This window comes from Tumebacillus amylolyticus (assembly GCF_016722965.1).
Classification (GTDB): domain Bacteria; phylum Bacillota; class Bacilli; order Tumebacillales; family Tumebacillaceae; genus Tumebacillus; species Tumebacillus amylolyticus.
In genome coordinates, this window is the sequence record NZ_JAEQNB010000001.1 from 1,300,087 (window position 1) to 1,414,843 (window position 114,757).

117 protein-coding genes and 8 tRNA genes (2 of these 125 running past the window's edge) are annotated in these 114,757 nt (G+C 54.8%); 91 read left to right on the forward strand and 34 right to left on the reverse strand.

Translation table 11 applies throughout. From position 1 onward, the window contains the following. Positions 1–772, forward strand: partial view of a DUF92 domain-containing protein gene (locus JJB07_RS06055; RefSeq protein ID WP_201632215.1) — the 3' portion only. It extends 41 nt beyond the left edge of the window; only the last 772 of its 813 coding nucleotides appear in the window; its start codon lies beyond the left edge, outside the window; its stop codon occupies positions 770–772. A gap of 44 nt (positions 773–816) precedes the next feature. Here the strand turns inward: JJB07_RS06055 and JJB07_RS06060 are convergent, their stop codons facing one another. The 10 genes from JJB07_RS06060 to JJB07_RS06100 all read right to left on the reverse strand — a co-directional run bounded on the left by JJB07_RS06060 (position 817) and on the right by JJB07_RS06100 (position 11,756). Next, entirely contained in the window at positions 817–2,787 is a 1,971-nt protein-coding gene (locus tag JJB07_RS06060) for a DUF4910 domain-containing protein (protein WP_201632218.1), read from the reverse strand. Between the two features lie 124 nt (positions 2,788–2,911). Further along, positions 2,912–4,018, reverse strand: a complete 1,107-nt coding sequence (locus JJB07_RS06065; protein ID WP_236587817.1) for a Ger(x)C family spore germination protein — start codon at positions 4,016–4,018, stop codon at positions 2,912–2,914. After that, on the reverse strand, positions 3,991–5,067 hold the full coding sequence (locus tag JJB07_RS23940; protein WP_236587619.1) for a hypothetical protein: 1,077 nt from the start codon (positions 5,065–5,067) through the stop codon (positions 3,991–3,993). The genes JJB07_RS06065 and JJB07_RS23940 overlap by 28 nt, the downstream gene beginning before the upstream one ends. A gap of 27 nt (positions 5,068–5,094) precedes the next feature. After that, positions 5,095–6,375 carry a spore germination protein gene (locus JJB07_RS06070; protein ID WP_201632223.1) on the reverse strand — a complete coding sequence of 427 codons (1,281 nt, stop codon included), beginning with the start codon at positions 6,373–6,375 and terminating at the stop codon, positions 5,095–5,097. A gap of 68 nt (positions 6,376–6,443) precedes the next feature. After that, positions 6,444–6,644 (reverse strand): CLC_0170 family protein, encoded by a 201-nt coding sequence (locus JJB07_RS06075; protein WP_201632226.1) that lies wholly within the window; start codon positions 6,642–6,644, stop codon positions 6,444–6,446. Between the two features lie 35 nt (positions 6,645–6,679). Further along, positions 6,680–7,921, reverse strand: a complete 1,242-nt coding sequence (locus tag JJB07_RS06080) for a Ger(x)C family spore germination protein (RefSeq protein ID WP_201632228.1) — start codon at positions 7,919–7,921, stop codon at positions 6,680–6,682. Next, complete coding sequence (locus JJB07_RS06085) at positions 7,890–9,020, reverse strand: GerAB/ArcD/ProY family transporter (RefSeq protein ID WP_201632230.1); 1,131 nt, start codon at positions 9,018–9,020, stop codon at positions 7,890–7,892. The genes JJB07_RS06080 and JJB07_RS06085 overlap by 32 nt, the downstream gene beginning before the upstream one ends. Next, a complete protein-coding gene (locus JJB07_RS06090; RefSeq protein WP_201632233.1) occupies positions 8,968–10,674 on the reverse strand; it encodes a spore germination protein in 1,707 nt (568 codons plus the stop codon). The genes JJB07_RS06085 and JJB07_RS06090 overlap by 53 nt, the downstream gene beginning before the upstream one ends. A 106-nt stretch (positions 10,675–10,780) precedes the next feature. Further along, positions 10,781–11,332: an ImmA/IrrE family metallo-endopeptidase gene (locus JJB07_RS06095; protein WP_201632236.1), complete on the reverse strand. Its 552-nt coding sequence runs from the start codon at positions 11,330–11,332 to the stop codon at positions 10,781–10,783. Between the two features lies 1 nt (position 11,333). Next, entirely contained in the window at positions 11,334–11,756 is a 423-nt protein-coding gene (locus JJB07_RS06100; RefSeq protein ID WP_201632238.1) for a helix-turn-helix domain-containing protein, read from the reverse strand. Between the two features lie 135 nt (positions 11,757–11,891). Between JJB07_RS06100 and JJB07_RS06105 the strand changes: the two genes are divergently transcribed. From JJB07_RS06105 to JJB07_RS06220, 24 genes are all read left to right on the forward strand, one after another. After that, a complete protein-coding gene (locus JJB07_RS06105) occupies positions 11,892–12,335 on the forward strand; it encodes an ArpU family phage packaging/lysis transcriptional regulator (RefSeq protein WP_201632241.1) in 444 nt (147 codons plus the stop codon). 305 nt (positions 12,336–12,640) lie between these two features. After that, complete coding sequence (locus tag JJB07_RS06110; RefSeq protein WP_201632244.1) at positions 12,641–13,177, forward strand: hypothetical protein; 537 nt, start codon at positions 12,641–12,643, stop codon at positions 13,175–13,177. A 15-nt stretch (positions 13,178–13,192) separates the two neighbouring features. Continuing rightward, entirely contained in the window at positions 13,193–14,698 is a 1,506-nt protein-coding gene (locus tag JJB07_RS06115) for a phage tail sheath protein (protein WP_201632247.1), read from the forward strand. Between the two features lie 31 nt (positions 14,699–14,729). Further along, positions 14,730–15,161, forward strand: coding sequence for a hypothetical protein (locus JJB07_RS06120; protein ID WP_201632249.1), 432 nt, complete (start codon positions 14,730–14,732; stop codon positions 15,159–15,161). 19 nt (positions 15,162–15,180) lie between these two features. Then, positions 15,181–15,534, forward strand: a complete 354-nt coding sequence (locus JJB07_RS06125; RefSeq protein WP_201632251.1) for a hypothetical protein — start codon at positions 15,181–15,183, stop codon at positions 15,532–15,534. A 203-nt stretch (positions 15,535–15,737) separates the two neighbouring features. Continuing rightward, positions 15,738–18,383, forward strand: a complete 2,646-nt coding sequence (locus JJB07_RS06130; RefSeq protein WP_201632253.1) for a phage tail tape measure protein — start codon at positions 15,738–15,740, stop codon at positions 18,381–18,383. A 20-nt stretch (positions 18,384–18,403) separates the two neighbouring features. After that, complete coding sequence (locus JJB07_RS06135; protein WP_201632255.1) at positions 18,404–18,973, forward strand: LysM peptidoglycan-binding domain-containing protein; 570 nt, start codon at positions 18,404–18,406, stop codon at positions 18,971–18,973. Beyond that, the gene (locus tag JJB07_RS06140; protein WP_201632257.1) at positions 18,970–20,094 is read left to right on the forward strand and encodes a phage late control D family protein; all 1,125 of its coding nucleotides are present in this window, start codon (positions 18,970–18,972) and stop codon (positions 20,092–20,094) included. The genes JJB07_RS06135 and JJB07_RS06140 overlap by 4 nt, the downstream gene beginning before the upstream one ends. A gap of 11 nt (positions 20,095–20,105) precedes the next feature. Next, positions 20,106–20,534 (forward strand): phage baseplate assembly protein V, encoded by a 429-nt coding sequence (locus JJB07_RS06145; RefSeq protein ID WP_201632260.1) that lies wholly within the window; start codon positions 20,106–20,108, stop codon positions 20,532–20,534. Positions 20,535–20,538: 4 nt separating this feature from the next. Then, the gene (locus JJB07_RS06150) at positions 20,539–20,940 is read left to right on the forward strand and encodes a contractile injection system sheath initiator (RefSeq protein WP_201632263.1); all 402 of its coding nucleotides are present in this window, start codon (positions 20,539–20,541) and stop codon (positions 20,938–20,940) included. A 6-nt stretch (positions 20,941–20,946) separates the two neighbouring features. Continuing rightward, positions 20,947–22,047, forward strand: a complete 1,101-nt coding sequence (locus tag JJB07_RS06155) for a baseplate J/gp47 family protein (RefSeq protein WP_201632265.1) — start codon at positions 20,947–20,949, stop codon at positions 22,045–22,047. A gap of 11 nt (positions 22,048–22,058) precedes the next feature. Next, the gene (locus JJB07_RS06160) at positions 22,059–22,598 is read left to right on the forward strand and encodes a hypothetical protein (protein ID WP_201632266.1); all 540 of its coding nucleotides are present in this window, start codon (positions 22,059–22,061) and stop codon (positions 22,596–22,598) included. Then, positions 22,599–23,465 (forward strand): hypothetical protein, encoded by an 867-nt coding sequence (locus JJB07_RS06165; RefSeq protein ID WP_201632267.1) that lies wholly within the window; start codon positions 22,599–22,601, stop codon positions 23,463–23,465. Positions 23,466–23,478: 13 nt separating this feature from the next. Beyond that, positions 23,479–24,228: a hypothetical protein gene (locus tag JJB07_RS06170; protein ID WP_201632268.1), complete on the forward strand. Its 750-nt coding sequence runs from the start codon at positions 23,479–23,481 to the stop codon at positions 24,226–24,228. Beyond that, a complete protein-coding gene (locus tag JJB07_RS06175; RefSeq protein ID WP_201632269.1) occupies positions 24,229–25,347 on the forward strand; it encodes a Kelch repeat-containing protein in 1,119 nt (372 codons plus the stop codon). Between the two features lie 14 nt (positions 25,348–25,361). After that, entirely contained in the window at positions 25,362–25,766 is a 405-nt protein-coding gene (locus JJB07_RS06180) for a hypothetical protein (protein ID WP_201632270.1), read from the forward strand. Positions 25,767–25,814: 48 nt separating this feature from the next. Beyond that, complete coding sequence (locus JJB07_RS06185) at positions 25,815–26,015, forward strand: BhlA/UviB family holin-like peptide (protein WP_201632272.1); 201 nt, start codon at positions 25,815–25,817, stop codon at positions 26,013–26,015. A gap of 12 nt (positions 26,016–26,027) precedes the next feature. After that, a complete protein-coding gene (locus JJB07_RS06190) occupies positions 26,028–26,528 on the forward strand; it encodes an NUDIX hydrolase (protein ID WP_201632275.1) in 501 nt (166 codons plus the stop codon). Positions 26,529–26,622: 94 nt separating this feature from the next. Continuing rightward, positions 26,623–27,738 carry a YheC/YheD family endospore coat-associated protein gene (locus JJB07_RS06195; protein WP_201632277.1) on the forward strand — a complete coding sequence of 372 codons (1,116 nt, stop codon included), beginning with the start codon at positions 26,623–26,625 and terminating at the stop codon, positions 27,736–27,738. Between the two features lie 98 nt (positions 27,739–27,836). After that, positions 27,837–28,199 (forward strand): Mpo1-like protein, encoded by a 363-nt coding sequence (locus tag JJB07_RS06200; protein ID WP_201632278.1) that lies wholly within the window; start codon positions 27,837–27,839, stop codon positions 28,197–28,199. Between the two features lie 15 nt (positions 28,200–28,214). After that, the gene (locus JJB07_RS06205) at positions 28,215–29,288 is read left to right on the forward strand and encodes a UbiA family prenyltransferase (RefSeq protein WP_201632280.1); all 1,074 of its coding nucleotides are present in this window, start codon (positions 28,215–28,217) and stop codon (positions 29,286–29,288) included. A 99-nt stretch (positions 29,289–29,387) separates the two neighbouring features. Next, on the forward strand, positions 29,388–30,740 hold the full coding sequence (locus JJB07_RS06210; RefSeq protein WP_201632282.1) for a DUF445 family protein: 1,353 nt from the start codon (positions 29,388–29,390) through the stop codon (positions 30,738–30,740). A 92-nt stretch (positions 30,741–30,832) separates the two neighbouring features. Continuing rightward, on the forward strand, positions 30,833–31,183 hold the full coding sequence (locus JJB07_RS06215; RefSeq protein ID WP_201632284.1) for a YlbF/YmcA family competence regulator: 351 nt from the start codon (positions 30,833–30,835) through the stop codon (positions 31,181–31,183). A 38-nt stretch (positions 31,184–31,221) separates the two neighbouring features. Continuing rightward, positions 31,222–31,908, forward strand: a complete 687-nt coding sequence (locus JJB07_RS06220) for a metal-dependent hydrolase (protein ID WP_201632285.1) — start codon at positions 31,222–31,224, stop codon at positions 31,906–31,908. A gap of 42 nt (positions 31,909–31,950) precedes the next feature. Here JJB07_RS06220 and JJB07_RS06225 read toward each other — a convergent pair whose 3' ends face one another. Continuing rightward, entirely contained in the window at positions 31,951–32,199 is a 249-nt protein-coding gene (locus JJB07_RS06225) for a DUF3243 domain-containing protein (protein WP_201632287.1), read from the reverse strand. A gap of 269 nt (positions 32,200–32,468) precedes the next feature. Here JJB07_RS06225 and JJB07_RS06230 point away from each other — a divergent pair, with 269 nt between their 5' ends. The 27 genes from JJB07_RS06230 (at position 32,469) to JJB07_RS06360 (ending at position 61,592) form a co-directional block, all read left to right on the forward strand. Beyond that, entirely contained in the window at positions 32,469–32,750 is a 282-nt protein-coding gene (locus JJB07_RS06230) for a hypothetical protein (protein WP_201632290.1), read from the forward strand. Positions 32,751–32,856: 106 nt separating this feature from the next. After that, entirely contained in the window at positions 32,857–34,164 is a 1,308-nt protein-coding gene (locus JJB07_RS06235; RefSeq protein ID WP_201632293.1) for a DRTGG domain-containing protein, read from the forward strand. A gap of 70 nt (positions 34,165–34,234) precedes the next feature. After that, positions 34,235–35,908, forward strand: coding sequence for an ABC1 kinase family protein (locus JJB07_RS06240; protein WP_201632296.1), 1,674 nt, complete (start codon positions 34,235–34,237; stop codon positions 35,906–35,908). A gap of 21 nt (positions 35,909–35,929) precedes the next feature. After that, positions 35,930–36,184, forward strand: coding sequence for a hypothetical protein (locus JJB07_RS06245; RefSeq protein ID WP_201632298.1), 255 nt, complete (start codon positions 35,930–35,932; stop codon positions 36,182–36,184). A 100-nt stretch (positions 36,185–36,284) separates the two neighbouring features. Beyond that, on the forward strand, positions 36,285–39,752 hold the full coding sequence (locus tag JJB07_RS06250) for a DNA polymerase III subunit alpha (protein ID WP_201632301.1): 3,468 nt from the start codon (positions 36,285–36,287) through the stop codon (positions 39,750–39,752). A 69-nt stretch (positions 39,753–39,821) separates the two neighbouring features. Continuing rightward, positions 39,822–40,313 (forward strand): phosphatidylglycerophosphatase A family protein, encoded by a 492-nt coding sequence (locus tag JJB07_RS06255; RefSeq protein ID WP_201632304.1) that lies wholly within the window; start codon positions 39,822–39,824, stop codon positions 40,311–40,313. Between the two features lie 121 nt (positions 40,314–40,434). Further along, complete coding sequence (gene ystJ / locus JJB07_RS06260) at positions 40,435–41,676, forward strand: NADP-dependent malic enzyme (RefSeq protein ID WP_201632306.1); 1,242 nt, start codon at positions 40,435–40,437, stop codon at positions 41,674–41,676. Between the two features lie 139 nt (positions 41,677–41,815). Then, positions 41,816–42,022: a glutamate decarboxylase gene (locus JJB07_RS06265; RefSeq protein ID WP_038091351.1), complete on the forward strand. Its 207-nt coding sequence runs from the start codon at positions 41,816–41,818 to the stop codon at positions 42,020–42,022. A 12-nt stretch (positions 42,023–42,034) separates the two neighbouring features. Continuing rightward, complete coding sequence (gene accD / locus JJB07_RS06270) at positions 42,035–42,934, forward strand: acetyl-CoA carboxylase, carboxyltransferase subunit beta (protein ID WP_201632309.1); 900 nt, start codon at positions 42,035–42,037, stop codon at positions 42,932–42,934. Then, positions 42,924–43,880, forward strand: coding sequence for an acetyl-CoA carboxylase carboxyltransferase subunit alpha (locus JJB07_RS06275; RefSeq protein ID WP_201632312.1), 957 nt, complete (start codon positions 42,924–42,926; stop codon positions 43,878–43,880). The genes accD and JJB07_RS06275 overlap by 11 nt, the downstream gene beginning before the upstream one ends. Positions 43,881–44,046: 166 nt before the next feature. Further along, positions 44,047–45,006: a 6-phosphofructokinase gene (pfkA, locus tag JJB07_RS06280; RefSeq protein ID WP_201632315.1), complete on the forward strand. Its 960-nt coding sequence runs from the start codon at positions 44,047–44,049 to the stop codon at positions 45,004–45,006. A 69-nt stretch (positions 45,007–45,075) separates the two neighbouring features. Beyond that, positions 45,076–46,833, forward strand: coding sequence for a pyruvate kinase (pyk, locus tag JJB07_RS06285; RefSeq protein WP_201632318.1), 1,758 nt, complete (start codon positions 45,076–45,078; stop codon positions 46,831–46,833). Positions 46,834–46,919: 86 nt separating this feature from the next. Then, on the forward strand, positions 46,920–47,357 hold the full coding sequence (locus tag JJB07_RS06290) for an acyl-CoA thioesterase (protein ID WP_236587622.1): 438 nt from the start codon (positions 46,920–46,922) through the stop codon (positions 47,355–47,357). Next, the gene (locus JJB07_RS06295) at positions 47,354–47,743 is read left to right on the forward strand and encodes an FxsA family protein (protein ID WP_201632321.1); all 390 of its coding nucleotides are present in this window, start codon (positions 47,354–47,356) and stop codon (positions 47,741–47,743) included. Before JJB07_RS06290 ends, JJB07_RS06295 begins: the two co-directional genes overlap by 4 nt. 26 nt (positions 47,744–47,769) lie before the next feature. After that, on the forward strand, positions 47,770–48,696 hold the full coding sequence (locus JJB07_RS06300) for a DMT family transporter (RefSeq protein WP_201632323.1): 927 nt from the start codon (positions 47,770–47,772) through the stop codon (positions 48,694–48,696). 182 nt (positions 48,697–48,878) lie between these two features. Further along, positions 48,879–50,168 carry an NADP-dependent isocitrate dehydrogenase gene (gene icd, locus JJB07_RS06305; protein ID WP_201632326.1) on the forward strand — a complete coding sequence of 430 codons (1,290 nt, stop codon included), beginning with the start codon at positions 48,879–48,881 and terminating at the stop codon, positions 50,166–50,168. Between the two features lie 44 nt (positions 50,169–50,212). Next, complete coding sequence (mdh, locus tag JJB07_RS06310; protein WP_201632329.1) at positions 50,213–51,151, forward strand: malate dehydrogenase; 939 nt, start codon at positions 50,213–50,215, stop codon at positions 51,149–51,151. A gap of 613 nt (positions 51,152–51,764) precedes the next feature. Beyond that, positions 51,765–52,694 carry an ABC transporter permease subunit gene (locus tag JJB07_RS06315; RefSeq protein ID WP_201632332.1) on the forward strand — a complete coding sequence of 310 codons (930 nt, stop codon included), beginning with the start codon at positions 51,765–51,767 and terminating at the stop codon, positions 52,692–52,694. A gap of 2 nt (positions 52,695–52,696) precedes the next feature. Then, positions 52,697–53,611 (forward strand): ABC transporter permease, encoded by a 915-nt coding sequence (locus tag JJB07_RS06320; protein WP_201632335.1) that lies wholly within the window; start codon positions 52,697–52,699, stop codon positions 53,609–53,611. A 15-nt stretch (positions 53,612–53,626) separates the two neighbouring features. Next, a complete protein-coding gene (locus JJB07_RS06325) occupies positions 53,627–54,658 on the forward strand; it encodes an ABC transporter ATP-binding protein (protein ID WP_201632338.1) in 1,032 nt (343 codons plus the stop codon). Then, positions 54,651–55,622, forward strand: a complete 972-nt coding sequence (locus tag JJB07_RS06330) for an ABC transporter ATP-binding protein (protein WP_201632341.1) — start codon at positions 54,651–54,653, stop codon at positions 55,620–55,622. Before JJB07_RS06325 ends, JJB07_RS06330 begins: the two co-directional genes overlap by 8 nt. Before the next feature lie 82 nt (positions 55,623–55,704). Further along, complete coding sequence (gene polA, locus JJB07_RS06335; RefSeq protein ID WP_201632344.1) at positions 55,705–58,377, forward strand: DNA polymerase I; 2,673 nt, start codon at positions 55,705–55,707, stop codon at positions 58,375–58,377. 21 nt (positions 58,378–58,398) lie between these two features. Further along, positions 58,399–59,235, forward strand: a complete 837-nt coding sequence (gene mutM / locus JJB07_RS06340) for a DNA-formamidopyrimidine glycosylase (RefSeq protein ID WP_201632347.1) — start codon at positions 58,399–58,401, stop codon at positions 59,233–59,235. A 91-nt stretch (positions 59,236–59,326) separates the two neighbouring features. Continuing rightward, a complete protein-coding gene (gene ytaF, locus JJB07_RS06345) occupies positions 59,327–60,010 on the forward strand; it encodes a sporulation membrane protein YtaF (protein WP_201632350.1) in 684 nt (227 codons plus the stop codon). Between the two features lie 29 nt (positions 60,011–60,039). Beyond that, the gene (gene coaE / locus JJB07_RS06350) at positions 60,040–60,633 is read left to right on the forward strand and encodes a dephospho-CoA kinase (protein WP_201632353.1); all 594 of its coding nucleotides are present in this window, start codon (positions 60,040–60,042) and stop codon (positions 60,631–60,633) included. Continuing rightward, entirely contained in the window at positions 60,630–61,217 is a 588-nt protein-coding gene (locus JJB07_RS06355) for a lytic transglycosylase domain-containing protein (RefSeq protein WP_347338319.1), read from the forward strand. The genes coaE and JJB07_RS06355 overlap by 4 nt, the downstream gene beginning before the upstream one ends. 57 nt (positions 61,218–61,274) lie before the next feature. Beyond that, positions 61,275–61,592 (forward strand): hypothetical protein, encoded by a 318-nt coding sequence (locus JJB07_RS06360; RefSeq protein ID WP_201632356.1) that lies wholly within the window; start codon positions 61,275–61,277, stop codon positions 61,590–61,592. A gap of 104 nt (positions 61,593–61,696) precedes the next feature. Here JJB07_RS06360 and hpt read toward each other — a convergent pair whose 3' ends face one another. Together hpt and JJB07_RS06370 are read right to left on the reverse strand one after the other, a co-directional pair. Continuing rightward, positions 61,697–62,230 carry a hypoxanthine phosphoribosyltransferase gene (gene hpt / locus JJB07_RS06365; RefSeq protein ID WP_201632358.1) on the reverse strand — a complete coding sequence of 178 codons (534 nt, stop codon included), beginning with the start codon at positions 62,228–62,230 and terminating at the stop codon, positions 61,697–61,699. Between the two features lie 101 nt (positions 62,231–62,331). After that, positions 62,332–63,036, reverse strand: a complete 705-nt coding sequence (locus JJB07_RS06370; RefSeq protein ID WP_201632361.1) for an ADP-heptose synthase — start codon at positions 63,034–63,036, stop codon at positions 62,332–62,334. A gap of 109 nt (positions 63,037–63,145) precedes the next feature. On the opposite strand from JJB07_RS06370, the gene JJB07_RS06375 reads away from it, so the two are divergent. Beyond that, positions 63,146–64,171 carry a 23S rRNA (cytidine(2498)-2'-O)-methyltransferase RlmM gene (locus tag JJB07_RS06375; RefSeq protein WP_201632364.1) on the forward strand — a complete coding sequence of 342 codons (1,026 nt, stop codon included), beginning with the start codon at positions 63,146–63,148 and terminating at the stop codon, positions 64,169–64,171. Between the two features lie 82 nt (positions 64,172–64,253). Here the strand turns inward: JJB07_RS06375 and sda are convergent, their stop codons facing one another. Continuing rightward, a complete protein-coding gene (gene sda / locus JJB07_RS24195) occupies positions 64,254–64,394 on the reverse strand; it encodes a sporulation histidine kinase inhibitor Sda (RefSeq protein ID WP_201632366.1) in 141 nt (46 codons plus the stop codon). A gap of 509 nt (positions 64,395–64,903) precedes the next feature. On the opposite strand from sda, the gene JJB07_RS06385 reads away from it, so the two are divergent. Beyond that, on the forward strand, positions 64,904–66,061 hold the full coding sequence (locus JJB07_RS06385; RefSeq protein WP_236587626.1) for a citrate/2-methylcitrate synthase: 1,158 nt from the start codon (positions 64,904–64,906) through the stop codon (positions 66,059–66,061). A gap of 50 nt (positions 66,062–66,111) precedes the next feature. On the opposite strand, the gene JJB07_RS06390 is transcribed toward JJB07_RS06385, so the two are convergent. After that, positions 66,112–66,372 carry a hypothetical protein gene (locus JJB07_RS06390; RefSeq protein ID WP_201632369.1) on the reverse strand — a complete coding sequence of 87 codons (261 nt, stop codon included), beginning with the start codon at positions 66,370–66,372 and terminating at the stop codon, positions 66,112–66,114. 102 nt (positions 66,373–66,474) lie between these two features. Here JJB07_RS06390 and JJB07_RS06395 point away from each other — a divergent pair, with 102 nt between their 5' ends. The 3 genes from JJB07_RS06395 (at position 66,475) to JJB07_RS06405 (ending at position 68,423) form a co-directional block, all read left to right on the forward strand. After that, the gene (locus JJB07_RS06395) at positions 66,475–67,119 is read left to right on the forward strand and encodes a CBS domain-containing protein (RefSeq protein WP_201632371.1); all 645 of its coding nucleotides are present in this window, start codon (positions 66,475–66,477) and stop codon (positions 67,117–67,119) included. Positions 67,120–67,236: 117 nt separating this feature from the next. Next, entirely contained in the window at positions 67,237–68,070 is an 834-nt protein-coding gene (locus tag JJB07_RS06400; RefSeq protein WP_201632373.1) for an N-acetylmuramoyl-L-alanine amidase, read from the forward strand. Beyond that, a complete protein-coding gene (locus tag JJB07_RS06405) occupies positions 68,067–68,423 on the forward strand; it encodes a phage holin, LLH family (RefSeq protein WP_201632375.1) in 357 nt (118 codons plus the stop codon). The genes JJB07_RS06400 and JJB07_RS06405 overlap by 4 nt, the downstream gene beginning before the upstream one ends. A gap of 17 nt (positions 68,424–68,440) precedes the next feature. Here JJB07_RS06405 and JJB07_RS06410 read toward each other — a convergent pair whose 3' ends face one another. From JJB07_RS06410 to JJB07_RS06420, 3 genes are all read right to left on the reverse strand, one after another. After that, a complete protein-coding gene (locus JJB07_RS06410; protein WP_201632376.1) occupies positions 68,441–68,941 on the reverse strand; it encodes a VanZ family protein in 501 nt (166 codons plus the stop codon). Positions 68,942–69,029: 88 nt separating this feature from the next. Next, positions 69,030–69,464: a CBS domain-containing protein gene (locus tag JJB07_RS06415; RefSeq protein WP_201632378.1), complete on the reverse strand. Its 435-nt coding sequence runs from the start codon at positions 69,462–69,464 to the stop codon at positions 69,030–69,032. 91 nt (positions 69,465–69,555) lie between these two features. Beyond that, entirely contained in the window at positions 69,556–69,900 is a 345-nt protein-coding gene (locus JJB07_RS06420; RefSeq protein WP_201632380.1) for a DUF4383 domain-containing protein, read from the reverse strand. Positions 69,901–70,040: 140 nt separating this feature from the next. Here JJB07_RS06420 and JJB07_RS06425 point away from each other — a divergent pair, with 140 nt between their 5' ends. Both JJB07_RS06425 and JJB07_RS06430 read left to right on the forward strand, forming a co-directional pair. Then, positions 70,041–70,478, forward strand: coding sequence for a hypothetical protein (locus JJB07_RS06425; RefSeq protein ID WP_201632382.1), 438 nt, complete (start codon positions 70,041–70,043; stop codon positions 70,476–70,478). Beyond that, positions 70,475–72,883: a sugar phosphate nucleotidyltransferase gene (locus tag JJB07_RS06430; protein WP_201632384.1), complete on the forward strand. Its 2,409-nt coding sequence runs from the start codon at positions 70,475–70,477 to the stop codon at positions 72,881–72,883. The genes JJB07_RS06425 and JJB07_RS06430 overlap by 4 nt, the downstream gene beginning before the upstream one ends. A gap of 40 nt (positions 72,884–72,923) precedes the next feature. Here JJB07_RS06430 and JJB07_RS06435 read toward each other — a convergent pair whose 3' ends face one another. The 3 genes from JJB07_RS06435 to JJB07_RS06445 form a co-directional block, all read right to left on the reverse strand. Next, positions 72,924–75,140: an S-layer homology domain-containing protein gene (locus JJB07_RS06435; protein WP_201632388.1), complete on the reverse strand. Its 2,217-nt coding sequence runs from the start codon at positions 75,138–75,140 to the stop codon at positions 72,924–72,926. 114 nt (positions 75,141–75,254) lie between these two features. After that, the gene (locus JJB07_RS06440; protein WP_201632392.1) at positions 75,255–76,541 is read right to left on the reverse strand and encodes a helix-turn-helix domain-containing protein; all 1,287 of its coding nucleotides are present in this window, start codon (positions 76,539–76,541) and stop codon (positions 75,255–75,257) included. A 216-nt stretch (positions 76,542–76,757) separates the two neighbouring features. After that, positions 76,758–78,107 (reverse strand): PIG-L family deacetylase, encoded by a 1,350-nt coding sequence (locus tag JJB07_RS06445; RefSeq protein WP_201632395.1) that lies wholly within the window; start codon positions 78,105–78,107, stop codon positions 76,758–76,760. A 133-nt stretch (positions 78,108–78,240) separates the two neighbouring features. Here JJB07_RS06445 and JJB07_RS06450 point away from each other — a divergent pair, with 133 nt between their 5' ends. Next, a complete protein-coding gene (locus tag JJB07_RS06450) occupies positions 78,241–78,561 on the forward strand; it encodes a DUF3905 domain-containing protein (protein ID WP_201632398.1) in 321 nt (106 codons plus the stop codon). A gap of 52 nt (positions 78,562–78,613) precedes the next feature. On the opposite strand, the gene JJB07_RS06455 is transcribed toward JJB07_RS06450, so the two are convergent. Beyond that, the gene (locus tag JJB07_RS06455) at positions 78,614–79,651 is read right to left on the reverse strand and encodes a M23 family metallopeptidase (RefSeq protein WP_201632401.1); all 1,038 of its coding nucleotides are present in this window, start codon (positions 79,649–79,651) and stop codon (positions 78,614–78,616) included. A 268-nt stretch (positions 79,652–79,919) separates the two neighbouring features. Between JJB07_RS06455 and JJB07_RS06460 the strand changes: the two genes are divergently transcribed. From JJB07_RS06460 to JJB07_RS06490, 7 genes are all read left to right on the forward strand, one after another. Further along, on the forward strand, positions 79,920–80,543 hold the full coding sequence (locus JJB07_RS06460; RefSeq protein ID WP_201632403.1) for a DUF47 domain-containing protein: 624 nt from the start codon (positions 79,920–79,922) through the stop codon (positions 80,541–80,543). Then, positions 80,536–81,537, forward strand: coding sequence for an inorganic phosphate transporter (locus tag JJB07_RS06465; protein ID WP_236587627.1), 1,002 nt, complete (start codon positions 80,536–80,538; stop codon positions 81,535–81,537). Before JJB07_RS06460 ends, JJB07_RS06465 begins: the two co-directional genes overlap by 8 nt. A 134-nt stretch (positions 81,538–81,671) precedes the next feature. Continuing rightward, complete coding sequence (locus JJB07_RS06470; protein ID WP_201632406.1) at positions 81,672–82,631, forward strand: FliH/SctL family protein; 960 nt, start codon at positions 81,672–81,674, stop codon at positions 82,629–82,631. Between the two features lie 142 nt (positions 82,632–82,773). Further along, positions 82,774–83,562, forward strand: coding sequence for a DUF169 domain-containing protein (locus tag JJB07_RS06475; protein ID WP_201632409.1), 789 nt, complete (start codon positions 82,774–82,776; stop codon positions 83,560–83,562). 6 nt (positions 83,563–83,568) lie between these two features. Further along, a complete protein-coding gene (locus JJB07_RS06480; RefSeq protein ID WP_201632412.1) occupies positions 83,569–83,886 on the forward strand; it encodes a hypothetical protein in 318 nt (105 codons plus the stop codon). A gap of 13 nt (positions 83,887–83,899) precedes the next feature. Next, a complete protein-coding gene (locus tag JJB07_RS06485; RefSeq protein WP_201632415.1) occupies positions 83,900–84,172 on the forward strand; it encodes a DUF2621 family protein in 273 nt (90 codons plus the stop codon). A gap of 110 nt (positions 84,173–84,282) precedes the next feature. Next, positions 84,283–84,558 (forward strand): DUF2621 family protein, encoded by a 276-nt coding sequence (locus JJB07_RS06490; RefSeq protein WP_201632418.1) that lies wholly within the window; start codon positions 84,283–84,285, stop codon positions 84,556–84,558. A gap of 48 nt (positions 84,559–84,606) precedes the next feature. Here the strand turns inward: JJB07_RS06490 and JJB07_RS06495 are convergent, their stop codons facing one another. Continuing rightward, the gene (locus JJB07_RS06495) at positions 84,607–85,233 is read right to left on the reverse strand and encodes a hypothetical protein (RefSeq protein ID WP_201632421.1); all 627 of its coding nucleotides are present in this window, start codon (positions 85,231–85,233) and stop codon (positions 84,607–84,609) included. Positions 85,234–85,340: 107 nt separating this feature from the next. Between JJB07_RS06495 and JJB07_RS06500 the strand changes: the two genes are divergently transcribed. The 3 genes from JJB07_RS06500 (at position 85,341) to JJB07_RS06510 (ending at position 87,496) form a co-directional block, all read left to right on the forward strand. Further along, entirely contained in the window at positions 85,341–85,811 is a 471-nt protein-coding gene (locus JJB07_RS06500) for a hypothetical protein (RefSeq protein ID WP_201632424.1), read from the forward strand. After that, complete coding sequence (locus tag JJB07_RS06505; RefSeq protein WP_201632427.1) at positions 85,808–86,317, forward strand: hypothetical protein; 510 nt, start codon at positions 85,808–85,810, stop codon at positions 86,315–86,317. Before JJB07_RS06500 ends, JJB07_RS06505 begins: the two co-directional genes overlap by 4 nt. Positions 86,318–86,500: 183 nt before the next feature. After that, positions 86,501–87,496: a hypothetical protein gene (locus tag JJB07_RS06510; protein ID WP_201632430.1), complete on the forward strand. Its 996-nt coding sequence runs from the start codon at positions 86,501–86,503 to the stop codon at positions 87,494–87,496. Between the two features lie 56 nt (positions 87,497–87,552). Here the strand turns inward: JJB07_RS06510 and JJB07_RS06515 are convergent, their stop codons facing one another. The 7 genes from JJB07_RS06515 to JJB07_RS06545 all read right to left on the reverse strand — a co-directional run bounded on the left by JJB07_RS06515 (position 87,553) and on the right by JJB07_RS06545 (position 95,016). Beyond that, positions 87,553–88,398, reverse strand: a complete 846-nt coding sequence (locus JJB07_RS06515) for a zinc metalloprotease HtpX (RefSeq protein WP_201632433.1) — start codon at positions 88,396–88,398, stop codon at positions 87,553–87,555. A gap of 89 nt (positions 88,399–88,487) precedes the next feature. Next, entirely contained in the window at positions 88,488–89,651 is a 1,164-nt protein-coding gene (locus JJB07_RS06520; protein WP_201632436.1) for a Ger(x)C family spore germination protein, read from the reverse strand. Positions 89,652–89,678: 27 nt separating this feature from the next. Beyond that, positions 89,679–90,794 (reverse strand): GerAB/ArcD/ProY family transporter, encoded by a 1,116-nt coding sequence (locus JJB07_RS06525; protein WP_201632439.1) that lies wholly within the window; start codon positions 90,792–90,794, stop codon positions 89,679–89,681. A gap of 19 nt (positions 90,795–90,813) precedes the next feature. Continuing rightward, complete coding sequence (locus JJB07_RS06530) at positions 90,814–91,047, reverse strand: hypothetical protein (RefSeq protein WP_201632442.1); 234 nt, start codon at positions 91,045–91,047, stop codon at positions 90,814–90,816. 18 nt (positions 91,048–91,065) lie between these two features. Further along, entirely contained in the window at positions 91,066–92,232 is a 1,167-nt protein-coding gene (locus tag JJB07_RS06535; RefSeq protein WP_201632445.1) for a Ger(x)C family spore germination protein, read from the reverse strand. Continuing rightward, positions 92,225–93,337, reverse strand: coding sequence for a GerAB/ArcD/ProY family transporter (locus JJB07_RS06540; RefSeq protein ID WP_283809080.1), 1,113 nt, complete (start codon positions 93,335–93,337; stop codon positions 92,225–92,227). Before JJB07_RS06540 ends, JJB07_RS06535 begins: the two co-directional genes overlap by 8 nt. A gap of 11 nt (positions 93,338–93,348) precedes the next feature. Continuing rightward, positions 93,349–95,016, reverse strand: a complete 1,668-nt coding sequence (locus JJB07_RS06545) for a spore germination protein (RefSeq protein WP_236587630.1) — start codon at positions 95,014–95,016, stop codon at positions 93,349–93,351. Positions 95,017–95,190: 174 nt separating this feature from the next. Here JJB07_RS06545 and JJB07_RS06550 point away from each other — a divergent pair, with 174 nt between their 5' ends. Together JJB07_RS06550 and JJB07_RS06555 are read left to right on the forward strand one after the other, a co-directional pair. Next, complete coding sequence (locus JJB07_RS06550) at positions 95,191–96,387, forward strand: iron-containing alcohol dehydrogenase (protein ID WP_201632451.1); 1,197 nt, start codon at positions 95,191–95,193, stop codon at positions 96,385–96,387. A 77-nt stretch (positions 96,388–96,464) separates the two neighbouring features. Next, a complete protein-coding gene (locus tag JJB07_RS06555; protein WP_201632454.1) occupies positions 96,465–96,755 on the forward strand; it encodes an Mpo1-like protein in 291 nt (96 codons plus the stop codon). 53 nt (positions 96,756–96,808) lie between these two features. On the opposite strand, the gene JJB07_RS06560 is transcribed toward JJB07_RS06555, so the two are convergent. Then, complete coding sequence (locus JJB07_RS06560) at positions 96,809–98,032, reverse strand: alanyl-tRNA editing protein (protein ID WP_201632457.1); 1,224 nt, start codon at positions 98,030–98,032, stop codon at positions 96,809–96,811. 26 nt (positions 98,033–98,058) lie between these two features. After that, the gene (locus JJB07_RS06565) at positions 98,059–99,243 is read right to left on the reverse strand and encodes an aminotransferase class I/II-fold pyridoxal phosphate-dependent enzyme (protein ID WP_201632460.1); all 1,185 of its coding nucleotides are present in this window, start codon (positions 99,241–99,243) and stop codon (positions 98,059–98,061) included. A 134-nt stretch (positions 99,244–99,377) separates the two neighbouring features. Here JJB07_RS06565 and JJB07_RS06570 point away from each other — a divergent pair, with 134 nt between their 5' ends. Genes JJB07_RS06570 through JJB07_RS06580 form a run of 3 tightly spaced genes read left to right on the forward strand, consistent with a single transcriptional unit; the run spans position 99,378 to position 103,083 of the window. Next, on the forward strand, positions 99,378–100,154 hold the full coding sequence (locus JJB07_RS06570; RefSeq protein ID WP_201632463.1) for an enoyl-CoA hydratase/isomerase family protein: 777 nt from the start codon (positions 99,378–99,380) through the stop codon (positions 100,152–100,154). 4 nt (positions 100,155–100,158) lie between these two features. Next, complete coding sequence (locus JJB07_RS06575) at positions 100,159–101,217, forward strand: DNA double-strand break repair nuclease NurA (RefSeq protein ID WP_201632466.1); 1,059 nt, start codon at positions 100,159–100,161, stop codon at positions 101,215–101,217. A gap of 3 nt (positions 101,218–101,220) precedes the next feature. Next, complete coding sequence (locus tag JJB07_RS06580) at positions 101,221–103,083, forward strand: ATP-binding protein (RefSeq protein WP_201632468.1); 1,863 nt, start codon at positions 101,221–101,223, stop codon at positions 103,081–103,083. Positions 103,084–105,102: 2,019 nt separating this feature from the next. Here JJB07_RS06580 and JJB07_RS06585 read toward each other — a convergent pair. Further along, a complete protein-coding gene (locus tag JJB07_RS06585; protein WP_201632471.1) occupies positions 105,103–105,594 on the reverse strand; it encodes a hypothetical protein in 492 nt (163 codons plus the stop codon). 167 nt (positions 105,595–105,761) lie between these two features. On the opposite strand from JJB07_RS06585, the gene JJB07_RS06590 reads away from it, so the two are divergent. Both JJB07_RS06590 and JJB07_RS06595 read left to right on the forward strand, forming a co-directional pair. Then, the gene (locus tag JJB07_RS06590; protein ID WP_201632474.1) at positions 105,762–107,501 is read left to right on the forward strand and encodes a lipase/acyltransferase domain-containing protein; all 1,740 of its coding nucleotides are present in this window, start codon (positions 105,762–105,764) and stop codon (positions 107,499–107,501) included. Positions 107,502–107,572: 71 nt separating this feature from the next. Continuing rightward, complete coding sequence (locus JJB07_RS06595) at positions 107,573–108,364, forward strand: TIGR00266 family protein (protein ID WP_201632477.1); 792 nt, start codon at positions 107,573–107,575, stop codon at positions 108,362–108,364. Positions 108,365–108,420: 56 nt separating this feature from the next. Here the strand turns inward: JJB07_RS06595 and JJB07_RS06600 are convergent, their stop codons facing one another. After that, a complete protein-coding gene (locus JJB07_RS06600; protein ID WP_201632480.1) occupies positions 108,421–108,876 on the reverse strand; it encodes a PaaI family thioesterase in 456 nt (151 codons plus the stop codon). 147 nt (positions 108,877–109,023) lie between these two features. On the opposite strand from JJB07_RS06600, the gene JJB07_RS06605 reads away from it, so the two are divergent. From JJB07_RS06605 to JJB07_RS06670, 14 genes are all read left to right on the forward strand, one after another. Further along, positions 109,024–110,013, forward strand: a complete 990-nt coding sequence (locus JJB07_RS06605) for a metallophosphoesterase family protein (RefSeq protein ID WP_201632484.1) — start codon at positions 109,024–109,026, stop codon at positions 110,011–110,013. Then, positions 110,010–111,614, forward strand: a complete 1,605-nt coding sequence (locus JJB07_RS06610) for an AAA family ATPase (RefSeq protein ID WP_201632487.1) — start codon at positions 110,010–110,012, stop codon at positions 111,612–111,614. The genes JJB07_RS06605 and JJB07_RS06610 overlap by 4 nt, the downstream gene beginning before the upstream one ends. Continuing rightward, on the forward strand, positions 111,611–111,862 hold the full coding sequence (locus JJB07_RS06615) for a hypothetical protein (RefSeq protein ID WP_201632489.1): 252 nt from the start codon (positions 111,611–111,613) through the stop codon (positions 111,860–111,862). Before JJB07_RS06610 ends, JJB07_RS06615 begins: the two co-directional genes overlap by 4 nt. Further along, complete coding sequence (locus tag JJB07_RS06620) at positions 111,841–112,530, forward strand: OLD family protein (protein WP_201632492.1); 690 nt, start codon at positions 111,841–111,843, stop codon at positions 112,528–112,530. The genes JJB07_RS06615 and JJB07_RS06620 overlap by 22 nt, the downstream gene beginning before the upstream one ends. Before the next feature lie 29 nt (positions 112,531–112,559). Beyond that, positions 112,560–112,964, forward strand: coding sequence for an adenosylmethionine decarboxylase (gene speD, locus JJB07_RS06625; protein WP_347338320.1), 405 nt, complete (start codon positions 112,560–112,562; stop codon positions 112,962–112,964). A 126-nt stretch (positions 112,965–113,090) separates the two neighbouring features. Continuing rightward, positions 113,091–113,165 (forward strand) — tRNA-Ala (locus JJB07_RS06630). A 37-nt stretch (positions 113,166–113,202) separates the two neighbouring features. Then, positions 113,203–113,279: transfer RNA gene (locus tag JJB07_RS06635), tRNA-Asp, on the forward strand. Between the two features lie 8 nt (positions 113,280–113,287). Then, a tRNA-Phe gene (locus tag JJB07_RS06640) sits at positions 113,288–113,363 on the forward strand. Between the two features lie 29 nt (positions 113,364–113,392). Then, positions 113,393–113,467: transfer RNA gene (locus JJB07_RS06645), tRNA-Gly, on the forward strand. Positions 113,468–113,472: 5 nt separating this feature from the next. Beyond that, positions 113,473–113,546: transfer RNA gene (locus tag JJB07_RS06650), tRNA-Cys, on the forward strand. 8 nt (positions 113,547–113,554) lie between these two features. Then, positions 113,555–113,630: transfer RNA gene (locus tag JJB07_RS06655), tRNA-Val, on the forward strand. An 8-nt stretch (positions 113,631–113,638) separates the two neighbouring features. Continuing rightward, a tRNA-Cys gene (locus JJB07_RS06660) sits at positions 113,639–113,712 on the forward strand. Positions 113,713–113,721: 9 nt separating this feature from the next. Next, positions 113,722–113,797, forward strand: a tRNA-Val gene (locus JJB07_RS06665). Between the two features lie 160 nt (positions 113,798–113,957). After that, positions 113,958–114,757: the 5' portion of a carboxypeptidase-like regulatory domain-containing protein gene (locus tag JJB07_RS06670; RefSeq protein ID WP_201632497.1), read on the forward strand. 586 nt of this gene lie beyond the right edge of the window; the window shows 800 of its 1,386 coding nt (coding positions 1–800); its start codon is at positions 113,958–113,960; the stop codon falls past the right edge of the window.

Here is a 114,757-nt window from a genome sequence, read left to right on the forward strand (position 1 = left end):
CGTGATCGCCGGGTTGGCGTATTGGAAACGATCGCTGTCGGCCAGCGGATTTGCAGCTGCGGTGATCGTGGGGACGGTTCTGTATGCATGTGGAAGTCTCGCGTGGTTCGGGACGTTGATCGCGTTCTTTCTCTCCTCTTCGGTGCTCTCGAAATTCAAGCAACGAGCAAAGTCGGGTGTGGAAGCGACTTATGAAAAAAGCGGCCGCCGCGATGCCGGCCAAGTGTTTGCGAACGGCGGAATTGCGGTGATTCTCTGCCTGCTGAACGTCCTGTTCCCGCACTTCCTCTGGTGGGCGGCGTTCGTCGGCGTGCTGGCGACGGTCAACGCCGATACGTGGGCGACCGAAATCGGCGGTCTCAGCCAAACCGAACCCCGCTCGATTCTCACCTTGAAAAAAGTCCCGACCGGCACGTCCGGCGGGATCTCGCTCTTGGGAACGCTGGCGACGATGGCGGGCGGGCTGTTCATCGGGCTGTGCGCGTGGTTGCTTTCGTTGAGTTCGTCGAGCGCGAACTTGCACGCCACGCTTGGCTGGTTTCTCCTCACCGGCCTGATCGCCGGAACAATCGGGTCGCTGGTCGATTCGATGATCGGAGCCAAGTGGCAATGGATGCAACGCTGCGTCGTCTGCGGCAAGGACGTCGAAGCCCACACCCATTGCTCCACGAAAACCTCCTACCTGCGCGGTGAGAAGTGGATGAACAACGATGCCGTCAATCTGATCGCGTCGCTTGCCGGCGCGATTGTCGCCGTATTTGCCGGTGTATAAAAAGAAGCCAACCATCACGCAGGGCGTGGGGGTTGGCTTTTTTTCTACGGCGTGACTTCTTCGATCAGTTGAAGCCGTAGCAACAGGCGGATGTAGGCGAGGGAGAACGGGAGGTCTGCCTTGTCGGTTTCGAGTTCGGTGTGGCGGATGATCTCCGCCAGCGTGCGGGTGCCGTCCATGTAGTATTGAAGGAACACACTCGTGTCGTGCGTGGACTCTCGCACGACTTTTTCCCATGCCTCGCGTTCCTCTAGGGTCAGATGGCGGAGGAAGCCGTTGAGGTCGAGGGGGCCGATGCCACGGCGGCGGAACGTTTTTTGCAAGAGGGGGTCGGCGGTTTCGGTCGTTGTGGCGGCGACTTCGGCGAGTGTTTGGGAGAGGCCCTGTGCGACAGATTCCAGTTCGGCGTGGAAGTGTTCGTACACGCTTTCGACGAAGGCGGTTTTTTTCGCGAGGTCTGTCTGCCAGAGGGCGACCTCCTCTGCGGGTACCAGTCGTTGCAGGGACTGGAGGTCGGCGATCTTGCAGTCTCGCAGCCAAGAGAGGCGTTCCAGCGCGAGACCTGCCTCGATGACCCCTTCGCGGACACTGCGGACTTGCAATTCGAGTTCTTGGGAAACTTGCGCCGCCATGCGGGAGGCGAGCGAGAGCAGGTCTTGAAGCTGTGCATTTGCCACCCAATACAAGTACGTCGCCGCCGTCGATGCAACTCGACCCATCATCTGCGGGCTGAGGTTGTCAACTGTATCAAACGACGTATGGTAAAACTTATCCGGCCACGTGATCATCATCGGGCAGGGAATCCCGACGGTCGGGTCTGCGAGAATGTAATGGTCGCTTCCCGGCGAGAACGGCGTCAACAGATGGTTGGTCAGCGAGTAGCCATACGTTCGGTTGAAGTCCCGACAGTCCTCCGCCGCCAACTCCCAGATGCCGTGCGCAAGTTCCGCCGTGTAGGAGGGCAGAGAGCGCGAGGACTTCACGACGGTCAGCGGACCGCCGCTTTTGGCGGGGTCAGCTCCGACCATGTCGAGGTTCAGCGCTGCCACGGTCTTCGCCAGTCGCTCCCGACGGTGGTTGATATGAGCATGAGTCCCTGTAAACTCCGGCATCAGCAAAAAGCGAATTCCTCGCTGGGGCTTCGCAATTCGTCCCTCTGCAAGCAAACGTTGCAGCGTGCGGGCCGTTTCCAATAACACACTCGGGCCGGACGCGTTGTCATTGCCGCCCGGTTTGGGATGGCAGAGGTGCGAGATCAGCAGAACTTCTTCGTCCGTGCTGCCCGGGATGAACGCTTCGACATTCTCGATTTCGCCTTCGACCAGTTCGGCCTCGACCCGTGCGTGGACGGTGACGGGGCCTTTTTTGCAAAGGGCTCGCAGTTCGTCGCCGACGCGCGGGGAAACGGCGAAACCAAACGAGGTTACACGTTCGTCGTACCACCAGAACGACGTGTACTGCACAGCGTCCACCAAGTCTTCGCGGGTGCGCAGAGGCGGGAAACTCGTCATGTTGTCGGTCACGATGCCCACGGCCCCGAATTTCTCAACCGCCAGTTCGTGGATGCGCATCTGGGAACCGCGAGCGAGGACGATTTTGCCCCGCACATCGAGGCCCTCATATCCCGACTCCTCCGTTGCGTTCTCCACCAACACGAGCTCAGTGGTGACGCCCTCCGGCGGGGTCGAGGTGCTGCGTTGGATGATCGAGAGTTCCATTTCGGTATAGCGGGCGAGGCGTTTGGAATGGGGTCCGAGGAGTTGCAGTTCGCCCTCCTTGCAGCGCCATTCCCGGAACGAGCGGGAGTTGCCGAAGTAGACGTCGGGTGTGGCTTGGTAGGTGACGATCTCAGCGTCCAGCCCGTACTCAAGCAGGCGATCCACACAATAGCGGGCCGCTTCTCGATAGCCAGGCGACGCTTGGATGCGATGGTGGTTGGACAGCACGCGTGCGTGGTTCAGGGCCGCAACGCCCGAGGCTTCCGCTTGGAACGGAGCCAGCCATTTTTTCAGCATGTCGGAATTCCCCTTTCGTCTCTCTACAATCTATAGTTTGAATATAGGGGAGATTGCGAAAAAAAGCACGAAAGAAACTCCGGAAAACGAAAAACGGGAGAATCGATTGAATTCTCCCGCACGCTTAGTTTTCATTGAGTTTGTAGTTCGCGAGGACCTGAAATTTTAGATGAGGATAGACAGTGGACCAAGTTTGGAGATCTTGCGTGTGATTCAGATGTCTCGATCGATAGCGGAGGCCGAAGCCGAGAGGGTCAACGCTTTTGTTTCTCATTTTGATGAGGAGTCGGCTCACTTTTTTTTGAAATTGATCTTCCGCTTGTTTCTCCAAAGCGTGTTTCATTTCTTCTGTTACGACTCCCGACTCATCCAGTCGTTCGACCAAAGCTCCCTGCATCTTGATCGTCAGGATGGCCGTCGTGAATGCGTTCCCCTCGACCAGTTGATACGTTGTATTTCCTTTTTCAGTCGAGACGGAGTAGGTGCTGTTCTTGGCCTTCAGTGTAAACGTATCATTGCGGATGCCGGTTGTGAGGAGCTTGAGAAGTTTCGATTCTTCGGGCGTGAGTTCCTCTTGCCATCGTTTCTTATCAAACAACGAGATTTTGTTGATTTGCAGAACCCCCTGTTGAAGTTCCAAGACGGGCAAGGTCAGGTCGAGTCCGGGGGTGTTGATTCTTCTGAACGCGTCATAGAGAGGTACCGCGTACACAAAGGGGGATTGGGTACAGCTTCGTTCAAACGTGTAGAACAAATAACTGCCGGCGACCGCCTCTTCCTTCGGTTTGAATTTCAGCATCTCATACGCGTTTGGCTTTCCGACTCCCAGATAGGCGATTTTCTGGATATCGGGTCGTCTCATAAAATAATCAACGGCAAGAGGGATTTCCTGTTTCGCGACCCCCTCCCCAAACAACAGTGCTTTGACATACCCAAAATCAAGCTTCTTGTCGCTCATGGACCTCAGATGGTCGAGTCCTTCTGAAATGGAATTGCAGTTCACCTTCAGCAGCGTGAAATTACTGTCGATCGTTTTGGGATCACCTTTGGCAAGGGATATTTTGAGGATCAAACTGTACTTTTTACCGGTCACTTCCGATTGATCAAGTCCGATGGAGGTCACAAAGGCGCGCCTGTCAATATCTTCGAAGGCACATCCGGAGAGCGGAAGCAGCAGGAAGAGGACAAGGGCGCAGGCTACCCTTACTCTGCTTTTCGACGAGCGCACCATACGAGGACGCCCATCATGGCGAATTCGAACGGAAGCTTGATGTTTAGAAACCAACGGAAGGAGTTTCGAATCGCCGTTTCGTCCAAAAACACCCAAAACAAAACGGAACCAAAAAAAAATGCGGAGATCGAGATCCATTTTTGTTTTCCTCCGTTCATCAGGTTCGCCAAGGTAAGGAATTTGAGTGAGGAATGCCAGCAGACGATCACAAACATCAGGGAAACACCGATTTGCATCATGAGAAAGACAACGAGAAACCGTTCAATGAAGAAATACGTGAGTTTCATGCTGTACGTGGTGGTAAACCACACATCGCCGTCATGCCCGATTCCTGCCAGCCCCAGATACCCGACCGGGATCAAATAATACGCCAACAAGAGAAGGAGGCCCGTCGCAACGACGAAAACATGCCGTTTCTTCGGGTTGCTTTGTACGAGATGTTCGTGAAAAACGAATCGAGTCGTATATCCATTGAATAAAAAAGTTCCGGCCGCGATCATTTGATAGCTCGGCCAGTTGCGGATGTACGAAGCGGCTTCCAGGATAAAATCAAATCGGATGTCCGGGTCGAAGGCGAAGATCAGGAACACGATGACGCTAAACGGGATTTGAAACAACACGACAATCTCGACCATGAACAAAATGCTCTTCGAATCAAGGAGCGATGAAAACACCACCAACACAAGGAAAACGCCAAAGAGGAGCCCTGTTGAAAGATCAGGGGAGATAAACTTGTGTGCGATCTGTGCAAATGAAACGAGAAAGATCAGGCCGACCCAGTAGGAGAGCAGGAGATTGCAGAGGAACAGGGCTTTTTGCAAGCTTTTGGAACAGGCACCGGTCATGATCTGGGCGATCGTTGCTCCGGGAAACCGATTCATTCGACTTTCAAAGACGATCACCATCACACTCGTTATCAGCAACGCAACGAGAAGGCTGGGCAGACTGCTTGAATATCGCTCTGAATAGATCAGTTTCGGGGTAAACTCGATGATGCAGACGATGAAATTCAGATACATGAGAAAGTAGTAGTACCGACTGCTCAGCATACGCATCACCTGCTTTTCCTTTTTCTGTTAGAGAAGCTTCATGTAAGGTTTGCCCAAACTCCTCAGAGAGCAAAGATAGGCAAGGAGCGCCAGCAGACCCACCACGACTCCGATCGTTCCCAGAAAACTGGCCAGTAGAATTAAAGGGTATCGGATGATTCGGATCGCCTGATGCATCGCATTGACGGGGACCACGAAGTTGGAAATCGCCACGACAGAAATGACGATGATCATGACGTTTGCCACCAGACCGGCTTCCGTGGCAGCCTGTCCCAAAATGAGGCCGCCGACCGTTGTGGCTGTGGGGGAGATCGTTTTGGGGAGGCGAATGCTCGCTTCAATCAAAAATTCGGTCAAAATCAACATGAACATGATCTCGATGTACGAGGGAAACGGAACGGTCATCCGGCTGCCCGCAACGAGAAGTGCAAATTGAACTTTCAAAACATCGGGAGAGTACGAAATGATGGAAATGTACAAGGCCGGGAGGATCAGTGTGATCAAGAGCGCAACGTAACGCAGGGTTAGCAGGAACTTACCGATGATTGGCATTTGGACGGTGTCATCCATCGACTTGAAAAAATCAAAAAACGTGACCGGCCCGATTAACCCCCAAGACGAACCCTCCAGCAGGATGACAATTTTACCTTCAGCCAAATTTTTGACGACACGGTCAGGGCGCTCTGTCGTCAAAAAAAGTGGGAAGAGGTTGAATTTGTTATGAATCAGGTTTTTCTGCAGTTGTCCGGCTGATTGTAAGATCGTCATTTGGAGTTGTGAAAGTTTTTCCTTTAACGTGGCAAGGGTGGTTGTCTCAGCAAGAGTTTCGTCAAACAGCACGATCAATTTGATGTTGGAATCGTTGCCTACAAAGTGACTTTCTACAAGCAATGTTTTACGTTTGTATCGGTTTCGAATCAAATTAAGAGAGGTTTCGATGTTTTCGCTGAGGCCGTCTTTCGGACCTTGCAAAATGTTTTCATCCGTCGATACGTCGACGGAGCGAGACATAAAGTTTCTCATGGAGACGGAAATCATTTGCTCATGGATCGAGATGATGACGTGACCGTCCAGCATTTTTTCGATCGCTTCGGCTTCGCTCGACCGCACCGACCAGTTTGGGAACGATTTCAGATACGTTTCATAGTCGGCGGCCGATTCGGTTCTGTAGAAGGTCGAGATCAGTTTCTTGAAGATATCCGCCTCGTTGCAGACGGACGCGAAGTAGTACAGGCAAATGGTAAACTTGTTTTTTTCGAACTCACGTGTCAGGAAATCTTCATTTTTTTGCAAGCTTTCAAAACGCACGGAGCCATCACCTCTTTAGGATCAAGAAGCGGGAGAGCCCCCCGCTTCTTTTTTCGTACCATCCTTTACTACATGATATTCTGCATCATCCAATTCCCGACATAGGCGGCGACACCGAGCACGATGTTGGTCCATCCGAAGAAGCGGGAGAGCTTTTCCTCTTTGGTTTGCTGCTTCTGGTTGTACTTTTTGGAGTCGATCACCAAAGTCAGGACCCCGCAGATTTCGAACAGCAGCACTAAGTAATTGAGGTAACTGAGTTGCGTCATGGGGAGCGAACCCTTTCTTCACGAGGTATGGGCGCTTAGCGGGCGGTCATCCCGACACGGCGAATTTTGGACGAGACGGTCACGTCAACGGGGATGTCCTTGTACATGCGGCACCATTTCTCTTGGGTTTGGATGTTTTCATCCCAGTACTTCGACTCTTTCCCCCGCACTTGCTCACCGAATCCAAAAATGTCCGCTTCGTCCTCTTGCGTTTGTTTGATCAGGGAGACGATCGCCTTTTTGGCTCCCTGAGAGGCGGACTCTTCGATTTTTTGCAGGATTTCGGAGTTGTCCACTTGGAGGTTCGAGCTCGATTTCTCGTCCAGCCCGGCTTCGTAGTAGACGTTTACGGTCACATGAGGGCGTCCGTTTTGCAAGTCGACTTTGATCTTCGACTTGCGGTGTTCGGCGCGAACCATGACCGATTCGTTCGACCCCGGCACGGGCACGCTCGCCATGTAACCGCCGGGGTTTAAGCCTTGCACTGCCATGAAGAAGCCGATTTCCAACGGTTTGGCGATCCCGACCATTCTGAATCCTTTAAAGTACGCCATGCCTGCGATCTGGATGTTGTTTTTTTCCTTGATCGTGATGTACGGGAGGTACGGTTGCTGGCCGAGGGTGGACGTCGCGCTCCAGAAGATCCCGAGAAAATCGTTCGGAAATTTGCCGAGTGCCACCGCATGATCCAAGGTCGCCATGAGATAGAGGGCGGGCACCCGTTCCAACTCCGGCGAGATCTGCATCGTGTCGGCAGCTCTGCCTTTGGAGACGAACATCCAAGCGGCACGCCGCACTTCCGGATTGCGGCGCAGGTATTCGTTGACGTTGTCAACGCCTTGGCGCGCGTACTCTTCGGAGAGGATGATCACCCGCAGATGGCTTAGGAACACGCGGTCTGCCAGTTGTTGTTGGAGATTCATCATCGCATCGTCTAACGTGTGTCCGACAACGGAGACGACCCAGACCGGTTTTTGATCTCCGCTGCCTCCTCCCCCGGTTGCTCCACCGCCAGGCCCCAAGGGAATGCGCCCCGGGACGGCAATCTGTGCGGTGATGCGCACCATTTTGTTGGTGGGGGTTGGGAAGCGGCCTTTGAGATGCGAGATTTCGCCCTCTTCGTGCTCCGCTTGTTTCCCCTCCACATCGATGGAAATCCCCAACACGTTCGCACGTTCTTCGATCTCAAGTCGATCCCAACAACCGCTGAAAAAAGGGACGAGGAGCAGGAGGATCAGCAATTTTTTACCCTGTCTGCTCCAGAGGCTGCTCTTCATGTTGCTGATCCCCCCTTTTTTTCCGGATCATCGCCACCAAGAACAAGAGCAGGGGATAGACGATGGTCAGCACCAACCCGCATTGCCCGACGATTTTGATGATGGCGTACATCTGAAGGACATTCTGGGGTAACATCGCCATCATAAACACAAACGGCAAGGTGAAAAACGAAAACATCTTGTGATCCCGCAAGCGAAACAACTCGCTGGCTGAATGAATCATGAGGGTGTAACTGGAGAACAGCGTGGTGAAGACCGCGATGACCCACACGATCAGAAACGGCGCATCCAACCGTTCAAGGATGTTCGCAGGCAGGGAGGTCGTGCGCGCCAATTCAAGCGTCGGCCACAGCAGGAGCTTGATCTCTTGGGCGCCGAAGACGGAGACGGTCGCCGTGACGATCAACAGGTAAATTCCTCCCGAAATCAACATCCCCCAGAAGCTGGCTTTCATGGCTCGCTCCGGTCGACGCATCGCGGGGATGACGAGCGTGTAGATGAAAAATCCTTGGAAAAGCGCCGCAATCGTGAAGACACCGGACGTCATGGTGTGCAGAACCGGCTTGTTTCCCAACAGCGGCAACAAGTTGATGACATTGGAATTTTTCATCGACAGGCCGACGATCACCAACGCCGGCGCCACCAAGACCGGCAGATAGAAGTGATGGATGTAGGTAAACGTCGTGATGTCATGGCGCGAGTTCACCGCCGCCAAGATCAGCATGACGACAACCGTCACTTCAAGCGGTGTGCGACGCAAAACGGAAGACACGACGACTTCACCAAACTCTCGGGCGGCAAGCGATGTCAAGATCGCAAAAAAAAGGATGATCGCAAGACTTCCCAAGGCTGCGATCCATTTTCCTAAAATGTCTTCGCTGTAGCGGACGATCGATTTGTTGGGAAAGCGCATCCCGAGTTTTGTGATCAGCCACAGTCCGAAGGAGGCAAGCCCAATGCCGAGCAACGTGATCAACGGAGCACCCGTATTGGCGGCGTCCACGGCGAAGCGAGGCAAGGGCAAAAGCCCGACTCCGATGATGGAGCTAATCAGAATCGCCGCTGCTTGGATTGCTGTTATCTGACGAGGATACTCCATCTGGTTCCTTCCACCTCTGGTTTCCGACTTTAAGCGGGTCAAGCGTGTTGTGATTCGCTTTTTTGAGTTGTTGGATGGTTTTTTCCCCTAAACGGTTGGAGTTTGGGGTGTGCAATTGCGTGGGTCGTTTTTTCATCCACCAAAGCGGAGCGCGAATCAACGAGTCTTTCATCCCTTGGAAGTTGCCGGGGACGACGGGAGAGATGTACGGCACGCCAAACGAACGCAGGGAAAGCATGTGGTTGATGATGACGATGAGACCGATCATGACGCCGTAGAGACCGAAAACTCCGGAGCAGATGATCAGCGGAAAACGCAACATACGCAACGCAATCGCCGCGTTGTAAGCAGGCGTGGCAAACGAGCCGATGGTGGTCAACGCCACGACGACGACGGTGATGGGACTGACGAAACCGGCGGCGACGGCCGCTTCCCCGATGACGAGCACGCCGACGATCGACAGCGCACCGCCGACTTGTTGCGGCATTCGAAGCGTGGCTTCGCGCAACACTTCCATTGAAATCTCCATAATCAAGACCTCGATGACGGCCGGAAACGGTACTCCCGCACGTCCCCCCGCGACGGCGACGGCGAATTTGGTCGGGATCAACTCCGGGTTGAACGAGATCGTCGAGACGTACAGCGAGGGAAAGATCAGTGAGAAAACCAAAGCGACCAAGCGGGCGAACCGCACCATACTGCCCATGATAAACCGCTCGGAGTAGTCCTCCATCGATTGATAAAACTGGGTGAACACCGAAGGCAAGATCAACGCAAACGGCGATCCGTCCAAGAGGATGATCACACGGCCTTCCAGCAGGTTGGCGACCGCTTTGTCGGGACGTTCCGTGTTCTGAACTTGCGGAAACGGGGAGAGGTGGTTGTCTTCAATAAGCTGCTCTAGGTAGCCGGTGTCGAGCACCCCGTCGATGTCGATCGATTCCAGTCGGGAGCGGACTTCGGTGACGAGGTCCGGGTTGACGATGCCCTCCAAGTAGCAGATCGCCACTTTTGATTTGGTGATGCGTCCGATGTTCATCATCTTGATTCGCAAATCGGAGGTCGGCAGTCGGTAGCGCAGCAGAGAGAGGTTGCTCATCAACGCTTCAATAAACCCCTCCCGAGGCCCGCGTACGACCTGTTCGGTTGGCGGTTGCTCGACGGCTCGTTTTTCGACAGATCGTGAACCGATCAGAAACGCTTCCACCCACCCGTCGGCGATCACGACCACTTCCCCGCGCAAAATTCCATCGACCAAGGCGGCCACGTTGCTTTCCAAGCGCGATTCGACTTGGTAGAGAATGTCGTTTTGCAAGAGTTGTTGGAGGTCGGTGGGGGAGGTTTTGACTTCCTTTCCGTGAGCGGGAATTTGCATCAGAGGCTTGAGAATTTCGGTGTTGAGCGTGGTCTTGTTGGTCAAGCTGTCAAAAAAAAGCAACGCCGCCGGATGCTGCCCGAAGATTTGGAAACGGCGAAGAGTGAAATCATCGTTGTCGCCCAGCACGCTTTGGATGAAGGCGATGGTGTCGTCCATTTTCTGCGTGACCTGTTTATCTGAGTGCTGCTCCAAGATTTGATCGGGAACTTGGGAGGTTGATGGTTTTTGTTTTTGCTTCTGTTTTTGTTTGGTTTTTGTCCGTAGCCAAAACGCCATGAGGACACCTCCTGTATCCATCCTTACCTCTAGCCTCCCAAGAGTCCCAACAATTTACTCAACCCTTGCACATAAAAAAGCACGCGAAGGCGCTCGCGTGCTTGGTTTATTCCAGCCATTGGACGTACCCGAATCGCCCCTTGGCGCGGGCGATGGCATCGACCCGGTCGGGGAAGAGCAGAGACAGGCGGTAGTACACGAACTCCTCCGAGACGAGAAACTCATCGGCGAGCGTGGAGACGTCCACCGCTTGGTCGTAGGAGAGCATGACATCCTGCATCATTTTGAGCGGCATGTAGAGGAACGTCGAGAAGTCCTTCGCTTGTCGCTCCTGCTTGGCATGCAGATGCTTGGTCGTCTCCGTCTGGGAGATCGTGTGCAAGTAGAGGTGGGCGAACTCCTCGCCGCACAGTTCTTTGAAGTGGAGGTAGTCCACGCCTTTTTGAATATAGATGAAGCCTTTGCGAAAGCCCGTGCAGACGGAGAACGTCAGGTCGGGCTCGGTGGAGGCACGGACTTTGATCTTGAAATAGTCGCAGATTTCTTGGATGTCGATCTGATCCGGATAGCGGAAGTCAAAGCGTGTGAGAAGTTGGTTGGCGCGGTCTTCCATCATCGAAGGGACGTGACCGCCGGGGATGAGTTCTGCGAATTTCACGTTATTGATCCGGCTCCTCGTCTTTGTCGTTTTCAATGTCTTCCTTGATAATGTCCCACATGCGAATTAACTTGCGCAGCTTGTCCTCCGGCGCGAGGGATAAGTCATGGAAAAAAGCTTGAAACCCTTGATGTTTGCGCATCTCTTGCAGAATCGCCATCTCCTCGGGGGCGAGGTTGACGACGTGTGTGCCTTCATCAGAGGGAATCGTCGGGAGGGAACGCTCTCCTCCGAGCAGCAAATAGTCGGCCGGCACGGCAAATACTTGCGCAAGGTTGGCGATGTCATCGGTGTCGGGCGTCGAGTACTCCCGCTCCCAATTGGAGACGACTTGCGGGGAAACATGGCTTTTGTAGGCCAGATCTTTTTGCGTCCAGCCTTTCTGCTTGCGCAGTTCGCGGATGCGTTTGGCGATCGTGGTCATTGGAGAACCTCCTTTGCTCTCTCCTAGTATATTACATCTTGACACTAACGGGAAGCGTTATTATGATGTGTATAACAAACACTAACGAGTTTCGTTACAACGGAAGCCCGTGAGGAAGTAGGAGAGTGGACGAGCATGACCAGAAACCTGACTGAACAAAACATCGAGACGAAAAAGACCCGCGCCCGCGTAGAGGGGATGCTTGAATCTTGCAGATTGTACATGCAGATCGGCTACCATCCGGGCCAAGAAGCCCGCACGACCGCTCGCTACAGCCTCACGCCTTCCTCTGTAACGAACGCGTTTCACTCCAGCACGGAAAGCATCGCCCAGAAAAACGTCGACGAAGAACGCCGCCGCCGCGCCTTGGTCGAAAGCGTCTGGGCCGCGGTGGAGATGCTCAACGAGATGGAGCAACAGATTGTGAAGATGCGCTACTTGGAGGACGACGACGCACTCGACTACATCGTCTGGGGCGAGTTGAACCTCAGCGAGCGCAAGTACTACCGAGTCAAGGCACGGGCGTTTCTGAAGCTCGCGTTGGCGATGGGAGTCGCGGTGTACAAGGAAGCTATTTAATAGAAGGAAGTGAAACCGCCGGGGAGGGAACGGCGGTTTTTTTCTGCCCGAAAACAGGGTGGCAGACAACTGGCAGAGAATTGACAGTAACGGGGCAGGTTAGTTTCCTTAGACCGTGATACTATGATATTAGGCCAAATGAGGCACAGCAACACACCGCGAAAACCCCACACCACTACAGCAAGACACCAAAAAGCCGCCAGGGCACATCGAACTGGCGGCTTTGTTATGGAAAGGAGGTGGGGACGATGTAGTCCCCATATGTCCCGCACACATTCATCCCGCGTGGTTAGGAGAGAGTTTCGATGAGCATCCAAACGGACCCCATGGTGTCTATCACGGACGCTTTGCGCAAAATCGTGTCTCCGATGGGAGTTCGAAACGTGCTGACCGGCTGGCCTGATCCAACTTACACCTCTGTCGAAAGCAACCAACCGGTGCTCTATGTGACGCTGGTCACAGAGCGCGGGCACTGGGCCGCTTCGGCTGAGACGGTACATGCTACCGTGCCCAACCCGGACGGTGTAACGGCCACGGTCTACCGTGAGAAAATGCGCAAAGTGTATCAGTTGCGGTTATCCCTGTTCACCGCAACGGCTGACGAATTGAAGACGCTCGGCTGGCAGATTGAGGAGTTTTTGATCGCCAACCCGCGCTTGGTTCTCGGCAATTCAGATGTGGAAACGGCCATGTTCCGTTCCCAATGGCAATCGGAGTCCCCCACAGACCCGGCAGTCAACCAGCGGGACATGATGTTTGAAGTGACCGCCAGAGTACTGGATGTGTCCACCGCGTATCTGTTGAAAAATCTGTCGCTCCAAAGCGACCCATCCACCCTATAAGGAGAGTTGACGACTATGCAATTTGTGAACAACCTCAACAACCTGATCCTCGATGATCAGTACTTCCTGAACGTCCCGGTAGAGGACGGCTCTACGGCGACTGCTACCGGTAACATCGGTCTTGTCGGAACGTTCTCCCGCGGTCCGCTGAACACACCGATGCTCGTGACTTCCTATCAAGATCTGGTGAAAAAGTTTGGCGATGTTGAATCGAACTTGACCGGCGCCGTTGCGGCTCGCGGTATTTTCCAGCAAGGCAACGCCAACGTATACGTCGTGCGAATCGCTGCCGCATCTCTCACGGACGGTGCTGCAACTCTCACGATCAAAGATGATCAAGGTGCATCGATCCTCAAATTGGATGCCAAAACGCCTGGTACTTGGGGCGATGACATTCTGGTCACTGTAGCTCCCGGCACGAAAACCGGCACGTACAAGCTGTTCGTACAAGTCGGGACTGAATCGGAACTGTGGGACAACCTCCTGTTGGAAGAGCCGACCGTTCCGGTGGCGGGCGGTTTGCTCATCGAATCTGTACTCGGTGAAGAGGGTCGCTCTTCGTTGATCAAGGCTGAGGTTTTGGCTGCCACTACGGGCAAGTTGGTAAATGGAACGTTTGCTCTGAGCCAAGGCGATAACGGGGCTGTCGCAGTAGCTTCCGATTACATCGGCACCAACACCAACGGCAAGAAAACCGGTCTCCAAGCACTCGACAATTCGCCGATCAATCTCGTGATCTGCGCAGAACAGGGTGATGAAGCGGTCAACGAGGCACTGATTGAGAATGCGGAATCGATCACCGCAAACGGGGGTCTGCCGCGAATGGCGCTCCTCACCTTCCCGCGCGGGACCACCGTTTCCATGCTGCAGACGCTCACCCAGAATCTCGATTCTGACCGTGCGATCTCGACCTATCCGTGGGTGAATATCGCAGAGGTGGACGGCTCGACCCGCGTCGTTTCCCCGCTTGGTTATGTGGCAGGTGTTCTTGCCCAACTCCAACCGCATTTGAGCATGGGGAACAAATCGATCTCCGGTATCCTCGGCGCTGACCCGGAACTGATCCTCGGCCCGGCTGAACTGACGCAGTTGGTACAATCTCGAGTCAATCCGGTTGGCGTGCAAACTCCGTCCGGTCAACTGGGCATCCGCAGTTCCTTGACTCTCTCCCAGGATCAAGGCAACCAGCAAATCTACGTTCGCCGCATGCAAGATTACATCAACCAACTGGTAAGCTCGGTCGGCGGTCTGTTCGTCGATCAACCGATCACCGACGATCTGATGCGCCAAGTCTATCACAGCGTAGATAACGCTTTGCGCCCGCTGAAATCTCCGATTAACCCGGCAGAACAGATGATTGTGGACTACAAAGTCGTTTGCGATGCTTCCAACAACCCGGCACAAAGCATCGCGCAGAACCGACTGATCTGCGACTATGCGGTCAAACTGCTCAACGTCAACCGCTTCATGATCTTCCGTACCCAAATCGGGTCCGGCGTCGTTGTCACCAAACAAAACTAGTCTCAAAATTCACTGAAGGAGTGACTTATCCATGTCCAAAGACCGTATCTTAGGCTCTGCTGCCCGTATCGAACTGATCCCCGGCAATGGGAAAGCCGTTATGACCATTGAAGTGGACGGCTTCACCAAAACCCAAAAGCATGAAATCAAATCTCGCAACCCGCTCGGCTATGTCGGTGAGCACCATCAAGTCGTCTACAAAGGCTGGGAGCTCGATTTCAAACTCGGCAAGGTAGACACCCAAGTTTCCGAGTTTTTCAAAACCCTCGACGATGCACTGCTGAGCGGCACGTCTGTACCGCGAGTTACCGTCATCGAAACCATCAAGCATTTTGACGGTTCGAACGAAGTCTGGGTCTACCCGGAAACCGTTCTGCACAGCTACAAGTCGGACGCAGCCAACGCAGCTGACGAGATCAAGGAAGAATTCAAAGGCGCCTGCAACCGTCGAGTTCGCGGCTAATTGAGGAGGAACAACACCCATGCACGAGACCATGACCCAATCCGTAGAACAACCGGCAGCACAAGAGCTGGCGTTTAACCAAGTCCGTCTGAGCGACGGCCGCATCGTAGACATGCGTGAGATGCTGGGCAGTGACGAGATGATCGTCGCCGGCCAGTTGGGCGACGTGTTCGAAGCGAACGGCTCCGGCGCGATCATTTTCCAAAACTGCCTAATCGTCCGCACGATCAGCAAGATTGACGGTGTGGATGTGCCGCGTCTTCGCAACTACGAGCAAGTACGTGACTTCCTGTCCAATTTTAAAGCGAAGGATTACACCCGCATCAAACGCCTCTTCGAAACCCTGAACGGCGACCAAGAGGGAAACGACTAAGATCGCAGATCAATGCGTTGAAGCAATCCCCGGCATTCATCCAATGTCTGGCACTTGCCCAGCGTAATGTTTCGATCGAAGAGTCCAAAAACTGGCCGGCCTACATGAGGATCGCCGCTTTGGAATTATTCGAAGAAGCAGAACAAGAAAACCGCCCACGCTAAGGGCGGTTTTTCTTTTATCAAGAAGAAAGGAGGTATCATATGGGGTTTCAAGATTGGTTCGAGAAGGTTAGTTTGAAAGACTTCGATTCGAGTGTACTGGAAGTCGATAGCAAGATCAAAAAGTTGACCAAAAGCTTTGAGTACCTTGGATTGTCCAAAGTAGAAGTCGACGGATTGAACGATGCCATGAAGGAGATTTCCAGAAACGATGCGTTCTCTGAACTTCAGCAAAAACTGATCGCAGTTGGCAAAGGCAATCAGTTAAATGGTCTCCAAGAAGCGATGGACCGATTGGAAGCCCGAAATTCATCGATCAAAAAAATCACCGATTCCTTCAGCGAATTGCGTGCCAACATCTCTGAGGGATTCGGCTTAAAAGCAGCTTTTGAAGGATTGGACCAGTTGGAAGCGGCCACCAGTCAGTTGACGACTTTGAAAACCATCCAACTCACCACGGGTTCAAGTGAGGCCGGGATGGGATATCTTGGATACGCGGCGAATCAACAGGACAACAAAAAAGACGCGATCAAGATGGAGTCCCTGATGGTGAAACAGGGCATGACGGATGCGCAAGCGGCTGATTTTCTCCCGGCTCTCAGCCAATTTGCCTCCGTTCAAGAATTTGCCAACGGCACCAACAGTGTTGCCGCTGCGCAAAGTGCTCTCGAGATGGCGTCCATGTTTAAGAAAACGGACTCGGCCCAACAGATGAGCGATTTCCTGAACGATTACAACAAAGCGTTGATGCTGCAGTCGGGCGATCCGAGCAAGTTTAATGACATGCTGAAATCGATCAAATCCAGTTCCCAAGGGATGGGTGTAACGGACCGTGATGCGATGTACATGGCGACGCTTTCCAGCCAAATGGGAATGACAGGTGACAAATCCGGTGAAAAACTCGCCGACATGATGGTCACGGCCCTTCCGAAAGTCAAGGAGCAAGTAACCGACAAGTCCAGCGAAGCGAACAAGACGTTGGCAAGTTTGGGCATGATCGATGACAGAGGCTACTCCAAGTTCTTTGACGGTGACGGCAAGGACGGCACAGGAGACGATTTGCAAGGGTTCATGAAAACGTTGTACGACAAAACGAAAAACATGGACCAGGATACCCGGGTGAAAACCTACACGGCAGTATTCGGCAAAGATGGCGGCAACATGGCCCAACTGTTGGCGAGCGACCAAGGGATGCGTCAACAAGAGGTCTTGGCCAAGAGATTTGATTCCATGCCGGATTACAAAGCAATGGAAAAAGAGTATAACGATTCTCCACAAGGCCAAGTCAAAAAACTCAAGGACAACGTAGAAACCCTCAAAACGGACGGTCTGATTGCTCTTGCCAAGGCCTTCAATCCCTTGTTGGAAGGGGTAAACAAATTCCTTGAATGGGTGCGCAAAATGACGGACGAACACCCTAGTATCGTGAAGGGTGTGGCTGCGATTATCGCGACCACGATGGCAATCTCCGGCGCTGTGCTCGTCTTCGGAAAACTGGCTTCCAGCTTGCTTGCCATTAAGGACTTGGGCGGAGGGGCTGTCGGTGCAATCAAGAACAGACCCGGACGTCGACGAAGAGGTGGGGGCGAGCCCCCGGAGACCGGTGGAAATAACCCGACCGACGATACGTCTCAACCCAGACAGCAACGAGAATCTTTGCTGCAAAAATTTAAAAACCGTAGAAACCGGAACCGTAACGATTCTCCAGAAGGGCATGAAGATCATCAGGACCAGCCCGGAGGCAACAGGAGGAGACGAGGTGGTCGTGGCCGTGGCGGCGGTCTCGTCGGCAATTTGCTCAGTGGTGCTGTCGGCGGAGTCGTTGGCGCAGGCCTTACGGGAGGCATCGACCTCGGTCAAATCAAACAGATGGCGATGCATTTCGATGTCGTCCGCCACGCGGCTACGTTGATGGGCACATCGTTTGGAGGTACGTTCCAGAAACTTTCCCAAGGCCTAAAATCCATGAACGTTCCGTTCAAGCTGTTTGAGGGCTTCCTCGGGAACCTTGGGAAGAGCACGACGTTGTGGGCTGTCAAAATGGCAGCTGCTTGGTTGATCGGTCTCGGGCCGATCGGTTTGATCATCGCCGGGGTCATTGCCGTTGTCGGAGCCCTCTGGGTGGCGTGGCAGAACAATTTTGGCAACATTCGTGAAGTGGCGACTTCGATCGGCAAGTGGATCACAGAGCACTTCGAAGGTGTCGTCAACTGGTTCAGAGGCTTGCCGGATCGGATGATGCAAATCGGCTCCGACATTGTACACGGTTTATGGAGCGGGATCCAGAAGCTCGGAGATTGGTTGATGCAAAAGGCGGTCGATTTCGTCGACATGACGATTCCGGGCCCGATCCGCAAGTTTTTGGGGATCGCATCTCCATCTCGCCTCATGAAAGAGCACGGTCGATTCGTCGTCGAAGGGCTCGCGCTGGGGATGACCGACAACGCCAAAATGGTACACGACGCCAGCAAGCACATGGCGTCGAAGGTTACAGGACCCGGTCGTGAAGCACTGGCTGCCAACTTGCCGTCCGCACAAGGCGGTGGAGGTGACATCCATGTCCACGTCCATCCGCATCCACATCAAAAATCGGAGGAGATCGCGGACCAAGTGATGCGCAAACTGGGGGCTTCCTCGCGAGGCCAGATGCTCAATACCGGTTTGCGTGTGAACATCTCCGCTATGTAAGGAGGAAGGAGGAAGTCACTTTGCAATACGAAACGTTGCAACTGGGACATGTCCTGTTTGACTTGGAATCCCGACCCGATGAAATTCCGCTGGGCGGAGAGCAAATGCTCTCCGTTCTTCAATTTCCGGGCGGTTTCAAGGAAGTTCAATTGCTTGGCGCCCAAGAGCGCTCGATCACCTGGTCGGGCGTTTTTTCGTACGAAAAAGCATGGGACAACGTGCAAGCGCTCGATCAGATGTGCCGCCAAGGCGACGTTCAAGAATTGTGGATCGACAACTTGATTTACCGCAGGGCCATCGTCAAAAAGTTTCAGTGGTCGTACCGCACCAAACACGAAATCCCGTATGAAATTGAGCTTGAACTGGTGGCAAACTTCCAATCGATTCTGTACAGCGATCCTTTGTCCATGAAGGATGCTCTGCCTTGGAAGGACATGAAAATCTACACCGCCGTCGACGGTGATTCGGTTTGGAAACTGGCGTTGCGCTTTTATGGAGATGGCGGGTTGTACCGGAAGATCGCCAATGCGAACAACTTGGACAATCCGGATCAGCTCAAGCCGGGGACGAAGTTGGTGATCCCAAGATGATCCACGTGCAAGACCACGGCAACCGCCGTACGTTTTCCGTCCCTCGCTCCCTCGTGCGCATCAACGGACAAACCGTGTGGTGCAACTCTTGGATGGTGAACCTCAACGCCGTCAATCAAGCGGATGATTTCAACTTGGAGTTGCCTTTTCAAGTCGTGGAATCGCTGCATTCGGACTCATCCTACCTGCTGAACTCGATTGAAACACCGTCCGAATTGCTGGTGCAAGGGACGCTTTTGGTTGAAATCTTCGTAGGCTTCCAGCACGATCCAAAACCATATGTGGAACCGTCAGACCTGACGCGGATCATGTACGGACTTGTAGATTCAATCGAAGTGAAATTCTCGTCCAGCGGTGAGGCAGTCAGTTTGAGCGGTCGGAACATGGTCGCTGTATTTCTCGACAACAAAATCAACGAGAAATTCCCGAACCTCACCTCATCGCAAATTGCGGAAATGCTGGCTGAGAAGCACGGACTCAAGCCTCGCGTGGCGCAGACGTACACAACCGTCGGCACGTACGCCAATGACGAGTCCGCCGAGATGAGCAATGACAGCCAAGCGGAATGGGACCTGCTGACTTCGTTGGCAGAGCAAGAGGGTTTTATCGTCTGTGTTCTTGACGACTTCCTCTATTTCGGACCCTTGGAGAATTTGCTGCACGACCAGTTGGCTCAAGACCCTATGGCGTATACCTGGGGACAAAATGTGCTCGAACTTTCCATCACCCGCAACCCGCACGCAGCGAAGAACCTGACCATCGACGTGCATTCGTACAACGCGAGTCAATCCCAACATGTAAGCGCCAGTGCCAAACGTGACTTTCCGGGTGCAGACAGCACGTATCAGGAGCGGCACTTCCTCGCAGGTCTTACGCAAGAGCAGGCTCAACAGCGAGCCCAAGCCTTGGTGGATCAGTTGGCCGAGATGGAGTTAGTGGGCAGCGTAACCGTCACCGGAGATACGCAGTTGAGAGTCGGGACCCGGATTGCGTTGTATGGCGTCGGGCAAGTCTTGTCCGATTTTTACTACATTCGCAAAGCTTCCCACACATTCAGCCAGACAGAAGGTTATCGGACCAATCTCAGCATCTCCACCCGATTGCTTGGCGGGGATAGTTAGGAGGAGAGTTCATGTACAGTCCGACGATGAACTGGGTGGAGCAGATCAAATGGATCGTCCGCGAGATGATGAACGCGAAATCTTTCGTTTTGGAAGGTATCGTTACGTCGGTTGATCCGACTCCGCCCTGCAAAGTAAAAGTGATGCTCGAACCCTACTCGATTGAAACCGGCTGGTTGCGTGTTTCCACACCTTATGGGGGAAATGGGTTCGGGTTGGTGCTTCCACCGCCGGAGCAGGGAGTACCTGTCAAAGTGATTTTTGACATGGGGGACATTCAACACGGAACCGTCATCGGAGCTGTTTTTTCCGAAGCGATGTCGGTGCCGGACGCACCGTTTGGCAGTGTGGGGTTTGTACACAAATCCGGCAGTTCCATTCTGATTGCACCGGACGGCACGGTGACGATCCAAGGTAAAAATTCTACTCAAAGTTGGTGATCACATGGCAGATTCCATGCCCGTTTTTGACCCGCTTGGCACCGATTTGCGACTGGATGAATCGGGCGATCTCGTCTCGACCATCAGCGGTTCCCTCGACCTCGTCAGCGTCGAGGACAACGTGAACCAAGCGATGCGCGTCCGTTTGCAGACTGTGCCATCCACATACCTGTGGGGAACCGATGTCGGAACCTCTTTGGCGAGATATGTAGACGAGCCGGTTACGGATCTTGTGAAGAGGGAAATTCAAAGTCTTGCAGCCGAACAAGTCAGTCGCGACTCCCGCATTCTGGGTGTCCAAGAGGTTTCGGTCGACGAAGTGGCGGCGAACTTCTTGCATGTGACCGTTCGCGCGTCGGTTGCGGGGCTAGGCGCAGTCCAACTACCAGTTCGCATAGGGAGGTAAGACGAGATGGCCACATTTCGCCAAAGTCTTGCTTCCATGATCTCCTACCTGCAGGAGAAGGGAAGCAAGTTGACCGATTTTTCACCGACGTCGGTGGTGTATCAGATCTTGGCAACCGTCGCTTCGGTGACCGACCAGATTCAGTACTCAATCGACAAAGCACAGAACCAAGCCTACATCTCTACGGCGACCGGAAGCGGTCTCGACGCCAAAGGACAAGACCTCGGCGTTCCCCGTAAACAGCCGACGCAAGCGGTGTGGGTGTTTACGTTTTCGAAAAAACAAGCTCCTACGCAAGACATCGTGATTCCCAAAGGCACTGTGGTCACCACTTTGCCGCAACCGGGACTGGCACCGATTACCTTCACGGTCGATGAAACGACTTTTTTGCCAATCGGTACGTTGAACGTCACCGTGAGAGCGACTTGTCGAACAGCGGGCAGCATTGGCAACATCGCGGTGAATACGCCGTTGCTGATCGGTTCTGCGACCCCCGGCATCGACAGCGTGCAACTTCTCTCCACAGATCAAGGGACGCTTGGATTTGACATCGAAGAGGACGACGAATATCGGAAGCGTCTCTTGCTGGCCTTGGCCAGCAAAGCGCAGGGGACCAAGACTTGGTATGAACAGAGCGCGTTGACCGTGGAAGGCGTCCAATTGGCAACCGTAGTTCCGTTTGAACGAGGACCCGGTACAGTGGACATCTACATCGTGGGCGATGACAATACGATGCCATCGCAGGAATTAATCAATGAAGTACAAGCGGTCATCGATGTGGGCCGCATCATCACCGATGATGCAAAAGTTATGCCGCCGACGCCTCGATACATCGACCTCTCTTGCAAAGTCCAGATCGACGAGGGTTATGCGCAAGACGCGACGCTTGAACGCGTGAAGCTCTCCGTGAAAAACTATGTCGCACAACTCGGGATCGGCGGAGGTTCTACTCACACGCTGTATCTCTCGCAAGTGATCCGGACCGTTCTGTCTGTGGAGGGTGTCCAAAACGTCTGGGATGTCGCTTCTGGTGACGGCGGAGATATTTTGTTCACGTCCAAACAATTGCCGCTTGTCCGCAACTTGGACATCACGCCGTATCCATAGGAGGTGTGCAGATGAAACAGCAGCAGAACTTGCTTCAGCGCCTCTCCAACGTATTCTCCAAGGATGAGAACAGCTTGCTGGGGCAACTGTTCGGTGCCATTGGTTCGAAGCTTGACGAACTTGATCCAGCGCAGACGCAGTTGCAACGACAATTCGCGATGTTTACGGCGAACGGAGAGGCTTTGGATCGCCACGGTCAAGATTGGGGTGTGTACCGCCGAGATTTGGAGGCTGATGAAGATTATCGCCGACGCATTCAGGCGGTGCTCCCGATCTACACCAACGGTCCGACCGTGCAAGCGATCTCCGACATCGTACGCAATTTCACAGGAGCTGCACCTGTAATTCTCGAGTTTGGGCCGTACAGCTTCACGATGGGAGTCACGCCGATGGGCGATTTCATGTTCAACGATCGTTCTCCCTTCGAGTTCGAAGTGCAAGTGCAGAACCCCGAAGGCGTGACCTATAAAAAAAATGACCTGGAAATGGCGGTCCAACAGGCCAAACCGGCCCGTGCGACCGTTACATTCGTTCACCAAGGAGGGATCTAAGTGACGCTCTCAATCTCGTTTTACAACAACGTGAAGTACACCAAGGATGACTTCATGAACCGCGACCGGGACTTTTTCGGCAACGGCGTTGTTACGCTGACCGACTTCCCGCTCACGCTCGGTCCGACGCCGTTGACCCTCACGATTGGGGGTGGTGTCGCATGGGTAGACGGCTACCGAATCGCCAACGACGACTTGCTGCCCGTCCCGTTGATGATCGACAAAGGCGATGCCCAAAAACGTATCGACATCATCCAACTCGGCCATGACGACGTGAACTCCCGCGCTGTGATGACAGTAAAAAAAGGCGTGCCCGCCGACACGCCGATCGAACCGGGGGCTGACCCCGGCTATCTGAAATTGTTTGCGATCTCCGTGGATGCCAACGTGACTTCGCTGTCTTCTGACAAAGTAACGGACCGTCGGAATTTGGTTCCGCTGAAAGTGTCGGGTACGCAGATTTCCTTCACCGGTGCCGTTTCGACCACGCAGCTCGGACAAGCCAACGGTGTTGCCACACTGGGGGCAGACGGGAAAGTCCCGTCGCTTCAACTGCCGACCTTGGTGGCGATGGGGGCACTTAGCGCAGGAACCGGTAATGGGTCGGTACGAATCGACCCGGCTTATGAATTGAGTTCTGACACGCGAACCACGACGGTCACCTATGGCATAAACGGACTGGTTTCTACGGTGAAAGAGACAGACCCGACCAACAGCAACGCAACGATTGCCACGAATTCGATCACGTATGGGACGAACGGCCAGATCTCGAAAATTACGACCACGGCGGGAGGTCATACGGCCACGCTGACCGTGAACTACGGAACGAACGGGTTGGTTTCCAACTTGACCCAAACCTATCTCTAAGGAGTGATCAAACATGTCTGAAAAAGCAACCGTCGTCGTCGGCGGCAACATCGTCCCGCTGGGTTCTGACTATGCGGGAACACCAACGTACCGACCGACGAAAGTGGACGCCAATGGTTTACAACGGGTAGGAATTGATGCTGACACCGTCGGGCTTGCCAAGGAAGGGACTCCCATCACTGGTGTCACAATGCCGACTGGCGGGTCGGGTATCCAGGGCTGGACCTCTGGACTGTACAATTTATTCTCATCGGGCACGGCAACTGTGAGGTTTGCGACCGCTCAACAGGTTAGCATCGGGAATGTGTCCACAACGAGTTCAGGATCGCTCATCGATGCTTTTTCTCCGACCATCGCATTGCAAAGTCAGTCTTTCGGGTACGGCTACGATCCGACTGCAGCAAAATGGCAAAGGCTGACGGTTGATTCCAGTAAAAACCTCAATGTAACCAATGCGTCAGGTCCACGAGCTATCACGCAAACTCCGAGCGTGGGACGTGTTACAATCGCAGCCGGAGCAACTGCAGTCGCATTACGAGTAGGTGCTTCTGACCTCGCAAGTCGCAAACAATTTGCCATTCGAAACATTTCCGCGCCAGGCGGTGCCATCTTGTACATCGGGGGGGCGAATGTGACCGATGCCGCTGGATGGCCCATTTACCCCGGAGAGTCGTACGTAGTAGAACAAAACCCTGCTAACACGGTAACGATCTATGGATACTCATCTGGGGCATGTGTAGTAGCCGTCATGGAGGTGGCGTAAATGATGCAGTTTACGAATGGCCAACAGCAACGTATCGCATACGATTCGTACATTCAACTCCAAACTAATGGACGTCCTACAACGTTCCCATACTCGGCCTACAATGTTCAACTTGGAATTGTAAATAATGTCCTCTATGTGAGTGGGGGAAACACCGGAAACGCATCAACAGTCTCTATGCACTATGGCCTTGATCTTGCGACAAACATGTGGACATCTAAAGCGACAATACCGATTTCCGTATTCTCTGGGGCGACTTGTACTTTTAACAACAAAATCTACGTGTTTGGTGGTTGTAATTATGGAGCGAATGCTGGCAATACGCAGATTTATGACCCAGTAACAAATACTTGGTCATCTGGTGCCAACATGTCAATTTCACGGTTCGGTGCATGGGCACAAGTAATAAATGGTTTGATTTATGTTTTGGGTGGCATTGTAAACTATAGTTCGCCTTCCTATGTTAACGTTCTCGAATGCTACGATCCAGTTTTGAATACTTGGAGTACCAAAGCTACGCCGCCTACGATGACTTATGGTTGGAAAACAGCATGGGTCTATCAAAACAAATTGTACGCAGTTACAAATGGAGTCTTGAGTGTGTACGATCCTGCTACGAATGCATGGTCAACAAGATCATCGGGTTTAGGAGGACCTTGGGCATTCATGTTAGATGATGTGGTTTATTTGTTTGGAGAAACCTCTATAAGCAATGGAGCCGTAAGTTTCTATTATCCGGATTTGGATACAACCGCTCCACCAAAAAACTTCACTGCAAGAAACAATTACAAAACTACGCGTTACAACCAAGCGGTAACGATGATCCAAAACCCACTAAATCCGAATGAGATTTTTTCACTCGGCGGATGTACGAACGGCAATAGCCCAACAAACGCTTTGGATATCTTCATTAGAAAAGTCCTCTATGATCAAATTAATGATTCGGCGGTTTGTTTACGTGTTCGTTCGGATTCGAACCCGATTACTGTGAGGAATGTCGATGGCAGACCATCAATCGATATTGGCCCTGGACAACAAGACGGGCCGTTTACAAAGCCAAAAGTATATGTTGAGAACTGGGCATCGAGCAATATTCAAATTAGTGTATCAACTAATTAAAGGGGGGTTTTTCAATGATTTTGCAATCGCAAGCAGTTCAAACAATGTCTAACAAAGGTCTTACCCAAACGCAGGACGTCGTGCAATCTGCGTTGGAAAATATTGATCAACAAGCAAACTTCAACATCCAAAGGGCCCGCAGACACGTTTTGATCTGGGACAAACAATCATCTATAAACGGTCTTGATCCGAAATTTATCATGGACCGTTATCAGATTTCGCCGGATACAAATACGTATCTATTATATCTGGATGATACTCTCCAAGTATTTCAACCGTACAACCCGAATCAACCTGGCAATATCCCGATGAGTAGTGAAGAAGCAATGCAGTTTGCAAACCAAGTAGCTGACAACATGGCTTGGGAAGACGCAGACCAAATGACATTGGATGAACTATTCCAAGTGCTTTCGAAGTAAAGGCAACCTCCGTCATGTATCAAAATTAGAGAGAAAGGAGGGGAGCGGGTGGAGCAAGGAATCCTCTCATTCTTCCAAACGCAAGGACCGTGGGCGCTGCTTTTTGTGCTGCTGTTCCTCTGGGTCCTCCGCGAAAACCAACAGCGCGAAGCCCGACTGATCGACGTCATCGACCGCCTCAGCGACAAGTATGACGAAATCACCGACGACCTCCGCGAGATCAAAGAGGAACTGCGCGTGGCGAGGTAGAAACACTACCTCATGAAACCACAAACCATCCTCTACCAAAACTCCCGCTTCGAAGTCCACGGCAAGGACGGAGACGGGCTGTACCTGCACGAATACCGATACGAGTACGTCACCGTCATCGCCGTCCACAACGGACACCTCGTCGTCGTCCGCCAATACCGCGCGCCTGTCGATCGCGAAACATTCGAACTTCCCGGCGGACGAACCGAAGGGGAGGAGACGCTCGAAGCAGCCGCACGGCGAGAGCTCCGCGAGGAAACCGGCCTGATCGCCGGCACCTTGCATGCCTTGGGCGTCGTCGACAGCCATGCGTGCATGCTCAACCGCCAAGTTCACTTTTTCTTCACCTCCGACATCCTGTCGTCCGAAAGCCAAGACCTTGACGACGACGAAGACATCGACGTCCTCACCGTCCCGATCGAGCAAGTCTTCGAGCACATCCGACGCCGGGAGTGGATCGACACCGAACTCCACTCGGGCCTGCTCCTCGCCAAGCTCCACGGGTACCTGTAACCCATCTTTTGTAAAAAAGCCCCTTGTCCCGCTCCGGGAGCAAGGGGCCTTTTTGCTTCTGTCCACATATGGTGTAGAAAAGGAGGGATGCGCGATGAACTTGACCCAACCCCCGATCCTCGGCGTCCTGACCACGACCGTTCCGTCTCAAGACCAAGCGCGCAGCCGCCTGACTTCCTTTTCACCGAAGGCGATCTGGCACCACTTCGCCCGCGCCGCTCATGAACGGGGACTTTCGCTCTGCCTGTTCCGACCGGAGGACATCTCGCCCCGAAAGCAGACGGTGCTCGGGTATTTCAATCACGACGGCGAAAATTGGACACGAATGACTGGCCGACTTCCGGACATCGTATACGACAACGTCTACGTCCATCTCGCCAACCGACCGGCGGTGCGCCGAGCTCGGCGTTTTTTCCTCAAACAGGGCAAACCGTTGTTCAACCCGCGTTTGGGCAACAAAATTCAATTGGCCGACTGGCTCCACCAATACCCGAATCTCTGGAAACACCACCCCGAGACGCAAAACCTGACCCATGAAGAGCAAGTCTTCTCGCTGCTCGATTCTGTCGACACCCTCTACCTCAAACCGATCAACGGCAGCGCCGGGCAGGGCATCCTCGAAATCTCCGAGACGTCCCAAGGCCGATACGCCGTGCGAGCTGCCAAGTTCAGCAACACCAAAAAGCCTCTCGATGTGGAGCTGACCCGCGACGAAGTGCAAACCCTCGTCCGCCGACAGATCAAACTCCACAAGTTCATCTTGCAACAGGGCATCCCGCTTCTCCACATCGACGGTGGCAAAATCGACCTCCGCACGCATTTGCAACGAAATCTCCACGGCGAATGGGAGCAAGTCGCCCTGATCGTCAAACGGGGTCAACCCTACTCCATCGTCTCCAACTACCACGCCGGCGGGTCGAAGCACGACTGGGCGTGGCTCCAAGACTGGGCACGGCAACAGAAAGTCAAGTTGCCGGATCGAGAGGAAGTAGAAGACCTCTCCAAGCGCATCGCCCGTGCCTACGCCGACAAAGCGCCGCATCTCGCCTCCATCGGGCTTGACCTCGGCATCGACCACTCCGGCAATCTCTGGCTCCTCGATGTCAACGCCCGCCCCGGTCGAAACATCCTCGACAACGAGCAAAAAAAACGCTGTTTCGAACTCCACGCCGAGTTCGCCGCGTTTCTCCTGCAAGAAAAGTCCCGCTGATCTCAACGGATCGGCGGGACTCTTTTTTCGACTGGACATTTACGTTGTTTGGGTGGAAAATAAGTATATTGGACACCGATTGAAAGGATGTGAACGATATGAAATTTGATTTCCGTAAACTGTTTCAAGAGTACTTGGAAATGCATGAAAACCAGACCAATCGATGGCTGCACGTCATTTCCATGACGAGTGCTTGGGCTGTGTTTCTCATCGGTCTGTTCTCCTGGCATCCGATCCTCTGGTTGTGGATTCCGGTGACGTACATTCCCGCGATTTCGGGTCATTTTCTCTTTGAACACAACCAGCCGACGTTCTCGCGCTTCATCAAACAGCACGGTTGGAACATCAAAGGGCTTTTGATCATGGCGATCGTCGAAGAAGCGTGCGTATTCCTCATGGCGTTGGAGCAATTCGGCTTGGTGAAACTACCGCGTCAACCGAAGCCTCGTCGCGTGTACTAGTCAGGGGGAGTGGAAGTGCGCCGCACCTATGAACCTACTTGGGAGATTCGGCTGTATTGCCTCTTGTCCTTGGCACGTCTGCGAACCGGGTTTCCCGGCGCGTTGGCCTTCGTCATCGGATGGCAAGCCACGCATGTGGAAGTTTCGTTTCGTTGTTCGCTCTTGCAACATCCCGTATTGTTCTTCTTGGGCCTGTTTCTCAGTTTCCTCACCGGGACGGTCGTCAACCTCGGCAATACCGTCACCGACATCCGCGAAGACAAAGTCAACCTCCCGCATCGCGTTCAAATCGCACGGCTTTACGGATTGCGCCGCTTGTTGGTCGTCAATCACGACATGTCCTTTCTGATGATTCTGCTTGCTTTCCTCACGTTCAAAGTAACGTTTTTCCTCGTCATGATCGTAGCCGTTTGGCTGATGAATCAATATTCCTTCCCACCGTTACGACTCAAACGTCATCCGTTTCTCTCACTTCTCAATTTTTCCTGTGCGATTTCCTTTCCTTTCAGTTTTGGCTTTCTCTTGCAGACGGACGGTACCGTGTGGCCACCTGCGCAATGGACGTGGCTGTGCGTGTTGTGTACGCTCTTTTTCGGGCTGTTCGGCACCGCCAAGAACCTCCAAGACTACGACGGCGACAAAGCGGCGGGCATTCGCACCACCGCCACGATGTTTGCCACGAAAAAAGCGGCCGTCTTTTTCATCGCCGCCTGTATCACCACCACGCCGCTTTTGTTCATCTTCCCGATTCTCTGGGGCTCGTTTCCCGTTCAGATGGGAATCGTCCCGCTGTGGAGCCTGATCATCTGCCCGATCATGGCGCTCAACTATAAATTCCGCCACAACCCGGAGATGCTCAAAACCTTGCAGTCCGTGTTCTTCCTGTATCCCATCCTCTTTCTCGGGTCGCTTTGTCTGATCACGTATTCATCGCTTACGATGGCGGGAGTTGTTTTTTTGCATCTCTGTCTCTTGGTGCTGGTCGAGCGATTGGGGCTGGATGCACGCAAACCGTCAACGTATCGGACCTTGCAACGACTTCGCGACGAACAGACCACCAACCTCTCTCAACAGGTCCTATTTAAATAGGTAGAAATCAATCTCGAAAAACGCCGCCGGATGACGGACGGCTTGGTGGTTTTTCAGATTTTGGGTATACTTGTATGTTGTAGAGGAGGAGTCGGTCCTGTGAAATTGATCTTGTTAAATGTTATCGTCGGCGCCGTCATCGGGTTGTTTACCAACTGGCTGGCGATTGTGATGTTGTTCCGCCCGTGGACGGAGAAAAAGGTATTCGGCAAGCGCATCCCGTTCACGCCCGGTCTGATCCCCGCCCGCCAAAGCGAACTGGCGGAGAAGCTCGGCCAGATCGTCGAAGAAGACTTTCTGACCCCGGAGGGGGTCGCCAAATCGTTGAAACGTCCCGCGTTGGAATTTGCCGTCAAGCGCGGTGCGATCACCGCGATTGGCAATGCGCTGCATGACGCTCCGACGCTCGGCGGCTTGCTTCGTCGCACGTTCGGAGACGAGGCTCAATCGAAAGTTGAAGAGTTCCTCGTACACCAAGCGATTCGCTTTTTACAAGACGGAGCCGGTCGTGAGAAGCTCGAACTCATGGCGGACTCCCTGTTCGACCATCTGCGCGAGACGTTGACGGGCGATGAGATTCGCCGCGATCTCGTCGGCGGTTTTTCTCATCCCTTGCATGCTCATCTGACGGAGGGGGGCACGACGTGGCAGCACGTGTTGCCGGACAGTGCCCGCGAATTGATCGAAGACCGTCTGCGCGCGCAAGTTCATCCGTTGCTTGACGGTCTTGCCCGTTGGATGGAGGAGCCGACGTTCGTCGTCGCGGTGGCGCGCATGTTGACGGAAAAAGTGGAGAGCATCCCGCTGATCGGCGCGATGGCGAAGTCGTTCCTGACGCCGGAGCGCGTGTCGTCCGATATCGTGCCGCGTTTGCAATCGGTGGTGCAATCCCCGTCTGCAGAACGTCTCGTGGAGGACAAGCTGCACGACATGATCAGCGGATTCTGGCAGCAACCGATGAGTCGTACCCTCGGCAAAATTTCGGCGGAGGACTTCCACGACTTGATGGAAAAAATTCTGCACACGCTCCTCGACCGTGTGTTGAATGAAAATGCGACGACGCGCGCTCAATTCCGCTCTGTCGTCGTCAACGGTCTGCTCGCCGGCGCAAGTGAACGCTCGATTGGCGACCTGTTGCACCGCATCCTCGACGGTCTGATGGAGTTTGACGTGCGCGGATTGTACGCCGCACACACAGAGACGGTCGACCGCATGATCACACAGGTTTGGCACTACCTGAGAAATCGCTTGATCGACGGGCTGCCGGAGGTATTGGAAGCACTCGCAATCCGCCAGATCGTGCAAGAGCAAGTCGCCTCCTATCCGATCCCGACTCTTGAAAAGTTGATCCTCACCGTCGTCAACCGTGAGCTGAAACTGATCACGATTCTCGGCGGGGTCTTGGGTGCGACCATCGGGCTGATACAGGCGCTGATCGCAAATTTATCATGATAAAAAACCTTAACCTCGCATATATTGATTCTCGTGAGTTCCGTTGCTAGGATGGAACTACAACTCTATTTCTTGGCAGGAGGATCGATTCAATGAATCCATACGATAAAGCGCACGAATTGGCGCGTGCGATTCGTGAGTGTGAGGAATTTCGAGTGTTGGCGGCGAAAAAGAAACAGGTAGACAGCGATCCGCAAGCGAAAAAGATACTCGACGACTTCCGCCGCCGCCAATGGGAGATGGAAACCCGTCGCATCATGGGCGAGGAGATCACGGAAAGCGATCTGCAGAGCATGCAGCAACTGCAGGAAGTGGTGCACATGCACAGCGCTCTTCGCGAGTATCTGGAAGTGGAGTACCGGTTCAGCGTGATGTACTCCGACATCCATAAAATTTTAGGCGAAGCGGCTCGCGAAGTCATCAACACGCCGGAAAGCGTCTAACCACTTTTTTTGGCGCAATCGAGAGGGGACTACATACTGTGAAATTGACTTACCTTGGACACTCCACTTTTCTCGTCGAAGCAGACGGCAAACGCGTCATCATCGACCCGTTCCTTGACCACAACCCGAAAGCAAGCATGAAAGCGGCCGACGTGAAAGTGGACGCTGTTCTGCTCACTCACGCGCACTACGACCACATCGCAGACGCGCTGCCGATCGCAAAAGCGAACGATTGCCCGATCATCGCGAACTTCGAGTTGGCGAGCCACTTTGAAAAGCAAGGCGTGAAAACACACGGCCTCAGCAACGGCGGCGGCTTCAACTTTGAATTCGGGCGCGTCAAATTGACCCTTGCCTTCCACGGCGCAGGGCTCGAAATGCCGAACGGCGACGTTCTGTACGGCGGCGCACCGGCCGGCATCTTGCTCACGATGGGTGGCAAGACGATCTACCACGCAGGCGACACCGGGCTGTTCGGCGACATGAAACTGATCGGGGAGCTGAACAAGTTGGACGCCGCTCTGCTGCCGATCGGCGACAACTACACGATGGGTCCGGAAGACGCGGTGCTGGCCGCTTCGTGGTTGAAAGCAGGCGTGACGGTTCCGATGCACTACAACACGTTCTCGTTGCTGGAACAAGACCCGCAGGCGTTCGTGAACTCGCTTTCCGAATACGATCTCAAAGGTGCCGCTCTGCAACCGGGCGAATCCATCGAAATCTAAGCAACAAAAAAGAGCCCCCGCGAGGGAGCTCTTTTTTTCTTCTTAGTGGTGAGCGACGAGGTTGACCATGACGCGAGCGAGCGCGTGACGATCTTCTTCGCCGGAAACACGCCACATTTCGGCGAGCAGGCGTTCTTGTTCGTTTTTCGGGTCAACTTTTTCGGCGAGGTATTCACCGACGCGGAACGCGACACTGTCGACTTTATCATGGGACATACCGGCTTCTACTGCTTGGCCTACACGGTCACCCAAGAATTCTTTCCATTGTTCGAAGTTGCTCAGTACGGACATCGAGACCCCTCCTTCAAAGTATTGAACTTGTGGTGTTGCACGAAATATAGAATGCCTCGCAACTCCCGCCGCTATACCCCCAACAGGAGATATGTAGCTGTAAGATTGCTGTAATGAGGGCGTAACAATGATGCGTTATGATAGTCCTACATCGACAAAACCCCCTTTTCGAGTGACCCCTTCAAGGTCACCGTTTTTTTTTGCATAGGAGGCGGGACGAGCGCATATCTTGTACTATTACAGATGCGTTCGAAGAGGGGGAAGTCATCTTGCAACGGAAACAGACGATGCGTGCATTTGTCTATCTCACGGCGGGGTTGGCGATGTTGTTCTATGCGTTGCCGCGCGTGCCCGACGTCACAATGGATATCTCGGGGGCGTTTACGATCTCATGGCTGGCTTTTGCCATGCTGTTCATCGGAGCGAACCTCTACTACTTGATCGGCGTGGACAAGGAACGCCAAAGCCGTCGCCGCCGCAACGACTGGCTGTACCGTACGCTTCGCAACGTGCGCGAACCGGTCGCGGGCAAGCGTCAATACATGAAATAACAGCAATCACCAGAGCAGGGAAAAACGCACTCCGAAAAGGACGGGTGCGTTTTTGTGTTTTGATGTAATATAAGAGGTAGCAAGTCAAGGTCCGGAGGTTCATCGAATGACAACGAAGCACGAACAGATCCTTTTTTACATAGAGAGTTTGGAAGTCGGGAGCAAGATCTCCGTGCGCCAGATCGCCAAGGCGATGGACGTCAGCGAGGGGACGGCGTACCGCGCCATCAAGGACGCCGAAGCGCGTGGCATCGTGTCCACCATTGAGCGGGTCGGGACCGTGCGGATTGAAAAACAGGAGAAAAAAAACATCGAGCGCCTGACGTTCGCCGAAGTGGTGAACATCGTCGAGGGCACGGTGCTTGGCGGGCGGGAAGGTCTGCACAAGACGCTCTCCAAGTTCGTCATCGGCGCGATGAAGATCGACGCGATGTTGAAGTACGTCGATCGCGATTCGCTGTTGATCGTGGGCAACCGCGAATCGGTTCACAAAGCCTCCTTGGAGCACGGAGCCGCCGTGTTGATTACGGGGGGCTTCGATACATCGGATGAAGTCAAGGATTTGGCTGACCGCTTGGCATTGCCGTTGATTTCCTCGGCGTACGACACGTTCACCATCGCGACGCTGATCAACCGGGCGATTGACGACCGCCTGATCAAGAAGGAAATTTTGCTCGTCGAGGACTTGGTCAATCGTGACAAAAAAGACCCCGTCACCCTCCAAGTCGGAGAAAAAGTGGCAGATTGGCATCGGCTGATGGAACTCACCGGACACACGAGATTCCCCGTCGTGGACAAAGACGGACGCGTACACGGGATCGTAACGTCCAAGGACGTCGCCGGAGTTGCGAGCGAGCAATCTCTGGAGCGTGTGATGACGAAAAGCCCTCGCACGGTCACCGGCCGAACTTCTGTGGCGTCGGCTGCGCACACGATGGTATGGGAAGGGATCGAGCTCTTGCCGGTTGTGGAGCACCGCAAACTGGTCTCCGTGATTTCCCGCCAAGACGTGCTGCGGGCGTTGCAATACAACCAGAACCAACCGCAAGGGCAGACGATTCAAGATTTGATTCTCAGCGGTTTTGAAGAAGCGCGAGAGGATCGCTCCGTGAAGCTTTCCGGCGTCGTCACCCCGATCATGACGAACCAGTTGGGGTCGATCAACCCCGGCGTCCTGATGGCGCTGATCAACGAAGCGGGAGAACTGGCGATCCGCCGCTTGAAGAACTCCGACATGGTCGTGGAGAACGTCACCGTGTACTTCCTGAAGCCGATCCAGATCGACTCCCAAGTCACGATCAAAGCGGACGTCATCGACATCGGCCGCAAGTTCGGCAAAGTCGACGTGGAGATCTACAGCGGCAGTGATTTAATGGGTAAGGCCCTGTTTACGGCACAGGTGTTGGAGAGGTAATATATGGAGGAGGAGACTGCAGACAAGTGTCGTGCAGTCTTTTTTGCAAAGGAAGGGAGACGAGCTTTTGTTGAAACAAAATTCCCTCTACCGCATCTTCACCATCGTCTGGATGGCGGTCGGCTTTTTCATCCGCGTGATGTGGTTCCAGAAGCGTCATCCGGGGAGAATGAGCCCGGAAACCACCGCAAAGTGGGAAGACCTGCTGCGCAAGATCGCGGCGAAATACAAGCGCAAAGCCCTGCATCTCCAAGGCTTGCTGATCAAACTCGGCCAGTTCCTGAGCGCCCGCGCCGATGTGGTGCCGCAAGCGTTTATTGAAGAGATGACCGACCTCGTCGACCAAGTGCCCGCCGTCCCGTGGGAGGAAGCCTGCGCCGTGCTTCAATCGGAATGGGGGGCTCCATATGGGAGCGTCTTGCATAAGATCAGTGAGAGACCGGTTGCTTCGGCCTCCATCGGCGAAGTCTATCACGCCTACCTCCACGACGGAACGGAAGTCGCGGTCAAAATCCAACGCCCCGGCATTGAAAAAATCATCCGTGCTGACTTCCGCGCGATCAAGATCGTCTGCTGGTTGGCGGACAAGTTCACCAAGATTCGCAACCAAGCCGACTTGCCGGCCCTCTACCGCGAGATGACCTACGTCATCGGCGACGAACTGAATTTCAAGCAAGAGTTAAAAAACGGCGAGTACTTCGCCGCACGTTACGAAAACAACCCCGACCTCTACATCCCCAAGTACCACCCCGCCCACTGCACCCGCCGCGTGCTGGTTATGGAGTGGATGGAAGGGGCTCGCGTCAACGATTACAACTATTTGGCCACACACAACATCGACCGCAAAGACCTCGCCGTGAAGCTGTTTCGCGCGGTGGCGGAACAGCTCTTTTTCGAAGGGAAGTTTCACGCAGACCCGCATCCGGGCAACATCTTGATCCAACCGAGCGGACGCATCGTGCTGATCGACTTCGGCATGGTCGGCACGATCAAGAAGGACGACGCCAAGCACATCCAAGACCTCGTCGAGGGCCTCGTACTCAAAGACTACGGCAAAGTCATCGACGCTCTGGAGAGACTCCGCTTTCTCCTCCCGCACGCCGACCGTCATGAGTTGGAGCGGGTGATCCAACTGGCGGTGCGGTTCTACGACGAGGAAGACCTCGCCAACGTCGACCACGCCACCGTCCAGCACATCCTCGAAGACATCCAGAGCGTCATCCGCAAGCAACCGATCCAACTGCCGAGCGATTTTATTTTTCTCGGGCGGGCGCTCTCGACGTTCATCGGCGTGCTGTACGGCCTCGATCCGCAGATTGAGCTGGTTGAAGTGGGCAAGCCGATCGTCACCGAATGGATGAGCAAAAACGGCAAGAACGCGGAGGACAGCCAGGCAGGGAGCCAAGCCTCCACGACCCTCAAGTTGGTGCAAAAGTACGCGCTCGACATCGGCCGCCAACTGCTCAAACTTCCGCGCCAACTGTCGGAAGCGTTGGAGGAACCCCGCAGACGAACCGAGTGGGAGAAGACCAAGCAGAGGAACCAATTCCTGCATGAAGTCTATGCGTCGAGAAAGCGCTATGCGTTTTTCACCCTCTTGGCAGGAATTGCAGCCGCAGGGCTGGGCTATTTCTTCAGCGACCCCTACCTGCTCTGGGGCGGCGGCGCACTGGCGTTCCTCAGCGCCATCTGGTACCGCAACAGCGCCGTCAAACACATGCGCTGGATCGAAGACCTTCGATAACAAACGAAAGGGTGACAAGACATGGAACAAAACGAAAAAAACGAGCAAGCAAACAACACCTGCGACTCCAGCACGGATTGCTGCGACCACAGCATCGAAGTGGAACATCTCGAAGACGGCTACCGCATCACCGTCCGCGGCGATAAGGAAAGAATTGAACAGCAACGCCGCGTCGCCGACGCCTACGTCGAATTCCTACGCGAGCAGAAAAAAGCGCGCTGGTGGCTCCCTTTGCCCCTGCGCTGGCTCCTGAGATGGTTCAAGGGCTGCAAATAGGCGAAAAAAGCACCAAGACCGCACCGGCGGACTTGGTGCTTTTTTTCTCCTAGCGGTATAATAGGGAGAATATCTGTTCGCATAGAAAGGGGGAGGACGATTGCAACCCTTCGTCCACCTGCATGTACATACAGAATACAGCTTGCTCGAAGGCATGTGCCGCATCGACGATTTGATCGCGAGGGCGCAGGAACTCGGCATGGACACCGTCGCGATGACAGACAGCGGCGCGATGTACGGAGCTGTAGAGTTTTATAAAAAAGCCAAGTCCGCCGGCCTCAAGCCGCTCCTTGGCTGCCAAGTGTACGTCGCACGCCGAGGTCTCGCCGAGAGACCCGCTCGCGGAGAAGAGCCGTGGCACCTGATCTTGCTCGCGGAGAATTATGAGGGCTACCGCAACCTGCTCAAACTCGTCTCCCAAGCGCAACTCGCCGACCATTTTGACAAACCCTGCGTGGACAAAAACGCCCTGTTCCACTACCGCGAAGGGCTGATCGCACTATCTGGCGGCTTCGAAGGCGAAGTCGGCCAGAAATTGATCGCAGGGGACCTCCAAGGCGCAGAGGAGGCGGCGCAGGAGTATGCCGCCCTTTTTGGCCCTGACAACTTTTACTTGGAACTGCAAGACCACGGGCTGATGGCGGAAAAACAGGTCAACCAACTGACCCTGCAACTTGCACAGCGCCATCAACTCCAACTCGTCGCCACCAACAACGTGCAGTACCTCCACCCGGCAGACGCTCCCAGCCAAGACGTGCTCGCTTGCATCCGCGAAGGTCGCTCGATCCAAGATCAAGACCGCGTCCGCCTCAGCTCGCCTGAGTACAGTCTCAAATCGGGCTCCGAGATGGCTGACCTGTTCCGCCACGTCCCGCAAGCCCTTGAAAACACGAGGCTCATCGCAGACCGCTGCCACGTCGAACTCGAACTTGGTGTCAACCATTTGCCCGCGTTCGACCTGCCGCCGGGCTTTACGGAAACCACCTACTTGCGCCATCTCTGTCTCCAAGGCGTACACGAACGCTTCGGCCAAGAAACGCCCGAAGTCATGGAACGGCTGAACTACGAAATCGACGTCATCTCGCAGATGGGGTTCGCCGGCTACTTTCTGATCGTCTGGGACTTCATGCGCTTCGCCCACGAGAACGGCATCTCCACCGGACCGGGTCGCGGTTCGGCGGCAGGTTCGCTCGTTTCCTATGTCTTGCGCATCACCAACGTCGATCCGATTCGCTACAACCTGCTGTTCCAGCGCTTCCTCAACCCGGAACGAATCTCGATGCCGGATATCGACATCGACTTCGAATACGAGCGTCGCGGCGAAGTCATCGAGTATGTGACGCAGAAGTACGGCACCGAACGCGTGGCGCAGATCGTCACCTTCGGAACGATGGCAGCCCGTGCGGCGATTCGCGACGTCGGGCGGGTGCTCGATTTGCCTGCACACGTTATCGACCGCACCGCTAAGCTGATTCCCGGCCAACTCGGGATCACGATCGACAAAGCCTTGGAACTGGAACCCCAACTCAAGCAACTTCACGAAGGCGACCCACTCGTCCAGAAACTGGTCGACACAGCCCGCGCCATCGAAGGTCTGCCGCGCCACACGTCGTTGCACGCAGCGGGCGTGGTCATCTCCAAGGAACCGCTTACCGAATACGTGCCCCTGCAACGCGGGGCGGAGGGCGGCGTCGTCACCCAATACAGCATGGAAGTGCTCGAAGACGTCGGCCTGCTCAAAATGGACTTTCTCGGTCTGCGCTACCTCACGCTCATCGACCGCACCATCGACATCGTGCGCCGTACAGAGGGCGTCGAGATCGATTTTGAAACAATGGACATGGACGACCCGCGCACCTACGAATTGTTGACGCGGGGTGACACGGACGGCTGTTTCCAACTCGAGTCCAGCGGCTGCAAAAACGTCCTGCGCGAACTGCGCCCCAGTTCCTTCGAAGACATCATCGCGGTCATTTCGCTGTATCGCCCGGGTCCGATGGAGAACATCCCGACTTTTATCAAAGCCAAGCACGGCGAGACGGCGGTGCGCTATCCGCACCCTGACCTGCAATGGATTCTGGAGGACACCTACGGCGTCATCGTCTACCAAGAACAGATCATGCAGATCGCCTCCGTCATGGCGGGCTTCTCCCTCGGCCAAGCGGACCTCCTGCGCCGCGCCGTCGGGAAAAAAAAGCGCGAGGTGCTCGCGGAGCAACGAGCGATTTTTGTAGAAGGCAGTTTGAAAAAAGGCTATGCCGAACCCTTGGCGCATGAGGTGTACGATTTGGTCGTCCGCTTCGCCGACTACGGCTTCAACCGAGCGCACGCAGCGGCGTATGCGGTGTTGGCGTACCAGACGTGTTATCTGAAAGCCAACCATCCGGCCGCCTACATGTCGGCGTTGCTCACGTCCGTCATGATGTCGCACCACAAAGTGGCGCAGTACGTCGACGACTGCCGCCGCATGGGCATTGAAGTGTTGCCGCCCGATGTAAACCGCAGTTCGTTTGGGTTCTCCGTCGAGCAAGGCAAGATTCGCTGCGGGCTGCTGGCGATCAAAAATGTCGGCTTGTCCGGCATCCAATCGCTGGTGCAAACGCGGCGTCAAGGCGGCGCTTTTTCCGACTTGGGCGATTTCTGCGAGCGAGTCGATGCCCGCGCTTGCAACAAAAAAGCGTTGGAGTCCCTCATCCGCGCCGGTGCGTTCGACAGCTTGCATTCGAACCGTCGGGGGATGTTGCTCGCTCTGGAAGAGACCGCCGAACGGGGACGGTTGCGTCAACGAGATCGCGATGACAACCAAATCAACCTGTTCGGGATGATGGAAGAGCAGACCCCGCAAGAGACTCGCGGGTTCGAATTGCCGCGTGCGGCCGACTACCCCGAACGGGAACGGTTGGAGATGGAGAAGGAACTGATCGGTCTGTACGTGACAGGCTCGCCGTTGAAACCCTACCGCGGGCAGATGGCACGCCTCGCCGACAAACGGGTCAGCGAACTGATCGAAACGGCGGACGGGGTCATGGTCACAGTCGCGGGGATGATGCAGAAACTCAAGCAGATTCACACGAAAAAAGGCGCCCGCATGGCGTTCTTCCAATTGGAAGACACCACGGGTGCCGTCGAAGTCGTGCTGTTCCCGGAGACGTACAAACGCTGTGCTGACATCCTCCAACAAACGGGCGGCGACGCCGTCATTGCGGTAAAAGGGCGTCTGCAACATCGTGAAGACGAGCTGAAAATTCTCGCAGATCACTTGAAAATCTTAGAACCGGATGACGAAGGAGAGCAATACGTCCGAGAGGAAGCGCCGCCCGCAACGGTCTCCTTGGAGCCGGCTACCGTCCTTTATGTCCGAATTCGTCCCGAAGACGAGGGACGTTTGCACGAATTGCAAGCCATCCTCACTCGTCACCACGGACCTGCCCAAGTCTTGCTGTTCTACACGGCAACCCGACAAGCCCGCGCGCTGTCGGACAAATACGCGGTGACGATGAGCCCGCTTTTTGTTCAAGAAGTAGAATCCCTGCTCGGCGAGGGAGCGGTTGTACAAAAGAGCAAATGATGGCATCTCTCCGGTTGCCCCCACATAAGGTGGTACTATCTTCTCTTCACCCACCAGGGAGGCGAATCCATGAACTCCGAGATCATCAAACTGCTTCAAAAAAGAGGCGTCACCGTTGACGACATCGCGGACATCGTCTTCACCCTGCAAAAACCGTATCATCCCGACTTGCAACGCGACCCGTGCGTAGAAAGCGTCTTGGCCGTCCTCGTCAAACGAGAAGTTCAATACGCGCTCTACACCGGCATCGCGCTCGACATGCTGGCGGAACAGAAGTTGTTGGAGGAGCCTCTGCAGACGATCCTCGAAACGGACGAATCGCTCTATGGCGTCGATGAGATCCTCGCGTTGTCGATTACCAACGTCTACGGTTCCATCGGACTTACATCATTTGGATACCTCGACAAGGAGAAAATAGGAATCATCGCGAAACTTAACGACAAGAAGAACGGAGTGCATGTTTTCCTGGATGATTTGGTCGCCGGAATCGCCGCCGCAGCCTCTGCTCGTATCGCGCATCGTTCTGGAAAGACAGTTAGTAAAATTCAAGATTTAGATTAATTTAATTAATGACTCATCAGTAGAAATGCATCTCGCAGGCATGATATAATTAAGTACCGAAGATGCCCCATTTCACGAGAACCTCGTGTGAAATGGGGCTTCACAAAAGGAGTGAAGTCACGTGTCGTTGCGAGAAGAGGCACTGGAATTACATCGCACGCACCAAGGCAAGCTAGGCGTCGTTTCCAAAGTTCCGGTGGCAAACGCCTACGATCTGAGTCTCGCTTACAGCCCGGGCGTCGCAGAGCCGTGCAAAGAAATTCACAAGTCCACGGAGCGCGTCTATGACTATACTTCTAAGGGAAATCTCGTGGCAGTTGTGAGTGACGGCACCGCGGTGCTTGGCTTAGGCAATATCGGCCCCCATGCGGCGATGCCGGTCATGGAAGGCAAAGCGGTCCTGTTCAAGTCGTTTGCCGGCGTGGACGCCGTTCCGATCTGCTTGGATACGACGAACATCGACGAGATCGTTCGCACCGTCAAACTTCTGGAACCGACGTTTGGCGGAATCAACCTCGAAGACATCGCAGCTCCGGCTTGCTTTGCCGTCGAGGAACGACTCAAGCAAGAACTCGACATCCCGGTTTTTCACGATGACCAACATGGTACCGCAATCGTTACCCTCGCCGGTCTGATCAATGCGTTAAAAGTCACCGGCAAGACCATGCAGGAAATCAAAGTTGTCGCCAACGGCGCTGGCGCCGCCGGAATTGCTATTATCAAACTCCTTCTTTCCATGGGCGTCAAAAACGTTGTCATGTGCGACACCAAAGGTGCGATCTACGAAGGCCGCACCGAAGGCATGAATCCGATCAAGGACCTGATTGCCAAGAATACCAACCACGAGCGCATCCAAGGATCGCTCGAAGAAGTGATCGTGGGAACGGACGTCTTCATCGGCGTGTCGGTCGCCAACGCAGTGACCCAGGAGATGGTGCGTTCGATGGCACCCGATCCGATCATTTTCGCCATGGCTAATCCCGACCCGGAGATCGTTCCGGCTGAGGCGTATGCAGCAGGCGCGAAGGTCGTCGGGACCGGACGTTCCGACTACCCGAACCAAGTCAATAACGTTCTCGCCTTCCCGGGGATCTTCCGTGGTGCGCTCGACACGCGGGCGAAGACGATCAACGAAGAGATGAAGATCGCAGCGGCCTACGCCATTGCCGATCTGATCACCGATGAGGAATTGACGGCGGAGTACGTCATTCCCAAACCGTTCGATGCGCGAGTTGCACCGGCCGTCGCTTCCGCCGTCGCCAAAGCGGCGATGGAGACCGGCGTGGCCCGCGTGGAAGTCGACCCCGCCCATGTGGCGGACAAGACTCGAGCCTTGACGTCCATCGTTGCTTCGCAGGCCTGATCAAAAGGCTTGTCACGAGCAACCAAGGGTGGCTTGACGGGGCCTTTTTTGCGGCATTTCGAGTTGTTGCGGCATGTTGGGCTGTATGATATGATGAGTCCAAAATTACGGACGTTATCGCTGAGGAAGGTGCTCTCCTATGTGGACTGTGATCTATATTGCTCCGAACGCCAAAACGGCTGAGCGCATTCAGGACAAGCTCACGCAAGAAGGGTTTCTGGTCAAGCTTCGCCAAACAAATATCGCCAAGGAACAGTATGAGATTCTCGTTCCGGAATCTGAGCTAGACGAGGTACAGGAAGTTCTCAAGGACATCCTCCACTCCTCGCATCGCTATCCAAATTAATGAGGTGAGAGCGTGCTGAAGGATCTTTTCCATAAGAAAAAGCAACGGTATGCGACCCTGACTTCACAAGATGTGGCAGAACGTCTTGGGCGCACCCAGAAAGCCCCGGTCGAAGTATCGGTGCCTGAAGGGCTGATGACCAAGTGCAAACGTTGCGGTGAGGCAACTTTTACCAAGGAATTGGAGAAGAACCTCAAAGTCTGTCCGAGTTGTGGATACCACTTTACGTTGAACGCTATGGAACGCATCCTGATGACGCTGGATGAGGGACGCTTTTTTGAATACGATTCGGAAATGACGGCCGTGGACCCGCTGGGGTTCCCGGAGTATCCCGCCAAGTTGGAACGCGAGCAGAAGAAATCGGGTATCAAAGAATCCATCGTGACCGGCGAAGGCACGATCGGCGGTTTCCCTGTTGTCGTAGGCGTCATGGACTCCACGTTCTTCATGGGGTCGCTCGGCTCTGCTGCCGGTGAGAAAATCACCCGCGCCATCGAGCATGCGATTGCGAAGCGTTATCCGGTTATTTTGTTCACCGCATCAGGCGGTGCTCGTATGCAAGAGGGGATTTTCTCGCTGATGCAGATGGCGAAAACTTCGGCAGCCCTTGCGAAACTGCATGAAGCCGGAATCCTCTACATCGCCGTCAACACGTATCCGACCACAGGTGGGGTTACGGCCTCGTTTGCAATGCTTGGCGACATCAACATCGCCGAACCGGGCGCGTTGATCGGGTTTGCCGGTCGTCGGATCATCGAACAGACGATCCGCCAGAAGCTCCCGGATGACTTCCAAACGGCAGAGTTCCTGCTCAAAAACGGCATGCTCGACATGGTCGTGTCGCGCAAGGACATGAAGCAGAACCTGGCGACGATCTTGGAACTGCACGGAGGTGGCGCGCGTGGCGAATGATTTGATGTTTGAGAAACCGTTGGTGGAACTCACGAAGAAAATCGAAGAACTGCGCGCGTTCTCGGAACAGAGCGGTCTTGATTTTTCAGAAGAGATCCGCAAACTCGAAGAGAAAGCCGAATCATTGGCGGCCAACCTCTACGAAGACCTGTCTCCGTGGCAACGCACCCAGATGGCGCGTCATTCCGAACGTCCGACCACCCTCGATTACATCAAGGGGATGTGCACCGATTTCCTCGAGTTGCACGGGGACCGCGCGTTTGGCGACGACATGGCAATTGTGGCCGGGATTGCAAAGCTCGACGGCATTCCGGTCACGATCATGGGCCACCAGAAGGGTCATGATACCAAGGAGAACATCGCTCGTCGTTGGGGGATGGCTCAGCCGGAGGGCTACCGCAAAGCGCTTCGTCTCATGAAGCAAGCGGAGAAGTTCGGCCGACCGGTCATCTGCTTCATCGACACGTCCGGTGCGTATCCGGGCATTGCGTCTGAAGAGCGCGGCATCGGGGAAGCGATTGCTCGCAACCTGTTGGAAATGGCTGCGCTTCGTACGCCGATCGTCTGTGTTGTCACCGGCGAAGGCGGTTCCGGCGGTGCGCTGGCACTGGGCATCGGCGACCGCATCTACATGTTGGAGAACTCCATCTACGGCGTTATCTCGCCGGAGGGTGCAGCGGCTCTGCTGTGGAAAGACGCGGGACAAGCTCAACGCGCGGCGGAGACGATGAAGATCTCGGCCGATCACATCTACGAATTCGGTGTGGTCGACGGCGTCATCAGCGAACCGGACGGTGGAGCGCACAAGGACCAAGAAGCGGCGATCGCTTCCGTCCGTGAGACGGTCTTGGCCGCTCTGCGCGAACTGTTGGAGATTCCGCTCGACGTGCTGGTTGAAGAACGCTACCAAAAGTTTAAGAAGATGGGCCACTATACGAATGGTTGATGCATAGCGGCTGCACCGGGGGCGAACACTGAACCTATCTGCATAGAATCTGCAGAGGAGCGGTGTTCGCATCCTTTGTGCATATGCGGGACGCATCACGTCCCTCGGGACATTTTGTGTCACACATATGGAGAGAACCGATTGGAGACAGGAGTTGGAGAGAGCGATGCGGAAAATTGGGGTGTTAACCAGCGGAGGCGACGCGCCGGGGATGAACGCGGCGATCCGTGCGGTAGTGCGCAAGGCGATTTTTCACGGGCTTGAAGTCGCGGGGATCAAGCGCGGCTACACCGGTTTGATTTCAGGAGATATCGTGCCGATGGACTTGGGTTCGGTCGGCGACATCATCCATCGAGGCGGCACGATTTTGCAAACGGCTCGTTGCGATGAATTCCGTTCTGAGGCAGGCCAAGACAAAGCGGTTGCCAAGATCAAGGAACACGGCATCGACGGTCTGGTCGTCATCGGCGGCGACGGGTCGTTTCGAGGTGCCAGAATTCTGTCTGACAAAGGCATTCCGACAATCGGGATTCCGGGCACGATTGACAATGACATTCCGTGCACCGATTACACGATCGGCTTCGACACCGCCGTCAATACGGTCGTAGAAGCGGTTGACAAAATTCGCGACACGGCAACGTCGCACGAACGCACGTATGTCATTGAAGTAATGGGCCGCAACGCCGGAGACATCGCGTTGCTGGCAGGCGTGGCTTGCGGAGCTGAGAATGTCTTGGTGCCGGAAGCAAAGTATGACATCGCAGCCATCGTTGAAAAACTCAAGCGCGGAGCAGCTCGTGGCAAGAAACACTCGCTGATCCTCGTGGCCGAAGGTGCGGGCAAGGGCTTTGCGATCGGCGAAGTCATTCGCGAATTGACCGGTTGGGATACTCGTGTGACCGTTCTGGGTCACATCCAACGCGGAGGTTCACCGACTGCGTTCGACCGGATGCTGGCTTCCAAGATGGGAGCGAAAGCGGTCGATCTGCTGATTGAAGGCGATCAAGCGAAGATGATCGGGGTCCAAGGCGGCAAGGTCACGGCGACCGACATCAACGAAGCACTTTGCACGCCGCGTTCGCCTGACATGACGCTTTATGAATTGGCGGGCGTACTTTCTATCTAAATGACATGCAAAATTCACAGTTTTTTGCTACCATTGGATACATCTAGAAGGTTCAAGGGGGAAGCGCACATGCGCAGAACGAAAATCGTTTGTACGATCGGACCGGCTTCTGAATCGGTCGACATGTTAAAAACATTGATCCAAAACGGGATGAACGTTGCCCGTCTCAACTTCTCACACGGTACATACGATGAGCATGCGGCACGCATTCGCAACATCCGCCAAGCTTCCGAAGAACTCGGCAAACCGATTGCGATTATGCTGGACATCAAAGGCCCGAAGATCCGTACCGGCATGGTGCGCGACGGTGCCGTTGAGTTGCAGAACGACGCCAAGATCATCTTGACCACCGAGCAAATCGAACTTGGCGATGAAAACCGCATTTCGATTTCTTACGAAGGTCTGCCGGAGGACGTCACCGTCGGTTCCGACCTGCGCATTGACGACGGCCTGATCGGTCTGATCGTCGAAAAAGTCGAAGGCACCGACATCCACTGCCGCGTCATCAACGGCGGCACGTTGAAAAACCGCAAGGGCATCAACGCACCGGGCGTGAAACTGCGCATCGAGTCTGTCACGGAGAAGGACGTCGCCGACATCCGCTTCGGGGTCGACCAAGGCGTTGACTTGATTGCAGCGTCCTTCGTTCGCAAAGCGTCCGACGTTCTCGACGTGCGCCGCATTCTCGAAGAGAAAAACGCAACCCAACTGATCATCTCCAAGATCGAGACCCAAGAAGGTCTCGAACTGATCGACGAGATTCTCGAAGTCACCGACGGCCTCATGGTGGCACGCGGCGACCTCGGCGTCGAGATTCCGACCGAGGAAGTGCCGCTCGCACAGAAGATGTTGATTGCCAAGTGCAACAAACTCGGCAAGCCGGTCATCACGGCGACGCAGATGCTCGACTCCATGGAACGCAACCCGCGCCCGACACGTGCAGAAGCGAGTGACGTGGCCAATGCAATTTTTGACGGCACCGATGCGATCATGTTGTCCGGCGAGACGGCTGCCGGCAAGTACCCGGCAGAAGCGGTTGCCACGATGGCACGCATCGCAGAACGCGCAGAGGAAGCTCTGTTTGGACGTCTCGTTCCGGCGCGCACCAGCACGATTGAAGCGCAAGCAGGCTCCATCACCGATGCAATGTCCCACGCGGTGGCAACCGTTGCGAAGGAACTCAAAGCGCACGCGATTGTTACGGCGACGTCGAGCGGTCACACGGCACGCATGGTTTCCAAACATCGTCCGTCCACTCCGATCATTGCAACGACAGACCGCGAGGAAGTGTCCCGTCGACTGCTCGTTTCCTGGGGCGTGTATCCGGTTTTGACCAAGAAAGCGAAAACCACCGACGAACTGCTTTCCGTTTCGGTCGAGGGGGCGCTGGCTTCCGGTCTCGTTGACCACGGCGATCTGTTGGTCATCACGGCCGGTGTTCCGGTCGGTCAACCGGGCACAACGAACATGATCAAAGTTCACACGATCGGCGAAGTGCTCGCTCGCGGCCAAGGCATCGGGCATAGAGCAGTCTCCGGCCGTCTCTTGGTCAGCAACAAAACGGAAGACTTGCTCGCAATCGAAGACGGTGACATCCTCGTCACGCACTCCACCGACCGCGACATCGTTTCGGCGATGGAGAAAGCAGCGGCAGTCATCACCGTCGAAGGCGGTCTGACTTCGCACGCAGCGGTTGTCGGCATCTCGCTTGGCATCCCGGTGATCGTCGGCGTCCAAGGCGCGACCGATGATCTGCAAACCGGCATGACGGTCACCGTCGACCCGCGCACCGGCCTCGTCTACGAAGGCGTTGCACACGTGCTGTAAGGTCCCGGCGATTTGAAAAAACGCTCCTCAACCGAGGAGCGTTTTTTGCGTTATAATAAACCCGTATGACAAAAGGGGGCTTGAAGATGGCAAACGCAATGATTGTCACCACGGAGTTCTCCGTGCGCTATCACGAAACGGACAAGATGGGCATCGTCCATCATGCGAACTATCTGCATTGGTTTGAAGTCGGGCGCGTGGAGTTCATGCGCCAAAGCGGGTTCCCGTATCGACCGTTGGAGGAAGCGGGCGTTTTTCTGCCGGTGACGGAGGTCGCCTGCAAGTACCATGCGTCGGCGCTCTTTGACGACTCCGTGGAAGTCCGCACTTGGATCGATTCCTACAACAAAGTACGCCTGACGTTCGGCTACGAAGTCGTCCGCTTGTCGGACGGCGAAAAGTTGGTCAGCGGCAAAACCGAACACGTCTTCCAAGACGCCGCAAGTGGTCATGTTGTCCGCATGCACAAGACATATCCCGACCTGCACGCGATCATCGTGGAGAGAGCCGGGTTGAGCTCATGATGCGCCTCCTGCTGGTTTTGGTAGTCGTCGTCCCGGCTTTGGAGATTTTTACGATGATCCAAGTCGGCCAAGTCATTGGCGGATGGCCGACTTTTTTCCTGATCGTGGCTTGTTCGTTTCTGGGTGCCTACCTGCTGAAAACGCAGGGGCTGCGTGTTTGGAACCAAATCCGTCGCGAGTTCTCGAAGGGGATGATCCCCGGCGAGGCGCTGCTTGACGGTGCTTGTGTCCTCGTCGGCGGCACACTGTTGCTGACACCGGGTTTTCTAACGGATGTGTTCGGACTGTTCCTGCTCGTACCGGGCCTTCGCAATCTGTTCAAACCGCTGCTCAAAGTCTGGCTTCTGCGTCTCTTGTCGAAGGGCCGTATCACGTACTTCCGCTGATGATTTCGAGATAGGAGCGTAACGCAATGTCTGAACTACAACTGCAAACACAGCAAACGGCCAAACCGTTGCCCGTACCGCCGATTCTCTTTCTCTTGATCGGGGTGCTCGCCGTCTCGTTCTCTGCCATCATCATCAAATGGTCCAGCGCTCCGGCCGCCGTGCTTGGCTTGTACCGCTTGATCATCACGTTTTTGATTCTCTGTCCGGTGTTGTTTACAAAAAAGTCCCGTGCCGAAGTCCGGTCCTTCTCGTTGCGCACGTGGGTGCTGGTCGCCGCATCCGGTGTCTGTCTCGCGTTCCACTTCATCCTCTGGATCGGCTCTCTGAAATACACCACCGTTGCGTCCTCGACGATTTTGATCACGTTGCAACCGATCTTCGTCATGGTGCTCGCCTACTTCACACTTCGTGAACGCACGTCGTGGCAAGCCTGGGCGGGGGCGGGTATCGCCATCGTGGGAAGCACCTGCATCGGCTGGGGAGATTTCCGCGTGTCGGGGGATGCTCTGTGGGGCGACCTGTTGTCCTTGTTGGGGACGCTGACCGTCAGCGGCTACCTCGTCATCGGGCAACATCTGCGCAATGCCCAGCAAGGGATGTCGTCGTTGGTATACAGTCTCTGGGTGTACATTTTTGCGATTGTCGTTATGTTTTTCTATTGCCTTGGGGAAGGCTATTCTTTGGTTGCTTACGACGGTCACGAGTGGATGCTGTTCGTCTTGCTCGCCGTCATCCCGACGGTGTTCGGACATACGTTGTTCAACTGGTTGCTCAAGTACGTCAACGCCGCCACGATCTCGATGGCGATTCTCGGCGAACCGATCGGTGCCACGATTCTCGCGTTCCTGTTGCTCGGCGAATCGGTGACAGGCGCCCAGTGGTTGGGCGGGGCCATCATCATGAGCGGCATCTGGCTGTTTCTCTCCACCAGCAAGAAGAAGTCAATCTAGTTTCATCTGATGAAACTTCGGTTCGATGCATGAAAATATTTCTTGTTGGAGCAACTTGCAATATGGTATGATTGTACCAGCACAAAATTTGTATTTCGCGTCAGATAAGTGGGTAAGGAGGCAGTGATTTGTCCCCTTACCCACTCATATATCTGTACATAAGTAGAGGAGGTCATTTTTTCATGTTTGAAAAGTACACCGCTCCGACTCAAGGTGAGAAGATCACGATTGAGAATGGCAAACTGCAAGTACCGAACACCCCGGTAATCCCGTTCATCGAAGGGGACGGCATTGGTCCGGATATCTGGAACGCGTCCGTTCGCGTGTTTGACGCGGCTGTTCAGAAAGCTTACAACGGCGAGAAGAAAATCGAATGGTTCGAAGTTCTCGCAGGTGAAAAAGCGTTCAATCAAACTGGCGAATGGCTTCCGAAGGATACCCTGACCGCATTCCGCGAATACCTCGTCGGGATCAAAGGCCCGCTCACCACTCCGGTCGGCGGCGGCATCCGTTCTCTGAACGTCGCGCTCCGTCAAGAGCTCGACCTGTTCGCATGCGTTCGTCCGGTTCGCTACTTCAACGGCGTTCCGTCTCCGGTTAAACGTCCGGAACTGACCAACATGGTCATCTTCCGTGAAAACTCCGAAGACATCTACGCAGGCATCGAGTACGCAGAAGGCTCCGATGATGTGAAGAAACTCATCGACTTCCTGCGCAACGAACTCGGCGCGAAGAAGATCCGCTTCCCGGAAACTTCCGGTATCGGCATCAAGCCGGTTTCCAAGGAAGGTACCGAGCGTCTCGTTCGTTCCGCTCTGGACTACGCAATCGCTCAAAACCGCAAATCTCTGACCCTCGTTCACAAAGGCAACATCATGAAGTTCACCGAAGGCGCGTTCAAAACCTGGGGTTATGAACTGGCTGAACGTGAATACGGCGATAAAGTCTTCACTTGGGCACAATATGATCGTATCAAGGACGCAGAAGGCACCGACGCTGCGAACAAAGCACAATCGGCTGCTGAAGCTGCAGGCAAGATCATCGTGAAGGACGTCATCGCAGATGCATTCCTTCAACAGATCCTGACCCGTCCGGCTGAATACGATGTGATCGCAACCCTCAACCTGAACGGCGACTACATCTCCGACGCACTCGCTGCACAAGTTGGCGGCATCGGCATCGCGCCGGGCGCGAACATCAACTACGTAACCGGCCACGCAGTATTTGAAGCAACCCACGGCACCGCTCCGAAATACGCGAACCTCGACAAAGTGAACCCGGGTTCCGTCATCCTCTCCGGCGTTATGATGCTTGAATTCCTCGGCTGGCAAGAAGCGGCTGACTCCATCATCACCGCTCTGGAGAAAGCGATCGACCAGAAGACCGTCACCTACGACTTCGCTCGCCTGATGGAAGGCGCTACCGAAGTCAAGTGCTCGGAATTCGCAGACGCAATCATCAAGAACCTGTAGTTCATAACGGAGTGTAATAGAACATATAGAGGAGGACGAACACCATGACTTTGAAGCGCAAAAAAATCACCGTAGTAGGTGCAGGCTTCACCGGTGCAACCACCGCACTGTTCTTGGCTCAGAAAGAGCTCGGCGATATTGTACTCCTCGACATCCCGCAGCTCGAAAACCCGACCAAGGGCAAAGCACTCGACATGTTCGAAGCAACTCCGGTTCTCGGCGTTGACGCGAATATCATCGGCACTTCGAACTACGAAGACACCGCTGATTCCGACCTCGTCATCATCACCGCCGGCATTGCCCGCAAACCGGGAATGTCCCGTGACGATCTCGTCAACACCAACGCAGGTATCGTGAAATCTGTCACCGAGCAAGTGGTGAAGCACTCTCCGAACACCATCTTGTTGATCCTCTCCAACCCGGTTGACGCAATGACCTACGTGGCTTTCAAAGCATCCGGTCTCCCGAAAAACCGCGTCATCGGCCAATCCGGCGTTCTCGACACCGCACGTTTCCGTTCCTTCATCGCGATGGAACTGGGCGTCTCCGTTGAGGACGTAACCGGCTTCGTCCTTGGCGGCCACGGCGATGACATGGTTCCGCTCGTTCGCTACTCCTACGCTGGCGGCATTCCGCTTGAGAAGTTGATCCCGGCTGAACGTCTGGCTGAAATCGTCCAACGCGCTCGCGTGGGCGGCGGCGAAATCGTTCAACTGCTTGGCAACGGCTCGGCGTACTACGCTCCGGCAGCATCGCTCGTGCAAATGGCGGAAGCGATCCTCAAGGACAAGAAACGCATCCTGCCGTCCATCGTCCTCCTCGAAGGCGAGTACGGCTACGAAAATCTCTTCATGGGCGTTCCGACCCTGCTCGGTGCGAGCGGCATCGAGAAAGTGTTTGAACTGGAATTGACCTCTGAAGAAAAAGCAGCTCTCGACAAGTCTGCCGAGTCTGTGCGCAACGTTATCAAGGTCGTATCCTAATTTTCAAAAAAATTGACCCCAGAGTGTAACCTCTGGGGTCTTTTCGTGTCTATCTGTATACAAACGACACACAACGGTTCGCGGAGAGGGGAGAGAAACGTCGATTCTTGTAGAATCTTGATGATTCTGATAAGAAATATTCTAGATTCGTGACGAAATTGGTCACAAATCTCTCGCATCAAACTCTCCTTTGTGTTATTGTATAACTTGTGGCTGTTTCTCTATGAAATCTATGTTGTCGGAATCTTTTGTTGCATAAAAACTCACGACCTCTAGTAGGGATAGAGGGACGAGTCATACCATCCGAAACTTGATTTACTTGAAAAGTCACGCAACTAACTCCGGGTATTAGGCTGTGCCTTACCATACACTCACACTCAAAGTTTCAACTTTCATTCCAAGGGGCAAGGAGGGAAGCTGAGGCGTACGCAAAAAGGGCCATGAGAGCGCTTCCATTTTTTACATTCACACGGCATAGCGTCGCCGCACTAGGGAAATTCACACTGTATCGAGTATTGCCAGCAAAACGCACTAGCATTCACAGAAAGAAAAAAGTAGACTAAAGTTCGAATCTCAAACATCCAAAAAAACTAATGATTTGGGAGGTGTGGTTGTGCTTAGGTTTATCCTCCGTCGATTGATTTATGGGATCATTACCTTGTGGGTTCTGATCACCTTGACCTTCATCCTGATGCATAACCTTCCGGGCGATCCGTTCGCGAACTCGCAAAAACTCGGTCCTGAGGCGAAAGCTGTCCTCATGAAGACGTACGGTCTTGATCAACCGATTTATGTTCAATACGGCTCGTACTTGAAGAAAATCGCAACGTTCGATTTCGGTGTCTCTTTCAACTATCCGACCCGTTCCGTCAACGAAGTCCTCAAGCAAACCTTCCCGACCTCTGCTGAACTCGGGATGTACGCGATTATCGTCGCCGTTATCATCGGTCTCATTCTTGGGATCGTAGCTGCTCTTAACCACAACAAAGGTTGGGACTATGTCGCAATGCTGACCGCTATCATCGGGGTATCGGCACCGGCTTTCGTAATCGGGCCGCTGCTCTCGTACTTCATCGGCGTTAAGCTGGGCTGGTTGCCGCCGGCACTGTGGAAAGGTCCTGAGTACAAAATCTTGCCGACCATCACTCTGGCGTTTGGTACGCTGGCAACGATGGCACGGATGATGCGTACCTCCATGCTTGACGTCGTCAACCAAGACTACGTCAAAACTGCTAAGTCCAAAGGTCTCTCGCGTTTCGCGGTTGTTGTCAAACACACCATCCGTAACGCTATGCTCCCGATTATTACGATCCTCGGGGTTGCCGTGGTTAACATCACCACCGGTGCTTTCGTGGTCGAGCAGATATTCGCAGTTCCGGGGATGGGTAAGTTCTTCGTTCAATCCATCTCTACCAATGACTACACCATGATCATGGGGATGACGATCTTCTACGCAGCTCTCCTCATCATTGCGATCATGGTCACCGACGTACTGTACGGCGTGGTTGACCCGCGTATCCGTCTGGCGAAAGGAGGAAAGTAACGATGCAAACCGTAACTCAAGACAAGTTCAAACCCGTTACCAAAGGCGGCAACAAGGAGCGCGTCGTTCGCAAATCCCTTTCCTACTGGGCTGACGCATGGCGCCGACTCAAGAAAAACAAACTTGCAATCGCAGGTTTGGGTGTTCTGGTCCTTCTCTCGATCCTCGCGATCATCGGTCCGTTCATCCAGCCGTACGACTACCAAACGCAAGACTATGCAGCTCGTAACTTCGCACCGTCCGGCGCACACTGGTTCGGCACCGACGACCTCGGCCGTGACCAATGGGTTCGTGTATGGTGGGGCGTTCGAATCTCCCTCTTCATCGGTATCATCGCAGCGGTGATGGACTTCACCATCGGCGTCCTGTACGGCGGTATCTCCGCTTACTTCGGCGGCCGCGTCGACGATATCATGCAGCGTATCATTGAGATCATCTACGGCCTCCCTTACATGATCATCGTCATCCTCTTGATGATGGTAATGGGACCGGGTATCTTCACGATCATCATCGCATTGGCTTCGGTAGGTTGGGTCGGTATGGCTCGTCTCGTCCGCGGTCAGATGCTTTCTCTCAAAGAGCAAGAGTACGTTCTCGCAGCGCGCACCCTCGGTGCAAGCTCCTGGCGTATCATCCTGCGCCACTTGGTTCCGAACGCACTCGGGATCATCATCATCAACGTAACCTTCACCGTTCCGGGCGCGATTTTCTCGGAGGCATTCCTGTCCTTTATCGGTCTGGGGATCAAGCCGCCGATGGCATCGCTCGGTTCGCTCGTAAACGACGGCGTGCAAGTTATGCGTAACTTCCCGTGGCGCCTGCTTTGCCCGTCCATCGTCTTCTCGCTTATCATGTTGTCCTTCAACTTGGTCGGCGACGGTCTGCGTGACGCGCTCGACCCGAAACTTCGTAAATAGTAAGGAGGTACGCACATGTCGAACAACATTCTTGAAGTCAAAGACCTCAAGGTCTCGTTCCACACCTATGCAGGTGAGGTACACGCAGTTCGCGGCGTAACCTTCAACCTGAAAAAAGGTGAAGCACTGGCGATCGTAGGGGAATCCGGTTGCGGGAAATCCGTAACCTCCCAAGCGATCATGCGCCTGATCGCTCAACCGCCGGGTGAAATCAAGTCCACCTCTTCCATCATCTTTGATGGCAAGGTCGACATCTCGAAACTGTCTGACAAAGAAATGGAGAATATCCGTGGTTCGGAGATGGGGATGATCTTCCAAGACCCGATGACCTCGCTGAACCCGACCATGAAAATCGGCAAGCAAATCGCCGAAGGTCTGGTCAAGCACCAAGGTCTCTCCAAGCAAGCTGCTCGCGAGCGCGCAATTGAAATGTTGCGTCTGGTCGGCATCCCGAATCCGGAAGGCCGTGTGGATAACTACCCGCACCAATTCTCCGGCGGTATGCGCCAACGTGTCATGATCGCAATCGCACTGGCTTGTAACCCGAAGCTCCTGATCGCCGACGAGCCGACCACCGCGCTTGACGTAACGATTCAGGCACAGATCCTCGACTTGATGCGCGACCTGCAAGAGAAAACCGGCGCATCGATCATCCTGATCACTCATGACCTTGGCGTCGTGGCCGACCTCGCTCAACGAGTTGTCGTTATGTACGCAGGTAAAGTCGTAGAGCAAGGGACTGTAGACGATATCTTCTACAACCCGCAACATCCGTACACTTGGGGTCTGATGCGTTCGGTTCCGCGTCTCGACAACGACGAGAAACAAGATTTGATCCCGATCGAAGGTACCCCGCCGGACCTGATTGCACCGCCGAAAGGTTGCGCGTTCGCAGCGCGTTGCCCGTACGCGATGGAAATCTGCCTGGAGGCAGACCCGGACATCTCCAAGATCAACTCTGGTCACAGCGCTTCTTGCTGGTTGCTGCACCCGAACGCTCCCAAAGTTGAACGTCCTGTAGAAGTGGGGGGGCATCACAATGGCTAATGTACCGAATGCAGAAACCATTCTTGAAGTTAAGAACCTCAAAAAACACTTCGACCTCGGCCGTGGTGCTGTCCTGAAGGCTGTCGACAACGTCTCCTTCTCGATCAAGCGCGGCGAAACGTTCGGTCTGGTCGGCGAATCCGGTTGCGGCAAGTCCACCACCGGTCGTACGATCATCAACCTGTACGATGCAACCGAAGGTCAAGTTCTCTTTAACGGCAAGGACGTCCACAAACTCCAAGGCCGTGACTTGAAGCAATTTAACCGCAAGATGCAGATGATCTTCCAAGACCCGTACGCGTCTCTCAACCCGCGTATGACGGTTGGTGACATCATTGGCGAAGGCATCGACATCCACAACTTGATGTCGGGTCGCGCTCGCCAAGACCGCATCTTCGAACTGCTCGAAACTGTTGGTTTGAACGCCGAACATGCGTCTCGCTTCCCGCACGAATTCTCCGGCGGTCAGCGTCAACGTATCGGGATCGCACGTTCCCTCGCGATCGAACCGGAATTCATCATCGCCGACGAACCGATCTCCGCTCTGGACGTATCCATCCAAGCACAGGTCGTCAACCTGATGAAGAAACTGCAAGATGAGCGCGGTCTGACCTACCTCTTCATCGCCCATGACTTGGCGATGGTAAAGCACATCTCGGACCGTATCGGTGTTATGTACCTCGGCGCACTGGTTGAAGTTGCGGATGCGAACGAACTGTACCGCAAACCGTTGCACCCGTACACCGAAGCCCTGCTCTCCGCGATTCCGATCCCGGACCCGGAAATTGAGCGCACCCGCGAGCGCATCATCCTCGAAGGTGACGTTCCGTCTCCGGTCAACCCGCCGTCCGGTTGCCGCTTCCGTACCCGTTGCCCGAAGGCAATGCCGGAATGCGCACAAGTGACTCCGGAACTCAAAGAAGTAGAGCCGAACCACTTCGTTTCTTGCCTGCTCTACAACTAATACGTGAGAAAAGCACACCCACAGCGGTGTGCTTTTTTTTATGTTACAATGGAATGTATCTATGATTGGACGAGGTGGAGTCATGAGCGAAGAGAAAAAACTAATCTTGATCGACGGGAACTCGATTACATACCGTGCGTTTTTCGCACTCCCGCCCCTGTCAAACTCCAAGGGGCAATTCACCAACGCTGCGTTTGGTTTCACCCAGATGTTGCTGCGGTTGTTGCAAGACGAGAAACCGACGCATCTGGTCGTTGCGTTTGACAAAGGCAAGGCCAATTTCCGACATGAAGTGTTCTCCGAGTACAAAGGAACGCGTGAGAAAACTCCGGGAGAGCTGCGAGAGCAATTCCCTATTGTCCGGGAAATATTGCAATCCTTCGACATCCCTTATGTCGAAATAGAAGGATACGAAGCGGACGACATCATCGGTACGTTGACGAAGCAAGCGGAAACAGAGGGCTACCAATCCTTGGTCGTAACAGGGGACAAAGACTTGCTCCAACTCGTCTCCGATCAAGTGACGACGATGTTGACACGCAAAGGAATCACGGAGACGGAGAAGTACGGCATCCCGCAAATTCACGAACGCTATGGTTTGACGCCTCAACAAATTATCGACCTGAAAGGGTTGATGGGCGACTCCTCCGACAACATCCCGGGGATTCCGGGAGTCGGGGAGAAAACGGCGTTGAAACTGTTGGCCCAGTATCCCTCGGTTGAGGAAGTGTTGGCGCATGCAGACGAAGCGCCGGGCAAGAAGTTGCAAGAGAAATTGAGAGAGCACGCCGACTCGGCGATGATGTCGAAGAAGTTGGCCACGATCTTGCGTGAAGTACCGCTTGGAGACGTGGAGTTGGAGCAGTACGCGTTCAACGGATATGACGCGGGCAAAGTGCGTGACGTATTCAAAGCGTTGGAATTCAAGTCCTTGCTCGACCGTCTTCCTGCCGGCGGAGTGGAGACCACCGAGAGCGAACCGGTAGAACCGGCGCAACCGTTGGTCGAAGCGCAGATCGTCTCTCCTGAAACCATTGCGACCGTTCTCGCTGAATTGCCTGACCAAGTCGGCATCTGGCTTGAACTTGTCGGGAACTACCAACTTGGCGATCTCCAAGGCATCGCGTTTGCCACACAGGAACAAGCTTGGTACCTGCCTCTCACCGAGACGGCCATCCCGGGCGCGGTACGCGACTTTTTGACGACGACGGACAAGCAGTTGGTGTTCTACGATCTAAAAGCAGCTCTGGCCGCGTTGCAAGCGCACGACATCCACGTGACCTGCAAAGCATTCTGCACGTTGCTTGGTTCGTATCTGTTGAACCCGGCCGACGGCGCCCCCGACTTCTATGACATCATCGAGCGTCACATCGGGTGGAAGGTCTCCGCATTGCCGACCGGCACACCCAAGAAAAAAATCGAAGTCAGTGTGGAAGATCGTGCCCAACACGCGGGAGCTGTCGCCGCCGCCAATGCACTGTTGCAAGAGCGTCTCGTCGAAGCTCTGCGTGACAAGGAACTGCTCCCGCTCTACGAAGACGTCGAACTCCCGCTCGCCTACGTCCTTGCCGACATGGAAACGATCGGCGTGCGCATCGACACCGAAGAACTGCGCACCATCGGTGATGACCTCAAGCAACGAATCGAACTGTTGCAAGCGGAAATCTGGGAGTTGGCCGAGGAGCAATTCAACCTCAACTCGCCGAAGCAACTTGGCGAGATCTTGTTCGAAAAGCTTGGACTCAAAGGCTCCAAAAAAACGAAAACCGGCTACTCCACCGCCGCCGACGTGCTGGAAAAACTCGCCCCGTTCTCGCCGATTGTGCAAAAGATTCTCGACTTCCGCCACCTCGGCAAGTTGAACTCTACCTATGTAGAAGGTCTGCTGAACGCAGCCCGTGCGCGGGGGGAAGGTCACTTCCGCGTGCATACCCAGTTCAACCAAGCGTTGACCGCAACGGGCCGCCTCTCGTCTACAGAGCCGAACTTGCAGAACATCCCGATCCGCACCGAAGAGGGGCGTCGTCTGCGTCATGTATTCATCCCTTCGAATCCGGAATGGAAGATCCTCGCGGCCGACTATTCGCAGATCGAATTGCGAATCCTCGCCGACATTGCGGGCGATGAGAATATGATCGATGCGTTCGTCAACGACATGGACATCCATACCCGCACGGCGTCCGACGTATTCGAAGTCGCGCCAGAGGACGTGGATTCCAACATGCGCCGCGCCGCCAAAGCGGTTAACTTCGGAATTGTCTACGGCATTTCGGACTTCGGTCTCTCGCAGAACTTGAACATCTCGCGCAAAGACGCCGGTCAGTTCATCGAGAACTACTTTTCGAAGTTCTCCGGTGTCAAACGCTGGATGGAAGAAGTCGTCGAGCAAGCGCGCAAAGACGGTTTTGTAAAAACGCGACTGGGACGCATCCGTTCGCTTCCTGATATCACGGCGTCGAACTTCAATGTGCGCAGTTTCGCAGAGCGCACCGCGATGAACACGCCGATCCAAGGCACCGCCGCCGACATTATCAAAAAAGCGATGGTCAACATCGAGGAAGCGCTGAAAAAGGAAAAGCTCACCGCACGCATGCTCTTGCAAGTACACGACGAATTGATTTTTGAGGTGCCGCAAGAGGAGATCGAAGCTCTCTCCGCACTTGTTCGCCGCGAGATGGAGAGCGTTCTCCCCGACCTCAAAGTTCCGCTCAAAGCTGACCTCAACGTCGGCGACACGTGGTACGAAGCGAAGTAACCAAGGAAAGGGAGCCTGGCAATGCCGGAATTACCAGAAGTCGAAACCGTCCGGCGTGGGTTGGAAGCGCTCGTCGTCGGCAAAACGATCGAGAGCGTAACCGTCACGCTCGGACGCATCATTCGCAAACCGGATGACATCGAAGAGTTCAAACTGCTGCTCCAAGGCTTGACGATCGAAGAAGTCAAACGACGTGGCAAATACCTGCTGTTCAGCGTCGGTCCCTATACCTTGGTGTCGCACTTGCGCATGGAGGGCCGCTATGGGCTCTACAACGCGGAGGATGAAGTCGAGAAGCACACTCATGTGATCTTCCACTTCACCGACGGCACCGAACTGCGGTACAAGGACGTTCGCCAATTCGGCACGATGGACGTTCTCCCGCGTGACGACCACTCCTCATTGCCCGGCCTGTACGACTTGGGTCCGGAACCGTTGGAGGAGTCGTTTACGGTAGACGCACTCCGTCACCAAGTTCGCAAACGTCGAAGCGGCAAGATCAAAGCGCTGTTGCTTGACCAGACATTTGTCGCAGGTCTTGGCAATATCTATGTGGATGAGGTGCTTTTTGTCTCGGGCATCCATCCGGAGGCGAATGTGACGCAGTTGACGGACGAACAGGTCGTGAAGTTGCAACGGGCGATCGTCGACGTGCTGACCCACTCGGTCAACCTCGGCGGTTCGTCGATCAAGTCCTACGTGAACGGGTACGGGAGCGAGGGCCAGATGCAACACGAACTGCGCGTGTACGGACATGAGGGAGAGCCGTGCCCGGTCTGTGGCACGGAGATTGCCAAGACCCGCGTGGCGGGTCGGGGCACCCATTTCTGCCCGACGTGTCAGCCAGAACTGGGGTAATGCCCGGTGGGGGTGTCCCCCGTAGATAGAACACCCTTTTTCTCTCGGATGCATAGAGTGTTTGCATGAGTCGAGGGAAGGAGGAGACAGCGTGTTTCACGTAGTTTCCCTGTTGGTTCTCGCGTTTGCGGTTTCGCTGGACGGTTTTGGCGTCGGCGTAACCTATGGATTGCGTAAGATTCGCTTTCCTCTGTGGTCGTTGCTCATCGTGACCCTCTGTTCAGCCACGATGATTTTGATTGCGATGCAAGTCGGGGGCGCGTTGATGTCCTACGTCTCACCGCAATTTGCCAAGGACCTCGGCGCGATCATCCTAATCGGGGTTGGCAGCTTCGCAATTTACAACCTTGTGACACAGAAGGAAAAAGAGCCCGTGGAGGAGAATGGAGTCACTACCGTCTCCCCCACAGAACAACCCAAACAATCGGAGAAAAAGACGGTCCTCCGTCTGGAGTTGAAGAAGCTCGGTCTGGTCATTCAGATCTTGCGCACACCTTCTTCGGCGGACGTGGACCGCTCGGGGGACATCTCCGTGAAGGAAGCGTTGGTGCTCGGGTTTGCCCTTTCGATGGACGGATTCGGAGCGGGGATTGGTGCGTCGCTGGTCGGGTTTCATTCCATCTCGACGGCGCTGACCATCGCCTGCATGAATTTGTTGTTCATCTTCACGGGCATCAAGATCGGCACTCGATACGCCGACGCGCGCTTTGTGCAGCGGATGGCGTTTTTGCCGGGTGCGATGTTGATTGTGATCGGGGTCAGTAAATTTTTCTAGCTACTACTCTAGCTGCTTGGAGGAACGTCATGATCGCAGGTTTGACCGGATCGATTGCAACGGGCAAAAGCACCGTCTCCGCCCTTTTTGAAGCACTTGGCGCAGTGATTATCGATGCAGATAAGATCGTGCGTCAGGTGCAACAACCTGGGCAGAAGGCTTATGAAGATATCGTAGAGGCGTTTGGGGAGGAGATCTTGCTTCCTGACGGGGCATTAGATCGTGCGAAGCTGGGGGCGTTGGTATTTGGCAACGAAGCCAACCGAACTCGGTTGAACGGGATCGTACATCCTCGTGTGCGCGAAGAGCGCGACCGTCAGACGCAGGCGGCGTTGGCACTAGATCCGAACGCGGTCATCATCTGGGATATCCCGTTGTTGATCGAGACGGGAATGCACACACAAGTGGACAAAACAATCGTGGTGTATGTGGATGCAGAGACGCAACTTGCGCGTCTTCTGTCGCGGGACGAGCTCCCTCTGGAAGCCGCCCGTCAGCGCATCGCTGCACAGATGCCGATTGAGGAGAAAAAGCGCTACGCTGATTTCCTGATCGACAACCGCGGGACGTTGCAAGAGACCCAAGCGCAAGTGCGCAAGATCTGGGAGGAGTTGGCAGAGTGATCTGGCCGCGCATCTCGTGGACGTTGACACCGAAAGCGAAGAGGAAGATCTCCTTGCTCACCTTGTTGTTGTTGCTCGTGGTGGTGGTGGTCAGTTCGAACACGTTCTGGCGGTTTTTGTACCCTTTGCACCATGAGGACATCATTCGGGCATCGGCAGTGAAAAACGGTGTGGACCCGTTGATGGTCGCAGCCTTGATCAATGTCGAGAGCAAGTTTAAAGCAGAGAACATCTCGCACGTCGGTGCGGTGGGGTTGATGCAGTTGATGCCGGAAACCGCATCGTGGGCGGCGGAGCAGAGCGGGTTGCCGTACAGCAGTCCGGCAGACCTCGCGGATCCGCAGGTGAACATCGAGCTAGGCTCGTGGTACTTGGCGTACTTGCACAAGCAGTTCAACGGCAACTGGTCGGCCGCCGTGGCCGCCTACAACGGGGGTCCGGGACGGGTGCAGGGGTGGATGCAGGACGGCGAGTGGGATGGAACTCTCGAAACGTCGGACAAGATCCCGGTTGGAGAGACGCGGCATTATGTGCAGCGGGTGTTTTTCAACTACGAGAAGTACAAAAAGTTGTACAGCCCCTGAGCTTCCCAGCATAGGGGGGTCCCTCCCGATGGACACTAGTCAGAGGGAGGGATGCACATGAACAACCACGACAACGAGTTGAAAGTGATGGCGAAGGACGTTCACTACAACGAGGTGAGAGAGTTCACCCACGAGGACATGGAACACAACTTCCTGCGTGGTGACGCCATCGATGAGACCACCCGTGGCAGTGTGGACGATTATGAACTCGACCGCCAACCGGCGAGCCGAGAAGACGGAGGACCGGACTCCTTGGTCAAACTGCCCAAGCACGTCTCGATCCGAAATCAATCGGGCAACGACGCCATGGTCCAAAACGCCGCCGTCGACGCCGGAAGCTCCTACGGCCGAGGTCTCGAAGACCAGGGCCTCTAACAAAAAAGGGCCCTGCCCAAGCAGAGCCCTCGCACGAAAAAAACCCCGCTCCGGCGGAGGTCCCGACACGAAAAAACCCCCCGCTTCGGCGGAGGGGTTGTTTTTTACTCTTCGACGGTTTCGCGGACGAAGATGTACGGGAGGTTGCGGGCATGGTCCCCAAGGTTGAGTCCGTAGCCTGCTACAAACAGGTCTTCGATCGTATACCCCGTGTAGTCCAGCGTCACATCCACTTGACGACGCGACGGCTTGTCCAGGAACGTGCAGGTCTTCAACGTGCGCGGGTTCTTGAGCTTCAAATGCTCCACCACACCACGCATCGTAATCCCCGTATCCAAGATGTCGTCCACGACGAGGACGTCCTTGCCTTCCACTTCGGTGCGAATGTCATGCACGATCTCCACACGCCCTGCAGAAGTCTCACCATGTCCGTAAGAGGACGTGGTCATGAAATCAACGTTCACCGGCATGTCCATTTCGCGAACCAAATCGGCGGTAAAAATAAAGCTGCCACGCAACAGCGAAACGACGACCACTTCGCCGTCCTTGTAATCGGCAGAAAGTTGCTTCCCAAGTTCCGCCACGCGTTCTTGGATTTGTTCCCGGCTGAAGAGAATTCGATCTCGAGTCTGTGCCATATCAGGGTACTCCTCCCTATGTATCGGGTGTCTCAGTTGTTTGTGGGTTATTGTACCACACGACCATAAAAAAAACACCCCGCCCGGGGTGTTCAGTTCGCTCAGCGCCACAACAACGTCAGCAGAGAGCCTGCCAACAACAGCACCAAGCCGCCCATGACATAAGGCAACATGGAATTCTCCTTGGCCTTCTCTTGCGTGGCCTCTTGCACGGCCGCGCCTTCCTCGGCTTCGTAGGTCTGCACCGGCTCCTCAGCCAAACGCAGCGGAGTGGTGTCGGACAGATCGTGCTCCTCTTCCGTCATTGCCACTTCCGGCGCATCATCCAGTAAAAAACCGAAATCCGCCACATCGACCACCGTCACTTGAACTTTCGACGTGACGACGCGCTGTTCGAACTCCAACTGGTCGGAGATGATCGGTACTTGCTCGCGGCGGGCGAGCAAGATCAACTCCGTCTCAATCGGGTCGAACGTTTCGCCGAATTCGGCGTTGTCGATGGAGAAAACCACCGTGAAAGTGACGTTTTCAGAAAAAAGGATCGGCGAGGACTTCGTCCACGGCACGCGAAGAATTTTGTCCATTTTTTTCTTGACTAAAGGCTGTTCAAAAAACTCGATCAACCCGCGCACATGCTGTTTGACCAAGGTGTTCTGCAAGGGATCGGTGACGATCTGGTCTGTTTCGAGCAGTTCGTAGAGCTCCATAACCGTCGAATACGGAATGAGGTATTCGAGCGGCTCGTTGGGATACAACAGCTCGCCGAAGATCGCGAACAGCACCGGTTCCAACACATAACGTTGCATTCGCAACACTCCTTCGAAAAAAGCATAGCGGAGGAAACGGCCCGTTGCAACCTTTTTCTTGCCAATTTGTTATACTAGGGAGAAGGAATACAGTTTACAGGAGGACAACATGACGACTCGCTTGATCGGCACGACAAACCACGGCTTTGCACAATACGCACAGGAGGAGATTCGACGCTTGGTTCCGGGCGTGAAATTCCAAGTGTTGGAGCCGGGGGAAGTGTTTTTGATACATACGGATGTTTCTATAGAAGAAATGCAGGGAGCACTGGTGGGACAGGAGCCGATCTTCTTGCGCCACGTGCAACCGGTGACGCAAGAAATGGAAATTATGCGGACACGCGCGGATCTGGAGACGCTGATTGCGTTCGTACAGGGGTTGTCGGGCGTGTTTGCCCAAGGAGAGAAAGTCGCGGTGCAAGTGCGCAAGGCGGCGGGCGTGAAGTTTGAGTACACGCCGTATGGGGTGAAGGAAGCGATCGACCCGATTCTCATGCAAGAGTTCGGGATCGAGCCTGTGGTACGAGGTGAAGACCGCGTGATCTCGATCTATCTGGGCAAAGAAGTGCTGTACTGGGGCGTTTCGCGCCCGCAGGACAACTTGTCGGATTGGTCGGGCGGTGCGGTGCGCTACAAGCAAGAGGAAGGCCAAGTGTCGCGTGCGAAGTTCAAGTTGCTGGAGGCGGTGGAGAGGTTCGGTCTGGACTTGTCCACGTATGAGCGGGCCTTGGACATCGGGGCAGCACCGGGCGGATGGAGTTCGCTTCTGTTGGAGCGCGGGTTGGAGGTTACGGCGGTTGATCCGGGGGACATGCACCCGGAACTCGTCCATCACCCGAACTTGGTTCACCACAAGAAAAACGCGGCGGAAGTGAAGTTCGAAGAAGACGCGTTCGACCTGCTGGTTTGCGACATGAGTTGGAGTCCGAAGCAGATGAGCAAACTCGTCGCTGACCTCCTCCACACACTAAAACCTGCAGGCACCGCCATCATCACCGTCAAACTCATGCACGGCAAACCGTTCCAAACGGTAAAAGAAACCATGGCAACCTTCGACGGCAAACTGGAACTGATCCAAGCCAAACAGCTCTTCCACAATCGAGAAGAGTTGACCCTCCATCTACGTAAGATCTAATACCTATAGAAAAGACCCGTCTTCCGGAGGACGGGTCTTCTCTGTGCTATGAACGACTCAAAAGGGTTTTGCGGACGGTAGGTTACGAAGCGATCGTGACGGAGACTGCGAGGCCACGAGCGTGAAGCTCTTGATGCAGCAGATCAATGAACTGCTTGTCAAGCTTCTGCTTGACGGCATTCGTGTAGGCCTCGAGAAGATATTCATCGTTTAGCAAATGCATATCGGTTCACCCCACAGTCTAGTCTCGTACTCTACCAACCCACGCGCGAGTGTTGGTTGTGATATGACTATAACATGAGAAACAGTACCGAACAAGCGTTCTACTTATCCACACAACCCTGTGTATAGCTTGTGGGTACGTTGTGGACACATTGTGGAAAAGGCTTCCTTTTGTACTCCCCCCTAGGTGGAATACTGGGCATAAACTTATCCACATTTTCCATGATTCGACTTCTTGCGCTGAAAAAAATATTTTTTCGACAAGAGAAAGACATAAAAACGCCCCCGTGTCACATCCTAAGAGAAGTAGAAACCTCCCCCAAGGAAGCGTTTTCGTGAGGCATTCCGAGAAAGTTTACCGGAATCCGTATAAATTGTGGAAAAAATGAATGAGAAACCATTCAGACGTATTCGACCGTCCAGACTAATTCCTGTATAATAGGCTTTATCGACATAATTCTGACAAGTAAGTTGCATATTTCATGCGTATACATCTGGAGGTGTCTCACAATGTCTGATATGAAAGCAAAAGCAGCAGCTGGTCTGCAAGACGTGGTGGCGGGCGAATCCTCGATCTGTTTGGTCGACGGAACCAAGGGCCGACTGGTCTACCACGGATACGACATTAACGATCTGGTGGGCAAGGCTTCTTTTGAAGAAGTCGTGTACCTGCTCTGGCACGGCAAATTGCCGAATCTTGCAGAACTGACCGAATTGGACGCAGAACTCAAGAAAAACCGCGAAATCCCGGCGGATATCATGGCGCTGATCCAAGGTCTGGTCAACTCCCCGGCAAACCCGACCGGCATGGAAATTCTCCGTACCGTCGCTTCGTTTGCAGGTGCAGTGGACGCTGACAAGTCCATGGAACGTGAAACCCACCTCAAACAATCGGCAAAGCTCGTCTCGCTCATGGCGTCTGCAACCGCTGCCATCGGCCGCCTCAAAGCCGGCAAGGAATACGTGGCACCGCGCAGCGACCTCGGACACGCGGCGAACTTCCTCTATATGCTCAACGGGGTTGAAGCGAATGAACTCTCCGTCGAAGCGTTCGACGTTGCTCTCATCTTGCACGCCGACCATGAATTCAACGCGTCGACCTTCACCGCGCGTTGCACCGTCGGCACTCTGTCGGACGTCTACTCCGGCGTTACTTCCGCGATCGGCGCCCTCAAAGGCCCGCTGCACGGTGGTGCGAACGAAGACGTTCTGCGCATGCTGATGAAAATCAACTCCGTCGAAGGAGCAGAGGCAGGCATCAAAGACCTGCTCGCAAACGGCGTAAAAGTCCCGGGCTTCGGTCACCGCGTGTACCGTTCCTACGACCCGCGCGGCCTCGTGCTCAAGAAGTACGCGAAGGACCTCACCGCGAAACAAGGTGAGACCAAGTGGTACGACATGACCGAGATCGCAGAGCGCGTCGTGCTTGAATACTTTGCAGGCAAAGGCAAAGACCTCAAGTACAACGTCGACCTCTACTCCGGTTCGCTCTACAACGCGATGGACATCCCGGTGGAACTGTTCACCCCGCTGTTCGTCATGTCCCGCGTCTCCGGTTGGACGGCGCACATCCTCGAACAGTACGCAAACAACCGCATCATCCGCCCGGTTGCCGATTATGTCGGTCCGGTCGACCTGCAATTCGTGCCGATCTCCGAGCGCGCGTAGGTGTAAAATCGAAAAAGGCTCCCGTCCAACGACGGGAGCCTTTTTTTCCCTCACGACCAGCGGCCGACGACAACGCGTTTGCGGGCGAAGCGGCCGCCGAACGTTTGCCCGATGATCCCAAGCACGACCAGCAAGGCCACGAAACCAAGAGTCAGCTCGTAGTCTTGGCGCAAGAAGACGATCAGCGGAAGAGAAGCGAGCGTGGCGAGAAACCATCCGAATGTAAAAGGTCGAGTGTTGACGCGCCACATTCCCAGTGGTATGTTGACCAAGAATGTAACCAAACTCATAAGTGCGACAGTGACAAGCATGACAAGCACCTCCTCCATTAATGCCTATGCTGAAAAAAAGGAAATGTTTCGTCATCTGCCGAATATGTAAGAGAAGGGTAAGAGAGAAAGGGGCGTCTACACGTGATCGTTCAACAGCTCAAATTGGAAGAACATAAGGTCATTACCATTGAACCGACGGCGAGCCTCAAGGAACTGCTCGAAGTTCTCGATCGCTGCGGGTATCAACATATCCCCGTCGTCCAAGACGGTGTATTCTACGGCATGGCGGGCTATAGTGAAGTGTACAAAGCTTTCTTTGAATCGACGCTGGAGAAGCAAGCGTTTTTGGCGGGCACCAAGGTGGAGAGCGTCACCATCAACAAGACCGCAACCATCCACGAAGAGGGCAACATGGAGGAGATCTTCAACAAGATCGACTACGTGCCGTTCCTCGCCGTGCTCGACGGGGAGAGCCACTTCAACGGCATGCTGCTGAAGTCCACCCTGTTCGACATGCTCCGCGACGCACTGGGCATGCACAAACCGGGCATCCGTCTGACCGTCTCCATGCCGGAGATGAAAGGCGTGCTCGGCAAGTTCTCCGAAGTCGTCAAGGACTACTCCAACATCTTCGGCATGCTCGTGCTCGATGACAACACCAACTTCGGCTACCGTCGCGTTTCGTTCAAAGTCGCTCCGGAAACCGACATCGAAGCGCTGACCGAAGACCTCAAACACATCGGGGTGCGCGTCTTCCACGTGACTCCGGTTGTCCAATCGCTCTAACAAACGTTCGGCTCTCATGAGAAAAGCGGCCCGCCTCTGTGCGGTGCCGCTTTTTTTACACAAACTGGGCGGTGTTTGCATATCCTATCCGCAGAAGAAGCACGAGGAGGGATGAGAATGCCGACAATCGTGATCGACCCCGGCCACGGTGGGATCGACCCCGGAACCGTGGGCAACGGATATCAGGAAAAAATGCTGGTTCTGCAAACGAGTTTGCTTTTGCGAGATGCACTGCGTCGTTGTGGATTTCAGGTCATCATGACCCGTGAATCCGACACGCTGCCGCTTGCAGGCGGCTCGATTGGAGATGACCTTGCATACCGGGCGCAACTTGCTAACAACAACAATGCCGACCTGTTCGTCTCGTGGCACGTAGACGCGGCGTCTTCATCTGACGTCAACGGTGTCGCGGTGTGGATTCATCCTTCAACACGGGGGACCCGCACGGACCAGTGGGCCCAGGCGATCGTCAACGGCATCGCCAACTCCACCGGCCAGAAGAACCGAGGCGTCTACCTCGGCGACTTCCAAGTCATTCGCGACACCAAGATGGATGCGGTGCTCGTCGAGTCCGGCTTCATCACGAACGCCGTGGAAGCGTCGAATCTCGCCGATACGAGCTTTCAGATGAAGGAAGCGGAGGGCGCGGCACGGGCGATTTGCGGGATTTTCAACATTCCGTACAACCAACCGGTTCCAACTCCGCAACCCAGCACCCCGACTCCCACGCCAACACCTACCCCCGCGCCGACACCTACACCGACTCCTACAAATCAAGAAGTCTGGCCGCAGTGGGCGGCAACCGCGATCCAGAACATGATCGACTGGGGGATAATGGTCGGGTTCCCTGATGGCACGTGGAAGCCGGACCAGCAAGTGACACGCGCCGAACTGGCAGTCGCTTTGGAGAAATTCTATGAGTTCATTCGCAGAGGAGGAGCAACCGGATGACAGATGCCTGGCTGCCGCTTGTCGATCAAGGGGTCGCCGTGTTGTTGCAAATTGCCGTCCTTGCCGCATTCATTCTGCTCAAGAACTTGAAATCTCGTCTGGAGTCCTACTATACCGCGCATACGTCGACGCAGGAACGGCAATTGTTAGCCCAGTTCGGACGCGAAGCGTTCGCGTTCGCCGAGACGGTTTACCGCGACTACGACGGCCCGGCCAAGATGAACGAAGCGATCAAGTACCTGCTCGACGCGGGCACGAAGTACGGGATGAAGGACATCCCGCTCACCGAAGCCCGCGCTGTCATCGAATCCGCGTGGCTCGATGACAAGCGCAAACAGACGTCCGCTTCGTAAAAAAAGCTCTCTCGTCCTCAGCGACGGGAGAGCTTTTTTCGTTGTACGGTCTGCCAAATCAAGAGGAGCAACAGCGCCAATACGACGCCGACCGAGTCCATGCCCACGTCGATGATATGTCCGGTGCGGTTGGGCACGAACGTCTGGTGCCACTCGTCGCTTGCGGCATAGAGCACGGCGGTCACCAGCGCCAATCCGTAGACGAATCCGCGAGTGAGCTTCGTCGACGCATAGGTCTGCCACAGCAAAAAAGCAAGAAGGAAGTATTCGGTGATATGGGCGCCCTTGCGGATGAAAAATTCCACGAAGCCGTAGGGCTTGAGATACGTCACGAGATCGCCGTCGTATGTAAACTGAACATGGGGCAAGAACCCTTGCAAGGTCTCTTCGGAGATCAAGGTGGTCAGCCACGGCTTGAGGTCTTGTTGGGAGTAGGCTTGCGCGGACTTCCAGAAGATCACGCCCATCCAGAGCAAACTCAGGAGCAGGAACAATCGAAATCGGATCGGTTTTTTCATCTTGGAGTTTTCTCACCTCTGATCCTTATTTTGGCAGAGGAAGAGCAAATGGACAAGACCCGGAGCGGGTCTTGTCCATTTTTTGTTGCTAGTGCAGTTCCGGGCGGCCCGGTTCGGAGATCTCGCTGAGCGCGAAGCCTGCTTCGTTCTCGTGGATGCCGACAACTGCCAAGTCGCCGATCGCGACGATGCCGACCAGACGATTGTCTTCCACGACCGGGAGACGGCGGACTTGGTTGTCTGCCATCAGTTTGGCCGCTTCTTGCGCCGTTTGTTCCGGAGATACGGTGACGACAGACGGAGACAAGCACTCGTTGATCTTCGTGCTGTTGATGTCCATGCCTTTGGCAACGGCACGAACGACGATGTCGCGGTCAGTGATGACGCCTTCCAGATGGTCCCCTTGGTTTGCAACCGGGATGATCCCAACGTCGAGGTCAGACATCATCTGCGCCGCTTCCTGCAGGGTGTGTTCACGCTTCAGGGTCTTTACCTCGGTGGTCATGAGTTCACGGATTTTCATCGAATCGCCTCCTCATGAAGTTTGGGGTCAAAAAAAAAGACTGCCGGGACCTTCATCCCAACAGCCTTTAGTATGCCAGTTTCCGAAGTCCTTATGCTTCTGCGGACGACGACTTCCCGTAGGCGACATACGCCCCCCACGCCCCCAAGAGGATGTGAATCAAATTCTCCGTCACTTCCAAGTGGATGAAGTTCAGATCCGGGAAGAAGAAGCCGATGATGCCAACGATCAAATACACCGGACCGATGATCTTGGCGAACAGCATCGCTGCTTTTTCGCTCTGGCCGGCGGCGATCCCCACGACCCCAAGCACGAGGTAGATGATGTTCTGTACCGTGTCGAACTGGATGAGGCCGAGGAGATCTGTCACAAAGAACCCGATGATACCGAGCAACAAGGCCAACCAACCTGCAATGCGGGCAAACGTCTTCGCCATTGTGAATCCCTCCTAAACGTGGATGATGGTCTTGCTACTACAGGGATATGTGCGGTTCTCCACAGCTAGACCTGTTCTAGAAATTCAGCCGGGGTCATATGAAAAAGTGATAGAAAGCAACGAGGGGGTCATCAACAGACATGAAGCGAGGAGACGGTGTGACGTTTCGACGCAAGCGTTTGGGACGGGTGTTGCTGTTCGCATACGAGTGGACGCAAAGCGCCGAGGACGTCGCGCTGGAGTTCGCTCGCACGGGCCGGAACGTGCATGTCATCACCTGCGTGCGTTCCCTTTCACAAAGTTGGCGGGGCATTGGTTCCCTGTATCTCCATCAAGTGGAACTCCCGGACCAGGAGCTCTTGACGCCGAGGCAAAGCGAGGCAGTTCTCAACATTTGGTTGGCCGCGATGGGGAGTCGGGTGCTGACCGCGTACGGCAGGTTTGAACTGTTGGTGGCACAGGACGAAGAAGTTGCAGAAGCGGTGGCCATGCTCGCCCAAAAGGCAAGTTTACCCATCTGCGTACCGTCCGAAGCGCTCCGACAGAGACTTTTGTCACCTATGGAGGTAAACGGATGAAAGCAGTCATTTTGGCCGGTGGGAAGGGCAGCAGACTCAGACCGCTCACCTGCAACAAACCGAAACCGATGGTGCCCTTGCTGGGGCGACCCTGCATGGCGTACACCCTCGATCTGCTGCGTCGAACGGGTATTCAAGACATTGGAGTCACGTTGCAGTACATGCCCGATTCGATTCGCAATTATTTTGGAGACGGGCACGAGCATGGCGTGCGGATGCGCTACTTCGAGGAGACTTCGCCGCTTGGCACGGCCGGTTCGGTCAAAAACGCCGCGGCGTTTCTCGACGAAACGTTCGTCGTCATCTCGGGAGATGCGCTGACCGATTTTCACTTGCTCGACGCGATTCGTTATCACAAGGAAAAAGGGTCGCTGGCGACGATCGTTCTCACCCGCGTGGAGACCCCGTTGGAGTATGGCGTCGCAATCACGGAGCCGGACGGTCGTATCGTGCGCTTTTTGGAAAAGCCGTCTTGGGGAGAAGTGTTCAGCGATACGGTGAACACCGGCATTTATATCTTCGAACGAGAGATTCTGGACTTTATCCCCGATTCCCAAGAGTTTGATTTCAGCAAAGACCTGTTCCCGCATCTGATGAACAACGGGCACGATCTGTACGGCTACGTGGCGGACGGGTATTGGTCGGATATCGGAAATTTGGCGCAGTACCGCCAGACGCAGTTTGATATGCTGGAAGGCCGCGTGCATGTAGACATCCACGGTCAGCGGGTCGCACCGCGCGTCTGGATCGGGCAAGGCGTGCGAATGGCAGACGACGTCGTGCTGGAAGAACCGTGCTACATCGGACGCGAGACGGTCATCGGAGAGGGCGTCACGATTGGACCGTACACGGTGATCGGCGAGGGCAACATCTTGCAAAGCGGAGCGTCGCTGAAGCGCACAGTGATCTGGAATCACAACTACGTCGGCGAAGGCGTCGAGCTGCGGGGTGCCACCCTCTGCTCGCAAACCTGCTTGGAGACGCATGCCGCCTGCTTCGAAGGCGCGGTGATCGGAGACGCTTGCTCCATCGGGGCCAAAGCGGTCGTCAAACCCCAAGTGAAGCTCTGGCCGAAAAAACGCGTGCAAGAGGGCGTAACTGCACACACCTCCCTGATCTGGGGCGAGAAATTGGAGAGACATCTGTTCGGGATGCTCGGCGTGCAGGGCATCTGCAACGTGGACATGACGCCCGATTTTGCAGGCAAATTGGCGTCCGCGTACGGGGCGGCTTTGCCGTTTGGCGCTCGCATTGCGATTTCTTGTGACGAAGACCCGTTCTCGTGCCTCATCAAGCGGGCGTTTGCCGCCGGGTTGCACAGTGCGGGCTTGCATACGGTCGATGGAGGCTCCGGCACGACTCCGATGTTGCGCTATGCCGTTCGGATGCGCGAAGTGCAGGGCGGGGTGCATGTGCGCCGGATCGGCGACCCGGGCGACGACCGGCTGCTGATCGAGTTCGTCGACGCGATGGGGTTGAACCTCGACAAAGGTCTGGAGCGCAAAATTGAGAATGCCTTCTACCAAGAGGACTTCCGGCGCGCCAACTCCCGGCATATCGGGCACGAGGAGCACTACAAGTACATACGGGAGGAGTACGTGGCCGATTTGCTTCGACAGGTCGACCGTGAAGCGATCCAACGCGAATCGTTCCGCATCGTGGTCCAATTCGATTCCCTGTCGCACAACGATGTCGTTTTGCAGATGCTCCGAGAGCTCGGGTGTACGGTGCAGGTCTTGGAGTCGGCGCTGTCGGCACAGGGCGAGTTGCAAGCCCTGGTTGCGGGCGGGCACTCTCATATCGGCGTGCGCCTGGGGAGCAACGGAGAGCGAATGGCGTTGGTGACGGAAAAAGGGACGATGATCGAAGACGATCTGCTGTTGGCTTTGCAAGTGCTCGTCCATTTCTCTTCCGGGCGAAACCAAGTCGCCGTGCCGGTGACGGCCCCGACGATCGTCGAATTGCTGGCCGAACAGTTTGGCGGCGCGGTCGTGCGCACGAAAGCCAACCCGCGTTCGCTGATGGAGCCGATGCAAGCGGAGCCCTTCCCGATGCTGTTCGACGCCCTCTACACCCTCGTCCGCGTGATGAGCGCCATGGCGAAAAGCGGTCTCGCCCTCTCCGAATTGCTCGACGGCATCCCGCACTTCCACATCTTGCGCTGTGAAGTGCCCTGCCCGTGGGAGGAGAAAGGCAAAGTGATGCGCCTCTTGATCGAAGAGACCAAGGGCGAAACGGTCGAACTGCTCGATGGAATCAAAGTGTTCACCGAAGGGGGCTGGACGCTGATCTTGCCCGACTCGGACGGTCCGATGTTCCAAGTCTACGCACAGGGCGTGACGAAGCAAAAAGCGGAAGAACTCGCCGATGCATTCGCCGTGAAGATTCGGGACTATCAGGTGTAGAAAAAGAAGCGTGTACCGCCTCAGGCGGCACACGCTTTTTTTATTTGACGTACGGCGGGAAGTTGGTGGTGATCGAACTCAGTTTGAGGATGGCGGTGCAGGCTTCGGCGAGCGTGATGTCGCCGGTCGGGCGGAATTCGTTCGCCGAGCCAGTCATCACGCCAAGCCCGGTCAAGATGGCAACCGAACCTTTCGCATACGATGCCACTTGCCCGCCGTCGCTGTAAGGCAGAGCGAAGATTTCGGTGTGCTTGGCGAGGTCTTGGTAGCCGAGGACGCGGGTGAGGATGGAGGCCGCTTCTTGGCGTGAGATCTTGTCGTCGGGACGGAACGTTTTGTCCTTGGCAATCCAGCCGAGGAACACGGCGGTCTCAATGGAGTTGAAGTACTTGGAATTCGTGGGCACGTCTTCGAACGTCGGCTTGTCGGTCGTGGAGAGTCCGACGCGGAAGTTGGTCAGCAAGCGGATGTACTCGGCACGGGAGATTTCGTTGTTCGGGTAGGCTTTGCCGTCTTGGATGTCGAGCAGGCCGCGATCCGCGAACTGGGTGAGCGCTTTTTCCGCCCAATGGTCTTTGATGTCGGTCGGTTGAGCGGACGGTTTGACTTGGCTGAGATCGGTGTCGATGTATTCGTTGGTGAGAGCATCGACGTACGGAATCGGGTAGTCATTGTCTTTGGGAGCCCAGACCAGCATCGGTTGGGTCGATTGCGTGCCGTCCGCCAAGATCGGGAAGTAGTAGGAGAGGCGGAGCGGGCGTTTTTGGATGTATGTGCTCGTCGCTTGTTCGAGCGTTATGGCTTTGGACGGGTCGGGGTAGTCCGTTTTGTCCGAAGTCAGCAACTCAAACGGCTGCCCGTAGAAGTTCGTCACGTTGCCGTCGCGGTCGAAGATGATCTGGAGACCGTACTGCGACGGGACTCCGTTTTTGAGATAGGTGAAGGAGACGCCGGTCGATTCGCCGTCGCTGCCTTTCATGGAGTTGGGCAGGGTGGCGGTCGTTACATAGGAGAACAGGCCCATGCGACCGGGGTAGAGTTTTTTCACGAGGTTCATCGCTTTTTGCGTGATGGCGTCTGAGGTCATCGCTGGTTCAGACGACGTTGAAGATACGCTGAACGTGTTGTAGGAGATCACTTCGCCTGTCAGTGCGTCGAGGAACACGTTGCCGGTGGGTTTTTTCGACCCGTTGGCGGAGACGGAGAAGCTCCAGGTTTTGTTGGTCGGGGAACTTTCTTGGTAGCTCGGGTCTTGAAGTTGATCCCCTTGGTGAAGCAGGCCGGACGAGAGGAGCAGGTCTTCAGCTTCCTCTTGGGTCAGCGGCGTGTTGCGCGGCGTCGGTGCCGTCGGGCCGTTTTCAACGATCGGTTTCTGGACGGTCGAGGTCGGTTTGCGTTCGTCCCCGTTGCGGTTGATTGCTTTGCCCGACTTGGCGTCAATCAAGTACGGGGTCAGGGGCTCCGGGAACATGAAGTTCTGCGAGAAGTCGGTGCCATAGACGAGGCTCATCGTCGGAGTGGCGGTGCGGTATTGCTGTTGATACATCAGTCGCAAGCCGAGCGCGTCTGCGTACGACTTGTTTGCGTCCGCCACCGAGACGGTGCCGTTCGGTTTCGGGAAGTCGGCGTTTGACCAATGAATTTCATAGGAGATGAGGTTGCCGTTCCCCGCCATGGTGAGGGAGATGCGGTCCCCGAGCACGTAGACGCCGTCGGCCGTTTTGCGCACGTAGGTGAAGTTGAAGGATTTGGACGCGCCCATCGAGTTGACCTCCGAGGTGGTCAGTTCTGCCTGTTTCAGTTCGTCGGGTGCGACTTGTGCGAGAAACGCTTCGCCTGCTTTCCGAGCTTGCTCCTGTGTAGCATCGCCCGCTTGCGGGTCCATTTTGTTATAAAAATTCATGCCGATCATCTGTCCGGTTTTGCCGTCGATGACGACGGAGTACGCCGTGTGGGTATTGGGATCAACGGGGGTGAATTCCAGTTGCCAGCGTGGTCCGTTCGCGTTGCCCCACTTGTCGGATGCGTTGGAACGGTATTCGAACGTGGAGAGTTTCCACGAATCTTGAGTCAGTTTCATCACGGTGCGCGCCGTCTCGACCGCTTGTTCCTTAGAAACGGCCGGAGCGGCGGCGTGAGTTGCCACTGTGGATTCTGCGTAGGCGGCCGGAAGTTTGCCGATCATCATCGGGCTGCCAAGCAACGTGCAAGCGAGCAGAGTGCAGGTCACTTTATGTAAGCGGTGTTTCCTAAACATGTACGAATAACCCCTCTCAGACAATAAAAAATGGACTCTTCTCTATGACATAGACGAGTCCAAATGGGAATTAGTTACACTTTTTTCTAAATAATTCAAAAGATGTGGAGACAATCAGAGAATGATCCCACGTTCCTTGAGGTTGTCGGTCAGTGCTTTTTTCATCTCTTGCAAGCAAACGTTGGCGCGTTGGAAGTCACCTTGCTTCTGGTAGAGGTCACCCAGCAGCGAGTAGGTTTCCGCCAGTTCGTTGAGCAGGTGGTGATGGGCGAACAGATCGCGGGCACGCTCCATGTTCAGGACGGCAAGTTCGAGATTGCCGCACTCTTCCTCTGCGATGGCAAGCGTCCGAAGGATCGGTGCCGTCTCTCGGGAATCGGCGACGAGACTTTCCAGAGCTTGCTGACAAGCTTCGCGGCAGAGATCGAATTGGCGCTCCTTGAGGTGCAGGCGTGCGATCTCCCCGTAGACGGTCGCCGCTTCGGTGAAATAGTTGTGACGGGCATACTCTTCGAGACAGTTGTTGAACAAGTTCATCGCTTCTTCGGTGCGACCTTCCTCACACTTGAGGATGCCGTAGTTGCGCTTGACGTCGATGGCGAGCTTCATGTTCTTGAGCGACTCGAAGATGGCGATGGCGTACTGCGAGTATTCCGCCGCTTTTTCAAATTCTTGAATTTTCTTATACGAGAGGCCAAGACCGAGATAGGTGAAGCCGATCTGTTCAAAGTGATTGCTCTTGGAGAGGAACTTGTAGGCGGTGTCGTAGTAGCTCAGCGCATCTTTGAACTCGCCGAGTTGATAGTGGATGGTGCCGAGGTTGGTGAGAATCTGCGATTGCAGGTACGGCTCACTGTGCGGCAATTCGTCAAACAGTTCGAACGCTTTGCGCCAATGATAGATCGCACGGTGGTACTTCTGACGTTTCTGCTCGATGACGCCGAGTTTGTTCAGGGCGGCGAGCAGGGCCGGGTAGTTGAACTTCTCCTTGGCAATCTCCAAGACTTCCTCAAACTCGACGATCGCCTGTTCATACTGGTTGAGGTTCATGTAACAGTCCCCGAGATCGGTCTTGACGTCGATCAAGTTGAGGTTGGGAGAGGGCTTCTCCAGCAAAGACTCAAGCAGTCCGGTTGCCCGCTCGTAATTGCGGGAAGACAGCAGGGCTTTTGCGACTTTGTGCGCAGATGTCTGCTCAAGTTGAGTCTGGATATCAGCCAAAAAGTGTTCCAACGGGGTCTCCAGCTTTTCAGCAATCGCTTCAAGGACTTTATAGGACGGGTTGGCTTTGTCTGACTCAATTTGCGAGATCATGCTGGGTGTAACCAAACCAGACCCGAGGTCGCTTTGGGTAAGTCCCTTGGCGACACGCAATTCACGAATTTTTTGACCGAGAGACATTAATATTCCTCCAAGTTTAGATGATTTCTAGACAACATTTTACTACTTTAGGGGAGGAGAATAAAGAGGTGATCAAGATTTTGTTCAAACTTTTTATAATGTAAGCTGAATAAGAGATTCAATGAAGCTTCAATTATGGTGGATAGTAATGAATGGTTATATTTGGTAAATTAAAAAAAGCCCGCTGTTACGGGCTTTTTTTGTAGAGAATGACGGTCAGGAGAGATGGAACCGTCGCCAAGCGGTGTTGTCGGCGCGTTGTCCATTACAAGTAAGTTCCGTGGAGATCAGGACGGTTTTGGCCCCGTGGAACAAGGTGCGCGGCAACGTGCAGAGAGCTTGATTGCCGTGTTTCGACCATGTGACACCGAGCGTTTGTAAGTGGTACTTATTTTGATCGCTCAGCTCAAGGAGTTCACCACGCTCCGGTATCCGTAAGTACAGCTTACATTCATCTTCGGGACGCAGGGTGTCGGCCGTTTGGATGGCGATCTGAACGGTGTCTGCATGCGCGGCCGCCAGCACTTCGCGGATATCGGCGGAGCGGGCGTGCAGCGGAGCTTTTTGGTCGCCGATGTCGTCGAGTTCGATTCGTTGCAACGTCCGTTGCGGGAACGTCGGAACCGAGTAGATAGAGAGGAGATCGTTGGTGCGCACGAACGACTCCAATAAATTTTTCATCATGTGAATCTGCGAGGTGTGCGCCAAGATCGCAGCATGTTTGTCCGTTTCGACTTGCTTGGAGAGCGGCAAGGACAACCACGCCACTCCGACGTCTGTCAGATGGGACGGGTGGGTCAGCGGGGCGTTCGGGCGGTACCGGCGCGGGTCGGGAAACTCGGGATAATGGATGAGATAATTCCACTCGCGCGGTTTGAGGTCGTCCGCCTCGGCCGTCAATGCGTATTGGGTAAAAGCCGAAGTTGCCCAATGATCGCGATGCACATCATGCGGGTCCGGGTAGAGCACATCGGTCGGGCGGTATTCGTCCAGCAGTTTGCGCAAGTCGTTTACAACGGAAAGCCCGCAATAGGGAGCGTGGGGGTGGTAGGCGTTCAGATAGGGGACGGCGCTCGAACCGTTCATCGCTTGAAAGGGTTTCGTCGGGTTCCAATACGTGAGCCACAGCCGATGCAGGCCGGCGTCCGGATAGCCGAGAAACGTCACATCTCGTTGGCTCAACCCCATGCGGGCCGCCGCTTGCAGTTCTTCTCGTTGACGAATTTCTCCCAAACGCCGCATGTCTGCTCCGTCGGGGTGTTTGATTCCGAATAATTGAGCGGCCGCCCCTCGGAATCCGTCTCCGTTGGTCATCACGACGATTCGGACTTGTCCGCCGCTGTTCTGTGTTTGGCGAATCATCGCCACGGCGGCCAGCGAGGCGTCGTCCGGATGAGGGGCGATCACGAGCAAACGCTTCGGCGGTGCTTGTTGCAAGACGTGGTTTGCGTCGGCCATGTTCCTCATGAGGTCTGCCGCTTGCGTGGTTTGCGGTGGAACCAGCAGCATTCCGCCGAGCAGCATCGTTGCCAAAAGTCCTGCGCGCCATCCCTTGCCTGCTTGCACAGTTCCATCCCTCCCACTCGTTTCGAATGTCGGTAGATCGTGTATCCATCAGTTTTTGAAAAAGCGCTCCCGCTTATTCCCGTACTAACAGAATGGCGACGCGGGGAGACTACCGAGAGGAGGTGAGGCATCTATGGCAGAGCAAAACGACAAGCAGGTAAGCGAACGCCGAGAGCGCAAATTGCGTTCTGTGGATGACAACGCCTTGAACGCACCGTGGCGCAATACGCCGCTAGACAACTGGAGCAAAGACACCGATCCGTCGATTCTGTCCGGTGATCAGTATGTCGACAATGACCATGACCTGGGCACGACACGCCGTGAGAACTTGGAGCGGTTGGCGGGTCAGCGCAATCCGGTCGCGGCTCCCTTCATGCATCCCACGCACGATACGTCGATGAACAACGGGGATGACGAACTGTATTACGGGGACTCCAACAACGTGAACAAGTAAGCAAAAAACAGCCACGTCGATCTCAGATCGCGTGGCTGTTTTTTTGTGCCGCTCATTTCTTTTTCTTCTTGGCGGTCCTGTCTTCGCGTTCCCACTTGCGCAGGTGCGGAGTCGGATCGAACGCCCATTCACGAGCCCCGGTGTCGCGGTACATCCCATAGTGCAAGTGCGGCGCAAACTTGCCGGACGTGCCCGGACGGCCGTATCCGGAGGAGCCTACATAGCCGATCACTTGGCCCGGTTTGACGAGCGACCCGCGCTTCATCCCTTTTTCAAATCCGCTGAGATGTGCATAGTAGTGATACACGTTGTTCAAGTCGCGAATCCCGATGCGCCATCCGCCAAATTTGTTCCAACCCGCGACTTCTACGACGCCGTATGCCGTGGACAGTACCGGCGTGCCGGTGTTGGCAAAAATATCGCAGCCTTCATGCGAACGACGGCCGCCCCAACCGCGGGCATCTCCCCATGTCGAGCGATACGAATAGTTGTAGCGCAAGGGGATGGGAAACGAGTTGCCTTTGATCTCAAGCGTGCCTTCCGATTGGAAGATGTGGGCGAATCCGGTGATGCGGTCGACGACCGTCCCGTCTTGGTAATAGTCCCAGAGCGCGCGGCGCACAGACTCTTCATCTGAACCGTCGCGTCCGAGAAACTTCGCCATCGTGAACAGTTCGTCGACCGGGTCGGTCCGGTCGGCTTTTTTGTCCCCGTTGCCGTCCAGTCCGATGCCGCCGAACAGTTTGATCGTCATCGGATTGTTGTCTTCCATCTGCGGGTTGACGGGGCCGCGCCATTTGTCGACGGGTACTTCGATTTTGATGGTCGAGGGGTTGGGATTCTGGCGGTTCTTCTGCCAATGAATACCCATCTCGTATTGATTGACGGCCGCGAGAAAGTACCACGGCACACGGGTTTGTTTCTCGACTTTGTACAGGACCGGCAATTCTTCTTGCGGCTGCGTCAGAACGGGCAGGTCCTCTCCTCCCTCAGCTGTGTCCGGCTGGGACGCTTTTGCCGGAAGGGGTGGGAGGAGGGCAAGCGTCAAGAACAGCGGCATCCACAACCGGCCTTTCAGCCATTGGTTCATCTGCACTCACCTCATCAGCTTGGAATCCCTCTGGGGATTGTTAGCGCTAGTGTGCCCGTCGCTTTCGTTGTCGTCCCAGAGAAAATGTGGAAGACGATCTCGCTAATTGTTAAGATTGTGTAAAAAGAGGTATTTTGTCGAAGTTGGGCTATTGTCAGATGTCCGGGGAACGATAATAATGGGTAAGGGTTCGTACATGGAATCCCTACATAACCTTTACAGTTTTCGTCTGGTAATCAATCTCGATCATCCAAGGAGGACCCTTGATATGCTGCGTTTGGGACCGAAGAACGACGTGTTTTTTGACTTGTTGGAGCAAGAAGTGGACAACCTGCAACGCGGAGCGAAGTTGTTTGTAGAATTGATGGAGAACTACACCAATGTGGAAGCTAAATTTGACGGCATCCAAGATATTGAACATAAAGGCGATGCGATCACCCGTCAGATCATGGAGAAATTGAACTCCACCTTCGTAACGCCGATCGAGCGCGAGGACATCTCGGCGCTGGCGTTTACGCTCGACGAGATTCTCGACATCATCACCGGGGTAGCCGACCGCTGCGTGCTGTACCGCATCGGCAAACCGACGCCGGAAATGATTGCGCTGTCCAAAGCGATGGAAGGCGCGAGCGACGAGTTGGTCAAATTGATCCACATGTTGCGCGAACTGAAGTACGACCGTATCCAAGAATCGGCGAAGCGCGTGAAGAAATGGGAGATGGAATCGGACCAGATCTACCGCCACGCGGTGGCACGCCTCCTGAACGACGAAACGCACTCCCCGATCTATGTGATCAAATGGAAGGAAATCTACGAGAAGCTCGAAGACGGCGTGGACTTCTGTGAGGACGTATCGAACTTGGTGGAAGGGGTCGTCTTGAAAAATGCATGACACCGGCATGTACCTGATCATCGCCGTGGTGGTCTTGGCACTGGGGTTTGACTACATCAACGGCTTCCACGACACAGCGAACGCAATCGCGACTTCGATTTCGACCAAAGCGATGAGCCCGAAAATCGCCATCTTGTTGGCTGCCTCGATGAACTTGCTTGGCGCACTGTCGTTTACGGGCGTCGCCAAAACGATCGGCAAAGGCATCGCGGACCCGGCGCAGCTCTCCAACGGCATGTGGATTGTCGTCGCTGCGATGGTGTCGGCGATCATCTGGAACTTGATCACATGGTGGTACGGAATTCCGTCCTCCTCGTCGCATGCCTTGATCGGTTCACTGACAGGTGCGGTTATCGCATCGGCCGGTTTTTCACAGATCAACTACGGCGGTTTCATTTCGATCTTGAAGTCATTGGTACTTTCTCCGATCATTGCTCTCGTGCTCGGTTTCATCATCATGCTGGCCTTTCTCTGGCTGTTCAAGAACTTTGCTCCGGCCAAGATGACGCGCAATTTCCGCGCGTTCCAAGTGCTCTCTGCTGCGTTCCAAGCCTATCTGCACGGAACCAACGACGCACAGAAAGCGATGGGGATCATCACGTTCGCTCTCGTGGCGGGCGGGTTCCAAGACACGATGGACATTCCGCTTTGGGTTAAGTTTGCGGCGGCAGCTGCGATGGCGCTCGGAACTGCTTCCGGCGGGATGCGCATCATTCGCACCGTCGGGCGGGGAATTATGAAGATGCAGCCGGTGAACGGTTTCGCAGCTGACGTGACGTCTGCGATCGTCATCGGCGGTGCCACGTACTTAAAACTGCCGGTTTCGACGACGCACGTCATTTCGTCGGCGATTATGGGCGTCGGCGCTGCCAAAGGGTTCAACAAAGTAAAGTGGGACGTAGCCGGGCGGATCGTTATGACTTGGATCATCACTCTGCCGCTTACCGCTGTGCTTGCAGCGCTCGTGTACTGGGTGCTCAGCATCTTTTTCTAGTAGGTGAAAAAACCTTCGTCATGGGACGGAGGTTTTTTTTGTTTTATCCTGCATACGGGGTGCATGAAAATCCCATACTAGGCTTTGTGTAGAAGTACAAAATGCGCTACATATTTGGAGGGACCAAGGACAACATGATGAACCAACAATTTGGCAATCAACAAATGGGCTCGCAATTCGCTCGTCCGCAGTTCAACAACTACAACCAAAGCTACAACCAAGGTCTGCAACAAGGCTATTCCCAACAACAAGTAGATCGCATCCATCAAGCTTCCCTGTATGGCGGCGCGCAACATCAAGACAACGGCCGCATCCACCAAGCTTCGATGATGAACGGCACCATGGCGAATCCGCAACTGAACAACTACAGCGGCTCCCAAGGGTATAGCAACCAACAAGGCTACAACACGATGATGAACCAAGGCTCCAACCAAGGTTTCAACCAAGCCTACAACCAAGGCGGCTTCCAACAAAGCGTTTCCCAGCAACAACTCGACCGCATCCACCAAGCGTCTCTGTACGGTGGCCAACCGTCCCAACCGGAAAACGCTTATGTAGAGCGCATCCATCAATCCACGATGCAAAACGGCACGATGGCTGCTCCGCAATTGAACAACTACAACCAAGGGTACAGCCAAAGCTTCAACCAAGGTCAAGGCTTCAACACCATGACCCAAGGTTACAACCAAGGCTACAGCCAAGGTCTGCAACAAGGCGTCTCCCAGCAACAACTCGACCGCATCCACCAAGCGTCTCTCTACAACGGCCAACCGTCCCAACCGGAAAACGCCTATGTTGAGCGCATCCATCAATCCACGATGCAAGGCGGCATGATGGCAAACCCGCAACTGAACAACTACAACACTCGCCAACAACAAGGCGGTTTCGGCGGCGGTTACGGCCAATCCACGATGATGATGAGCGGCGGCGGCACGTTCAACCAAGTGATGAACGCAGACGCAGGCATTCGTGACGCTCAAGGTCGCACCGATGTGTACCCGCAAGCGATGTACACCGGCAGCAACCAATACGACACCGTCAACCAAAACGTCATGAACCAAATGACTTCCCAAATGAACGGCCGGCAGTTCTAATCAAACGGTGGACCGTATAAAAAGTGACGCGCAGGGAATTTTCCCTGCGTGTCACTTTTTTTTGTTCGTAAACAGGAAAATCACCAACACAAATCGAACTTAACTCTTATACAACTTAGAGTTTCGGAAGGGGACCTTCAACATGAACCTGCTTAAACAGTATGCGGAGGAGTTGGATCTCTACGTACGCACCGACAGTTTCCCGTTAGGCGTCAAAGTCTTCCAAGACGATGCGGCGATTCCGGCCAAAGTGAAACGGCCGTTGCGTGACTTGGGGAATCGCATCACGATCTGCCAAGGGATTTCCATGGCGAGACGGTACGGTTGGACGATCGCAATGAGCGCCGAGGACTTGTCCTGTCCCATTGCGTTGACCGCGTTCGGCTTTGAACCGGTATTGCCGTACTACGAAGAGGGCGCCCTCGCTTGCGGCATGTACGTTGATACGCCGGAAGCAGGTCGGCTCACGGAAGCCGATGTGCCGAAGTTCACCGCAGAGGAGAGCGGCACGATCGTCGTGGGACCGCTCGGCCGTTTGCCGTTTGAACCGGATACGGTGCTGGTGTACGGCAATTCGGCGCAAGTGATGCGTCTGGTCGCAGCGGCGCAATACAAGCGCGGAGGTTCGATCCCGTCGACATTCTCGGCACGGGCCGATTGTGCAGACATCGTGATCAAAACCCAACAGACCGGCGAGCCGCAAGTGATCTTGCCCTGCTACGGAGATCGTTTGTTTGGACAGACCCAAGACCACGAGATGGCGTTCACAATGCCGTTCGCGCGCATGGCGGAGCTATCGGAGGGTTTGCTTGGCACGCACAAGGGCGGCATTCGCTACCCGATTCCGCACTTCCTGCGCTACGAAGCGGAGTTCCCGGCCACCTACGAGAAACTGATGGAGCTGTTTCAAGAACAAACACCGAAAGGGTGACTTTGTATGAATCAGACGAAGGTGCACGTCGAAGGCATCCTGCTCACCGACCCATTTCCGTATAACAGCTTTGAAGAAAAACGGGAGATCTACCTCGCGAAGTTCTGTCCGCATGAGCCGTTGCAGGTGTTGGAAGGCAACCACGTGCAAGAGCTGTTTCTCCACCTCGGGCTGACTGTGCCGGAAGGGTTGGCCGAAGGTCAATCGGTTACGGCGGTCGGCGTGTTGACCGAACGCAAGATGGTGACTCGCTCCGGCAAAGTCAGTCGAGGCGGAGTGTTTCAGATCATCGTCGAGGAGCTCCTACAAGCGAAAACGGAGTAGGAGGAGAAGTAGAATGAAATTTGAAGCAAATGCAAAGTCTCTGTTGGATGATCTGGTGGCCCCGTTCCCGTTCTTGATGCGACCGCTTGCCAAGAAAATGATCGAAGGCAAAGTCGTGGAAGAAGCGAAAAAAGCAGGTCACGAACAAGCGCAAATCGATGACGTGGTGCGAGGTTACATCATCGTCGGTCTCTCCCGCGGCAACGAGCCGGAGAAGATCAAATCTTCGCTCAACGGGAAAATCGAGGACGTTTCGAAGTTCGACGACCTCTTCGTGCAAGCGTAATTTCATAGGTTCTGACAAAGAGCACAGCCGGAATCGGTTTGTGCTCTTTTTTTTCTGGACGAGATTGGGTACACTAAGAGAGAAACCTAGCATCCAGGAGGAAAGACAACGTGGAATATACGAAAACTTCAAAGGAACTGCTCGACGAACTTCTCAGCCCGATCCCGTTCATGGTACGCCCGATGGCGAAGAAGATGATCGAGAAACAAATTTTCGCGGAAGCTCAAAAAGCGAACCACAGTACGGTGGAGGACGAAGACGTCCTTCGCGGCTACATCATCGCCGGTGCCAAGAAGGAAGCAGACCGCGACCGTATGAAAAAATTCCTGACCGACAAAGGATACGACCTCGCGCAATACGAGGAACTGTTCTCCGTCGAAGCATAACCGAAAAAAGAGCACGTCCGTTTCGTACAAACGGCGTGCTCTTTTTTGTCAGCGGGCATCGATGTTCCAATACGGGTTGCCGTTGAAGGAGAACCCGCGCACTTGCACGAAGCGGGAGTCGAAGCCGGGGCGCACGAGGATGAAACCTCGGCTGTGCGAAACATCGAGGCGTTCCTTTTTGCCATCGCGGTAGTTGACTTCAATCGTTTCAATAAACGGGTTGTAGACACGCCCGGCCAGCACGCCGTATCCGTTGTTGATGCCGCTGTTGGGCGGGATGGCGCGGACGACGACGAGGTCTTGCGCCGGATCGGTGACGGTCAGCGGCCAATGCGCTTGGTAGAGGTGGACGGAGCCGTTTGCCCGGCGTCCGGCGAAGGCGAGGCCGTCGTTGTTCGGAATGGAGTAGAGAACATAAGTGCCAAGCGGCGTGTCTTTGGTGTCGAGGATGCGGAAGTCTTTTTGAGAGGCTGTTGGCACCGAGAGGGTGCGGAACAACTCCACTTCGAAAGTTTTCAGGTCGTTTTGGCGCAAAGGGGACGTGACACCCTCGTTTTGGACTTCTTGGATCTTGGCTCCCTCGTGAACGTCGTTTTGTTTGCCGCAACCGGACAGTGTGACGGCCGCGGTGAGCAGGGCGGCGAACAAGAGCCGTGAGAGTTGTGCGAACTTCATGACATCCCTCCTCCTTTTGAGGATAGTGTGCCCGCTTTGCGTAGAGTAAACCGTATGCGAAACGGGAAGAATTCGAAGGAGAGGATTCGTGAATAGAGGGATCGCGTATGAAATGGATCGTCATACCTTTGGTGAACCTGGCAGCTTGGTATGTATTTCAACGCATGAAAAAAACACTGCCGATGCTGGAGAATCTCGTTGCGTTTTTTATCTCGGGATTTCTCTGCCAAATTTGTTTGGTCATCGCGATGGTCAATTTAAAATGGATCATCACAAGTCAATCGAAATTCTTGCAACTGCTGATGACGCTCGACAGCGTTTTGGTGTTTCCGTTTCTGGTCTTGATTTGGTTAAACAAAATGCTGTGGGTACCGCGACGCGCCAAGTGGTTGTATGTTCTCGCCGCGGTGGTGAGCATTCTCGCCGTTGAATCTCTTGAAGTATGGGCGTCGCTGTATTCGTTTCGAAGTGTATTTGTGCAATGGTTGTTCAACCTGTCTTGGATTGTGGTGGTGGGCGGGACTTGGGTGGTGTGGAAATTCTATCGCAGGTTCGCCATGCGAGGTGTTCAGACATGAACGTGAATGTGCCGTGGAAGTTTGACGGGAATGATTGGTTTCTGGTCATTTCGATGGGCGTGTTGTTGCTCGTGATCTTGATGTTGCCCAAGCGATTTCCCGCTGCGTTGTGGATTCCGTTGGTGATGTACTCGGGTTTGCTTGCTCAAACTTCAGATATGGTTCTCGCAGGCGTTTACGATGTGTACGATTTTCTCGACTCGCAGGCGTTGGAACCGACCTATGCCGTGGCGCAATTCGTGCTGTATCCGGAGATGGCGTTGCTGTACTGCTACTTCTACGAGAAGTGGCATGTGCGGGGCTGGAAATTAGGTCTGTACATTCTCGTGTGGGTGGGGTTCTCGACCTGGTATGAGTGGCTGTCGGTGCAGTTCCATGTGCTCCATTACAAAGGTTGGATACTCTTGTACTCCGTGCCGGTGTATCTGCTGGTCTTCCTTTCCTTGATTTTCATGTACAACTGGGTGTCGCGACTGTATGAAAAAAGAGACATGCCCCCCGGGTGAGGGACAGGTCTCTTTTTTACGTGCGTTTGAATGACTTTTACTGCATAATTACTACAGAGAGAAAAAACACGTTATATCAAGTAGGGGGCTCCTATGTACAACCATCCTCAGCGGAGTAGTTCTGAACTTTCACAAGTTGAAAAGCGGGAGAGCGGTCGTTCCTCATATGGTGGGAACACTTCAATGTCTGCTGTTTTGGCGATGCAAAAAAAGATCGGCAATCAAGCCACCGCTCGATTGTTGCAGAGAAAACAAGCCCTGCAAACCAAAGGTCCGATCCAGAGGATGGCAGACAAAGACTTTACGAAACAATTCGGGGCTTCCATGGGGATCAAAAGCAACAAGCTCGTCTATGTCGAGGTCATGCTGTTCAACAAATGGTTGAAGGGTGTGATTCGAGACATCACCGATCAAGATGTCGCCGAGTTCATTGCAGACGACTCGTTTACCAATGACGTCTTAGCAGACTATATAAACCAATACAAGGAATTCAAAGAGCTCGTGGGACCGGAGGAAGCAAGCAACAAACTAGCGGACGTTCCGGTACCGCAAGGCATGTTCTTGGTGGCGAGCCAATCAGAATTAGAAGCCGGGTTGTATACAGACGGAGTTTCTCCCTGTGTGGCGGTCGGATTTCAAATCAAAATCAACGATGAAGAGGAGGACGTGCTGGCGTTGGGGCATTTCGACAGTTTCACGGCCCCGAGTCAGTTGGCCGTGATGTACAACGCTGCTTTACAAAAAGCGGGTCGAACGATCCAGCAAGTCGCTCATGTCACGATCAGTTTGTCGGGGGGCGTCAACACACCGAAGGGCAAAGACAAAAAAGAACTGAACGGACCCGAGCTGTTCAAGCAATTGGTGGATGTTGCGGAAGGTTTAAAAGCGGATGCATCCGACAAAATCGAGGTCATCAAACGACGTTCGGTCGACAACAAGGAAGTGGCGGTACGAATCGATTCAGAAAAAGGGATGAAACGGTATGCCAAATCTCTCGTTGACCCTACGCAATCTGAAGAACTTGCCAAGAATCCTCAAGCGTTAAAAGCATCCAAGTTTATGCTTCAAAACGCACAATCCCTGACGAACGACGACGGGCAGGCCGACCAGTTTGGGCTTGATTATAAGAAACAGGTTCAAGATTCGGTAGCGAAGGCGGATGAATCGTTGGACGAATAAAACAAGGCAAACACCGTGAGGTGCTTGCCTTGTTTTTTCGAAGAGGTGTGGGTCTTTTAGAGGCGCATCTCGCGCAGTCGTTGTACGCGTTGTTGAATTGGCGGGTGCGTGGAGAAGAGGGAAGCGAGGCCCGCGCCTTTGAACGGGAAGACGATCATGAGGTGCGAGGTGGTCGGCTTCATGTTGATCGGCGGGATGCGGTGCGCCGCTTGTTCGAGCTTGACCAGCGCGCTGGCGAGACCGTGCGGGTTGCCGCAAATCCGGGCGCCGATGGCGTCCGCTTTGTACTCGCGGGAACGGGAGATCGCCATCTGGATCAAGAGCGCGGCAATCGGACCTACGATCATCATGACGACCGTGCCGACGATGCCCAGCGGGTTGTCTTCGTCATCACGAGCACCGCCGAAGATCATGCCCCATTGCAGAATATCGGAAATCCATGTGATCGCCCCTGCGAAGATCGCAGCGAGCGACGAGATGAGAACGTCGCGGTTTTTGATATGGGCCAGTTCGTGGGCGATGACGCCCTCGAGTTCCTCCGGCGTGAGAATCTGCAAGATGCCTTCCGTGACCGCAACCGCCGAGTTCGCCGGGTTGCGTCCGGTGGCGAAGGCGTTGGGTTGAGGGCTTGGGGTGAGGTAGAGCTTCGGCATCGGCAAGCCGGCGTTGTTCGTCAGTCGGCGAACCATATGGAACAGTTGCGGGGCTTCTCCCTCGGACAGTTCACGGGACCTCGTCATGCGAATCGCGATGGAAGCGGAGAACCAGTAGGAGAAAAAGTTCATCCCGATCGCAATCAGGAAGAACAGCATCGCACCGCCCCGTCCGCCAATCAGAGAACCCATCAGAACCATCAGCACTGTCAGCAACGCCATCAGGAACCAGGTCTTCAAGGTGTTCATGTTCGACAGTCAACTCCTTTTCTACGTGAGCAAGAGACAAGGGTGTTCCTCTTGTTATACGCAGGAGTCGGGGAAAAGTTTCAGCTTTTTTATTTGCTGTCTTGAGAAAGAGACGTGCCGGTCATGCCGATTCGTTCGATTTTCGATTGGACTTCGACGTGGACGGGCATTTTGGCAAACTCTTCGTCCCAGTTTTTTCGCAGGTGGTCTCTCCATTCCTTGGGGGCTTGGCGGTGGACCGTCTCGGCGGCGTGCAAGATGTCTGCGTCGTACTTGTGTTGGAGCAGGTCGAGCACGGAGAGGATGTTTTGTTTGATTTGGTTCGAGTACAGGGTTTGAAGATGATCGAGGTTCTCCGGCACCGTCAAGTTGATGTCGGAGTTGTTTTCGACGACGTCGTCTTCGCAGAGGATCGTCACATGTAGGGTAGGATGGCCGTTTTTGATTTCGACTTTGGTGTCGGTGTGTTGTTGGAGCAAGTTGATGGTGACTGTGCCGTGGTTCGGGATGCTCAGTGTTTCTACATCGTGCTTCATCTCATCTCGCAGCCAGAGCACTCCTTTGGCTTGCTTGTAGGGCACTTCGCCGATCAGTTTGCCGTTTTTGAGCACGGCAATTCCTGCGCTTTGGAACGCCTCTTCGCCGTTCGGGGAGGTGGGGTTGATTTTGATCATCGGTACGGCGACCTGCTCACCGGGTTTTTGCAACTCTCGGATCATGTGGTTCAAATCCACGTTGTAGTTGGAAACGTTGCCAAACACCAGTTTGCGCAGGGCGGCACCGGGCGTCTGTTCAAACGGGTATTTGATTTTGAGATAGTCGACGGCATCTCCTTTGGTGATGGCTACATGCGTGCGCAATCGGCTTTGCGGGTTGCGGACCAGTTCGTCGATGTACGGTTGGATGCCGCGCTTGGCGACATTTTCAGAGATCAGGTACAAGTTGCGGTCGGCGATGAACAGGCGGCGGGACATCATTTTCTGTAAGTTTTGGTGTGCGGCCCGAATGTCGTCTCCGATGCCGGAGAAGACAAAGTAGGGTTGCCCTCCCGCCATCGAGACGCCGAGTTCGCCGCCGTTGCCGGGCGGGGTTGGCAAATAGATCTGCTCGCTGAACATGATCTTGTTGTCAGGTGTGAGGTCGATCGTGGCCGCGATGGCGATTCCTAAATCGTTGATCTCGGTGCGGTCCCAACAACCGGGCAGAACTGACAAACTCAGGATGAGCAACAAACAGAGAAAACGTCTGGGCAAGAGGCAACCTCCTTTCCCGAACAGCATCTAGGCGGCAGCGGGAGACTCTTGGGAGTCGGCGGGACTGCCTTTTTTTCGAATCAGACTCGTGAGCAAGGTCAGCCACGGCAGCAAGAGTCCAACGGTGAGGGTGAACAGCGGATACACTTTCATGAGATAGATCCACACTTCGGAGCGGGTGGACGCGATCCCCGTCGATTGAAGCAGCAAAATGATGGCGAGCGGGAAGACCAGCGGTTTGTGATCCGGGAGTCCGAACCACTGTTTGAGGCCGATGGTAAGCGCGTAGATGAAGGTGGTGATCTTCAGAAACGTCCCGAACGTCCAGAGCACGATGCCGAGGACATCGAGTCGTTCCAGGAAATTGGCGATCTGAATGTAGCGGATCTCCTCGAAGGTCGGATAGTGAAACTTGCTCGCCGATTCGATGTCAAACATGGCGACAGGTCCCGTCATCGGTCCGATGAACATCAACCCGATGATCGTGAAAAACACGAGGATCGGTTTTGTCTTCAACTTTTTCTTGGGCACATGTAAAAAAATCATGCCGACCACCACCGACTCGGCAAACAGGCCGGACAGTGTCGCCGTTCCGCGCAAGAAACCGCGAAAACTCGTTTCCAGCATCGGCAAGAGGTATTCGTAATGCTTGTCTTTCATCGTCAGCAAGCTCGCCAACAACCCGATCACGACAAGCATTGGCAACATGAGCAAGGCACAGCGTCCGATGACTTCGATGCCCAGACGCGCGGTGATGCACGCGATCACCACGATGACCGTCGTCATAACCGAGTACGGGGTGGACGGCATCGTGGTGGGGAGAAAGTCGCCGATCGCGCGTATGAGCAACGCCGGCACCGCCATGAAAAACAAGAGGTACGGAATGGTGAGCAGCCGACCGAGCCATTTGCCAAACACGTTGTGTGTGATTTCGATCAGGGTTTGGTTCGGAAAGCGTTTGAGAAGTTGGATGATCGAGATCAGCACCAGACTTCCAAGCACGATGGACGGCGCAACCACCATCCAACCGTCGCGGCCTGTGAAGATCAAGACGATGCGGACGAAGATGAAGTGCCCGGTGGAAATGATCATCGCAGTCAAGAGAAAGAAGGTTTGCAACAGGGAGAGCTGTACGGTCTTCATCGCCTATCTCCTCCTCTCGTCAGGTGCCCGGCGTCATCAACTTCTCGCCGATCCCTCCAAATACCAGACGGACCAGGGAGTTCGGATCGGGTAGGGGGACATCAAGCACGTAGAGCATGCAGTACGTTACCGAAACCAGAAAGAGCCCTCCGTACATCCAGAGGTCGTATTTTTTTTTTCGATGCCAGATGCGTGGGAACTCATAGGCCCCGATGAGGGCAAAGCATAGGAAGATGCCGATCGCTTTGGCCATGTGGTGTTCCTCCTTGGGTCAGCGTTCAACCGTCGACGAACCTGTCATGCCGACGCGGCGAATTTTCCAGTCGACTTGTACGGTGACCGGCATGTTGGCGAATTCTTGGTCCCAGTGTTTCACGAGGGCGGGCCATTGTTTGGGAAACGCGTGATGCACACGCTCGCCAAAATCCACAATGTCTGCGTCGTAGTCGTGTTGAAGTTTGTGCAGGGCTTCTTCAAGTACGGTTTTCGTTTGGCGGGAGAACATTTCCTCGACCAAATCAATTGCGTTTGGATCGTCTAAGTTCAAGTCGGTGTTGTTCTCCCACACCGTTCCTTCCGGCGTGATGTTGACGTCGATGGCCGGATGGCCGTTTTTCATCGTGACTTTGTATTTGGTTTGGGAACGCATCATCTCACAGCTGATTTTGCCGGGGTGTTTGGGGATGGTGGTCGTCAAGGTGTCCGTTTTGAGCTGCTTTCGAAGCCAGAGGACGCCGTTTGCGAGTTCATCATTTAATTCACCGACCATTCGTCCCTGATGGAACACGACGATGCCGTTTGCGGTAAAATTCGGTTTGTCGTGCGGCGACGGCGTTTCCATTTTGATCATCGGGACGTAGGCGTCGCCTGTGGGCGAGGCCAGCATGATCATCAACTGTTTCAAGTCCATGCGGTAATTGGAGGAGACGCCGAACAGGACTTTGCGCAGACCTTCTGCGGGGATCGTCTCAAACGGAAATTGCGTGCGCAGATAGGGATAGGCCTTGCCTCTGGTGATCGCAATCGAAGTTCGCAAACGACTTTGCGGGTTGCGGCTGACCTCGTCGAGGTATTTTTTCAGATTCTCGCGGGCGATGTCTTCGGAGATGAGGAAGATCCGGCGATGCGCGAGAAACAATTCCCGGGACATGTGCTGTTGGATGTTTTGCATGGCGTCGCCGAGATCGAGGCCCACGCCTGAGAAGGTGAAGTACGGTTTGTTCTCCGCGCTGGCTCCTCGTCCGCCGCTCATCCGACCGGGCAACGCAATTTGCTCGCTGAAACGCACACGGTGATTGGGGGCTGTATCAAGTGCGGCTGCGATGGAGATCCCGATGTCGTTGATCTCGACACGGTTCCAGCACCCCGTGTTCAAGATCGCGCAACTCGCGAGTGCGACCGCGAGAATGGCTTTGCGTCTACGGCTTGCATTACGCACGGGACGGCGCCTCCTTTCGCTTCCCTTTGCGAAGGAACCCCAAGAATAGCAAAAACGGCAGGCCGACCAATGCCATCAGCAAGGCATAGGGCGGATAGATCACTTCTAAAAAATGCATCATGTCAGCCTGATGCCTGTACATGTGCTCGCTCATCACCGCACCGACCAGACAGACGAGACCGACGACCGAACGATAATCGGGCAAGGAAAACAGTTGAGAGACGGCAATCGAGACCGCGTAACAAAAAATCGCCAGTTTGCAGTAGATCAACAGAATCCAGACGCCCATGACGATCGGGTCGAGCCGTTCTAAAAAATTGGCGATGGAGATGTAGCGCGCCACTTCATACAAGCCGTACTGGAGACGAGATGCGATCACTTCTCCGAAGACGCCGAGGGTGTACACATTTGCGAGGATAAGCAACACGGTGACGGCACCGATCCCATAGATTCCGGCTTTTTTCGCGCCCTGCTTCAAGCGAACGGAGGGGAGCAGGAATCCGACGATGAGCAATTCACCAAACCACGAGACGATAAACATACTGCTGCGCAAAAAGGGCAGAGGCCCATTTTCAAAAAGCGGTGTGAGATGATCGAGGTCTATGTCTTTGGTGGAGAGGGAAACGACGCTGAAAACCAGTTGAATCAACTCGATGATCACAACCAACTGCGTGACGCGCGCGACCACTTCCAGCCCTTGGCGAACCCCGTAATAGACCACGGCGAGCATCAGGATCAAGATGTACTCCGGCGGCGTTCGGGTCAGGGTAACGGTCGTCGTGAAGTCGGTTAGTTCCCGTATCATCGTGGCAAATTGTCGCAAGAGGACGGAGATCAGATACAAGCCGATGGCGAGGCCGAGCCATTTGCCAAACAGGACTTGGAAGTATTGGATCGGTGTTTGCCCCGGAAACCACTTGCTGAGTTTGAGGAGTGTCATCACAATGAACAGCCCAACAAGCCCGGAAGCAAGCGGAGCGAGCCAGGCGTCTCGACCGCCGAGGTGGATGGAGAGTCCGGGGACGAACAAAATGGTGGTGCCGAGGACGATCATGGTGATCATCATGCCGAGTTGCGTCGAGGAGATGTCGTGTTTGTGCTGCAGATGGGCTCACCTCACTTTTGTTCCGTTTCCATGTCGTCTTGGGGCGGATGGGGCTTCTGTCCGTAGGGAACTCGAATTTCATTGGCGGGGCTTGGTCGTTTGTTCATCGCCCACCAAGGAACGCGTGCCAACAAGTCTTTCAGTCCTGACAATTTCAGTGGAGCGACGGGTGTCGTGTAGGGGACGCCGAACGAGCGAAGCGAGCAGACATGGACGATGATCGCGATCAGACCGATGACGATTCCGTACAAGCCGAACGTTCCGGCGAGGATCATCAACGGGAATCGCAACATCCGAACGCTGAGCGCAAACGTATAGCGCGGGATGGTAAAATTGGCGATCCCCGTCAGCGACACGACGATGACCATCGGCGCAGATACGATGCCCGCTTGGACCGCCGCTTGCCCGATGACGAGAGCCCCGACGATCGAGACCGCTTGACCGACCGTTTTCGGGAGCCGTACCCCGGCTTCTCGCAACGCTTCAAATGTGATTTCCATCGCGAACGCTTCGACGAGCGCCGGAAACGGAGACGACTCGCGGGCGGCGGCGATGGAGAGCAGGAGGTTGGTCGGCATCATCTCTTGGTGAAACGTGGTGATCGCGATATAGAGCGAAGGCAACGTCAGAGCGATAATCGTGAAGATGTAGCGAAGCCATCGAATGAGAGTGGTAAACATGAAACGCTCGAAATAGTCTTCATTAGACTGCAAATTCCCCCACAGGTTGCTGGGGGCGATCAACACAAACGGGCTGCCGTCGACGAGGATCGCAACCCGACCTTCCAGCAAAGCGGCTGCTGTCGTGTCGGGGCGTTCTGTTGGCTGAATGGTCGGGAACGGCGACCAAGGCTGGTCCTCCAGAAACTCTTCGATGTAGCCGCTGTCCAGCACGCCGTCGATGTCGATGCGCTTGAGACGCGATCGAATTTCTTCGACCAAGGAGTCTTTCGTAATTCCTTCGATATAGCTCATCACCACGTCCGTTTTGGAAACGCGGCCGATTCTCAAGCTTTCCATTTGAAAATGAGGGGTGCGGATGCGCCGACGCAAGAGGGCGGTGTTGGTTCGGATATTTTCAACAAAGCCTTCGCGTGGACCGCGCACCACCGATTCGGTATCCGGTTCGCTGGGCATCCGATGCTCCCATTGCTTCGAGCTTACGATGACAGACATCGGAAAGCCGTCGAGGAGAAACATCGTGTCTCCGGACATGCAGGCGTCGATCGCGTCGTTCATGTTGTGAACGTGGCGAGCTTGCCCGACGGCGAGAAACTTTCGCAACAGTTCGTCTGCGTCCTGTGGAGGAGGCGGGGAGAGTTGCATGCCGTCCCGACCAACGCCTTGCATCAACGGTTTTAGCACGACTTCATCGAGGTGGTTGAGGTTGACGAGTCCGTCGAGAAACACCAGTATGGCCGGGGTACCATGGAACAAGAGCACCTCGCGGATGACGAGGTCGGAGGACTTGGCAAACAGTTTTTGTAGATACTCGTGATTGACGTCCAGGTTGGCGGAGACGGCGGTCATCGTTTTTTTCGAAGGAGGTTCCGGGGTTGTGTCGGTCTCCGGTTCGGATTCGGGTTCTGTTGCTTGGGTTTCTGCCGAGTCGTTTGCTTCCATGTTTTTTTGAAACCGGTCGCGCTTGGTTCGTTTGAAACGGGGGAAGCGTTTTCGCATCGAGGTACACCTCCTCTGGGGGCCCGCAGGCAATTTTGGGTGTTTTTGCTAGAATCGAGGTTAATTTTCCCGAAATCACCAAGGTTTACGCATAGAGTTTGAAGTCAGTTTGAGGTTTGTTATACTGAGATTGTCTGTACATACATGAAGGAACGGAAATCGGAGGGAACTCACATGCTGGACTTTCAACTGCACATGCCCACCCGGATCGTATTCGGGCGTGGTGAAGTACATAAGGTCGGAGCGGAAGCAGCTCGAATCGCGGGCAAAGCGCTCGTCGTAACGGGACGCTTCTCCACTCGCAAGACCGGCGTTTTGCAAAAAGTGCTGGATTCGCTGGCAGCGGCCGGCGTAGAGGCGGTCGTTTTCGACCGCATTGAACCGAACCCGCGCACGCACACCGTGGATGAGGGCGGTCGGATCGCACGTGAGGAGAATTGCGGAGTGGTCATCGGTCTGGGCGGCGGCTCGGCGATGGACGCAGCCAAGGCGATTGCAGCGGTGGCGATTTCGTCGATCCCAAGCCACGAGTATATCTCGGGCAACCAGACGGGTCGTTGGCAAGAACTGCTCCCCGTCATGGAAGCTCTGCCGATCATGACCGTCCCGACATTGGCAGCGACCGGCTCAGAAGCAAACTCAGGCGGTGTGCTCACCCACGAACTCACCAAGGAAAAAGGCGGCGTCGGCGGTCCCGCTCTCTACCCGAAAGTGGCGATCATCGACCCGGAATTGACGTACACCGTATCTCCGAGCTACACGGCAGACGGTGCCGTCGATATGTTCACGCATTTGTACGAAGCGTATCTGACGGGGGCGGAGGACGCTCACGTTCAAGACCATGTCACCGAAGGGCTGATGCGCGCTGCGGTCGAATGGGGCCCGGTTGCTGTGAAAGAGCCGGAGAATTATGAAGCGCGCGCCGCGCTGATGTGGGCTTCGACGCTTGCGTTGATCGGAATTCCGAACAGCGGTCGAGGTGGAGCGTTCCCGGTTCATGCGATGGAGCATACGCTGTCCGCTTGGTTTGACATCTCGCACGGTCGAGGCTTGGCGATCTTGGCACCGGCGTACTTCCGCGTCGTCGCCGGAGACCGCCCGCATCGCATCGCTCGTCTGGGTCGCACGGTGTTTGGCGTGCAAGAATCGGATGATCGTGTCGCTGCGGAGAAAACGATCAAAGCGATGATCGACTGGTTCAAATCGATGGACGTCTACCTCAAACTCTCTCAAGTCGGGATCGACCGCGACTCGCTCGCCCCGATGGCGGCCGATGCCGTGCGCGTCGGCGGACGTGGAGCCGGGTTCATCCAAGCGACCCGTGAGTTGCGGGAGCCGGACGTGTTGAAGATCTACGAAGAAAGCTTCTAATCCGCATCTGCAAACAACAGAAACGCTCCCCTCGTGAATATGCTATAATTATCAGAAAAAGAGGGGAGTCACAGCTTATGGAAAACCTGAGCTTCCTTGAAAAATACAAGCGCGACCACCAACACCCGATGAACAAACTCACGCACGCCATCGGCATTCCGATGATCGTCGTTTCGATTCCAGTGGTGTTCTGGAGTTGGCAGTGGGCGCTCGCGTTGTTCGTCGTCGGCTGGATCTTCCAGTTTATCGGGCATGCCTTCGAAGGCAACCCGCCGTCCTTTTTCAAAAACCCGATCTACTTGCTCGTCGGTCCGCTCTGGATCTTGAAGCGCGTGGCGGGATTCGTGACCGGGAAACCGTTGAAGTAAAAAAAGACTCCGCTACGCCCGAGGGCGTACGGAGTCTTTTTTTTCACGGTCTGTTACATGCCGGAGATTTGAACGAGTTCGATCTCCAACTTCTGAAGCACGTCATCGAGCAGGTCAACGGGTGCCAACTTGCTGACACCGCCGCCTTGGGCGAGGGAGGGCGAACCGCCGCCCTTGCCGTCGATCATGGGGAGAACCGACTTGAGCATGTTGTTCATGTTCAGTCCGACGGCGTTGCCCCGTCCGAAGACGAGCTGCGTTTTCTCCCCGGACGAGATGAACAGCACGATCACAGACGGTTCGCGCTCCGTCATGCGTTGGGCGAGACGTTGCAAGTCCTGCATCGAGCGTTCCTCAAACGTGCGGGCGACGACGAGCGTGCCGCGTCTGGAGAGCGCTTCGTTGAGCAGGGTTTCCGCTTCGGCATGGAGGAACTGCTGTTTCATTTCTTGAAGCCCCGTGCTGAGTTCCTTGCGCTCAGCGAGGAGGCGTTCGAGTTTGTCAGGCAGTTCGTGTTCACCGGCGGTGAGTTGACGAGACATCTGCCGGAGGATGTGTTGCTTGTCTGTCATGACTTTGAGCGTGCGCCATCCGCAGACGAAGTCGATGCGGACGTTGCCTTTGTAGCGTTCGTAGCTCAAGATCTTGATCGGGCCGACTTCACCTGTGCGATGCGGATGCGTGCCGCCGCACGGGCTGTAATCGAAATTCGCGATGGTGACGATGCGGATGTTTTCGGTTACGCTCGGTGCTTTGCGAAGCGGCATCAGGGCGAGTTCTTCCGCATCGACGAAACGGGCGTCGATGGGGCGGTTTTCAAACACAATGGAGTTCGCCAGACTCTCGACTTTCTCCGTGATCTCCGGCGTCAGGTCGGGCAATGCAATGTCGACCGTCACGATCTCTCGCCCGAGATGGAAACCGACCGTCGCGGCGTCGAAAAGTTCTTCGAACGCGGCGGAGAGGATGTGTTGCCCCGTATGCTGCTGCATGTGGTCGAAGCGGCGTTCCCAGTCGAGTACGCCTTCGACGGACGTGCCGACGGCCAAGTCCGCTTTTTCCAGACGGTGGTGGATGCTGTTCTCGACTTCTTCGACGTCGAGGACGCGGATTCCGTTCAACGTGCCTTGGTCCGACGGTTGTCCCCCGCCGGTCGGGTAGAACGCGGTGCGATCCAGCACGACAAACGGCGTGCCGTCTGCTTCGACGCCCGCGTCGGTCACCGTCGCCGTGAAGAGGCGCAGGTACGGGTCATCGTAATACAGTTTGCCTGTCATGGGTAAGGGTCCTCCCTCGGGATTGGTTACTTGGTTCTCATCGGCTCAAGGATTCCGCTCTCCGCAATTCGACGCACCACTTCCCGCAGTCGTTCCACCGGTTGAACGAGGGCGATGCGCACATAGCCTTCGCCTTGCTCGCCAAATGCACGGCCCGGAATCATTACCACGTTGGCTTCTTCGACGAGGCGCAGGCAGAATTCCATCGACGGAATTTCAAAAGGCAATTTCGCCCAGACGAACATCGTCGCTTTGGGCTTCTCGATTTCCCAGCCCAGTTCGCCCAGTCCGTCGATCAATGCGTCACGACGGTCTTGGTAGACGCGGGACATCTCACGGGTATAGGATTGGTCGCCGGTCAGAGCGGCGGTTGCCGCCGTTTGGATTGCGCCGAACACGCCGTAGTCGATGTTCGATTTGAGCGTGGCGAGCGCTTGGACAACTTCTGCGCGTCCTGCGAGGAATCCGATGCGGCAGCCCGCCATCGAGAAACTCTTGGACAGCGAGTGGAACTCAACGGCAACTTCCTTCGCACCCGGTATCTCCAGAATCGACATCGGACGGTACCCGTCAAACGCCAGCTCCGAATACGCGAGGTCGTGGACGAGCACGATGTCGTGCTTTTTGCAAAACTCGATCGCTTGGCGATAGACGCTCTCGTCGGCCATCGCCGGGATCGGGTTGCCGGGGTAGGAGATCAACATCATCTTGGCTTTTTCGGCCACGTCTTGGGGGATGGCGTCAAAGTCCGGCATGAAGCCGTTCTTCGCGAGCAAGGGCAACGGGGCGACTTCCACCGACGCCAGATGCAGACCTGCTGCGTACACCGGATAGGACGGGTCGGGGATCAGCGCGACGTCGCCGGGGTTCATCAGAGCGGCGGGCAAGTGCGCGAGACCGTCTTGGGAACCCATCAGCGTCAGAACTTCTGTCGCCGGATCGAGTTCCACGCCGTGAAACCGCTTTTTAAACCATTCCGAAAATGCTTGGCGCAACGTCGGGAATCCCTGTTGGTGCGCGTAACCGTAGGTGTTGCCTGCAAGCACCGCGTCCGCAAGTGCTTGGCGAACATGTTCGGGCGGCGGCAAGTCGGGCGAGCCGATGCCAAGGTCGATCACATCGCGGCCTTGCGCCATCAAACGGTGCTTGTGATTCGCCATCTCGGTGAAGATGGACGAGGTCAGGTATTGAAGTTTATCTGCTGGTTTCATAGTTGGTAGGGGCCTCCTGCTTCGTAGTTCTCGGGTTCGAATCCTGCCGCGTTTATGGTAGGATGAGGATGTTGTAGACACAGACGCAGCGGAGAATACTCCTTCATTTTACCATAGAAAGGAATCCTATCGATATGAATGATGTTGTACGATATGAATCATTTCCAACAGATGGCCTCGCCATCCTGCGCATCGACCGCCCCGATGCGAGCAATGCCGTCAACACGGCGGTGATGGAAGGACTGTCAATCGGATTGGATCGTGCTCGCGAGGATGATTCGGTTCGCGTGCTGATCTTGACAGGGACAGGCACCCGCACATTTGTCGCGGGGGGCGACCTCAAGGAATTTCACTCCGAGCTGAAAACGGAAGAGCAAGTCTACGAAAAAATGTCGCAGATGCGCCATGTCTTAGAAAAAATCGCCCAATTCCCGAAGCCGGTCATCGCCGCGGTCAACGGAGCGGCCCGCGGGGGCGGTGGAGAAGTGGCGGCCTCCTGCCATTTTCGAATTGGGTCGGAAACTTCGACGGTTGGTTTTATCCAAGTAAAGCTTGGCATCGCGCCGGGTTGGGGCGGAGGCGTGCTTCTGCAAAAAATCGTCGGACGTCAGCAGGCGTTGCGGATGATCTTGACCGGCGAAGTGATCGACGCGCACCGGGCGCGGGAGATCGGCTTTTTTGACGAAGTGGTTCCGGCTGAGGACGTGTTGGAGGCAGCGAAGAAGTTTTCGGCTCAGATTGCGGGAAATTCAGCAGGGGCGGTCCAGAGTTTGTTGCAGTTGTTGAACGAGATGGAGGATCTGCCGCTTCACGATGCGATGGAGAGAGAGACGGCGCTGTGTTCGCGTCTGTGGATGACGCCTGAGCACGATGCGGCGGTGGATGCGTTTTTGACACGGAAAAAGGGGTGAAGAGATGAGCACTGGGATCTTCACGCTGGCGGAGCAGTTGCAAGGGCTGAACCGCAATTTGCACAACCAGCGCCGCGACCGCGTTTCGAACACGAAGTTGCGGGCGGCGCTTGAGACCTCCGTCGGGGAGTTTCGCCAAGCGCGGCGCCTGTCGGGCCCTGAGACCGAGGCGATTTTTTCCGGACGTCCGCTTGTCGGTGTGGATGGCTCGGTGAACCAAGTCGGGGGCAACTACCCGTATACGGTGCATCTGTTTAAGTCGTTGGCGAAATCGACGATGCCGGGGCGAAACGGCGAAACTGCCGTGGAGCGGGTCGAGATGATCTCACCGCTTCTGCCGGACAACCTGCGGGAGATTCGGAACTTCCTCGAAGAACGCCGCCATGAGATTCGGGTGAACGAGGGGCTTGACGATACAGAGCGCGTAAACGACCTCGCCGAACAGCAAGCCTATTTCATGCTCGCCGATCAACGGATGGTCGAGATGGAATTAAAAGTGGCGATGGAGGCCATCGAGCGTTTTTCCCCGCATCTGGTGTTGATGGACGGTGGTTTTTCGCGGTTGAAAGGCAAGGGTGGCGAGTTGTGGGATCAGTTCGAAGATCTCGCGTTGACGATGGGTTCGGTGGTCGTCGGTGTCATTGAGGAAGTCGGCTCCTACCGCTTGCAATCGCGACTTGGAGAAGACGTGCTGAACGGGTTCGTGCATCGCCATGACCGGGAGATTCTCTTCGGCACGCTCAACCAGGGCGAATGGTTGAAAACTTCCCTCGACCGCCCGATCAAAAACGAGTTCTACACCGTCTTCACCCGCCTCTCCGACTTGCCGCAAGCGGGCGCGTGTGACTTTTTGCGTGAACAGGCGGATGCGGTGGAAGATGTGATCGATTTCATCTACACGATTACGCCGAACAAGTCGCGGGGGATTCCGCTCTGGCTCGATGTGGTCGATGCGGAAGTGCGGCTGACCAAGAAGCAGATCGACTTGATTGTGAAGACCAACGTGGACGTGGAGAACATCGAGTCGTTTCTGCGGCCGCAGCGGGATAGGAGGGACTTCTAAGAGATGCAAATCGTTGGACAGACGACCCAACTGGAAGCTTGGGTGGCGTCGCGTACGCGCAAGTTTCACATAAACGAAATTTTGATCATCGAAGACCCTGACCACCGGAACCCCAAGGCGGAAGTCATTGAGACGCGGACGTTTAACCGCTACATTCCGCTGGCGTCTGAGCAGAGCAACCTCGTGGATACATCGGTGCTGGAAGGCTTGCGTTCGGTGGGGTTTGATATTGAGGACGAAGAAATTCACCTCGCGAAACTGCGCTTGATCGAAGAACTGCCGACCCCGATTCGAGTCGGGGCGCAGGCGCGGGTGCCGTCTTTTGCCGAGGTGGAAGACCTGCTTATTAAAAGGAAGCCCCACGAAGGCCTGACGCTCGGCGTGATCCAAGGATCGCGTGAGATTGCCAAAGACATGCCGGAGTCGTTGCAGCACGTGGCGCTGTTGTTTGACAAGGAAAACGGCGTCGGCGAGCAAGGCGGCGTGCCGTTTGTGTTCGATTATAAGTCGATGGACCAATACCCGCACATCGGGATCTTCGGCGGTTCGGGGTCGGGGAAATCGTTCGGTCTGCGGGTGTTGCTGGAGGAATTGATGCTCAAGCAAGTGCCGGCGGTTGTGTTCGACCCGCACTTTGAGCTGACGTTCGACCAAGAGTTCCCCGATCTGCCGGAGGACTTCCGCCAGACTTTCAAAAAGCGTTTCGTGACGCTCGACGCCGGGGAGGACATCGGGGTTGAGTTTTCGGAGTTGATTGCCGACGACATCGTCTCGCTCTTGCGGGCCTCGTCGGGCAGCATCACCGACGCGATGGAGACGGCGATCAAAGTTCTGCACAAAAAAGCGGACAGTTTCCTGACCTACTCCACCCGCATGGCGAACCTCGCCGAAGCGCTCGACAATGAAAAGGAAATTCGCGAGCAGTCCCGAGACGAATACCTGAACCCGGCTGACCGGGAACGAGTGACGCTCCTGCACGACTTGCTCGTCAAATACAAGGACAAAGTAGGCGGCTTCTCCGGAACTCTGCGTTCCGTCCTGCGCCGTTTGACGCGCTTGGAGATGGAGGGCGTGTTCACGAGTGCGGGGACCAAGAAAGTCGAAGAAGCGTTTGCAAAAAGGCAACTGGTCGTCATCCGCGGTTCGATGTACTTCCTGAACGTATTCGCCTTCTACGTCGTGCGCAAACTCTACCGCAAGCGCCGCGACTACCGCGACTCGATTCAAAAAGGCCGCCCCGTCGAAGAAAAGTTCCCGCCGTTCGTCATCATCACCGACGAAGCTCACAACTTCGCGCCCAAGGGCGACATCCCCGCTCCGGCGAAGGGTGTCCTGAAGGAGATCGCGCAAGAAGGGCGGAAGTACGGGGTCTTCCTCGTCTTCGCCACGCAGCGACCGGCGTTGCTGGACGACACGATTACCGCACAGCTTTCGACCAAAATGGTCTTCCGCACGGTGCGTTCTGTGGATATCGCAGTTATTAAGGAAGAGACGGACATCACCGCCGAGGAAGCGGCACGACTCCCATACTTGTCGTCGGGTACCGCCTTCATTTCGTCTGCGATTACGGGCCGCACGACCGCCGTTCGCATCCGCGTTTCAAAAACCACATCGCCCCACTTCAAAAACCCGTTCGAAGAGCTCGAAGAAGGGTTCGCCGAACAAGACGCCAAAGTCTGGGAAGCCGTCCTGCCCTCACTGCCCATCGACGCCTCGAACCTCAACGCCTACCTCACCGAAATCGGGCGCAAAGTCGGGCGTCTGCTCTCCTTCGACGAGTTGGAGAAAACCTTGGAAGACTTCGTGGACCAAGGCAAGCTCATGAAAGTCAGCACCCCGTTTGGGGCGCGGTACAGCAAAGCCTAATTATTGAAAAAACCACCCATCCATCGGTGGTTTTTTTAGTTCCGACTCATACAATCGAATAGCCCTGAAGTGGTGTGATGTTCTGAAATGCGCCTTTTCTACATACGGCGGTGCTTGCCATCGTTCTTCTCGTAACAACCAACATAGTCCAGGCAGACACAGTCGAACTCCAACCAGGAATCGAAAAGTACATTCGTGGCACCTACATGTCGCACGCAGGCGAATCCCTGATCTTAACGAGCCTGCACGAACCTAGCCAAAACCGAAGCAGATCTGAAACGTATAAAAGCTCTCGTCAAAAAGTACCCTGACAGCCGCCACGTCCACCATGGTCTCGCAGCAAACCTTTACCAACCGGGAGGCATAAAACATGCGTTTTGGGCAGTGATAATCGACGTATGAATGAGCGATAGATACGGGCACAATCCTCTGCAGCCAAGGGATATGCAATTGGGCTAATGAGGCCAAGCACATACAACCTTCGATAGCTTGGTTTGAAGAAGTCTTGAGCGAACACATGAATCACTTTGAAACCAACCTTGCAATATGCAAACTTGCTTGTCGCGCAGAACGACCAGAAAAGTGAGGGCTTTTTTCAAAAAGCGATGCAAGTTCAACTTGAAAGCAACTTCGATGCACATTTTGGATACGATGAATATTTACTTGACCACGAGTAGTTTGAATAAGCTTATCGCGACACTTCATGGACTGGAGCAGAGGCGTAATACCTTAACTTCCTTCATATATACGCTCTGGAACGCCTGGGTCGTGGGAATAGGTCGTCACTCTCAATCGAACTACATCAATTTCAGCCGTGCCTTCCCGGCTCCCACCATATATAAGAGCCCCCGTTGCCTTAATAGGCATCTCCTTCCGTTCCATTGAACGTCAAAAAGGCCCTGTACACATTGACTGTACAGGGCCTCTTTTGCATGAAAAAACGGTATTTCCAGCTGACTAGCAACAACGAGATTCGTACAAACTGTACATGAAGGTTCCCCCTTCCAAACAAAAGAAAGGGGGTGGTGAGGCCAATGATGAATCATCTCTTCGACATTGACATTGAGGTTGTCATTCAAGTCATCGAGATCATATGGTCTCTGATAAAACTGTTCATCTAGGTTTGACTCGGCCCCTTTTCGGACGTCTCCAGCGTCCGAGGAGGGGCCGAAAATTTTTTACAGTCTAGTATTCATGCAGAGTGTTGTCTGTAGATTACTTGTGGTAGGAAAGTAGAGATCTGTAATTTCTACTAAGGTTATTCATAGATTTGTTGTCAAATCGTTAGGGATGCTATAGGAGAGGTAATGAGTTCAAGTTCATTGAGTGATGATTTGTGCCTCAAGTACAGTATGTAGCTAAATGGGTAGTGCGTATACAGATATGGGGAACAACGAGTAATCTGATTGCGGATCACTTCTGTCATACAACAAGTACTTGTAGTTGCATCACTTCATCTTGAATGTGACTACATACAAAGTATGTCCTAGAGAACCCAGTAGAACACATGAACATGGTGTTCAGATTTAGCAAGTTGAAGTTCTGACACGACACACTTGTTGCAGGCAGAACAACATGTGAAGAGTAGGAGGAACAGAAACCCACTTAGCACATCTTGAAGTGTATCTGGACATAACATACAGACATCATCACTGTGATGAACTTACAACCAGAGCTGGCAGCTAGATTGTACGAGAATACTGTCTCACGTTAATGGGTCAACAACAGTGCCAGAACTCAAGAAAGAGGGAGGAAGAATACCTTTGTCTCTATTTTAAGATCAAATTGACACAGCAAGCGAAATCGTCCACAAGCCACGTCACTTTAAAACAAGCATATCTCGTTAGGTTGAATCTACCATTTTGAATACTTGTACACACTACATTTTATAGATTAGCAGTGCTAGATTTGCTTTATTGTATATCATCTTACTGAATAGAGTACAAATTTGTATAGAGAAACCATAAAAAAAAGCTCTTGGACACCCGCGTGTCCAAGAGCTTTTTTTCATGCCGTGACTTATCGGTAGCTGAACTCGTACATTTTCTCGCCGGAGTTCGCATCCACGACGTACACGATCTCATGGTGGTTCGTGCCTTCCTGTGCCGTGAAGTCGTCGCCGCTGAACGAGATGATGTAGGCGGGCACTTGCTTGACGCCAAACGCGAGGTTCGGGTTCTTCTGCAAGGCATCCGGCTCGATCGTGCCCGGTTTGGTGTCGGTCAGCAATTGGTACTCGGCTTCGATCTTGGTGTACTTTTTCCCTTGCAATCCGGTCTTCAAATACTCGACCGGCCCGCGCACCGGAGTGGCTGCGTCGGTTTTCGGCTCTTCAAACGTCAAGTTCGGCAGCTTGCTCAAGTCGTGCTGCGTCTGCGACGGGCCTTTTACATACTCGACTTGCGAGTAAAACGGCGTATATCCGTACACGCCGTAGATGATGGTCAAGATGATGATCACCGAGGCGATGATCCATTTAGTGCTGGACTGCATTTTTTTCTTCTGTTCCATTTGGCTTCCCTCGTTTTCTACTCCAATAGAGAATTCAACTCTTTTGATTGTAGACTCTTCCGCCGCAAGATGCAATTCTAAAGCTTGTCAAGTTCTGTTCAAAATGAAAATAAAATTGTAAATTAAGAGGAGGATCGTATCTAAAAAATAGGGAGGTCTCACCCAACATGAAGACCGCAAAAACCAAACTCACCGCCCTGATCGCCATCGCTGCGATCAGCACCACCGCGTGGATGATGCCCGCCACCCAAGCATCGGCCGCCACGAAATCGCCCGTGATCTTGTTCCCGGGCATCGGAGGTTCCCAACTCTGGGGCATTCCGAACGGGTACAACAACGACAGCGGCAACGGCTCGGACGTCGTCTGGGTGGACAAAGCCACCGACCACTTCTCGACCGACGTGCTCGTCAACGACGAAGAACTCAAGTACAACCTCGAACTGAAACACAACCCGAACTCCACAAGCGTCACCGATATGATCCCCACGCACAGCGATGTCCGCATCTGGCCGTTGACAGACAACTACGGTCTGACCGGCATCTCCCACCTCGATGCTGACAGTTGGGACCTCACCGCGTACTACCAACACATGATCGAACGCATGCAAGCGAGCGGCTACGTGCCGGGCGTTACGCTGTTCGGGTTCCCGCACGACTGGCGCCAAGATTATGACAAATCGTTCGACCAGATCACGGCGACGATCAACCAAGCGTTGCAAGCTTCCGGCGCATCCTCTGTCGATATCGTGGCGCATTCCCAAGGCGGGATGTTGATGAAAAGTTATTTGCTCGCCCACCCGGAGATGGCTCCGAAAATCAACCACTATGTCACGATGGGCACGCCGTATCTCGGCGCCGCACTCGCAGCCCGCGCCACCTCGCAAAAATTGGGCGGCTACAATTTCTCCCTGTCCGGCCTGATCGACAACTCCACCGGCTACACGATCGCCAAGGAATCGCCCGCCGTCTACCACCTCGCTCCGTCCTACCGCTACGAACAACTGATGTTCTCCACCTATGGCCGCGGTACGATCAACTCCACGAACAGCCCGACCTACACGCCGACCAATCCCACCCAAGGCTACTTCACCCAACTTCGCAACTTCGAAACGGACAAGTCCCTTTTTGACTACTCTTCGCAAAAACATACCGCGTGGGACACGACCGTACCGAACGTCGCCAAACGCTATGCGATCGTCAGTGACAGTGTGAGCACCGAAGTGGCGTACAATTACAACTACTGCTCGTCCTGCTGGTTCAGCGATCCGAACCAAGTGGACTACATCATGAAAGCGGGCGACGGCACCGTGCCGCTGATTTCGGCGCAGAACCCGGGAGACGCCAACACGCAGATGTACTACGTTCACGCAGGCTCCCAAGGCGCGGCCGTCGATCACATGGGTCTCGTCAAGGACGACAACGTCATCTCCAAAGTCCTCTCGATTCTCCAAGACTACCCGAACGCGCCGGTCACAGGCATCGACAGCACGCCGAACACCGCGTTGAACACCAAATCTCTCACCGCCTACTCGCTGACTTCCACCCCAGAAGAGTTCAACGCGACCGTCACCCTCACCAACGCATCCGGCAAAAAAGAAACCGTCAAGATCAAAAACGGCAAATTCACCACTTCAAGCTCGGACGCCTCAACGAGTTTGATCATCCGCACGGGCAACGTCACAGACAGCCAAACCGGACGCGAACTGTTCAACGTCCAACTGTTTGTCCCGTCCGACTTGGCGTCCGACTTCGAGATCGTGCCGGACCAAGATATGTCGCTGTCCCTTCGCACCTACCAAACGGGAGCTGACGGTGTCAAAAACAAAATGGACCTCGGCAACTACTCGCACACAGCGAAGCAATCCCTGAAAGTCAAACACCGCAACGGCCACGGCACCCTCCAATAAGGAGGACTTCCGTCCTCGAAGGGGAACAATAAAAGGAAAAGAACCCCACTCACGAGGAGGAACCTCATTCCATGCCAAGCGCACATGAAATTGATTACAAGATTCACGGCGACGACATGCAGTTCGTCGAGATCGAACTCGACCCGCAAGAAAGCGTCGTTGCAGAAGCAGGCTCTCTGATGATGATGGAGGACGGCATTCAGATGGAGACGATCTTCGGTGACGGCTCCGGTTCCGGCGGCAAAGGTTTCATGGGCAAACTGTTCGGCGCAGGCAAACGCCTGTTGACGGGGGAGAGCTTGTTCATGACCGTCTTCACCAACGGTCGTCCGGGCAAAAACCACGTCTCGTTCGCCGCTCCGTATCCGGGCAAGATCATCCCGATGGACCTCGCAGCTCTGGGCGGCAAGATCGTTTGCCAAAAAGACGCGTTCCTCTGCGCCGCGAAGGGCGTCTCTGTCGGCATCGAGTTTCAACGCAAGATCGGCGTTGGCTTTTTCGGCGGCGAAGGCTTCATCATGCAAAAGCTCGAAGGCGACGGTCTCGCGTTCGTTCATGCGGGCGGCACGATCTACGAGCGCGAGTTGCAACCGGGTGAAGTTCTGCGCATCGACACCGGCTGTTTGGTGGCGTTCACGCAAAGCGTTTCCTATGACATCGAGTTCGTCGGCGGCGTGAAAACCGCGATGTTCGGCGGGGAAGGCCTGTTCTTCGCCGCACTGCGCGGTCCGGGCAAAGTCTGGGTCCAATCGCTCCCGTTCTCGCGCCTCGCTTCCCGCGTCTTTGCCGCCGCTCCGCAAAACGGCGGTCGTCGTGAGGAAGGCAGCATCTTGGGGACGCTCGGGAATCTGTTCGAAGACTAAGACCATTCACCCACGAAAAAAAAGGGAATCCGCCGCCAGGGCAGATTCCCTTTTTCTTATTCCATGTCGTCCGTCGGCACGAAATAGTCGTTCTTGCGATACGCCAAGCAGTCCAAGTTCGAGATCAGCTCGCCGTTGGCTTCCACTTTGATTCGGTACCACGCCGTGCGGTTGTTTTTCTTCTCCTCCACGGCGGTCGCTCGAAGGATGTCGCCCTTGACGCTGCCTGCGAGGAATCCGATGTTCGCGTTGAGGCCGACCGAAGTTTTTCCATAGGAGTTGCAAGCCACCGCAAACACAAAGTCTGCCAGCGAAAAAATCACGCCGCCATGCGTCGTTCCGTGCGCGTTCAGCATGTTCTCCGTCACGACCATCTCGGCGATGGCGAGACCCGGTCCGACTTCTACTAATTGAATGCCAAGAAACTGTGCAAACGCGTCTTGCTTCAACTTGTCCGTAATTTCCTCATAGTGCTTCTTATGAAGTTCCAGTTCGTTCGGGTACTTGCTCATATCGGCGTGTCCTCCCTGTAGATCGTTGCTCTCACTATAGCGATCTCTGGGTTTAACTGTCAATTCACTTTTTTGAACATCCAAGCAGGAATTGGCCTCGTCGGGCTTGAAGTCTACATAATAACAGAAAGGGGGACGAGCGTTCCCATGAAGCTATTGTTTCTGACTGATACCCACATCCGCGCGAGTTCCCCGCAGAACCGTACGGATGATTTTGTTGCGACATTGAAGGCGAAGTTTCGCGAAGTGAATGAGATCGCCAAGCGTGAAGGTGTGCAGGCGATCTTGCACGGCGGCGATTTGTTTGATATCCCAAGCCCGTCGCTGGCCGTCTGTGGCGATTTTGTCCAGATCATGGGCGAGGCGGGCGTGCCGACGTATGGCATTGCGGGCAACCATGATGTGTTTGGGCACAACCCTGACACTCTGCCGCGCACGATGCTCGGTTTTCTCGACCGCATTGGAATTTATCGTTTGATTCATCCGGGCAACCCGCTGTTCCTCGAACACGGCGGGATGAAAGTCCAAGTGTCGGGCCAGCACTACCATTACGACCTCGACCGCCGCGACCCGCGTCTCGATTATTGCGTGGACCGCGTCGAGGCGGACTTTGGCATTCATTTGGTGCATGGGATGCTCATGGACCGTGCGTTTATGGACGGAGTGGCGCATACGCGGGTCGATCAGATCGTCGACACGGCCGCGCATCTGACGCTTTGCGGGCATAACCATCTGGGGTGGCCGGAAGTGAAGCACAACGGCAAGATTTTTTACAACCCCGGAGGTTTCGTGCGACTCTCGAACCATCCGTCCGACGCGCAGCGCCGCCCGCAAGTCCTCATCCTCGACTTCACGAGCGGTGAACTGGTGATCAAAAAGATCAGACTCAAATCGGCTCTGCCCGGCGACGAAGTTCTCGACCGCAGTCAGAACGAAGAAGCGGCGTTTGCCGCGCAACGGTTGGCCGATTTTGTACAAGGAATCAAAGCGGCGGGCGACTACAAAGTGATCGACATCGGCGCGATCATCGACGAAATTGCCGGACGTGAGGGCTTGCCCGGCGACGTCCGCGAAGAAGCGATGAACCGCATCGCCTCCGCCCAAGAACGTCTCGCCGTGGGGGAGACCAAACGATGAGCCAAAAAACCATCCGCAACCTCCGCATCGAAAATTTTCAATCGCATGAACTGACGGAGATGGCGTTCGACGACGGCTTGAACGTCATCGTCGGCGCATCCGACCAAGGCAAATCGGCGATCATTCGTGCGTTGCGCTGGCTGTTGTTCAACGAGCCGCGCGGCGCCGACTTCATCCGCGTCGGAGCGTCCCAATGCCGCGTCACCATCGAATTGGCGGACGGAGCTCGCGTAACTCGTGAACGCACGCCGTCGAAGAACCGCTACATCGTCGTAAGCGCCGAGGGCGAAGAGCAGATCTACGAAGGCTTCGGCAACTCCGTACCTCGTGAAGTCAGCGATGTCACCGGCGTTGCGAAGATCATGTTAGATGAAGACACGGAGACCGTTCTGCATCTGGGGACGCAGTTGGAGCCTCCCTTTTTGCTTTCGGAAACAGGCTCGATCAAAGCGAAAGCCATCGGTCGTTTGAACGGCGTCCACATTATCGACGCCGCGTCTCGTGATACGCATCGGGACCTGACGCGCTTGAATTCGGATGAGAAACAATACCGCGAACAACTGTCAGAGGTCGAGGAAGAGCTGATGCAATTCTCCGACCTTGCCTATATGGAGAACATCCTGATCCTGCTCGAAGAGCGCCATGCCCGCCTCAAGCAACTCGGCACTCGGATTGAAAATCTTCGCCGTCTGCGCGACCTCCATCATCGTGTACAGGGCGAACTGTCCGAAGTCACGAACGTTTTGGAAAAAACGCAACACCTCGAACACGCGGCGTTGCGTCTCGAACTGGCGGGCGCCGTCCAAAGCAAATCGTTGCGTATGAACCAAACCCGCAGTCGATGGACGCAGGTTCGTCAGACCTTGCAGGAGACCGATCGGATTTTGCACGAGACGGAGCAACTCTCGACGGCGCAAGACCTGCTGCAACGCCAAGAAAAACAGTTGGCCGCGTACCGTCGTCTCAGCAAGCTCTCGGCAGATCGCGAGAGCACGCAGATGCAGAAAAATCGCGTAGATGCAGTTCTCGACCGCACCGCGCAGCTTGCTCAGGCGGAGCAGTCCGTCTCTCGCATCGAGCACTCGGGTCAACGGCTGAATCGTCTGCATGACCTCCGTCGCAAAACCGGAGAGACGGGGCAACTGCTCGGCAAAGTCAACCTCGTGCTCGAAAGAACCGCACAAGTCCCGGAAGTCGGACAGCGTGTGGAACGCCTCGCCGCGATGCGGACGAAGGCGCTTTTTCTCAACGAATTGGCCGGGAAAAAACGCGAGGTCGACCAACTCCTGCACTCGATGACACGGGTGTTGCAGGCGCTTCAACACACAGAGCGTGTCGAGTTCAAACTCGAAGAATTGGCGATGCTGAGCGGCCGACAAAAACGACTGCAAGAGCTGCGGGCCCAGATCGTGGACAACGTGGAACGCTTGCAAAAAGCGGACGTCTACCTTGCCAACAACGCAGAAGAATTGCGGAACTTGATCGCAGAATACAGCGCGGAGTTGAAGAATTCGGGTTCCTGCCCGGTTTGCTTCGCTCCGATTGATGAGCATACGACAGAACGACTTGTAGAAGAATTCAGAGGAGGAATCCCGGAATGAGCACCATCATGGATACCAAACTGTCCACCTTGAAGGACGGTCTCGCCAAAGCGAAAGACATGCGTTTCAAAGCGGAAGTCCGCAAAGACAACCTGATCAAGCAACAAGAGGAAATCCTCGAACAAATTCGCGCAGAGGGCGTTGACCCGGATGCGTTGGACTCGGAAATTCAGAAGCTCGAACAAGAAATCGCCCAACTCGCCGATGAAGTGGAAGGGATGATCCCGTGGGATCTGATCAAGGGATGAGTGTCGATTTGACCCAACTGGACTTTGCCATGAACGAACTGCGCGCCCGCTACAACCGTCGCCTCGGCGAGCGGGACGCCGTTCTCCGCAAGCAGGCGCAGATCGTGGACCGCTTGCAGGAGAAGCGGGGCGAGATCGACAAGCTCCAGCAGGTCAAAATTCTCCTGCAGGAGTCTTCGGCGTTTGCCCGTGAGCAAGCCCGTCGTCAGATTGAGACGATGGTGTCCAATGCGTTGCAGTTTATCTTCGGCAATCCGGACTTGGAGTTTCGTGTCGTGATTGAAGAAGTGCGGGGGAGAGCGGAGGGCGAATTTCTCGTCGTCTCGACGTATGGCGGCGAAATTCCCGTGGAGACACGCCCGCAAGATGCGCGCGGCGGCGGAGTTGTGGATGTGATTTCGCTTTCGTTGCGCGCGGCGCTTTTACAAGCCAATCGACCGGCGCTCGACGGGCCGATGATCCTCGACGAGCCGGGAAAGCACGTGTCCGAAGAGTACAGCCGCCCGGTGGCGGAGTTTTTGAAACAGCTCTCCACGGCGTTTGGACGGCAGATCATTATGGTTACGCACAACCAGCATTTGGCAAGTTCGGGAGATAGTAGTTACATGGTCGAGATGCGTTCCGGGAAAAGCTATGTACGAGTCTTTCAAGGAGTGGAGCAGGCCTGAGCCGATCCCTCCCGAAAGGAGTGGACGCATTGGATACGATGGGACGTCATGTTATCGCGGAGTTGTGGGATTGTGATCCGGCGCTCCTCAATGACATCGAACAAGTCGAGAAGATCATGGTCAACGCGGCGATCGAGTCGGGCGCCGAAGTTCGCGAAGTCGTGTTTCACAAGTTCACGCCGCTGGGTGTGAGCGGGGTCGTCGTGATCTCCGAGTCGCACTTGACGATCCACAGTTTCCCCGAGCACAAGTACGCAAGCATCGACGTGTACACCTGTGGGGACCGAATCGACCCGAAGGTTGCGTCCGAGTACATCGCGCGCGGTCTGCGGGCCAAGAAGCAGGAAACCGTGCAGTTTGCGCGGGGGATGGGCAAGTTGAAAGTAGAGGAACAGTCGGTGGAAGCGCCGGCTGAAGAGTCTGTTCGGTCGTGAGAAACTCTCTGCGGAGAGTTTCTCTTTTTTTACAGCGAAAAAGTGTTGCTTTTGTCTGGGGAGCATGATATTATAACTTCTGTCGCCAGCGAATGACACGCTGAACGACGAGAGATTTAACCACGTGGGGAATTAGCTCAGTGGTAGAGCACTGCGCTGGCAGCGCAGGGGTCAGGGGTTCAAGTCCCCTATTCTCCACCATTTTCACCAATTTCGTTTCACCTGCATAACCTTATCTGGAGCTGTGGTGTAGTGGCCTAACATGTCCGCCTGTCACGCGGAAGACCGCGGGTTCGAATCCCGTCAGCTCCGCCATTTCAAATGGCTCGGTAGCTCAGTTGGTAGAGCAGTGGACTGAAAATCCACGTGTCGGCGGTTCGACTCCGTCCCGAGCCACCATTGTTTTTTCAAAAAGTGAATACCGGTATGCGGAAGTGGCTCAGGGGTAGAGCATCGCCTTGCCAAGGCGAGGGTCGCGGGTTCGAATCCCGTCTTCCGCTCCATTTCTGGTGGTATAGCCAAGTGGTAAGGCGTAGGTCTGCAAAACCTTGATCACCGGTTCAAATCCGGTTACCACCTCCAGTTTCTTTGCGGTCATAGCTCAGTTGGTAGAGCACCACCTTGACATGGTGGGGGTCACAGGTTCGAGTCCTGTTGATCGCACCAATTATGATGGTGGCATAGCCAAGTGGTAAGGCGTAGGTCTGCAAAACCTTGATCCCCGGTTCAAATCCGGGTGTCACCTCCAATTTCTTCTGCGGTCATAGCTCAGTTGGTAGAGCACCACCTTGACATGGTGGGGGTCACAGGTTCGAGTCCTGTTGATCGCACCAAACGCAAACGCTCCTTCATTCGTTTCCAAACGAGTGAGGGAGCGTTTTTTTTTTGTACAAAAAAACTGTATTTTTTTCACTGGTTAACATTTACTTTTACATAGAAATCTGGTAAATTTTTTATATGATAATAGTTTAGATATGAGAGGAGTTAAAAGAAATGGATATGAAAAAATGGCTAACACCCGCCGCAGCTCTGTTGCTCGCGTCGGCGTTCGTCCTGCCGTCAGCAGCGTTTGCAGAAAGCAAGCAACCGAAAGCGAACGGACACATCACCCAGGCAACAGGCGCAGGCGTCACCCTCAAAGGGGGCAAAGCTGCCAACGTGAACGGGTTCCAATCGGTAGACCCCTCGCACTTCAAAACCAAACTTCCCAAGGACAAAGCGAAGAAACCGTCGCTCTCCACGCAAGGCATCACGGCTGCCGACTACGGCAACCACGACCCGAGCACCGCGATCTACCTCGACCTCAACACCCTGTACCAAAACACGATGTCCACAGCAGGCCAACAGGACTGGTACTACTTCTACGCTCCGGATGCAAGCAAACTGACCGCGTTGCTCCCGGCGATGCAAATGGTGGGCGTCGACTACGACCTGCATCTGTTCCACATGAACGACACCACAGGGGCTTTGGAAAATGAACAATATTCCGCATACGGCCCCGGCTCCGACGACCAAGTCGCCATGGTCGCGCAACCGGGCTACTACTTCCTCTGCGTGAACTCAGTGTCAGGCGTCGATGCCAACAACCCGTACCTGTTTGAAGTGGCGCAATCGTACGGCTACGATGCTGCAGAAGCGGACGACAACCTCTGGCAAGCGCGTTCGAAAACCAGCGATTTCAGCGTGCTCGGCAACCTCGACAACGTATTTGACCAAGACTGGGTTCGTTACACCCCGTCGACCACCGAATACGCGAAAGTGACGTTCGACCAGCTTCCGACAGGCTCGAACTA

Excerpts from the sequence above, each read along its gene's own strand:
- pfkA (WP_201632315.1), top strand. The coding sequence starts at position 44,047 with ATGCGGAAAATTGGGGTGTTAACCAGCGGAGGCGACGCGCCGGGGATG.
- JJB07_RS06605 (WP_201632484.1), top strand. The coding sequence starts at position 109,024 with ATGAAGCTATTGTTTCTGACTGATACCCACATCCGCGCGAGTTCCCCG.
- JJB07_RS06600 (WP_201632480.1), bottom strand. The coding sequence starts at position 108,876 with ATGAGCAAGTACCCGAACGAACTGGAACTTCATAAGAAGCACTATGAG.
- JJB07_RS06410 (WP_201632376.1), bottom strand. The coding sequence starts at position 68,941 with ATGAAAAAACCGATCCGATTTCGATTGTTCCTGCTCCTGAGTTTGCTC.
- JJB07_RS06505 (WP_201632427.1), top strand. The coding sequence starts at position 85,808 with ATGAACGTGAATGTGCCGTGGAAGTTTGACGGGAATGATTGGTTTCTG.
- JJB07_RS06245 (WP_201632298.1), top strand. The coding sequence starts at position 35,930 with ATGGAACAAAACGAAAAAAACGAGCAAGCAAACAACACCTGCGACTCC.
- JJB07_RS23940 (WP_236587619.1), bottom strand. The coding sequence starts at position 5,067 with ATGCTGAGCAGTCGGTACTACTACTTTCTCATGTATCTGAATTTCATC.
- JJB07_RS06515 (WP_201632433.1), bottom strand. The coding sequence starts at position 88,398 with ATGAACACCTTGAAGACCTGGTTCCTGATGGCGTTGCTGACAGTGCTG.
- JJB07_RS06125 (WP_201632251.1), top strand. The coding sequence starts at position 15,181 with ATGCACGAGACCATGACCCAATCCGTAGAACAACCGGCAGCACAAGAG.
- JJB07_RS06475 (WP_201632409.1), top strand. The coding sequence starts at position 82,774 with ATGAACCTGCTTAAACAGTATGCGGAGGAGTTGGATCTCTACGTACGC.
- polA (WP_201632344.1), top strand. The coding sequence starts at position 55,705 with ATGAGCGAAGAGAAAAAACTAATCTTGATCGACGGGAACTCGATTACA.
- JJB07_RS06405 (WP_201632375.1), top strand. The coding sequence starts at position 68,067 with ATGACAGATGCCTGGCTGCCGCTTGTCGATCAAGGGGTCGCCGTGTTG.
- mutM (WP_201632347.1), top strand. The coding sequence starts at position 58,399 with ATGCCGGAATTACCAGAAGTCGAAACCGTCCGGCGTGGGTTGGAAGCG.
- JJB07_RS06195 (WP_201632277.1), top strand. The coding sequence starts at position 26,623 with ATGAACTTGACCCAACCCCCGATCCTCGGCGTCCTGACCACGACCGTT.
- JJB07_RS06170 (WP_201632268.1), top strand. The coding sequence starts at position 23,479 with ATGTCTGAAAAAGCAACCGTCGTCGTCGGCGGCAACATCGTCCCGCTG.
- JJB07_RS06565 (WP_201632460.1), bottom strand. The coding sequence starts at position 99,243 with ATGAAACCAGCAGATAAACTTCAATACCTGACCTCGTCCATCTTCACC.
- JJB07_RS06080 (WP_201632228.1), bottom strand. The coding sequence starts at position 7,921 with ATGAAGAGCAGCCTCTGGAGCAGACAGGGTAAAAAATTGCTGATCCTC.
- JJB07_RS06150 (WP_201632263.1), top strand. The coding sequence starts at position 20,539 with ATGGCAGATTCCATGCCCGTTTTTGACCCGCTTGGCACCGATTTGCGA.
- JJB07_RS06060 (WP_201632218.1), bottom strand. The coding sequence starts at position 2,787 with ATGCTGAAAAAATGGCTGGCTCCGTTCCAAGCGGAAGCCTCGGGCGTT.
- JJB07_RS06610 (WP_201632487.1), top strand. The coding sequence starts at position 110,010 with ATGAGCCAAAAAACCATCCGCAACCTCCGCATCGAAAATTTTCAATCG.
- JJB07_RS06525 (WP_201632439.1), bottom strand. The coding sequence starts at position 90,794 with ATGAAGACCGTACAGCTCTCCCTGTTGCAAACCTTCTTTCTCTTGACT.
- JJB07_RS06180 (WP_201632270.1), top strand. The coding sequence starts at position 25,362 with ATGATTTTGCAATCGCAAGCAGTTCAAACAATGTCTAACAAAGGTCTT.
- JJB07_RS06550 (WP_201632451.1), top strand. The coding sequence starts at position 95,191 with ATGCTGGACTTTCAACTGCACATGCCCACCCGGATCGTATTCGGGCGT.
- JJB07_RS06110 (WP_201632244.1), top strand. The coding sequence starts at position 12,641 with ATGAGCATCCAAACGGACCCCATGGTGTCTATCACGGACGCTTTGCGC.
- JJB07_RS06480 (WP_201632412.1), top strand. The coding sequence starts at position 83,569 with ATGAATCAGACGAAGGTGCACGTCGAAGGCATCCTGCTCACCGACCCA.
- JJB07_RS06130 (WP_201632253.1), top strand. The coding sequence starts at position 15,738 with ATGGGGTTTCAAGATTGGTTCGAGAAGGTTAGTTTGAAAGACTTCGAT.
- JJB07_RS06115 (WP_201632247.1), top strand. The coding sequence starts at position 13,193 with ATGCAATTTGTGAACAACCTCAACAACCTGATCCTCGATGATCAGTAC.
- mdh (WP_201632329.1), top strand. The coding sequence starts at position 50,213 with ATGACTTTGAAGCGCAAAAAAATCACCGTAGTAGGTGCAGGCTTCACC.
- sda (WP_201632366.1), bottom strand. The coding sequence starts at position 64,394 with ATGCATTTGCTAAACGATGAATATCTTCTCGAGGCCTACACGAATGCC.
- JJB07_RS06485 (WP_201632415.1), top strand. The coding sequence starts at position 83,900 with ATGAAATTTGAAGCAAATGCAAAGTCTCTGTTGGATGATCTGGTGGCC.
- JJB07_RS06105 (WP_201632241.1), top strand. The coding sequence starts at position 11,892 with ATGACCAGAAACCTGACTGAACAAAACATCGAGACGAAAAAGACCCGC.
- JJB07_RS06575 (WP_201632466.1), top strand. The coding sequence starts at position 100,159 with ATGAGCACTGGGATCTTCACGCTGGCGGAGCAGTTGCAAGGGCTGAAC.
- JJB07_RS06320 (WP_201632335.1), top strand. The coding sequence starts at position 52,697 with ATGCAAACCGTAACTCAAGACAAGTTCAAACCCGTTACCAAAGGCGGC.
- JJB07_RS06500 (WP_201632424.1), top strand. The coding sequence starts at position 85,341 with ATGAAATGGATCGTCATACCTTTGGTGAACCTGGCAGCTTGGTATGTA.
- JJB07_RS06400 (WP_201632373.1), top strand. The coding sequence starts at position 67,237 with ATGCCGACAATCGTGATCGACCCCGGCCACGGTGGGATCGACCCCGGA.
- JJB07_RS06465 (WP_236587627.1), top strand. The coding sequence starts at position 80,536 with ATGCATGACACCGGCATGTACCTGATCATCGCCGTGGTGGTCTTGGCA.
- JJB07_RS06425 (WP_201632382.1), top strand. The coding sequence starts at position 70,041 with ATGAAGCGAGGAGACGGTGTGACGTTTCGACGCAAGCGTTTGGGACGG.
- JJB07_RS06430 (WP_201632384.1), top strand. The coding sequence starts at position 70,475 with ATGAAAGCAGTCATTTTGGCCGGTGGGAAGGGCAGCAGACTCAGACCG.
- JJB07_RS06215 (WP_201632284.1), top strand. The coding sequence starts at position 30,833 with ATGAATCCATACGATAAAGCGCACGAATTGGCGCGTGCGATTCGTGAG.
- JJB07_RS06435 (WP_201632388.1), bottom strand. The coding sequence starts at position 75,140 with ATGTTTAGGAAACACCGCTTACATAAAGTGACCTGCACTCTGCTCGCT.
- JJB07_RS06190 (WP_201632275.1), top strand. The coding sequence starts at position 26,028 with ATGAAACCACAAACCATCCTCTACCAAAACTCCCGCTTCGAAGTCCAC.
- hpt (WP_201632358.1), bottom strand. The coding sequence starts at position 62,230 with ATGGCACAGACTCGAGATCGAATTCTCTTCAGCCGGGAACAAATCCAA.
- JJB07_RS06255 (WP_201632304.1), top strand. The coding sequence starts at position 39,822 with ATGAACTCCGAGATCATCAAACTGCTTCAAAAAAGAGGCGTCACCGTT.
- JJB07_RS06145 (WP_201632260.1), top strand. The coding sequence starts at position 20,106 with ATGTACAGTCCGACGATGAACTGGGTGGAGCAGATCAAATGGATCGTC.
- JJB07_RS06200 (WP_201632278.1), top strand. The coding sequence starts at position 27,837 with ATGAAATTTGATTTCCGTAAACTGTTTCAAGAGTACTTGGAAATGCAT.
- JJB07_RS06385 (WP_236587626.1), top strand. The coding sequence starts at position 64,904 with ATGTCTGATATGAAAGCAAAAGCAGCAGCTGGTCTGCAAGACGTGGTG.
- JJB07_RS06585 (WP_201632471.1), bottom strand. The coding sequence starts at position 105,594 with ATGGAACAGAAGAAAAAAATGCAGTCCAGCACTAAATGGATCATCGCC.
- JJB07_RS06225 (WP_201632287.1), bottom strand. The coding sequence starts at position 32,199 with ATGTCCGTACTGAGCAACTTCGAACAATGGAAAGAATTCTTGGGTGAC.
- JJB07_RS06420 (WP_201632380.1), bottom strand. The coding sequence starts at position 69,900 with ATGGCGAAGACGTTTGCCCGCATTGCAGGTTGGTTGGCCTTGTTGCTC.
- JJB07_RS06560 (WP_201632457.1), bottom strand. The coding sequence starts at position 98,032 with ATGACAGGCAAACTGTATTACGATGACCCGTACCTGCGCCTCTTCACG.
- JJB07_RS06460 (WP_201632403.1), top strand. The coding sequence starts at position 79,920 with ATGCTGCGTTTGGGACCGAAGAACGACGTGTTTTTTGACTTGTTGGAG.
- JJB07_RS06595 (WP_201632477.1), top strand. The coding sequence starts at position 107,573 with ATGCCAAGCGCACATGAAATTGATTACAAGATTCACGGCGACGACATG.
- icd (WP_201632326.1), top strand. The coding sequence starts at position 48,879 with ATGTTTGAAAAGTACACCGCTCCGACTCAAGGTGAGAAGATCACGATT.
- JJB07_RS06160 (WP_201632266.1), top strand. The coding sequence starts at position 22,059 with ATGAAACAGCAGCAGAACTTGCTTCAGCGCCTCTCCAACGTATTCTCC.
- JJB07_RS06615 (WP_201632489.1), top strand. The coding sequence starts at position 111,611 with ATGAGCACCATCATGGATACCAAACTGTCCACCTTGAAGGACGGTCTC.
- JJB07_RS06330 (WP_201632341.1), top strand. The coding sequence starts at position 54,651 with ATGGCTAATGTACCGAATGCAGAAACCATTCTTGAAGTTAAGAACCTC.
- JJB07_RS06090 (WP_201632233.1), bottom strand. The coding sequence starts at position 10,674 with ATGGCGTTTTGGCTACGGACAAAAACCAAACAAAAACAGAAGCAAAAA.
- JJB07_RS06470 (WP_201632406.1), top strand. The coding sequence starts at position 81,672 with ATGATGAACCAACAATTTGGCAATCAACAAATGGGCTCGCAATTCGCT.
- JJB07_RS06375 (WP_201632364.1), top strand. The coding sequence starts at position 63,146 with ATGACGACTCGCTTGATCGGCACGACAAACCACGGCTTTGCACAATAC.
- JJB07_RS06065 (WP_236587817.1), bottom strand. The coding sequence starts at position 4,018 with ATGGTGCGCTCGTCGAAAAGCAGAGTAAGGGTAGCCTGCGCCCTTGTC.
- JJB07_RS06295 (WP_201632321.1), top strand. The coding sequence starts at position 47,354 with ATGATGCGCCTCCTGCTGGTTTTGGTAGTCGTCGTCCCGGCTTTGGAG.
- JJB07_RS06570 (WP_201632463.1), top strand. The coding sequence starts at position 99,378 with ATGAATGATGTTGTACGATATGAATCATTTCCAACAGATGGCCTCGCC.
- JJB07_RS06120 (WP_201632249.1), top strand. The coding sequence starts at position 14,730 with ATGTCCAAAGACCGTATCTTAGGCTCTGCTGCCCGTATCGAACTGATC.
- pyk (WP_201632318.1), top strand. The coding sequence starts at position 45,076 with ATGCGCAGAACGAAAATCGTTTGTACGATCGGACCGGCTTCTGAATCG.
- JJB07_RS06455 (WP_201632401.1), bottom strand. The coding sequence starts at position 79,651 with ATGAACCAATGGCTGAAAGGCCGGTTGTGGATGCCGCTGTTCTTGACG.
- JJB07_RS06495 (WP_201632421.1), bottom strand. The coding sequence starts at position 85,233 with ATGAAGTTCGCACAACTCTCACGGCTCTTGTTCGCCGCCCTGCTCACC.
- JJB07_RS06175 (WP_201632269.1), top strand. The coding sequence starts at position 24,229 with ATGATGCAGTTTACGAATGGCCAACAGCAACGTATCGCATACGATTCG.
- JJB07_RS06265 (WP_038091351.1), top strand. The coding sequence starts at position 41,816 with ATGTGGACTGTGATCTATATTGCTCCGAACGCCAAAACGGCTGAGCGC.
- JJB07_RS06075 (WP_201632226.1), bottom strand. The coding sequence starts at position 6,644 with ATGACGCAACTCAGTTACCTCAATTACTTAGTGCTGCTGTTCGAAATC.
- JJB07_RS06390 (WP_201632369.1), bottom strand. The coding sequence starts at position 66,372 with ATGCTTGTCACTGTCGCACTTATGAGTTTGGTTACATTCTTGGTCAAC.
- JJB07_RS06370 (WP_201632361.1), bottom strand. The coding sequence starts at position 63,036 with ATGCAACGTTATGTGTTGGAACCGGTGCTGTTCGCGATCTTCGGCGAG.
- JJB07_RS06155 (WP_201632265.1), top strand. The coding sequence starts at position 20,947 with ATGGCCACATTTCGCCAAAGTCTTGCTTCCATGATCTCCTACCTGCAG.
- JJB07_RS06300 (WP_201632323.1), top strand. The coding sequence starts at position 47,770 with ATGTCTGAACTACAACTGCAAACACAGCAAACGGCCAAACCGTTGCCC.
- JJB07_RS06450 (WP_201632398.1), top strand. The coding sequence starts at position 78,241 with ATGGCAGAGCAAAACGACAAGCAGGTAAGCGAACGCCGAGAGCGCAAA.
- JJB07_RS06085 (WP_201632230.1), bottom strand. The coding sequence starts at position 9,020 with ATGGAGTATCCTCGTCAGATAACAGCAATCCAAGCAGCGGCGATTCTG.
- JJB07_RS06325 (WP_201632338.1), top strand. The coding sequence starts at position 53,627 with ATGTCGAACAACATTCTTGAAGTCAAAGACCTCAAGGTCTCGTTCCAC.
- coaE (WP_201632353.1), top strand. The coding sequence starts at position 60,040 with ATGATCGCAGGTTTGACCGGATCGATTGCAACGGGCAAAAGCACCGTC.
- JJB07_RS06545 (WP_236587630.1), bottom strand. The coding sequence starts at position 95,016 with ATGCGAAAACGCTTCCCCCGTTTCAAACGAACCAAGCGCGACCGGTTT.
- JJB07_RS06140 (WP_201632257.1), top strand. The coding sequence starts at position 18,970 with ATGATCCACGTGCAAGACCACGGCAACCGCCGTACGTTTTCCGTCCCT.
- JJB07_RS06530 (WP_201632442.1), bottom strand. The coding sequence starts at position 91,047 with ATGGCCAAAGCGATCGGCATCTTCCTATGCTTTGCCCTCATCGGGGCC.
- JJB07_RS06290 (WP_236587622.1), top strand. The coding sequence starts at position 46,920 with ATGGCAAACGCAATGATTGTCACCACGGAGTTCTCCGTGCGCTATCAC.
- JJB07_RS06555 (WP_201632454.1), top strand. The coding sequence starts at position 96,465 with ATGGAAAACCTGAGCTTCCTTGAAAAATACAAGCGCGACCACCAACAC.
- JJB07_RS06415 (WP_201632378.1), bottom strand. The coding sequence starts at position 69,464 with ATGAAAATCCGTGAACTCATGACCACCGAGGTAAAGACCCTGAAGCGT.
- JJB07_RS06100 (WP_201632238.1), bottom strand. The coding sequence starts at position 11,756 with ATGACCACGATCGCCAAACGCATCCGCGAACTGCGCAAGCAGAAAGGC.
- JJB07_RS06510 (WP_201632430.1), top strand. The coding sequence starts at position 86,501 with ATGTCTGCTGTTTTGGCGATGCAAAAAAAGATCGGCAATCAAGCCACC.
- JJB07_RS06360 (WP_201632356.1), top strand. The coding sequence starts at position 61,275 with ATGAACAACCACGACAACGAGTTGAAAGTGATGGCGAAGGACGTTCAC.
- JJB07_RS06440 (WP_201632392.1), bottom strand. The coding sequence starts at position 76,541 with ATGTCTCTCGGTCAAAAAATTCGTGAATTGCGTGTCGCCAAGGGACTT.
- JJB07_RS06580 (WP_201632468.1), top strand. The coding sequence starts at position 101,221 with ATGCAAATCGTTGGACAGACGACCCAACTGGAAGCTTGGGTGGCGTCG.
- JJB07_RS06590 (WP_201632474.1), top strand. The coding sequence starts at position 105,762 with ATGAAGACCGCAAAAACCAAACTCACCGCCCTGATCGCCATCGCTGCG.
- JJB07_RS06235 (WP_201632293.1), top strand. The coding sequence starts at position 32,857 with ATGACAACGAAGCACGAACAGATCCTTTTTTACATAGAGAGTTTGGAA.